93 protein-coding genes, 1 tRNA gene and 3 pseudogenes (1 of these 97 running past the window's edge) are annotated in these 115,343 nt (G+C 72.2%); 65 read left to right on the top strand and 32 right to left on the bottom strand.

Annotated features, from left to right (window positions below; translation table 11 throughout):
* The 7 genes in view from ACWD0Y_RS04495 to hisF are tightly spaced (each overlapping or abutting the next) and all read left to right on the top strand, a layout consistent with a single transcriptional unit that may run on beyond the window.
* Positions 1-756 carry the 3' portion of a histidinol-phosphate transaminase gene (locus tag ACWD0Y_RS04495; protein ID WP_450258978.1) on the top strand. Its footprint begins 369 nt before the window's first position, so the window shows 756 of its 1,125 coding nt (coding positions 370-1,125); the start codon falls outside the window, past its left edge; its stop codon occupies positions 754-756.
* Positions 753-1,346, top strand: a complete 594-nt coding sequence (gene hisB, locus ACWD0Y_RS04490; RefSeq protein ID WP_069929187.1) for an imidazoleglycerol-phosphate dehydratase HisB — start codon at positions 753-755, stop codon at positions 1,344-1,346. The genes ACWD0Y_RS04495 and hisB overlap by 4 nt, the downstream gene beginning before the upstream one ends.
* The gene (locus ACWD0Y_RS04485) at positions 1,343-1,510 is read left to right on the top strand and encodes a hypothetical protein (protein WP_176710115.1); all 168 of its coding nucleotides are present in this window, start codon (positions 1,343-1,345) and stop codon (positions 1,508-1,510) included. Before hisB ends, ACWD0Y_RS04485 begins: the two co-directional genes overlap by 4 nt.
* The gene (gene hisH / locus ACWD0Y_RS04480) at positions 1,507-2,151 is read left to right on the top strand and encodes an imidazole glycerol phosphate synthase subunit HisH (protein WP_450258977.1); all 645 of its coding nucleotides are present in this window, start codon (positions 1,507-1,509) and stop codon (positions 2,149-2,151) included. Before ACWD0Y_RS04485 ends, hisH begins: the two co-directional genes overlap by 4 nt.
* Positions 2,151-2,879, top strand: coding sequence for a bifunctional 1-(5-phosphoribosyl)-5-((5-phosphoribosylamino)methylideneamino)imidazole-4-carboxamide isomerase/phosphoribosylanthranilate isomerase PriA (priA, locus tag ACWD0Y_RS04475; RefSeq protein WP_093801308.1), 729 nt, complete (start codon positions 2,151-2,153; stop codon positions 2,877-2,879). The genes hisH and priA overlap by 1 nt, the downstream gene beginning before the upstream one ends.
* Complete coding sequence (locus tag ACWD0Y_RS04470) at positions 2,876-3,298, top strand: RidA family protein (protein WP_450258976.1); 423 nt, start codon at positions 2,876-2,878, stop codon at positions 3,296-3,298. The genes priA and ACWD0Y_RS04470 overlap by 4 nt, the downstream gene beginning before the upstream one ends.
* Positions 3,295-4,050, top strand: coding sequence for an imidazole glycerol phosphate synthase subunit HisF (hisF, locus tag ACWD0Y_RS04465; RefSeq protein ID WP_450258975.1), 756 nt, complete (start codon positions 3,295-3,297; stop codon positions 4,048-4,050). The genes ACWD0Y_RS04470 and hisF overlap by 4 nt, the downstream gene beginning before the upstream one ends.
* 438 nt (positions 4,051-4,488) lie before the next feature.
* Here hisF and ACWD0Y_RS04460 read toward each other — a convergent pair whose 3' ends face one another.
* The gene (locus ACWD0Y_RS04460) at positions 4,489-5,127 is read right to left on the bottom strand and encodes a TIGR03085 family metal-binding protein (RefSeq protein ID WP_450258974.1); all 639 of its coding nucleotides are present in this window, start codon (positions 5,125-5,127) and stop codon (positions 4,489-4,491) included.
* A 104-nt stretch (positions 5,128-5,231) separates the two neighbouring features.
* Between ACWD0Y_RS04460 and hisI the strand changes: the two genes are divergently transcribed.
* The 11 genes and pseudogenes from hisI (at position 5,232) to lgt (ending at position 14,053) form a co-directional block, all read left to right on the top strand.
* The gene (gene hisI, locus ACWD0Y_RS04455) at positions 5,232-5,633 is read left to right on the top strand and encodes a phosphoribosyl-AMP cyclohydrolase (RefSeq protein ID WP_450258973.1); all 402 of its coding nucleotides are present in this window, start codon (positions 5,232-5,234) and stop codon (positions 5,631-5,633) included.
* Positions 5,634-5,643: 10 nt separating this feature from the next.
* A pseudogene (locus tag ACWD0Y_RS04450) lies at positions 5,644-7,125 on the top strand (anthranilate synthase component I); the annotation flags it as partial.
* Positions 7,126-7,160: 35 nt separating this feature from the next.
* Positions 7,161-7,820 carry a TIGR02234 family membrane protein gene (locus ACWD0Y_RS04445; RefSeq protein ID WP_450258972.1) on the top strand — a complete coding sequence of 220 codons (660 nt, stop codon included), beginning with the start codon at positions 7,161-7,163 and terminating at the stop codon, positions 7,818-7,820.
* 96 nt (positions 7,821-7,916) lie between these two features.
* Positions 7,917-8,183, top strand: coding sequence for an HGxxPAAW family protein (locus ACWD0Y_RS04440; RefSeq protein WP_450258971.1), 267 nt, complete (start codon positions 7,917-7,919; stop codon positions 8,181-8,183).
* A 102-nt stretch (positions 8,184-8,285) separates the two neighbouring features.
* Complete coding sequence (locus ACWD0Y_RS04435) at positions 8,286-8,735, top strand: DUF2752 domain-containing protein (RefSeq protein WP_450259018.1); 450 nt, start codon at positions 8,286-8,288, stop codon at positions 8,733-8,735.
* A gap of 122 nt (positions 8,736-8,857) precedes the next feature.
* Positions 8,858-9,667, top strand: coding sequence for an indole-3-glycerol phosphate synthase TrpC (gene trpC, locus ACWD0Y_RS04430; protein WP_450258970.1), 810 nt, complete (start codon positions 8,858-8,860; stop codon positions 9,665-9,667).
* A gap of 11 nt (positions 9,668-9,678) precedes the next feature.
* Complete coding sequence (gene trpM, locus ACWD0Y_RS04425) at positions 9,679-9,930, top strand: tryptophan biosynthesis modulator TrpM (RefSeq protein ID WP_450258969.1); 252 nt, start codon at positions 9,679-9,681, stop codon at positions 9,928-9,930.
* A gap of 95 nt (positions 9,931-10,025) precedes the next feature.
* Positions 10,026-11,318, top strand: coding sequence for a tryptophan synthase subunit beta (gene trpB / locus ACWD0Y_RS04420; protein WP_450258968.1), 1,293 nt, complete (start codon positions 10,026-10,028; stop codon positions 11,316-11,318).
* Complete coding sequence (gene trpA, locus ACWD0Y_RS04415; RefSeq protein ID WP_093801319.1) at positions 11,315-12,139, top strand: tryptophan synthase subunit alpha; 825 nt, start codon at positions 11,315-11,317, stop codon at positions 12,137-12,139. The genes trpB and trpA overlap by 4 nt, the downstream gene beginning before the upstream one ends.
* 72 nt (positions 12,140-12,211) lie before the next feature.
* Positions 12,212-13,042: a thioredoxin domain-containing protein gene (locus ACWD0Y_RS04410; protein ID WP_450258967.1), complete on the top strand. Its 831-nt coding sequence runs from the start codon at positions 12,212-12,214 to the stop codon at positions 13,040-13,042.
* 81 nt (positions 13,043-13,123) lie between these two features.
* Complete coding sequence (gene lgt / locus ACWD0Y_RS04405) at positions 13,124-14,053, top strand: prolipoprotein diacylglyceryl transferase (protein ID WP_450258966.1); 930 nt, start codon at positions 13,124-13,126, stop codon at positions 14,051-14,053.
* A 26-nt stretch (positions 14,054-14,079) separates the two neighbouring features.
* Here the strand turns inward: lgt and ACWD0Y_RS04400 are convergent, their stop codons facing one another.
* From ACWD0Y_RS04400 to ACWD0Y_RS04375, 6 genes are read right to left on the bottom strand one after another with little or no spacing between them, the layout of a single operon-like run.
* Positions 14,080-14,913: an HpcH/HpaI aldolase/citrate lyase family protein gene (locus ACWD0Y_RS04400; protein ID WP_450258965.1), complete on the bottom strand. Its 834-nt coding sequence runs from the start codon at positions 14,911-14,913 to the stop codon at positions 14,080-14,082.
* Positions 14,910-16,154 (bottom strand): CaiB/BaiF CoA transferase family protein, encoded by a 1,245-nt coding sequence (locus ACWD0Y_RS04395; protein ID WP_450258964.1) that lies wholly within the window; start codon positions 16,152-16,154, stop codon positions 14,910-14,912. The genes ACWD0Y_RS04400 and ACWD0Y_RS04395 overlap by 4 nt, the downstream gene beginning before the upstream one ends.
* Positions 16,151-17,734, bottom strand: coding sequence for an ADP-ribosylglycohydrolase family protein (locus ACWD0Y_RS04390; RefSeq protein WP_450258963.1), 1,584 nt, complete (start codon positions 17,732-17,734; stop codon positions 16,151-16,153). Before ACWD0Y_RS04390 ends, ACWD0Y_RS04395 begins: the two co-directional genes overlap by 4 nt.
* Complete coding sequence (locus ACWD0Y_RS04385) at positions 17,731-18,888, bottom strand: ADP-ribosylglycohydrolase family protein (protein ID WP_450258962.1); 1,158 nt, start codon at positions 18,886-18,888, stop codon at positions 17,731-17,733. The genes ACWD0Y_RS04390 and ACWD0Y_RS04385 overlap by 4 nt, the downstream gene beginning before the upstream one ends.
* Positions 18,885-20,033: an ADP-ribosylglycohydrolase family protein gene (locus tag ACWD0Y_RS04380; protein WP_450258961.1), complete on the bottom strand. Its 1,149-nt coding sequence runs from the start codon at positions 20,031-20,033 to the stop codon at positions 18,885-18,887. The genes ACWD0Y_RS04385 and ACWD0Y_RS04380 overlap by 4 nt, the downstream gene beginning before the upstream one ends.
* Entirely contained in the window at positions 20,030-21,058 is a 1,029-nt protein-coding gene (locus ACWD0Y_RS04375) for an ADP-ribosylglycohydrolase family protein (protein ID WP_450258960.1), read from the bottom strand. The genes ACWD0Y_RS04380 and ACWD0Y_RS04375 overlap by 4 nt, the downstream gene beginning before the upstream one ends.
* A gap of 220 nt (positions 21,059-21,278) precedes the next feature.
* Here ACWD0Y_RS04375 and ACWD0Y_RS04370 point away from each other — a divergent pair, with 220 nt between their 5' ends.
* The 6 genes from ACWD0Y_RS04370 (at position 21,279) to ACWD0Y_RS04345 (ending at position 31,023) form a co-directional block, all read left to right on the top strand.
* The gene (locus ACWD0Y_RS04370) at positions 21,279-22,010 is read left to right on the top strand and encodes a VIT1/CCC1 transporter family protein (RefSeq protein WP_450258959.1); all 732 of its coding nucleotides are present in this window, start codon (positions 21,279-21,281) and stop codon (positions 22,008-22,010) included.
* A gap of 319 nt (positions 22,011-22,329) precedes the next feature.
* Complete coding sequence (gene gltB, locus ACWD0Y_RS04365; RefSeq protein WP_450258958.1) at positions 22,330-26,889, top strand: glutamate synthase large subunit; 4,560 nt, start codon at positions 22,330-22,332, stop codon at positions 26,887-26,889.
* Positions 26,882-28,342, top strand: coding sequence for a glutamate synthase subunit beta (locus ACWD0Y_RS04360; RefSeq protein ID WP_450258957.1), 1,461 nt, complete (start codon positions 26,882-26,884; stop codon positions 28,340-28,342). Before gltB ends, ACWD0Y_RS04360 begins: the two co-directional genes overlap by 8 nt.
* A gap of 212 nt (positions 28,343-28,554) precedes the next feature.
* On the top strand, positions 28,555-29,505 hold the full coding sequence (locus tag ACWD0Y_RS04355) for a hypothetical protein (RefSeq protein ID WP_450258956.1): 951 nt from the start codon (positions 28,555-28,557) through the stop codon (positions 29,503-29,505).
* Between the two features lie 20 nt (positions 29,506-29,525).
* Positions 29,526-30,185, top strand: coding sequence for a hypothetical protein (locus ACWD0Y_RS04350; RefSeq protein ID WP_450258955.1), 660 nt, complete (start codon positions 29,526-29,528; stop codon positions 30,183-30,185).
* Positions 30,166-31,023 carry an inositol monophosphatase family protein gene (locus ACWD0Y_RS04345; protein ID WP_450258954.1) on the top strand — a complete coding sequence of 286 codons (858 nt, stop codon included), beginning with the start codon at positions 30,166-30,168 and terminating at the stop codon, positions 31,021-31,023. Before ACWD0Y_RS04350 ends, ACWD0Y_RS04345 begins: the two co-directional genes overlap by 20 nt.
* Before the next feature lie 38 nt (positions 31,024-31,061).
* Here ACWD0Y_RS04345 and ACWD0Y_RS04340 read toward each other — a convergent pair whose 3' ends face one another.
* A complete protein-coding gene (locus ACWD0Y_RS04340) occupies positions 31,062-32,258 on the bottom strand; it encodes an SLC13 family permease (protein ID WP_450258953.1) in 1,197 nt (398 codons plus the stop codon).
* A 26-nt stretch (positions 32,259-32,284) separates the two neighbouring features.
* On the opposite strand from ACWD0Y_RS04340, the gene ACWD0Y_RS04335 reads away from it, so the two are divergent.
* Positions 32,285-38,167, top strand: coding sequence for a WD40 domain-containing protein (locus ACWD0Y_RS04335; RefSeq protein ID WP_450258952.1), 5,883 nt, complete (start codon positions 32,285-32,287; stop codon positions 38,165-38,167).
* A 63-nt stretch (positions 38,168-38,230) separates the two neighbouring features.
* Here ACWD0Y_RS04335 and ACWD0Y_RS04330 read toward each other — a convergent pair whose 3' ends face one another.
* The gene (locus ACWD0Y_RS04330) at positions 38,231-39,154 is read right to left on the bottom strand and encodes a rhomboid family intramembrane serine protease (protein WP_450258951.1); all 924 of its coding nucleotides are present in this window, start codon (positions 39,152-39,154) and stop codon (positions 38,231-38,233) included.
* 133 nt (positions 39,155-39,287) lie between these two features.
* Here ACWD0Y_RS04330 and ACWD0Y_RS04325 point away from each other — a divergent pair, with 133 nt between their 5' ends.
* Positions 39,288-40,004, top strand: coding sequence for a VWA domain-containing protein (locus ACWD0Y_RS04325; protein ID WP_450258950.1), 717 nt, complete (start codon positions 39,288-39,290; stop codon positions 40,002-40,004).
* On the top strand, positions 40,001-40,552 hold the full coding sequence (locus ACWD0Y_RS04320) for a HutD/Ves family protein (RefSeq protein ID WP_450258949.1): 552 nt from the start codon (positions 40,001-40,003) through the stop codon (positions 40,550-40,552). The genes ACWD0Y_RS04325 and ACWD0Y_RS04320 overlap by 4 nt, the downstream gene beginning before the upstream one ends.
* Here the strand turns inward: ACWD0Y_RS04320 and ACWD0Y_RS04315 are convergent.
* On the bottom strand, positions 40,533-42,080 hold the full coding sequence (locus tag ACWD0Y_RS04315; protein ID WP_450258948.1) for an FAD-dependent monooxygenase: 1,548 nt from the start codon (positions 42,078-42,080) through the stop codon (positions 40,533-40,535). The two genes, ACWD0Y_RS04320 and ACWD0Y_RS04315, sit on opposite strands and share 20 nt — an antisense overlap.
* A gap of 338 nt (positions 42,081-42,418) precedes the next feature.
* Here ACWD0Y_RS04315 and ACWD0Y_RS04310 point away from each other — a divergent pair, with 338 nt between their 5' ends.
* On the top strand, positions 42,419-42,622 hold the full coding sequence (locus ACWD0Y_RS04310) for a cold-shock protein (protein WP_015607926.1): 204 nt from the start codon (positions 42,419-42,421) through the stop codon (positions 42,620-42,622).
* Between the two features lie 89 nt (positions 42,623-42,711).
* The gene (locus ACWD0Y_RS04305) at positions 42,712-44,415 is read left to right on the top strand and encodes a DEAD/DEAH box helicase (RefSeq protein WP_450258947.1); all 1,704 of its coding nucleotides are present in this window, start codon (positions 42,712-42,714) and stop codon (positions 44,413-44,415) included.
* Between the two features lie 188 nt (positions 44,416-44,603).
* On the opposite strand, the gene ACWD0Y_RS04300 is transcribed toward ACWD0Y_RS04305, so the two are convergent.
* Positions 44,604-46,124, bottom strand: a complete 1,521-nt coding sequence (locus ACWD0Y_RS04300; RefSeq protein ID WP_450258946.1) for an ankyrin repeat domain-containing protein — start codon at positions 46,122-46,124, stop codon at positions 44,604-44,606.
* Positions 46,125-46,147: 23 nt separating this feature from the next.
* The gene (locus ACWD0Y_RS04295) at positions 46,148-47,041 is read right to left on the bottom strand and encodes a hypothetical protein (RefSeq protein ID WP_450259017.1); all 894 of its coding nucleotides are present in this window, start codon (positions 47,039-47,041) and stop codon (positions 46,148-46,150) included.
* A 349-nt stretch (positions 47,042-47,390) separates the two neighbouring features.
* On the opposite strand from ACWD0Y_RS04295, the gene ACWD0Y_RS04290 reads away from it, so the two are divergent.
* Positions 47,391-48,176, top strand: coding sequence for a S1 family peptidase (locus tag ACWD0Y_RS04290; RefSeq protein ID WP_450258945.1), 786 nt, complete (start codon positions 47,391-47,393; stop codon positions 48,174-48,176).
* A gap of 451 nt (positions 48,177-48,627) precedes the next feature.
* Here ACWD0Y_RS04290 and ACWD0Y_RS04285 read toward each other — a convergent pair whose 3' ends face one another.
* Positions 48,628-50,394, bottom strand: coding sequence for a glycoside hydrolase family 35 protein (locus ACWD0Y_RS04285; RefSeq protein ID WP_450258944.1), 1,767 nt, complete (start codon positions 50,392-50,394; stop codon positions 48,628-48,630).
* Between the two features lie 132 nt (positions 50,395-50,526).
* Here ACWD0Y_RS04285 and ACWD0Y_RS04280 point away from each other — a divergent pair, with 132 nt between their 5' ends.
* From ACWD0Y_RS04280 to ACWD0Y_RS04260, 5 genes are all read left to right on the top strand, one after another.
* Complete coding sequence (locus ACWD0Y_RS04280; protein WP_450258943.1) at positions 50,527-51,414, top strand: helix-turn-helix domain-containing protein; 888 nt, start codon at positions 50,527-50,529, stop codon at positions 51,412-51,414.
* Between the two features lie 11 nt (positions 51,415-51,425).
* Positions 51,426-51,731, top strand: coding sequence for a chorismate mutase (locus tag ACWD0Y_RS04275; protein WP_450258942.1), 306 nt, complete (start codon positions 51,426-51,428; stop codon positions 51,729-51,731).
* 224 nt (positions 51,732-51,955) lie between these two features.
* A complete protein-coding gene (gene pepN / locus ACWD0Y_RS04270; RefSeq protein ID WP_450258941.1) occupies positions 51,956-54,448 on the top strand; it encodes an aminopeptidase N in 2,493 nt (830 codons plus the stop codon).
* Positions 54,449-54,652: 204 nt separating this feature from the next.
* Positions 54,653-56,065, top strand: coding sequence for a pyridoxal phosphate-dependent decarboxylase family protein (locus ACWD0Y_RS04265; RefSeq protein WP_450258940.1), 1,413 nt, complete (start codon positions 54,653-54,655; stop codon positions 56,063-56,065).
* Complete coding sequence (locus tag ACWD0Y_RS04260) at positions 56,062-57,477, top strand: lysine N(6)-hydroxylase/L-ornithine N(5)-oxygenase family protein (protein ID WP_450258939.1); 1,416 nt, start codon at positions 56,062-56,064, stop codon at positions 57,475-57,477. Before ACWD0Y_RS04265 ends, ACWD0Y_RS04260 begins: the two co-directional genes overlap by 4 nt.
* Positions 57,478-57,591: 114 nt before the next feature.
* Here ACWD0Y_RS04260 and ACWD0Y_RS04255 read toward each other — a convergent pair whose 3' ends face one another.
* Positions 57,592-59,403: a bifunctional metallophosphatase/5'-nucleotidase gene (locus ACWD0Y_RS04255; protein ID WP_450258938.1), complete on the bottom strand. Its 1,812-nt coding sequence runs from the start codon at positions 59,401-59,403 to the stop codon at positions 57,592-57,594.
* Between the two features lie 125 nt (positions 59,404-59,528).
* On the opposite strand from ACWD0Y_RS04255, the gene ACWD0Y_RS04250 reads away from it, so the two are divergent.
* Both ACWD0Y_RS04250 and pyk read left to right on the top strand, forming a co-directional pair.
* Positions 59,529-60,251, top strand: coding sequence for an SIMPL domain-containing protein (locus ACWD0Y_RS04250; RefSeq protein WP_450258937.1), 723 nt, complete (start codon positions 59,529-59,531; stop codon positions 60,249-60,251).
* Positions 60,252-60,393: 142 nt separating this feature from the next.
* Complete coding sequence (pyk, locus tag ACWD0Y_RS04245; protein ID WP_450258936.1) at positions 60,394-61,830, top strand: pyruvate kinase; 1,437 nt, start codon at positions 60,394-60,396, stop codon at positions 61,828-61,830.
* A gap of 58 nt (positions 61,831-61,888) precedes the next feature.
* Here pyk and ACWD0Y_RS04240 read toward each other — a convergent pair whose 3' ends face one another.
* The gene (locus tag ACWD0Y_RS04240; RefSeq protein ID WP_450259016.1) at positions 61,889-62,671 is read right to left on the bottom strand and encodes a transcriptional regulator; all 783 of its coding nucleotides are present in this window, start codon (positions 62,669-62,671) and stop codon (positions 61,889-61,891) included.
* A gap of 110 nt (positions 62,672-62,781) precedes the next feature.
* A tRNA-Leu gene (locus ACWD0Y_RS04235) sits at positions 62,782-62,854 on the bottom strand.
* A gap of 99 nt (positions 62,855-62,953) precedes the next feature.
* On the opposite strand from ACWD0Y_RS04235, the gene ACWD0Y_RS04230 reads away from it, so the two are divergent.
* From ACWD0Y_RS04230 to ACWD0Y_RS04205, 6 genes are all read left to right on the top strand, one after another.
* Positions 62,954-63,616 carry an ANTAR domain-containing response regulator gene (locus ACWD0Y_RS04230; RefSeq protein ID WP_093801344.1) on the top strand — a complete coding sequence of 221 codons (663 nt, stop codon included), beginning with the start codon at positions 62,954-62,956 and terminating at the stop codon, positions 63,614-63,616.
* Positions 63,617-63,982: 366 nt separating this feature from the next.
* A complete protein-coding gene (locus ACWD0Y_RS04225; RefSeq protein ID WP_450258935.1) occupies positions 63,983-65,143 on the top strand; it encodes a branched-chain amino acid ABC transporter substrate-binding protein in 1,161 nt (386 codons plus the stop codon).
* Between the two features lie 141 nt (positions 65,144-65,284).
* Entirely contained in the window at positions 65,285-66,208 is a 924-nt protein-coding gene (locus tag ACWD0Y_RS04220; RefSeq protein WP_093801346.1) for a branched-chain amino acid ABC transporter permease, read from the top strand.
* A complete protein-coding gene (locus ACWD0Y_RS04215; RefSeq protein ID WP_450258934.1) occupies positions 66,205-67,563 on the top strand; it encodes a branched-chain amino acid ABC transporter permease in 1,359 nt (452 codons plus the stop codon). The genes ACWD0Y_RS04220 and ACWD0Y_RS04215 overlap by 4 nt, the downstream gene beginning before the upstream one ends.
* The gene (locus ACWD0Y_RS04210; protein ID WP_093801348.1) at positions 67,563-68,471 is read left to right on the top strand and encodes an ABC transporter ATP-binding protein; all 909 of its coding nucleotides are present in this window, start codon (positions 67,563-67,565) and stop codon (positions 68,469-68,471) included. Before ACWD0Y_RS04215 ends, ACWD0Y_RS04210 begins: the two co-directional genes overlap by 1 nt.
* Positions 68,468-69,229, top strand: a complete 762-nt coding sequence (locus ACWD0Y_RS04205) for an ABC transporter ATP-binding protein (protein WP_450258933.1) — start codon at positions 68,468-68,470, stop codon at positions 69,227-69,229. Before ACWD0Y_RS04210 ends, ACWD0Y_RS04205 begins: the two co-directional genes overlap by 4 nt.
* A gap of 141 nt (positions 69,230-69,370) precedes the next feature.
* Here the strand turns inward: ACWD0Y_RS04205 and ACWD0Y_RS04200 are convergent, their stop codons facing one another.
* Both ACWD0Y_RS04200 and ACWD0Y_RS04195 read right to left on the bottom strand, forming a co-directional pair.
* Positions 69,371-69,844: a PaaI family thioesterase gene (locus ACWD0Y_RS04200; RefSeq protein ID WP_450258932.1), complete on the bottom strand. Its 474-nt coding sequence runs from the start codon at positions 69,842-69,844 to the stop codon at positions 69,371-69,373.
* Positions 69,845-69,894: 50 nt separating this feature from the next.
* Positions 69,895-72,174 (bottom strand): FdhF/YdeP family oxidoreductase, encoded by a 2,280-nt coding sequence (locus tag ACWD0Y_RS04195; protein WP_450258931.1) that lies wholly within the window; start codon positions 72,172-72,174, stop codon positions 69,895-69,897.
* Between the two features lie 130 nt (positions 72,175-72,304).
* On the opposite strand from ACWD0Y_RS04195, the gene polA reads away from it, so the two are divergent.
* The gene (polA, locus tag ACWD0Y_RS04190) at positions 72,305-75,016 is read left to right on the top strand and encodes a DNA polymerase I (protein ID WP_450258930.1); all 2,712 of its coding nucleotides are present in this window, start codon (positions 72,305-72,307) and stop codon (positions 75,014-75,016) included.
* A 27-nt stretch (positions 75,017-75,043) separates the two neighbouring features.
* Here the strand turns inward: polA and ACWD0Y_RS04185 are convergent, their stop codons facing one another.
* A complete protein-coding gene (locus ACWD0Y_RS04185) occupies positions 75,044-75,952 on the bottom strand; it encodes a DUF4184 family protein (protein WP_450258929.1) in 909 nt (302 codons plus the stop codon).
* A 188-nt stretch (positions 75,953-76,140) separates the two neighbouring features.
* Between ACWD0Y_RS04185 and ACWD0Y_RS04180 the strand changes: the two genes are divergently transcribed.
* The 3 genes from ACWD0Y_RS04180 (at position 76,141) to ACWD0Y_RS04170 (ending at position 83,611) form a co-directional block, all read left to right on the top strand.
* Positions 76,141-78,012 (top strand): lytic transglycosylase domain-containing protein, encoded by a 1,872-nt coding sequence (locus ACWD0Y_RS04180; protein WP_450258928.1) that lies wholly within the window; start codon positions 76,141-76,143, stop codon positions 78,010-78,012.
* A 183-nt stretch (positions 78,013-78,195) separates the two neighbouring features.
* On the top strand, positions 78,196-79,128 hold the full coding sequence (locus ACWD0Y_RS04175; RefSeq protein WP_450258927.1) for a hypothetical protein: 933 nt from the start codon (positions 78,196-78,198) through the stop codon (positions 79,126-79,128).
* 43 nt (positions 79,129-79,171) lie between these two features.
* A complete protein-coding gene (locus ACWD0Y_RS04170; protein ID WP_450258926.1) occupies positions 79,172-83,611 on the top strand; it encodes a caspase family protein in 4,440 nt (1,479 codons plus the stop codon).
* Here the strand turns inward: ACWD0Y_RS04170 and hrpB are convergent.
* Both hrpB and ACWD0Y_RS04160 read right to left on the bottom strand, forming a co-directional pair.
* A complete protein-coding gene (hrpB, locus tag ACWD0Y_RS04165; protein WP_450258925.1) occupies positions 83,574-86,129 on the bottom strand; it encodes an ATP-dependent helicase HrpB in 2,556 nt (851 codons plus the stop codon). The genes ACWD0Y_RS04170 and hrpB overlap by 38 nt on opposite strands.
* Positions 86,130-86,133: 4 nt before the next feature.
* Positions 86,134-87,000, bottom strand: coding sequence for a class I SAM-dependent methyltransferase (locus tag ACWD0Y_RS04160; RefSeq protein ID WP_450258924.1), 867 nt, complete (start codon positions 86,998-87,000; stop codon positions 86,134-86,136).
* Positions 87,001-87,360: 360 nt separating this feature from the next.
* Between ACWD0Y_RS04160 and rpsA the strand changes: the two genes are divergently transcribed.
* The 4 genes from rpsA (at position 87,361) to ACWD0Y_RS04140 (ending at position 91,161) form a co-directional block, all read left to right on the top strand.
* Positions 87,361-88,878 carry a 30S ribosomal protein S1 gene (gene rpsA / locus ACWD0Y_RS04155; protein WP_093801358.1) on the top strand — a complete coding sequence of 506 codons (1,518 nt, stop codon included), beginning with the start codon at positions 87,361-87,363 and terminating at the stop codon, positions 88,876-88,878.
* A gap of 257 nt (positions 88,879-89,135) precedes the next feature.
* Positions 89,136-90,074, top strand: coding sequence for a PAC2 family protein (locus ACWD0Y_RS04150; RefSeq protein ID WP_450258923.1), 939 nt, complete (start codon positions 89,136-89,138; stop codon positions 90,072-90,074).
* A gap of 33 nt (positions 90,075-90,107) precedes the next feature.
* Positions 90,108-90,716 (top strand): dephospho-CoA kinase, encoded by a 609-nt coding sequence (gene coaE, locus ACWD0Y_RS04145; protein WP_450258922.1) that lies wholly within the window; start codon positions 90,108-90,110, stop codon positions 90,714-90,716.
* A 76-nt stretch (positions 90,717-90,792) separates the two neighbouring features.
* Entirely contained in the window at positions 90,793-91,161 is a 369-nt protein-coding gene (locus ACWD0Y_RS04140) for a tetratricopeptide repeat protein (RefSeq protein WP_093803605.1), read from the top strand.
* Between the two features lie 31 nt (positions 91,162-91,192).
* On the opposite strand, the gene ACWD0Y_RS04135 is transcribed toward ACWD0Y_RS04140, so the two are convergent.
* The gene (locus ACWD0Y_RS04135) at positions 91,193-91,450 is read right to left on the bottom strand and encodes a DUF6343 family protein (RefSeq protein WP_450258921.1); all 258 of its coding nucleotides are present in this window, start codon (positions 91,448-91,450) and stop codon (positions 91,193-91,195) included.
* Positions 91,451-91,588: 138 nt separating this feature from the next.
* Between ACWD0Y_RS04135 and ACWD0Y_RS04130 the strand changes: the two genes are divergently transcribed.
* Positions 91,589-92,104: a DoxX family protein gene (locus ACWD0Y_RS04130; RefSeq protein ID WP_450258920.1), complete on the top strand. Its 516-nt coding sequence runs from the start codon at positions 91,589-91,591 to the stop codon at positions 92,102-92,104.
* Positions 92,105-92,155: 51 nt separating this feature from the next.
* Here the strand turns inward: ACWD0Y_RS04130 and ACWD0Y_RS04125 are convergent, their stop codons facing one another.
* Positions 92,156-92,386, bottom strand: coding sequence for a hypothetical protein (locus ACWD0Y_RS04125; protein ID WP_450258919.1), 231 nt, complete (start codon positions 92,384-92,386; stop codon positions 92,156-92,158).
* A gap of 212 nt (positions 92,387-92,598) precedes the next feature.
* Here ACWD0Y_RS04125 and ACWD0Y_RS04120 point away from each other — a divergent pair, with 212 nt between their 5' ends.
* The gene (locus ACWD0Y_RS04120; RefSeq protein ID WP_450258918.1) at positions 92,599-95,556 is read left to right on the top strand and encodes an SNF2-related protein; all 2,958 of its coding nucleotides are present in this window, start codon (positions 92,599-92,601) and stop codon (positions 95,554-95,556) included.
* Complete coding sequence (locus ACWD0Y_RS04115) at positions 95,553-96,758, top strand: SWIM zinc finger family protein (protein WP_450258917.1); 1,206 nt, start codon at positions 95,553-95,555, stop codon at positions 96,756-96,758. The genes ACWD0Y_RS04120 and ACWD0Y_RS04115 overlap by 4 nt, the downstream gene beginning before the upstream one ends.
* A 160-nt stretch (positions 96,759-96,918) precedes the next feature.
* Here ACWD0Y_RS04115 and ACWD0Y_RS04110 read toward each other — a convergent pair whose 3' ends face one another.
* Positions 96,919-97,623 carry a DUF2293 domain-containing protein gene (locus tag ACWD0Y_RS04110; protein WP_450258916.1) on the bottom strand — a complete coding sequence of 235 codons (705 nt, stop codon included), beginning with the start codon at positions 97,621-97,623 and terminating at the stop codon, positions 96,919-96,921.
* Position 97,624: 1 nt separating this feature from the next.
* Positions 97,625-98,083, bottom strand: coding sequence for a hypothetical protein (locus ACWD0Y_RS04105; RefSeq protein ID WP_450258915.1), 459 nt, complete (start codon positions 98,081-98,083; stop codon positions 97,625-97,627).
* A 70-nt stretch (positions 98,084-98,153) separates the two neighbouring features.
* Between ACWD0Y_RS04105 and ACWD0Y_RS04100 the strand changes: the two are divergent.
* From ACWD0Y_RS04100 to ACWD0Y_RS04085, 4 genes and pseudogenes are all read left to right on the top strand, one after another.
* A pseudogene (locus ACWD0Y_RS04100) lies at positions 98,154-98,696 on the top strand (DUF7873 family protein); the annotation flags it as partial.
* A gap of 638 nt (positions 98,697-99,334) precedes the next feature.
* Positions 99,335-99,727, top strand: a complete 393-nt coding sequence (locus ACWD0Y_RS04095; protein ID WP_450258914.1) for a cupin domain-containing protein — start codon at positions 99,335-99,337, stop codon at positions 99,725-99,727.
* A gap of 130 nt (positions 99,728-99,857) precedes the next feature.
* Positions 99,858-100,121, top strand: a complete 264-nt coding sequence (locus ACWD0Y_RS04090; RefSeq protein ID WP_450258913.1) for a hypothetical protein — start codon at positions 99,858-99,860, stop codon at positions 100,119-100,121.
* A gap of 7 nt (positions 100,122-100,128) precedes the next feature.
* Complete coding sequence (locus tag ACWD0Y_RS04085) at positions 100,129-100,788, top strand: uridine kinase (protein WP_450258912.1); 660 nt, start codon at positions 100,129-100,131, stop codon at positions 100,786-100,788.
* A gap of 118 nt (positions 100,789-100,906) precedes the next feature.
* On the opposite strand, the pseudogene ACWD0Y_RS04080 reads toward ACWD0Y_RS04085, so the two are convergent.
* The 3 genes and pseudogenes from ACWD0Y_RS04080 to ACWD0Y_RS04070 all read right to left on the bottom strand — a co-directional run.
* A pseudogene (locus ACWD0Y_RS04080) lies at positions 100,907-101,065 on the bottom strand (ArsR family transcriptional regulator); the annotation flags it as partial.
* A 666-nt stretch (positions 101,066-101,731) separates the two neighbouring features.
* Positions 101,732-102,721, bottom strand: a complete 990-nt coding sequence (locus ACWD0Y_RS04075) for a carbohydrate kinase family protein (RefSeq protein WP_450258911.1) — start codon at positions 102,719-102,721, stop codon at positions 101,732-101,734.
* Positions 102,718-103,635, bottom strand: a complete 918-nt coding sequence (locus tag ACWD0Y_RS04070) for a pseudouridine-5'-phosphate glycosidase (protein ID WP_450258910.1) — start codon at positions 103,633-103,635, stop codon at positions 102,718-102,720. The genes ACWD0Y_RS04075 and ACWD0Y_RS04070 overlap by 4 nt, the downstream gene beginning before the upstream one ends.
* 89 nt (positions 103,636-103,724) lie before the next feature.
* Between ACWD0Y_RS04070 and ACWD0Y_RS04065 the strand changes: the two genes are divergently transcribed.
* A complete protein-coding gene (locus ACWD0Y_RS04065; protein WP_450258909.1) occupies positions 103,725-104,150 on the top strand; it encodes a VOC family protein in 426 nt (141 codons plus the stop codon).
* 175 nt (positions 104,151-104,325) lie between these two features.
* The gene (locus ACWD0Y_RS04060; RefSeq protein ID WP_450258908.1) at positions 104,326-104,688 is read left to right on the top strand and encodes a cupin domain-containing protein; all 363 of its coding nucleotides are present in this window, start codon (positions 104,326-104,328) and stop codon (positions 104,686-104,688) included.
* Here ACWD0Y_RS04060 and ACWD0Y_RS04055 read toward each other — a convergent pair.
* The 4 genes from ACWD0Y_RS04055 to ACWD0Y_RS04040 all read right to left on the bottom strand — a co-directional run bounded on the left by ACWD0Y_RS04055 (position 104,678) and on the right by ACWD0Y_RS04040 (position 107,930).
* Positions 104,678-105,979 carry an MFS transporter gene (locus ACWD0Y_RS04055; RefSeq protein ID WP_450259015.1) on the bottom strand — a complete coding sequence of 434 codons (1,302 nt, stop codon included), beginning with the start codon at positions 105,977-105,979 and terminating at the stop codon, positions 104,678-104,680. The two genes, ACWD0Y_RS04060 and ACWD0Y_RS04055, sit on opposite strands and share 11 nt — an antisense overlap.
* Positions 105,980-106,053: 74 nt before the next feature.
* Positions 106,054-106,380 carry a hypothetical protein gene (locus ACWD0Y_RS04050; protein WP_450258907.1) on the bottom strand — a complete coding sequence of 109 codons (327 nt, stop codon included), beginning with the start codon at positions 106,378-106,380 and terminating at the stop codon, positions 106,054-106,056.
* A gap of 65 nt (positions 106,381-106,445) precedes the next feature.
* On the bottom strand, positions 106,446-107,000 hold the full coding sequence (locus ACWD0Y_RS04045; protein ID WP_450258906.1) for a methylated-DNA--[protein]-cysteine S-methyltransferase: 555 nt from the start codon (positions 106,998-107,000) through the stop codon (positions 106,446-106,448).
* A 48-nt stretch (positions 107,001-107,048) separates the two neighbouring features.
* Complete coding sequence (locus tag ACWD0Y_RS04040) at positions 107,049-107,930, bottom strand: glycerophosphodiester phosphodiesterase (protein WP_450258905.1); 882 nt, start codon at positions 107,928-107,930, stop codon at positions 107,049-107,051.
* Positions 107,931-108,181: 251 nt separating this feature from the next.
* Here ACWD0Y_RS04040 and ACWD0Y_RS04035 point away from each other — a divergent pair, with 251 nt between their 5' ends.
* From ACWD0Y_RS04035 to ACWD0Y_RS04015, 5 genes are all read left to right on the top strand, one after another.
* Positions 108,182-108,982: an MHYT domain-containing protein gene (locus tag ACWD0Y_RS04035; RefSeq protein WP_450258904.1), complete on the top strand. Its 801-nt coding sequence runs from the start codon at positions 108,182-108,184 to the stop codon at positions 108,980-108,982.
* A 50-nt stretch (positions 108,983-109,032) separates the two neighbouring features.
* Positions 109,033-111,165 (top strand): excinuclease ABC subunit UvrB, encoded by a 2,133-nt coding sequence (gene uvrB, locus ACWD0Y_RS04030; RefSeq protein WP_450258903.1) that lies wholly within the window; start codon positions 109,033-109,035, stop codon positions 111,163-111,165.
* 133 nt (positions 111,166-111,298) lie between these two features.
* The gene (locus ACWD0Y_RS04025; protein WP_344498059.1) at positions 111,299-111,877 is read left to right on the top strand and encodes a TerD family protein; all 579 of its coding nucleotides are present in this window, start codon (positions 111,299-111,301) and stop codon (positions 111,875-111,877) included.
* Between the two features lie 128 nt (positions 111,878-112,005).
* Positions 112,006-113,976, top strand: coding sequence for a TerD family protein (locus ACWD0Y_RS04020; protein ID WP_450258902.1), 1,971 nt, complete (start codon positions 112,006-112,008; stop codon positions 113,974-113,976).
* 250 nt (positions 113,977-114,226) lie between these two features.
* Positions 114,227-115,228: a TerC family protein gene (locus ACWD0Y_RS04015; protein ID WP_450258901.1), complete on the top strand. Its 1,002-nt coding sequence runs from the start codon at positions 114,227-114,229 to the stop codon at positions 115,226-115,228.
* The last annotated feature ends 115 nt before the right edge of the window (positions 115,229-115,343 follow it).

The following is a 115,343-nucleotide window of genomic DNA, read 5'->3' as shown; positions in this document are numbered from 1 at the left end:
TACTCGATGCACGGCCTCATCTCGCGCGGCACCGGCACCGGCTGGATCTCCGGGCCGCGCCACGAGGACTTCACCATCGACGTCGCCGCGGCCGAGAAGGCCATCGCCGAGCACCGCCCCGACGTCGTCTTCATCACCTCGCCCAACAACCCCACGGGCACCGCGGTCGGCGCGGACACCGTCCTCGCGCTGTACGAGGCCGCCCAGGCGGCCAAGCCGTCCCTGGTCGTCGTCGACGAGGCGTACGGCGAGTTCAGCCACCACCCCTCCCTGCTGCCGCTGATCGGGGGCCGGCCGAACATGGTGCTCTCCCGCACCATGTCCAAGGCGTTCGGCGCCGCCGGTCTGCGCCTGGGCTACCTCGCGGCCGACCCCGCCGTGGTCGACGCCGTACAGCTGGTGCGGCTGCCGTACCACCTGTCGTCCGTCACGCAGGCCACCGCGCTCGCCGCGCTGGAGCACACCGATACGCTGCTGGGGTACGTCGAGCAGCTCAAGGCCGAGCGGGACCGCCTGGTCACCGAGTTGCGCGCCATCGGATACGAGGTCACGGACTCGGACGCGAACTTCGTCCAGTTCGGCCGGTTCGACGGCGCCGCCGGCTCCCACGCCGCGTGGCAGCGGATCCTCGACCACGGAGTCCTGGTCCGGGACAACGGTGTACCGGGCTGGCTGCGGGTCACCGCCGGCACCCCCGAAGAGAACGACGCGTTCCTCGATGCGGTACGCGAACTCAAGAAGGAGCAGAGCTCATGAGCCGCGTAGGACGCGTCGAGCGCACCACCAAGGAGACCTCGGTCCTCGTCGAGATCGACCTCGACGGCACCGGCAAGGTCGATGTGTCGACGGGCGTCGGCTTCTACGACCACATGCTCGACCAGCTCGGCCGCCACGGCCTCTTCGACCTCACCGTGAAGACCGACGGCGACCTGCACATCGACTCGCACCACACCATCGAGGACACCGCCCTCGCACTCGGCGCCGCCTTCAAGCAGGCGCTCGGCGACAAGGTCGGCATCTACCGCTTCGGCAACTGCACGGTCCCGCTGGACGAGTCGCTCGCCCAGGTCACCGTGGACCTCTCCGGCCGCCCGTACCTCGTGCACACCGAGCCGGAGAAGATGGCGCCGATGATCGGCGAGTACGACACGACGATGACCCGGCACATCCTGGAGTCCTTCGTCGCCCAGGCCCAGATCGCCCTGCACGTGCACGTCCCGTACGGGCGCAACGCGCACCACATCGTGGAGTGCCAGTTCAAGGCCCTGGCCCGTGCCCTGCGGTACGCCTCGGAGCACGACCCGCGCGCCGCCGGCATCCTCCCCTCGACCAAGGGCGCGCTGTGACCGGCCTCTCCACCATCCTGATCGTCGTCGGGCTCTTCCTGCTCGGCGGCGTGTACTCCTTCTGGAAGCAGGAGCTGCCCAAGGGCCTCGTCGTGCTTCTGGGTATCGGCGCCGTGATGTGCCTGGTCGCCGGTGTCATGCGAATCCAAGGACTCTGGGAATGAGCGACACGAACAAGAAGGTCGTCGTCTTCGACTACGGCTTCGGCAACGTCCGGTCCGCCGAGCGGGCGCTGGCCCACGTCGGCGCGGACGTCGAGATCACCCGCGACTTCGACAAGGCCATGAACGCGGACGGGCTCCTCGTCCCCGGCGTCGGAGCCTTCTCCGCCTGCATGAAGGGGCTGCGCGAGGCGCGCGGCGACTGGATCGTCGGCCGCAGGCTCGCCGGCGGCCGCCCGGTCATGGGCATCTGCGTGGGCATGCAGATCCTCTTCGAGCGCGGCATCGAGCACGGCGTGGAGACCGAGGGGCTCGACGAGTGGCCCGGCACGGTCGGCCCGCTCCAGGCGCCCGTCGTCCCGCACATGGGCTGGAACACCGTCGAAGCGCCCGCGGACAGCGAGCTGTTCGCCGGCCTCGACGCCGGCGCGCGCTACTACTTCGTGCACTCGTACGCCGTGCACGACTGGAGCCTGGAAGTCACCAACCCCAAGATCCGCGCGCCCAGGGTCACCTGGACCACGCACGGTGAGCCCTTCGTGGCGGCCGTCGAGAACGGCGCGCTGTGGGCGACCCAGTTCCACCCCGAGAAGTCCGGCGACGCCGGTGCCCAGCTGCTGACCAACTGGATCGGAACCCTCTGATGTCCCAGAAGCTCGAACTGCTCCCCGCCGTCGACGTCCGCGACGGCCAGGCCGTGCGCCTCGTCCATGGCGAGTCCGGCTCGGAGACGTCGTACGGCGACCCGCTCCAGGCCGCCCTCGCCTGGCAGCGGGCGGGCGCCGAGTGGCTGCACCTCGTCGACCTCGACGCGGCCTTCGGCACCGGCGACAACCGGGCGCAGATCGCCGAGGTCGCCCGCTCCATGGACATCAAGGTCGAGCTGTCCGGCGGCATCCGCGACGACGCCTCGCTCGCCGCGGCGCTCGCCACCGGCTGCAAGCGCGTCAACCTCGGCACGGCCGCGCTGGAGACCCCCGAGTGGGTCGCCAAGGTCATCGCCGAGCACGGCGACAAGATCGCGGTCGGCCTGGACGTACGCGGCACGACCCTGCGCGGCCGCGGCTGGACCCGCGACGGCGGCGACCTCTACGAGACGCTGGCCCGCCTCGACTCCGAGGGCTGCGCACGCTACGTCGTCACCGACATCGCCAAGGACGGCACGCTCCAGGGCCCGAACCTGGAGCTCCTGAAGAACGTCTGCGCCGCGACCGACAAGCCCGTCGTCGCCTCCGGCGGCGTCTCTTCCCTCGACGACCTGCGCGCGATCGCGTCGCTCGTCCCGCAGGGCGTCGAGGGCGCGATCGTCGGCAAGGCCCTGTACGCGAAGGCGTTCACGCTGGAAGAGGCGCTGAAGGCGGTCTCGGAATGACGGAATCCCCTTCGGGCTCCTCCGCTTCCGTACGCCGGGTCTCGACCGGCGCCCCGTGGGAGGAGCAGTTCGGCTACTCCCGCGCCGTGGAACTGCCGAACGGGCTGGTCCTGGTGTCGGGCTGCACGTCGGTCGTGGACGGCGTCATCGACGCCGGTACGCCGTACCAGCAGACCGTCACCGCCTTCGGCGTCGCCTTCGGCGCGCTGGAGCGGCTCGGTCTCGGGCGCGAGGACGTCGTGCGCACCCGCATGTACCTCACACACGCCCGGGACGTGGACGACATCGGCCGCGCCCACAAGGAACTGTTCGACGACGTCCGTCCGGCCGCGTCAATGATCATTGTCTCGGGCTTCGTGGACCCGAGCCTGGTCGTCGAGATCGAGATCGAGGCCTACCGAGGAGGTCGCGCGTCATGACCCTCGCGGTCCGAGTGATTCCCTGCCTGGACGTCGACAACGGCCGGGTCGTCAAGGGCGTCAACTTCCAGAACCTGCGCGACGCGGGCGACCCCGTCGAGATGGCCAAGCTGTACGACGCGGAGGGCGCCGACGAGCTGACGTTCCTCGACATCACGGCGTCGTCCGGCAACCGCGAGACGACGTACGACGTGGTGCGCCGCACCGCCGAGCAGGTCTTCATCCCGCTGACGGTCGGCGGCGGCGTACGCACCACCGAGGACGTCGACAAGCTGCTGCGGGCCGGCGCGGACAAGGTCGGCGTCAACACCGCCGCGATCGCCCGCCCCGACCTGATCCGCGAGATCGCGGAGCGCTTCGGCCGCCAGGTCCTGGCCCTGTCGGTCGACGCACGCCGTACGGAATCCGGCTCCTTCGAGGTCACCACGCACGGCGGCCGCAAGTCCGCCGGCATCGACGCGGTCGAGTGGGCGCACCGGGCGGCCGAGCTGGGCGCGGGCGAGATCCTGCTCAACTCGATGGACGCGGACGGCACCAAGGACGGCTACGACACGGAGATGATCGCGGCGGTGCGCAAGCACGTCACGGTGCCGGTGATCGCTTCCGGCGGCGCGGGCCGCCTGGCCCACTTCCCGCCGGCGATCGCGGCGGGGGCGGACGCGGTGCTGGCGGCGTCGGTCTTCCACTTCGGCGACCTGCGCATCTCCCAGGTCAAGGACAGCTTGCGCGAGGCGGGCCACCCGGTCCGCTAGCTGCCTCCGGGGCGTGCCCCCGGGTGCCGGGCGGGCCGCATGTGCCCGCTGAGCGGGGAGCTTTCCCGCTCGGCGGGCACTACCGTGCTCGCATGTCGGAGAATCAGTCGCGCCGGATCACGGATCTCGGCACGCTCAAGGCCTTCGGGCACCCCCTGCGCATGAAGCTCTACCGGGCGCTCTTCGTCGCCCGTACCGCCACCGCGTCCCAGCACCCACAGCGCCCCCGCCCACCTGGGCCGCGTCACCTCGGTCCAGACGCTCTTCGCCCTGGGCCTCGCCCCGCTCTGCTATCCGGTCGTGGGCGTGGCGATCGGCGCCTGGGGCACTCGGCCGGTCTTCGCGGTCAGCGCGGGAGTGTGCGCGGCGGGCGCGCTGGCCGGACTCTGCGTCCGGGACCTGCGCCGCGCCGAACTCCCGCGCTGAAGACGTCGTCCGCTACATGGCGATACCGAGCCTGGCGTCCTGGAGACGGGTGATCGCGTCCTTGTCGCCCTCCAGCTCCACCCGCGCCACGTCCTGCCGCCCGAAGGCGAACAGCACCAGCTCACCCGGCTCGCCGGTGACCGTCACCACCGGCGTCCCGCGGTGCGCCACCGCCGTCTGGCCGTCCGGGCGCCGCAGCACCATCCCCACCGGTGCCTTCCGGCCGAGGACGCGGGCCGTCTTCTCGATCCGCGACCACAGGGCGTTGGCGAAGACCGCGTCGAGCTCGCGCGGGGTCCAGTCGGGCTGGGCCCGCCGGACGTCCTCGGCGTGGACGTAGAACTCGACGGTGTTGGCGGCCTCGTCGATCTGTTTGAGGGCGTACAGGGACATGCGGGGCGGACCCGTACGGATGAGCTGGATCAGTTCCTCGTACGGCTTGGCGGCGAACTCGGCCTGCACCCGCTCCAGGCGGGCCTTCAGCGGCCCCAGCATTATCCCGCCCGCGGCGTCCGCGCGGCGCTCGCGCACCACCACGTGGGCGGCGAGATCGCGGGTCTTCCAGTCGCCGCACAGCGTCGGGGCGTCGGGCCCGGTCGCTTCCAGGAGGTCTGCGAGAAGGAGTCGTTCACGCTTGGCATGGGTCGACATGATGGCCAGCGTACGGCCGATGCCCCGCCACGACCACGGCGCCGCGCGTCCAATGACCGGACGACGTCCGTGCCGGAGCCCGCGGGCGCGGCACAATGGCGCACATGACCAGCACGCCCCAGCCAGGCACCCCCCAGCCGGGCTCCCCCCGCCCCAGCCGCCTCGACCCCGCCGTCGCAGCCCGCCTCAAGCGCAGCGCCGACGGCCTGGTACCGGCCATCGCCCAGCAGTACGACACCGGTGAGGTGCTGATGCTCGGCTGGATGGACGACGAGGCGCTCCACCGGACCCTCACCACCGGCCGCTGCACGTACTGGTCGCGCAGCCGCCAGGAGTACTGGGTCAAGGGCGACACCTCCGGACACTTCCAGTACGTCAAGTCCGTCGCGCTCGACTGCGACGCCGACACCGTGCTGGTCCGGGTCGACCAGGTCGGCGCCGCGTGCCACACCGGCGACCGCACCTGCTTCGACTCCGACGTCCTCCCGCTCGCGCTCGCGCAGTAAGGCCACCGACACCATGGACATCGAGACCTTCCGCAAGCTGGCCGTCGACCGCCGTGTCATCCCCGTCAGCCGCAGGCTGCTCGCGGACGGCGACACCCCGGTCGGCCTCTACCGCAAGCTCGCCGCCGAGCGCCCCGGCACCTTCCTCCTGGAGTCCGCCGAGAACGGGCGCTCCTGGTCCCGGTACTCCTTCGTCGGCGTGCGCAGCGCCGCCACCCTCACCGCCCGCGACGGCCGGGCGCACTGGCTCGGTACGCCGCCCGTCGGCGTACCCGTGGACGGCGACCCGCTCGACGCGCTGCGCACCACCGTCGAGGCCCTGCACACCCCGCGCGACCTCGCGGGCGGTCTGCCGCCGTTCACCGGCGGCATGGTCGGCTACCTCGGGTACGACGTCGTACGCCGCCTGGAGAAGATCGGCGAGCACGGGCGGGACGACCTCGAACTGCCCGAGCTGACCATGCTGCTCACCTCGGACCTCGCCGTGCTCGACCACTGGGACGGCTCGGTCCTGCTGATCGCCAACGCGATCAACCACAACGACCTCGACACGGGCGTCGACGAGGCGTACGCCGACGCGCTCGCCCGGCTCGACGCGATGGAGGCCGACCTCAGCCGGGCCGTACCGACCACGCCCGCCGCCCTGCCCCCCTCCGAACTCCCGCCGTACACCGCCCGGTGGGGCGGCGAGGCCTACCAGGCCGCCGTCGACGACATCAAGGAGCGCATCCGCGCGGGCGAGGCCTTCCAGGTCGTACCGTCGCAGCGCTTCGAGACGCCGTGCACGGCGAGCGCGCTGGACGTCTACCGGGTCCTGCGCGCCACCAACCCGTCGCCGTACATGTACCTCTTCCGCTTCGACGGCTTCGACGTCGTCGGCTCCAGCCCCGAGGCGCTGGTCAAGGTCGAGGACGGGCGCGCGATGGTGCACCCGATCGCCGGGACCCGGCCGCGCGGCGCCACGCCGCAGGAGGACCAGGCGCTCGCCGACGAACTGCTCGCCGACCCCAAGGAGCGCGCCGAGCACCTGATGCTCGTCGACCTCGGCCGCAACGACCTGGGCCGGGTCTGCGAGCCCGGCAGCGTCGAGGTCGTCGACTTCATGTCCGTCGAGCGGTACTCGCACGTCATGCACATCGTGTCGACCGTGACGGGCCGTGTCGCGCCGGGCCACAGCGCCTTCGACGTCCTGACCGCCTGCTTCCCGGCCGGGACGCTCTCCGGCGCCCCGAAGCCGCGCGCCATGCAGATCATCGAGGAGCTGGAGCCGTCGCGGCGCGGCCTGTACGGCGGCTGCGTCGGCTACCTCGACTTCGCGGGCGACTCCGACACCGCCATCGCCATCCGCACCGCCCTGCTCCGCGACGGCACGGCGTACGTGCAGGCCGGCGCGGGTGTGGTGGCGGATTCGGACCCCGTCGCCGAGGACACCGAGTGCCGCAACAAGGCGGCGGCGGTGCTGCGCGCGGTGCACACGGCGAACCGCCTCTGAGTCCCCCTCCGAGCGCGGAAGGGGCGTAAGGGATAGTGGAGCACGTGAGTGCCGCATCCCCCGTACCCCTTCCGACTCCGCGAAGCGAAGCCGCGCCGGCCGCCCCCACGGGCCGTCGCAGCCTCGCCGCCGCGCTGCTGCTCGGTGCCCTCGGCGCCGCCGTCGTGCTCCTCGGCTCGGGCCGGACCTGGGCCGAGGGCGCGGCGGCCGCCGGGGGCGGCAGGCTGCCGCTCGACGTCGAGGGCCAGGACGTCACCGGCGCCCCCGCGGCGCTGGCCGTCGTCGGCCTCGCCGCGCTCGTCGCGGTCTTCGCCGTCCGCAGGACGGGCCGCCTGCTGGTCTCCGTGCTGCTCGCGCTGAGCGGCGCGGGCGCCGCCGTCACGGCCTTCCTCGGCGCGTCCGGCGGAGCCGCCCTCGACGAGAAGGCCGCGGAGATGACCGGCGACACCGCCGCGACGGCCTCCTCGCTGACCCACACCGCCTGGCCGTACGTGACCGCGGCCGGCGGCCTGCTGATCCTGATCGCCGGACTCCTCGCGCTGTGGTGCGGCCGGAAGTGGCCCGCCATGTCGGGCCGTTACGAGCGCGACGGCAGCCCACGGCCCCGCAGGGCGCCCGCCGCCCCGGACCCGGACCGGCCCGAGGACCTCTGGAAGGCCCTCGACCGCGGTGAGGACCCGACGCGCGACGCATGACCCCGAGATCACGTCGCCGGTCCGCGTACGGGACAATGAGTGACGAGCGCACGACTCACGGACTCACCACAGAGCAACAGCAACGAGGAGCAACTCATGGCGGGCAGCAGCCACGGACACACCCCGGCCGCCTGGACCGGTGTCACCATCTCCTTCATCGGTTTCTGCATTTCGGGCGCCTTCACGGTGCTGGCCAATCCGCTCGGCTTCTGGGCCGGAATCGTCGTGATCCTGCTCGGTGGTGTCGTCGGCCTGGCCATGAAGGCCGCGGGTCTCGGCGCGCCGAAGGAGTCCGAGGAAGCGCGGCGGGCGCGTGAAGAGGCCGGCCGGGCGCAGCCCCTGAGCCAGATCCAGACCCACTGATCCAGCGCCGATCCCGGCGCGGACGCGGTTCTGACGCGAGGCGCAGCCCCCCGGGGGGCTGCGCCTTTCCTCATGAGCGGGGACAATCGGCGCGTGGACGCCATGCCTTCGCCTGCCCAGCCCCCCTCGCCCGCCCCTGCCGGCCCCGCTCCGGCCTCACTCGCCCGGCGGCTCGCCGCACCGGCGGTCACGCTGGCGGGCGTCGCCGCGGCCTTCGCGTACGTCGGCGCCGTCGACCCCAACGAGCCGGGCCACTACCCGGTCTGCCCGCTGCTCCAGCTCACCGGGATCTACTGCCCCGGCTGCGGCGGCCTGCGCAGCGCGCACGCCGTCGCCACCGGTGATCTGGCCGGTGCGTTCGGTTCCAACGCCATGGCTGTCGTCGGCTACGGGGTCTTCGCCGTGCTCTGGGCCGTATGGGTGGTACGCGCGACCCGGGGAGCCCCGACGCGGATCACCCTCAGCCCCGTCCACTGGTGGAGCATCGGCGTGGTGGCGGCGGTCTTCAGCGTCGTCCGGAACCTGCCGTTCGGCTCGTCGCTCGCTCCGTGAAGTTCCAGGTAGTGGGACTGGCGCCCGGTCGATGCGAGACCTGAGGCCTCCTGCGGATAGCATTGGTATGGCTGATCCCGGCCCACCGACAGTCATCACCGTCCCGGAAGGGGGCCGCTCGCGTGAGTGTGCTCGACGAGATCATTGAAGGCGTGCTCGCCGACCTTGCGGAGCGGCAGGCAAGCGTCAGTCTCGACGAGCTCAAGGACCGCGCGGCCAAGGCGTCCCCGGCCAAGGACGGAGTCGCCGCGCTGCGCGGCGAGGGCGTCAAGGTCATCTGCGAGGTCAAGCGTTCCAGCCCCTCCAAGGGCGCGCTCGCCGCGATCGCCGACCCCGCCGGGCTCGCCGCCGACTACGAGGCGGGCGGCGCGGCCGTCATCTCCGTACTCACCGAGCAGCGGCGCTTCGGCGGCTCGCTGGCCGACCTGGAGGCCGTACGCGCCAGGGTCGACATCCCGGTGCTGCGCAAGGACTTCATCGTCACGGCCTACCAGCTGTGGGAGGCGCGGGCCTACGGCGCCGACCTGGCGCTGCTGATCGTGGCCGCCCTGGAGCAGGAGGCCCTGGTCTCGCTGATCGAGCGGGCCGAGTCCATCGGGCTGACGCCGCTGGTCGAGGCGCACGACGAGGAAGAGGTCGAGCGCGCGGTCGAGGCCGGCGCGAAGATCATCGGCATCAACGCGCGCGACCTCAAGACGCTCAAGGTCGACCGCGGCACGTTCGAGCGGGTCGCCCCGGAGATCCCCGCGGGCGTCGTCACGGTCGCCGAGTCCGGCGTCCGCGGCCCGCACGACCTGATCGCGTACGCCAACGCGGGCGCCGACGCGGTGCTCGTGGGCGAGTCCCTGGTCACCGGCCGCGACCCGAAGGGCGCCGTCGCCGACCTCGTCGCCGCGGGCGCCCACCCGGCCCTGCGCCACGGCCGGAGCTGACCGAAGCCCCCATGACCGCTCTCCGCCGTACCGCCGCACGTACCCGGCCGGGCCTTCGCCCGCTCGCCGGGGAACGGGCGCGTGACCCGCACGCGCCGCTGGCGCGCGGGTGCCGTCCGCGCGGGTGCCGGGCTCCGGCGCGGCGGGTGCGGGGACGCCGGGTGCGGTACCACATCGGTTCCGAGCCCGGCCAGATCAACGGCATGCGATGGCGCACCGAAGGCGCGCCGCAGCGATCCGCCCTGCCCGTACGCACGCCCTGAGCGGCGTACCGGGGCGGACTCGCGCGCGGCGCATACGGTGAAGTCCACTCGTTGATCTTCCATGGGGCGCGAGCCCCTTCTGAGGAGTACGTCGGATGTCTTCTGACTTCTTCATTCCGGACCCCGAGGGCACCGTCCCCAGCGCCGAGGGCTACTTCGGCGCGTACGGCGGCAAGTTCATCCCCGAGGCACTCGTCGCGGCGGTCGACGAGGTCGCCGTCGAGTACGACAAGGCCAAGACCGACCCGGCCTTCGCGGCCGAGCTGAACGAGCTCATGGTCAACTACACGGGCCGGCCCAGCTCGCTCACCGAGGTGTCGCGGTTCGCCGGACACGCGGGCGGCGCGCGGATCTTCCTCAAGCGCGAGGACCTCAACCACACCGGCTCACACAAGATCAACAACGTGCTGGGCCAGGCCCTGCTCACCAAGCGCATGGGCAAGACCCGCGTGATCGCGGAGACCGGCGCCGGCCAGCACGGCGTCGCCACCGCCACCGCCTGCGCCCTCTTCGGCCTCGAATGCACCATCTACATGGGCGAGATCGACACGCAGCGCCAGGCGCTCAACGTCGCCCGCATGCGGATGCTCGGCGCCGAGGTCGTCGCCGTGAAGTCCGGCAGCCGGACCCTGAAGGACGCCATCAACGAGGCGTTCCGCGACTGGGTCGCCAATGTCGACCGTACGCACTACCTCTTCGGCACGGTCGCCGGACCGCACCCCTTCCCCGCCATGGTCCGCGACTTCCACCGGGTCATCGGCGTCGAGGCGCGCCGGCAGATCCTGGAGCGCACGGGGCGCCTGCCCGACGCGGCCGTCGCCTGCGTCGGCGGCGGCTCCAACGCCATCGGCCTCTTCCACGCCTTCATCCCGGACACGGACGTGCGCCTCGTCGGCTGCGAGCCCGCCGGACACGGCATCGAGACCGGTGAGCACGCGGCCACCCTGTCGGCGGGCGAGCCGGGCATCCTGCACGGCTCCCGGTCGTACGTCCTCCAGGACGAGGAGGGCCAGATCACCGAGCCCTACTCGATCTCGGCGGGCCTGGACTACCCCGGCATCGGCCCCGAGCACGCGTACCTCAAGGACAGCGGGCGCGGCGAGTACCGGGCCGTGACGGACGACGCCGCCATGCAGGCGCTGCTGCTCCTGTCCCGCACCGAGGGCATCATCCCGGCCATCGAGAGCGCCCACGCGCTCGCCGGCGCGCTGGAGCTCGGCAAGGAGCTCGGCAAGGACGGGCTGATCCTGGTCAACCTGTCCGGGCGCGGCGACAAGGACATGGACACCGCCGCCCGCTACTTCGGCCTGTACGACACCGACGCCGCGGTCGAGGCCGACGCCTCCGCCGCCGACGGCGCCGCCGAGATCCAGAGGGACACCAAGTGAGCGGGAACATCCAGCTGCTGGCCGACACCCTGGAGCGCGCCAAGTCCGAGGACCGGGCCGCCCTCATTGCCTACCTCCCGGCCGGATTCCCGACCGTCGACGGCGGGATCGACGCCGTCAAGGCGGTCATCGCGGGCGGCGCGGACGTCGTCGAGATCGGTCTGCCGCACAGCGACCCGGTCCTCGACGGCCCGGTCATCCAGACCGCCGACGACATCGCGCTGCGCGGCGGCGTGAAGATCGCCGACGTGATGCGCACGGTCCGCGAGGCGCACGAGGCGACCGGGGCCCCGGTCCTGGTCATGACGTACTGGAACCCGATCGACCGGTACGGCGTCGAGCGCTTCACCGCGGAGCTGGCCGAGGCGGGCGGCGCGGGCTGCATCCTGCCCGACCTGCCGGTGCAGGAGTCCGCGCTGTGGCGTGAGCACGCCGAGAAGCACGGCCTGGCCACGGTCTTCGTGGTCGCGCCGAGCAGCAGGGACGAGCGCCTCGCCACCATCACGGCGGCCGGTTCGGGATTCGTCTACGCCGCCTCGCTGATGGGTGTCACCGGCACCCGCGAGTCCGTCGGCGCGCAGGCCCAGGACCTGGTGCGCCGGACGCGGGCGACGACCGGTCTGCCGGTGTGCGTCGGGCTCGGGGTCTCCAACGCCGTACAGGCCGAGGAGGTCGCGGTCTTCGCCGACGGCGTGATCGTCGGCTCCGCCTTCGTCCAGCGGCTGCTGGACGCTCCGGACGCGGCCGCGGGCCTGGACGCCGTACGGGCGCTCGCCGGTGAGCTGGCGGAAGGCGTCCGCAGGGGCCGCGCGAACAACTGAGCGGTGTAGCCCGTACGAGTGGACCTGGACCGGGGAGGCGCGCGGGCGCCTCCCCGGTTCGTTGCTGCGGGTGTGAGTGACAAAAACCGTGACGGAAAACGAACCGCCCGTGAGCGCCTGGTGCAGGAGCGCGAGGCGCAGAAGGCGCGCGACAGGCGCAGGCGGACCATGATCGTGTCCGCCGCCGTGGTCGGAGTGCTGGGCCTGGCCGCCGTGATCGGGGTCCTCGCCGCGAACTCGGGCTCGGACCCGGGCAGCGACGACAGCGCGGGCCCCGTCGTGGTGCCCAGGGGCACGGACGCCGAGGGCGACCCGATGATCCCGGTGGGGGCGAAGGACGCGCCGTCCACGCTCACGGTCTGGGAGGACTTCCGCTGCCCGGCCTGCGCCCAGTTCGAGAACGCCTTCCGGGACACGGTCCACGAGCTGGAGGCGTCGGGACAGCTCAGGACCGAGTACCACCTGGCCACGCTCATCGACCGGAACATGGGCGGCACCGGATCGCTGAGGGCGGCCAACGCCGCCGCGTGTGCGCAGGACGCCGGAAAGTTCGCGCCGTACCACGACGTGCTCTACCAGAACCAGCCGCCGGAGGTCGACGACGCCTTCGGCAGGAACAGCCGCCTGATCGAGCTGGCGGGCAAGGTCGACGGGCTCGTCACCGAAACGTTCAAACAGTGTGTGAACGACGGGACACACGACAGCTGGGTGCGGAAGGCCAACGAAGCCTTCGAGAAGGGCGACTTCAGAGGCACGCCGACCGTGCTGCTCAACGGAGAGTCCGTCTTCCCGAAGAAGGGCAACGAGCAGATCACGCAGGAGAACCTGAAGAAGTGGGTCGCCGAGGCGAACAGGGGCAAAAAGGCGGGGACGGCGACCGCCTCACCCGCGGCGACGCCGTAGTACGTGCGCCGGGCTCGTTATCCAGACGTTGCCGGGTGGGTTGCCGTACCTCCCACCCGGCAGGGTAGCGTCGACCCTGCCATGGAACTTGCCTATATCCCCAGCCCGTCGACCGGTGTGATCGAGCTCGGACCGATCCCGCTCCGCGGCTACGCGTTCTGCATCATCATTGGCGTTTTTGTGGCCGTCTGGTACGGCAACAAGCGCTGGATCGCCCGGGGGGGCAAAGCCGGCACGGTGGCCGACATCGCCGTATGGGCGGTTCCCTTCGGCCTCGTCGGCGGACGGCTCTACCACGTCGTCACCGACTACCAGCTGTACTTCAAAGAGGGCCAGAACTGGGTCGACGCCTTCAAGATCTGGGAGGGCGGCCTCGGTATCTGGGGTGCCGTCGCTCTCGGCGCGGTCGGCGCCTGGATCGGCTGCCGCCGCCGCGGGATCCCGCTGCCGGCCTGGGCCGACGCCATGGCCCCCGGTCTCGCCTTCGCCCAGGCCATCGGCCGCTGGGGCAACTGGTTCAACCAGGAGCTGTACGGGCGGGAGACCGACCTGCCCTGGGCGCTCAAGATCTCCGAGGGCGTGAACCGCGAAGCGGGGACGTACCACCCGACCTTCCTGTACGAGTCGCTGTGGTGCGTCGGCGCCGCGCTGCTGGTCATCTGGGCCGACCGCCGCTTCAAGCTCGGGCACGGCCGGGTCTTCGCCCTGTACGTCGCGCTGTACTGCACGGGCCGCGGCTGGATCGAGTACATGCGGGTCGACGAGGCGCACCACGTGCTGGGGCTCCGGCTGAACGTGTGGACCTCGATCGTCGTGTTCGTGTGCGCGGTGGCGTACTTCGTGATCTCGGCGAAGGTCCGGCCGGGGCGCGAGGAGACGGTCGAGCCGGTTCCTTCGGACAAGGGCGACGCGGCTGCGGTGGCTGAGGCGGAGGGTGGCGCCGATGCTGATGCTGATGCCGATGGCGGTGCCGGTGCCGGTGTCGGCGACAGGGCCGAGGCCAAGGACTAACGCCTCCGGCGGCCGAGGCCGCCGGGTCACGGCCCGGCGGCAGGGGTACGGGACGCCAGGGCCAGGGTCCGGTGGGCGGTCGCGACCACCGCCGCGTCCACGAACCGGCCGTCGGGAAGTGCCAGCGCGCCCCGGTCAGCGGCCGCCGCCTTGACGATCTCCTCGGCTTCCTCCACCTCCCGGGGAGTGGGCAGGAAGGCGCGCTCGATCACCGGCAGCTGGCGGGGATGCACCGCCGTGCGGCCCAGGAAGCCCAGGGCCCGGCCCCGGGCGCACGAGGCCGCCAGCCCTTCCAGGTCCCGGACGTCCGGGTACACCGACTGGGCCGGCCGCTCCAGGCCCGCCGCCCGTGCGGCGACCACCACCCGGCTGCGCGGCCACGCGAGCCCGGTGTCGTCCCGTACGCCCAGATCCGCGCGGAGGTCGGCCTCGCCGAGCGCGATACCGCGCAGCAAGGGGTGCGCGCCGGCGATGGCGTGGGCGCGCTCGACGGCGAGCGCCGATTCGAGCAGGGCGTACAGCGGCACGTCCGGCATCGTGTTCGCGACGTACCGGACCTCGGCCGGGTCCGTGACCTTGGGGACGCGGAGGGCCGACAGGCCGGGCAGCCCGACCAGGACGTGCAGATCCGCCTCGGCGAACGGGCTGTCCAGGGCGTTCACGCGGACGTGGACGGGGGTGGAGGGCCGCTCGGTGAGCAGCTCGGCGGTCGCGGAGCGGGCGTACCCCTTGCGGTCGGGCGCGACCGCGTCCTCCAGGTCGACGATCACGGCGTCGGCGCCCGCGCGCAGTGCCTTGGCGACGGTCTCGGGACGGTCACCCGGTACGTACAGCCAGGTCAGGGGCGTGGGTGCGGTCATCGCGTGCCACCGGTGGCGCGCAGGGCGGTGATCTCGGCCTCGGACAGGCCGGCCTCGGTCAGGACCGCGTCCGTGTCCGCGCCGTGCGGGCGTCCCGCCCAGCGGATCGCGCCGGGCGTCTCGGAGAGGCGGAAGAGGACGTTCTGCATGCGCAGCGGGCCGAGTTCGGGGTCCTGGACCGTGGTGATGGTGTCCAGGGCGCGGTACTGGGGGTCGGCCATGACGTCCTGGATGTCGTAGACGGGGGCGATCGCCGCTTCGGCTTTCTCGAACGCGGCGAGTGCGTCGGCCCGGGTGTGGCGGGCGATCCAGTGGCCGACCGCCTCGTCGAGTTCGTCGGCGTGCTCGGCGCGGCCGCTGCCCGTGGTGAACCACGGCTCGTCGACGAGGTCGGGGCGGCCCACCAGGCGCATCACGCGTTCCGCGACGGACTGGGCCGAGGTGGAGACGGCCACCCAGGCGCCGTCGGCGGTGCGGTAGGTGTTGCGGGGGGCGTTGTTGCGGGAGCGGTTGCCGGTACGGGGCTGGACGTAGCCGAGCTGGTCGTACCAGAGGGGGTGGGGGCCGAGGACGGTGAGGATCGGTTCGATGATGGCCATGTCGACCACCTGGCCGCGGTGGGTCGTGGTGCGGGCCGTGAGCGCGGTCATCACGGCGTAGGCGGTCGCGAGCGCCGTGATCGAGTCGGCCAGGCCGAACGGGGGGAGCGTGGGCGGGCCTTCCGGTTCGCCGGTGATCGCCGCGAAGCCGCTCATCGCCTCGGCGAGCGTGCCGAAACCGGGGCGGTGGGAGTACGGGCCGGACTGGCCGAAGCCGGTGACACGGACCAGGACCAGGCGGGGGTTGACCGCGCTCAGTTCCGCCGGGCCGAGGCCCCATTTCTCCAGGGTGCCGGGGCGGAAGTTCTCGATGATCACGTCGGTGGTGGCGGCCAGGCGGAGGAGGGCGCCACGGCCGGTGGGGGCGGAGAGGTCGAGGGTGATGGTGCGCTTGTTGCGGCCCAGGAGTTTCCACCACAGGCCGATGCCTTCTTTGGCGGGGCCGTGGCCTCGGGACGGGTCGGGCCTGGTGGGGTGCTCGACCTTGATCACGTCCGCGCCGAAGTCGCCGAGCATGGTGGCGGCGAGGGGGCCGGCGAAGAGGGTGGCCAGGTCGAGGACGCGGAGGCCGGTGAGGGGTGGCGGCGGGGCGGGAGCGGCTTCGGCGGGAGTGGCCTCGGTGGTGGGGGTCGTTCGGGTCATGGGGAGCTCTTCACCTGGGATTCGGTCTTGGGTTCAGGGCATGACGCGCCGGTGGGCGCGGTGCGGTGTGCCTCTACGAGGGTGAGGCGGGCGAGGGTGTCGAAGCCGATGCCGTCGAGGCCGGCGACGGACGTGGCCAGGCGGTTGCGGAGAGGGGCGGTCCAGTGGGCGGGGAGGGCTTCCGGGGAGCCTGCGAGGAGGCCCGCGACGCTGCCGGCGGTGGCGCCGTTGGAGTCCGTGTCCCAGCCGCCGGACACGGCCCGGCAGATCGAGGCGGTGAAGTCGCCGTCGGCGTGGGTGAGTGCGGCGGCGACGAGTGCGGCGTTCGGGACCACGTGCACCCAGTGGTGGTGGCCGTAGGCGGCGTGGAGGTCGTCCACGACGGTGTCGAAGGCGGTTGCGGCGCGTGCTGCCTCGATGCCGTGGCGGACCGCTCGGGCCAGGCGGGACTCCGGGGGGACGACGCTCAGACCGGTGCGCAGGCAGTGGTGTACGTCGGTGGTGCCGGCGGCGGCTTCGGCGATGGTCGCCGCGATGAACATCGCGCCGTACACGCCGTTGGAGGTGTGGGTGAGGACCGCGTCCCGGTGGGCCTGTTCGGCGGCGGCGGCCGGGTCGCCGGGGTGCGTCCAGCCGTGGATGTCGGCGCGGATCAGGGCGCCGATCCATTCGCGGAACGGGTTGCGGTGGGTCGCGGTGTGAGGGGGTGTCAGTCCTTGGAGGAGGTTGCGGTAGGCGATGCGCTCGGCGGTGAACGTGCGGCCGGCCGGGAGTTCGTCCAGCCAGAGGCGGGCGAGGTGGGTGGTGGTGAAGGCCTTGGTGTGGCGCTGGAGGAGGAGCAGGCCCAGGAGGGGGTAGTTCAGGTCGTCGTCCTCGGGCATGCCGTCGATGTTCTCGGCGAGGGAGGTGGGGGCGGAGCGGCGGTTCCAGGGGTGGCGGGCCAGGAGGGCGGCGGGGACGCCGTGGGCGGTGAACCAGGTGCGCAGGGGCCAGTTGCCGGCGGCGGTGGCCAGGTGGCGGATGGCGGGGAGGGGGAGCTTCTCGACGGGTTTGCCGAGGAGGCAGCCGGCGGCGCGGCCCAGCCAGGCGGCGTGCAGGCGGTCGAGGAGGGGGGCCGGTTCTGGCACCGGGGACAGCGCGGGTGCGGGTGCGGGGACGTGGGGGCCGGTGACGCGCCGGGGCGTCTCCTCGGGCGTCGCACGTCCGGGTACGGCGTGAGCTTCGGGGCGGTCGCGTTCGGCGCCCTGCGGGGAGCGCCCCGGCGCGTCACCTCCCGGCACCGGGCTCGCCGGCCGGGGCCATGCCGGGCAGGCGGACCTGATGGCGGGCAGGGAGGTCGGTTCGGCCCGGGCCAAGGGAGAGGGGAGGTGGTGCAGTTCGTCGAGGAGGACCTCGGCCAGGGCGCGCAGGTGTGGGGGCGCGGGGGTGGCGGAGGCGCCCGTGGCAGGTGGCGCGGGCGGGCCGCCCGCCTGGTGCCAGCGGGCGCGGATCGCTGCCGTGTCGCGGCCGTCCTCGCATGCCTGGCGGAGTTCGTGGGCGATCAGGTCCTCCGGCTGGACCCAGGTGAGCCGGAGACTCATGACGTGCCCGTCAGTGCCTCGAACGCCGTTCTGTGGGCGTTGCGGCGCCGTGTGTCCCGGGCGTACACCTCGCGGGCCACGTCGATCAGGGTGCGGGCGGGAGCGTGCAGGTCGGTGCGGCTTGCTTCGGCGACTGTTTTCGCCCAGTCGGAGGGGACGGCCGCTTCGCCGTGCAGCGCCCCGGAGACGGCGCCGCTCATCGTGGCGATCGAGTCGCAGTCGCGGCCGTAGTTGACCGAGCCCAGGACGCTGTGGCGGTAGTCGCCTCCGGCTACGAGGAGCATGCCCAGGGCGACGGGGAGCTCCTCGATGGAGTGCAGGCGGGAGGGGCGGCGGGCGGCGAGGGTCGGCCTGCGGTAGTCCGGGCCGACGGTGTCGAAGGGGGCGACGGCGTCCCGGAGGGGGGTGAGCGCCGACTCGAAGTCGTGGTGGCGGACCGCCGCTTCGGCCACCGCTTCGATCGCGGCGCGGGTGCCGTCCTTGGCGAGGGAGAGGCAGGTGTCGACGACGGTGGCCGGTGTCGCGTCGGGGGCGCAGGCGGCGGCCACGGCCGCGGCGAAGACGCCGGCCGCCTCGCGCCCGTACGAGGACTGGTGGGCGCCGGCGATGTCGATCGCCTCGGCGTACGCGGATGCGGGGTTGCCCGCGTTGACCAGGCCGACCGGGGCCATGTACATCGCGGCGCCGCAGTTGACGATGTTTCCGGCGCCGGCTTCCCGGGGGTCCACGTGGCCGTAGTGGAGGCGGGCGACGATCCACTTCTCGGCGAGGAAGACGCGCTGGAGGGGAAGGGCTTCCGTTTCCAACTCAGGGATGTAGACGGGCTTTTCGATGAGCTGGGGGACGAGGTGGTCGGCGATCGCGTAGGCGTCCAGGTGGTCGCGCACGGCGTCGTACACGCGGATCAGGGCGTGCGTCATGAGGGTGTCGTCGGTGATGTGGCCGTCGCCCTTGTGGTACGGGGCGATGGGGCGCGCCGTACGCCAGTCCTCGTGGAAGGGGCCGACGATGCCGTGGACGCGGCCGCCGTGCCGTTCGGTGATCTGCTCGGGGGTCCAGCCCTCGACCGGGCCGCCGAGCGCGTCGCCGACCGCCGCGCCGATCAGGCTGCCGGTGATGCGGTCTTCGAGGGTGAGGGGGGTGAAGGTCGTCATGTCCGGATCCGTTCGTGGTGGAGTCGTGCGGCGAGTTCGATGAGATCGGTGCCGGCCAGGCGGGGGAGGGCGCAGCCGACCAGCGTGCGGCAGGTGTCGCGCCAGCCGGGCGGGAGCGCGTCGCCGCCGCAGAGCGCGCCGGTCAGCGCGCCGGAGAGGGCGGGGGCGGAGTCGGCGACGCGGGACAGGCAGGCGGCGGCGGGCACGGCCTCGGTGACACGGCCGCGGGCGGCGGTGGCGAGGGCGAGGGCCACGGGGACGGTTTCGGCGGCGGCGATGCCGTAGCTGTAGACGTGGTCGACGATCTGGTGTTCGAGGGTGGGGACCAGGGCGAAGGCGCCGGTGGTGGCTGCGGCCAGGCGTACGGCGTGGGCCGCGTTGCGGCCGATCTCGGTGGCTTCGGGGAGCTGGGCGAGGGCGGCTTCCACGGCTTCGTCGACTCCGGCGCCGCCGAGAGCCGCCGCGACCGCCGCGGCCATGGCGCGGGCACCGTGGACGCCGTCGCCGTCCTGGGTGTAGCGGGCGTCGAACTCGGCGAGCTCGGCGGCGGCGGCCGGGTCGCCGGGGTGGGCGGTGGCGAGGACGCAGGCGCGGACGCAGGCGGCGTCGTCGAAGTAGTGCGGGTTGTCGTGGCCGGTCGCGGGCGGGCGCAGGCCGGTGGCGAGGTTGCCGAGGCCGGCGCGTACGGAGATCCGGGCGCGCAGGGGGAGTACGGCGGACTCGACCTCGGGGGCGCGGTCGGCGGCGGCGGCGACCTCGGCGGCGAGGGCGGTCCAGGCGCGGTCGACCGCGGCGCGGATCGTGCCGGGGCCGGTGTCCAGGATCGTGACGGCGGTGAAGGCGGCCCACTCCGCGTCGTCGGAGGGGCCCAGGCGCAGGGGTTCGGGGGGCTGGTTGAGGGCGATGGGGACGGGGAGGGTGGTGGTGGCGTTCTGCTCGGCGAAGGTGTCGAGTTCGCGGGTGAGGCGGCGGGTCCAGTCCGGCATGCGGGCGGCGCGGTGGCGGGCGGCGGGCCAGCCGGCGGCGTCGCCCGCCGCCAGGCCGAGGAGGAGACCCTCGACGCGGCGGAGGTCCGGGGCGGCGGGGCCGGCCGGGGTGTCCGGTGCGGTCCGGGGCGCGGCTTGCGGGGGGTTGTAGGGGGTCATGAGGCTGCCTGGGGATCGTCGTCCGGGGCCAGGAGGTCCGCCACGTCCAGGACGTGGTGGCCCCGCATGGAGGGGAGGCAGCTGCCCCGTGCCGGGGCGATCGCCGACGACCAGGCCGGGGGGATCGCGCCCGCGCCGCACAGGGCGCCGGCCAGGGCGCCCGCCACCGCTGCCGTGGTGTCCGCGTCACGGCCCATGTTGACCGCCGTGAGGACCGAGGCGGTGAAGTCGCCGTGGGACGCCGCGAACGCCCCGAAGGCCAGGCCCACCGCTTCGGGGGCCAGGTCCGTCCAGGGATAGCCGCCGATCACCACCGCCGAGCGGACCGCGCGTTCGCCCTGCGGGGCGGCGGCCACCGCGCGGCGCAGGGATCGGGCCGTCCAGGAGTCGGACGGGATGACCGAGAGGGCCGCGGCGGTGATCGCGGAGGGGGTGGCGCCCGTCATGGCCGCCGCCACGCCCGCCGCCACCGCCTGGCCGCCGTAGATGCCCTCGCCCTCGTGGCTCACGCAGCCGTCGATCGCGACCAGGCGCGCCGCCTCCGCCGGGCGGCCTGCCGCGAAGACGCCGAACGGCGCGGCGCGCATCGCGAGGCCGTCGCTCCACGCGTGGCGGTGCTGGGCGGAGATGGGTGCGGCCAGGCCCCGGCGGAGGTTCTCCAGCGTGCCGCGTTCGCTGAAGCCCGCGCCGCGGAAGGGGCCCTCGTCCAGGTCGGCGATCCACAGGTGCCATGCGTTCTCGACGTGGGCCGCGGTGAGCGCTGAGCCGTGGCGGGCGAGGAGGAGGCCGGAGAAGATGGCGTACTCCGTGTCGTCCGTACCGGCGGGGTCGGAGGACACGAAGCCTTCGATGCGGCCCCAACGGCGGCGGATCTCGGAAGGCTTCATGTTCTCCGCGGGGGCCCCGAGCGCGTCGCCCACCGCCAGGCCCAGCAGGGCGCCCCGCCCCCGGTCACGGAGCGCGCGTACGGCGTGAAGTCCGCGCAGGGCCTGAAGCGCGCGACCGTGATCGGTGCGGGATTGCATGCAGTCAACTCCCTGGGCTCGTTCCTGGATCTGTGCCACGCCAGGGCCCGGCAAAGGCTCCGAAACGTCAGCGTCACCCGGTCGGCGTGGGGTCTGAGCTGCGGGTAAGTACGGCCTGCCTTGCTGGCGGGGGGTCTGAATCGTGCGTACTTTCGATGGTGTTGAGGGGGTGGAGCGGGCCGCACACGGCCCCGCCTCCGGCGAGAGGGGAACGGGCGAAATGGCCATCATCGAGACCGAGGCGACGCTGCACGAGGCGCACCGCGACAACCACACGCACCGCGACGTGAATGGGGGTTGGCTGCGCCCGGCGGTCTTCGGCGCGATGGACGGTCTGGTGTCCAACCTGGCGCTGATGACGGGTGTCGCCGGCGGGTCCGTGGGCCAGCAGGCGATCGTCATCACCGGGCTCGCCGGGCTGGCCGCCGGGGCCTTCTCCATGGCGGCGGGCGAATACACCTCCGTGGCCTCGCAGCGGGAGCTGGTGGAGGCCGAACTCGACGTCGAGCGGCGTGAGTTGCGCAAGCACCCCAAGGACGAGCTGGAGGAGCTCGCCGCGCTCTACGAGTCGCGGGGGGTCGAGGCGGGGCTGGCGCGCGAGGTCGCCACCCAGCTGTCCAGGGACCCCGAGCAGGCGCTGGAGATCCACGCCCGCGAGGAGCTCGGTATCGACCCCGGGGACCTTCCCTCACCCCTGGTCGCCGCCGTATCGTCGTTCGGGGCGTTCGCGCTGGGCGCCCTGCTGCCCGTACTGCCGTACCTGCTCGGGGCCTCGACGATGTGGCCCGCGGTACTGCTCGCGCTCCTCGGCCTCTTCGCCTGCGGAGCGCTGGTGGCGAAGGTGACGGCGCGGTCCTGGTGGTTCAGCGGGCTGCGGCAGCTGGCGCTCGGCGGGGCCGCGGCGGGTGTGACGTACGCCCTCGGCGCTCTGTTCGGAACGGCCGTAGGGTGAGACACTATGCGGGGCTCCACATAAGTAGTCTGTTACCCGGTGGTTTCGATTCCGCTAACACCGGGCATGACCCCACAACGCCGCAGGCAATGAAGCCTGCTCCGTGACGGCCGGACGGATGTCGGTCTGTCCGCCTGTGACCCACCTCCACCGCTATGAGCGGTGTCCGCATGCTGGAATGAGCTATCCGCTTCGCGAGAAGCCAGCCATCATGTAACCTGCACGAAATTTCGCGGAGGGCCAACGTCGTCCCTCGGTAGTTGCTCCCCCGGACTTCGCCCGGGAGGTGCCCCCACCCACGACGACGACGGGAGTGCCGATGCGTTCCGACGCCTGGTCGCCCATGGACGGTCGCCCCGCCCAGCAGGGGATGTACGACCCCCGTAACGAGCACGACGCCTGCGGCGTCGGCTTTGTGGCCACCCTCACCGGTGTGGCCAGCCATGAGCTGGTCGAGCAGGCGCTGACCGTACTGCGCAATCTCGAACACCGCGGTGCCACCGGATCCGAGCCCGACTCCGGCGACGGCGCCGGAATCCTGCTCCAGGTCCCGGACGCCTTCCTGCGCGAGGTCACGGACTTCGACCTCCCCGAGGCCGGGGCGTACGCCGTCGGCATCGCCTTCCTCCCTGCCGACGGCTCCGCACAGGCCGTCTCGCAGATCGAGGCGATCGCCGCCGAAGAGGGCCTCGAGGTCCTGGGGTGGCGTGAGGTTCCCGTCACTCCTTCGCTGCTCGGCAACGGGGCCCGTGCCACCATGCCGGCCTTCGCCCAGATCTTCGTGGCGGACGGTACGTCCACGGGCCTGGCCCTGGACCGCAAGGCCTTCGTACTGCGCAAGCGCGCCGAGCGCGAGGCCGGGGTCTACTTCCCGTCGCTGTCGGCGCGGACCATCGTCTACAAGGGCATGCTCACCACCGGGCAGCTGGAGCCGTTCTTCCCGGACCTGTCGGACCGGCGCTGCGCCACGGCCGTCGCCCTCGTCCACTCGCGGTTCTCGACGAACACCTTCCCGAGCTGGCCGCTCGCCCACCCGTACCGCTTCGTCGCGCACAACGGCGAGATCAACACGGTCAAGGGCAACCGCAACTGGATGAAGGCCCGCGAGTCCCAGCTCGCCTCCGGCCTCTTCGGGAGCGAGAACCTGGAGCGGATCTTCCCCGTCTGCACGCCCGACGCCTCCGACTCCGCGTCCTTCGACGAGGTGCTGGAGCTGCTGCACCTCGGCGGGCGCTCGCTGCCGCACTCCGTGCTGATGATGGTCCCCGAGGCGTGGGAGAACCACGACTCCATGGACCCGGCCCGCCGCGCGTTCTACCAGTACCACGCGACGATGATGGAGCCCTGGGACGGCCCGGCCTGCGTCACCTTCACCGACGGCACCCAGGTGGGCGCCGTACTGGACCGCAACGGTCTGCGTCCCGGCCGCTACTGGGTGACGGACGACGGGCTCGTCGTGCTGTCCTCCGAGGTGGGCGTGCTCGACATCGACCCCGCCAAGGTCGTCCGCAAGGGACGGCTGCAGCCCGGCAAGATGTTCCTGGTCGACACCGCCGAGCACCGGATCGTCGAGGACGACGAGATCAAGGCCGGCCTCGCCGCCGAGGCTCCGTACCAGGAGTGGCTGGAAGCCGGCGAGATCGAGCTGGAGGACCTGCCCGAGCGTGAGCACATCGTGCACACGCACGCCTCGGTCACGCGCCGCCAGCAGACCTTCGGCTACACCGAGGAAGAGCTCCGCGTCATCCTCGCGCCGATGGCCCGCACCGGTGGTGAGCCGCTCGGCTCCATGGGCACCGACTCGCCGATCGCGGCGCTGTCCGAGCGGCCCCGGCTGCTCTTCGACTACTTCACCCAGCTCTTCGCGCAGGTCACCAACCCGCCGCTGGACGCCATCCGCGAGGAGCTCGTCACCTCGCTGCGCTCCTCGCTCGGCCCGCAGGGCAACATCCTGGAGCCGACCGCCGCGACCTGCCGCAATGTCGCGCTGCCGTTCCCGGTGATCGACAACGACGAGCTGGCCAAGCTGATACACATCAACGCCGACGGCGACATGCCGGGCATGACGGCCGCCACGCTGTCCGGCCTCTACCGCGTCAGCGGCGGCGGCGACGCGCTGGCCGCCCGTATCGAGGAGATCTGCGCCGAGGCCGACGCCGCCATCGAGGCCGGCGCCCGCCTGATCGTGCTCTCCGACCGGCACTCGGACGCCGAGCACGCGCCGATCCCCTCGCTGCTGCTCACCTCCGCCGTGCACCACCACCTCATCCGTACGAAGCAGCGCACCCAGGTGGGGCTGCTCGTCGAGGCGGGCGACGTGCGTGAGGTGCACCACGTCGCGCTGCTCATCGGTTTCGGCGCCGCCGCCGTCAACCCGTACCTCGCGATGGAGTCCGTGGAGGACCTTGTCCGCGCCGGTACGTTCATCGAGGGCGCCGAGCCCGAGCAGGCCATCCGGAACCTGATCTACGCCCTGGGCAAGGGCGTCCTGAAGGTCATGTCCAAGATGGGCATCTCGACCGTCGCCTCCTACCGGGGCGCGCAGGTCTTCGAGGCCGTCGGTCTGGACGAGGCCTTCGTCGAGAAGTACTTCAACGGCACGGCGACCAAGATCGGCGGCGCCGGTCTCGACGTCATCGCCAAGGAGGTCGCCGCCCGGCACGCCAAGGCGTACCCGGCCTCCGGCATCGCCGCCACGCACCGCGCGCTGGAGATCGGCGGCGAGTATCAGTGGCGCCGCGAGGGCGAGCCGCACCTGTTCGACCCGGAGACGGTCTTCCGCCTCCAGCACGCGACGCGGGGCCGCCGGTACGACATCTTCAAGCAGTACACGGACCGGGTGAACCAGCAGTCCGAGCGGCTGATGACCCTGCGCGGGCTCTTCGGCTTCAAGAGCGGGCGTACGCCGATCTCCATCGACGAGGTCGAGCCGGCCTCCGAGATCGTCAAGCGCTTCTCCACCGGTGCCATGTCGTACGGCTCCATCTCCCAGGAGGCGCACGAGACCCTCGCCATCGCCATGAACCAGCTGGGCGGCAAGTCCAACACCGGTGAGGGCGGCGAGGACGCCGAGCGGCTGTACGACCCGGCGCGTCGCTCCAGCATCAAGCAGGTCGCCTCCGGCCGCTTCGGTGTGACGAGCGAGTACCTGGTCAACGCCGACGACATCCAGATCAAGATGGCGCAGGGCGCCAAGCCCGGCGAGGGCGGCCAGCTGCCCGGCCACAAGGTCTACCCGTGGGTCGCCAAGACCCGGCACTCGACGCCGGGCGTGGGCCTCATCTCGCCGCCGCCGCACCACGACATCTACTCCATCGAGGACCTGGCTCAGCTGATCCACGACCTCAAGAACGCCAACCCGGCGGCGCGCATCCACGTGAAGCTGGTGTCGGAGGTCGGTGTCGGCACCGTCGCGGCCGGTGTGTCCAAGGCGCACGCCGACGTGGTGCTGATCTCCGGACACGACGGCGGTACGGGCGCCTCGCCGCTCACCTCGCTCAAGCACGCGGGCGGTCCCTGGGAGCTCGGCCTCGCCGAGACCCAGCAGACGTTGCTGCTCAACGGACTGCGCGACCGTATCGTCGTCCAGGCCGACGGCCAGCTGAAGACCGGCCGCGACGTCGTCATCGCCGCACTGCTCGGCGCCGAGGAGTTCGGTTTCGCGACCGCGCCGCTCGTCGTCTCCGGCTGCGTCATGATGCGCGTCTGCCACCTCGACACGTGCCCGGTCGGCATCGCCACCCAGAACCCGGTCCTGCGGGAGCGCTTCTCCGGCAAGGCCGAGTACATCGTCAACTTCTTCCAGTTCATCGCCGAGGAAGTGCGCGAGCTGCTGGCCGAGCTCGGTTTCCGTACGCTCGAAGAGGCCGTCGGCCACGCCGAGCTGCTCGACACCGACGCGGCCGTGACCCACTGGAAGGCGCAGGGCCTCGACCTGGAGCCCCTGTTCTACGTTCCCGAGCTGCCGGAAGGCGCGGTCCGCCACCAGATCACCACCCAGGACCACGCGCTGGAGAAGGCGCTCGACAACGAGCTGATCAAGCTCGCCGCCGACGCCCTGGCCGTGGGCAGCGCCGAGGCGGCGGGGCCGGTCCGCGCGCAGGTCGCGATCCGCAACATCAACCGGACCGTCGGCACCATGCTGGGCCACGAGGTGACGAAGAAGTTCGGCGGTGCGGGCCTGCCCGACGACACCATCGACATCACCTTCACCGGGTCCGCGGGCCAGTCGTTCGGCGCGTTCGTGCCGCGCGGTGTGACGCTGCGGCTCGAAGGCGACGCCAACGACTACGTCGGCAAGGGGCTCTCGGGCGGCCGGATCATCGTCCGCCCGGACCGGGGCGCCGACCACCTCGCCGAGTACTCGACGATCGCGGGCAACACCATCGCGTACGGCGCGACCGGCGGCGAGCTGTTCCTGCGCGGCCGGACGGGCGAGCGCTTCTGCGTCCGCAACTCCGGCGCCACGGTCGTCTCGGAGGGCGTGGGCGACCACGGCTGCGAGTACATGACCGGCGGCCGCGCGGTCGTCCTGGGCGAGACCGGACGCAACTTCGCGGCCGGCATGTCCGGCGGCATCGCGTACGTCGTCGACCTCGACCCGGACAACGTCAACTCCGGCAACGCCGGGGCGGTCGAGGCGCTCGACGACGCCGACAAGCAGTGGCTGCACGATGTGGTGCGCCGCCACGAGGAGGAGACCGGGTCCACGGTCGCCTCGAAGCTGCTGGCCGAGTGGGACACCGCGGTGACCCGCTTCAGCAAGATCATCCCGTCCACGTACAAGGCAGTGCTCGCCGCCAAGGACGCCGCTGAGCTCGCCGGTCTCTCCGAGCAGGAGACCACCGAGAAGATGATGGAGGCGGCGACCAATGGCTGACCCCAAGGGCTTCCTGACCACCGGACGCGAGGTCGCCAAGACCCGTCCCGCCGGTGAGCGCGTCAAGGACTGGAACGAGGTCTACGTCCCCGGCTCCCTGCTGCCGATCATCAGCAAGCAGGCCGGCCGCTGCATGGACTGCGGCATCCCGTTCTGCCACAACGGCTGCCCGCTCGGGAACCTCATTCCCGAGTGGAACGACTACGCCTACCGCGAGGACTGGTCGGCGGCGTCCGAGCGGCTGCACGCCACGAACAACTTCCCGGAGTTCACCGGGCGGCTGTGCCCGGCCCCGTGCGAGTCGGCGTGCGTGCTCGGCATCAACCAGCCGGCCGTCACCATCAAGAACGTCGAAGTCACCATCATCGACAAGGCGTGGGGCAACGGCGACGTCACCCCGCAGCCGCCCGAGCGCCTCTCCGGCAAGACCGTCGCCGTCATCGGCTCGGGCCCGGCGGGTCTCGCCGCCGCCCAGCAGCTGACCCGGGCCGGTCACACGGTCGCGGTGTACGAGCGCGCCGACCGCATCGGCGGGCTGCTGCGCTACGGCATCCCCGAGTTCAAGATGGAGAAGTCGCACATCAACCGGCGCATCGAGCAGATGCGCGCGGAAGGCACCAAGTTCCGCACCGAGGTGGAGATCGGCCGCGACATCGACGCCGCGAAGCTGCGGCGCCGGTACGACGCGGTGGTCATTGCCGCCGGCGCGACGGTCTCCCGCGACCTGCCCGTCCCGGGCCGCGAGCTGAACGGCGTCCACTTCGCGATGGAGTACCTGCCGCTCGCCAACAAGGTGCAGGAGGGCGACCTGACGGTCTCCCCGATCACCGCCGAGGGCAAGCACGTCGTGGTCATCGGCGGCGGCGACACCGGCGCGGACTGCGTGGGCACCGCCCACCGCCAGGGCGCGGCCTCCGTCACCCAGCTGGAGATCATGCCGAAGCCGGGCGAGGAGCGCAGCGCCAGCCAGCCGTGGCCGACGTTCCCGATGCTCTACAAGGTCACCTCCGCGCACGAGGAGGGCGGCGAGCGGGTCTACTCCGTCTCGACCACCCGCTTCGAGGGCGACGAGGACGGCAACGTCCAGTTCCTGCACCTCGTCGAGGTGGAGTTCAAGGACGGCAAGCTGGAGCAGAAGCCGGGCACGGAGCGGAAGATCCCGGCCCAGCTGGTCACCCTCGCCATGGGCTTCACGGGCACGGACCAGGCGAACGGTCTGGTCCAGCAGTTCGGCCTGGAGCTCGACGCCCGCGGCAACATCGCGCGCGACGCGCAGTACGCCACGAACGTCGACGGCGTCTTCGTCGCCGGTGACGCCGGCCGCGGCCAGTCGCTCATCGTGTGGGCGATCGCCGAGGGCCGCTCCGCGGCGCGCGGCGTGGACCGCTACCTGACGGGGACGAGCGAACTGCCGGCCCCGGTCAGGCCGACGGACCGTGCGCTGACCGTCTGACGTACGCTCCCCCCAAAGACGTCCCGTACAACGGCGTGCGGAACTGAACGCGGCGCCTGCCCCCGTCCCCGACCGGACACTGGGTGGGCGCCGCGGCGCGTCCCGGGCCACACCTCCCGGACGGGGTCCGCCCCCTCCCGGCCGCGCACGGTCTGGCGGGTCCGCACACGCGTCTCCTACCATCGGAGCTCCACGGGGGAGGGGTTGCGCATATGGCAGCGCGCGTGGGCCGGCTCGAACGGTCCATTGCCTGGATTCTGAGGAACATCGACGTGGTCGTCGCGGCGGGCGTCGCCCTGACGATCGGTTTCCTGGACATCTTCGGGGACGTGATCGACGACGACGTCGCCTCCGGAGCCACCTTGCTGGTCCTCGGCGCGCTCGCCCTCGGGTCGATCGTGGAGCGCGTCCGCCAGCCCGCGAGCATCCAGGAGGCGCTGGCGGGGACGCGGCGTGCGCTCGAAGACCTCACCATGGTGCGTTCCCTGTCGGGCAACGAGGTCGGCGAGGCGCTGCGCGAGGCCCGTCAGCGTACGAACCTCTGGTACTTCAAGGGCGGCACCGGGACCTATCTGCGGGCCGTGACGCTTCCGCAGTGCGTGAGCGCCGCCAAGGAGCAGCGCTCACAGTTGAATTTCAAGATCGACATCGTCAATCCGGCGGACGAGCGGGCCTGCGCCGCGTACGCCCGCTTCCGGCAGATGTTCGCCGGGCAGCGCAGCGCCGTCACCGCCGCGGCCTGGACCGCCGACCGGGTGCGCAAGGAGTCGTACGCGACCGTCCTCGCCGCTTGCTGGTACCAACGGCAGCTGACGACGCTGGAGATGAGCGTGCACCTGTCGTCGACCGTGCCGACCCTTCGTTTCGATCTGTCCGAATCCTGTCTGATCGTGACGCAGGACGACACGTCGCGGGTGAACCTCCTGGTCGAGCGGGGACAGCCGCTCTACGACTACTACGTGACCGAGCTGCACCAGAGCCGTGAGCAGGCCACCGTGCTCGACCTGCGCGTCGCCGCTCCGCTCGGCCTGGAGCCCACCGTCGACGAAGTGCGCGTACTTTTCGACGACTTGAGGCTGCCGCTCCCGCGCGTCTTCGCCGACGCCGACATCGGCGAGATCATCGAAAAGGCCCTGCACGCGGAGGATCCCTACCGGAGGTGAGGCGCCCCAGGCGCGGCCCCATGGACTACGACGAGCTCGAACAGGCCCTCGCGCGGGGCGGGACGTCCCCCGGCCCCCGCGACAGCGCCGCCGCCGCCCTGGAGGAAATAGCCTCCGGGAGGCGGGAGTTGCGTGCCGTGCGCCATCCGCTCGGGTTCCTGTGCCTGCCGCTGCTGAGAGAGGGCCCGCGAGGCGTCTGCGTCCACCTCTTCGAGCCGGGCGCCCGCGCCGAACCGGGCGCGGCGCCCATGCACGCGCACAGCTGGGAGCTGCGCAGCCACGTGCTGTACGGCCTGGTGGCCAACCTCCCGGTGCACGTGAGCGACGGGGGCGCGTCCCCGACCCACCGCGTCTTCGAAGTGCACAGCGAGCCGGACGGAGTCGACGAGATCCGCCCGACCCCCTGCCTCGTGCGGAGCGAGCCGGGCCCCGGGCTCGTCAGCTCCGGCGGCGATACGTACACGCTCGCCGCCGGAGAGTTCCACGCCACCGTGGTGGCGCCCGAACGGCCCGCCGCCACCCTGGTGCTCGGCCTGGCGCTGCCGGGACGGGTGGACCTCTCGCTGGGGCCGCTCGACGGGCGCCCCGCCCGGACGGTCCGCAGGCTGTGCGACATCGGACAGACCGTACGCACCGTCCGCAAGGCCCTCAGGAGGATCCATGCCGAGCAGCGCGCCTGACTCCGGCGGGGAGAGCGCCGGGGAGGCCTTCGCGTACGAACGCCGGGTGGCCGTCGCGGCCGCCCAGGAGGCGGGCGGCATGCTGCGGGGCCGCTTCGGCGAGGCGTTCCGGGTGCGCGCGAAGGGGGAGGACGGCGATGTCGTGACCGACCTCGACCTCGCCGCCGAGAAACTCGTCCTCACCCGCCTCCAGCACCACTTCCCGCACGACCGCGTCCTGTCCGAGGAGGCGGGACCGCTGGGTGCCGAGGGCAGGCGCACCTGGCTGGTCGACCCGCTGGACGGCAGCAACAACGTCGCGATCGGCCTGCCCGTGTTCGTCGTCGGCATCGGACTGTGCGTCGGTCAGACACCGGTGGTCGGGGTCGTACACGAACCGGTCACGGGCCACACCTGGCACACGGTGGCCGGCCAGGGCGCGCACGGTCCGCAGGGCCCGCTGACCGGGCCCGGCGGCGGCGTACCCCGGCCGGGGCCCGTCGTGGCCTGGACGCAGGGGCACGCGGTGGGCCGCGGCGACGCCACCGCCGCGGCCCTGCGCGGGGCGTTGGAGCGGCGGTGCCGGCGCGTGCTGCAGCTGTGGGCGCCGCTGCTGGGCTGGTCCATGCTGGCGCGCGGCGCGATCGACGGGTTCGTCGGTTACCGGGCCGAGGGCGTGGACCTGCCGGCCGGGGCGCTGCTCGCGGCCGAGGCGGGCGTGGAACTGCGCACGCTGACCGGAGCACGCTTCCGGCCGGGCTTCAGCGGCCCCGACGAGGGACGCAGCTTCGTGGCGGCGCGGGGCGCCGCGCTGGCGTACGTACTGGAGGAGGTGGCGGCGGCGCTGCCGCGCGCCTGACCGGAGCCCCGGCCCGCCCCGCGGGGCGCCGCCCCGCCCTATACCGTCGCGGCCAGGGCCACCGTCGCCGCCAGTGTGCCCGTCACCGCCAGGACCAGGCCCGTCCACAGGAAGCGCCCCATCGCGATCCGCGTCCCGTGCCAGCGGCACCGCTCGAACCACAGCAGCGTCGCGAGCGAGGCCCACGGGGTCACCACCGGGCCCACGTTGACGCCGACGAGCAGGGCCAGCAGCTGGGCGTGGTTGGCCTCCGGCACGGCCGTCTCGCCCGCCATGTACGCGGGCAGGTTGTTCAGTACGTTCGACACGCCCGCACCGACCGCGGCGGACCGGAGCATGCCCACGATCCCGTTGTCGGAGCCGACCGCCGCCGTCAGCAGTCCGTGCAGCCCGTTCGTGTTGATGGTCTCCACGACCAGGAACATCCCCGGTACGAGCACCAGCAGCCGCCAGGGGATCAGCCCCGCCCTCAGCTCCGTCCTCCGGCGCACGGCGAACGCCACGACGACGACCAGCGCGGCCGTCGTCGAGGCCGACCACAGCGGTACGTCGGCGACCAGGATCGCCAGCAGGAACCCCGCGCACGCCAGCGCGCACACCCGCAGCAGCACCGGATCGTCCGGCACCGGCGGCGACGGCGGGGTGTAGCGGTCCTGGCCCCGGCGCCCGCGCCGCCAGTAGAACCCCCACAGGCACGCCATGGTGACGGCGACGGACGCCAGCTGGGGCGCCCACATCGCGGCGGCCATCCCGGCCGGGGACAGGGCGACGCGGTCCGCCGCCAGCAGGTTCGTCAGGTTCGACACGGGCAGCAGCAGGCTCGCCGTGTTGGCCAGCCAGACCGTGGTCATCGCCAGCGGTACGGCGGCGATGCCCACCCGGGTGGCGAGCGCCAGCATCACCGGTGTCAGCAGCACCGCCGTGGTGTCCAGGTTCAGCGTGATGGTGGTGACCGAGGCGAACAGCACGCACAGCCCGAACAGCAGCAGGTAGTGGCCGCGGCCCGCGCGGGCGACCCAGGTGGCGACGACGTCGAAGACCTGCGCCCTGCCCGTCAGTTCGGCGAGCACGATCACCGTGGCCAGGAACACCAGCAGCGGGCCGATGCGCGCCATCGCGTCGGCGGCGGGACCGGTGGGCAGCAGGCCGGTGGCGACGCAGAGCAGACCGACGGCGAGCAGTCCGGCGGCCAGCCAGTCCAGCGGGTGCAGGCGTCGTCGTACTCCAGCGCTCAACGGGAAGACCTCCTACGATGGTCATTATGTTGACGGGCGGCGAACTGAGCGGTCAAGCAGACGAGTTGGACTTCTTCATCAGCTACTCACCGGCCGACGAACAGTGGGCGTCGTGGATAGCGTGGACGCTGGAGGACGCCGGATACCGCACGGTCGTCCAGGCGTGGGACTTCGTACCGGGCACCAACTTCATCGATTTCATGGACCGTGGAGTCAGCCAGTCCGCCGCCGTCATCGCCGTGCTCAGCCGCCATTATGAGCGGTCCACCTACGGTCGCATGGAGTGGCAGGCCGCTCTGCGCGCCTCCCCCGAATCGCCCGACCGGCGGCTGCTGACCGTCCGCGTCGACGACATCCCCGTCGAGGGCCTGCTCGCCACCATCACGTACGTCGACCTGGTCGGCGTGGGCGACCAGGAAGCCGCCCGCGCCATGCTGCTCACCCGGGTCGGCCAGGCGCTCGACGGGCACGCGCTTCCCGGGCGGCGGCCCGGCTACCCGGGGAACACCGCCCAGGGACCGCGCCGTACACCGGGACAGACTGCGTTCTCCGCGCAGCAGACCACGGGCGGGGCGGGCCGGATCGCGGGCCCCGGCCGGACGGGCCGCCGACGGCCCGTCCGGGTGCCCGTCTACCCGCCGGACTCCACCGGCTCCCGCACCCAGGACGCGGTGACCGTCCTGCACCTGGCCGGCCCCGACTTCGGACGCGGCCGCGAACCGGACACCCTGAGCCGGGAGCTGCGGGGCGACCTCGTCGAGCTGCGGAACGCGGGCGCCCCCGCCCCCGACCTGCTCGTGGTCAGCGGTGACCTCACCGCGTCCGGCAGCCCCCGCGAGTGCGACCAGGCCCTCAGCTTCCTGACCGCCGTCCGCTCCCAGCTCGAACTCCCGCCGCAGCGCGTCATGGTCGTGCCCGGCGCCCAGGACGTGAACCTGGCCGCCTGCCGCGCGTACTTCAGCACCTGCGAGGCGGACGAGGTGGCGCCGCAGCCGCCGTACTGGCCCAAGTGGCGCCACTACACCCGGCTCTTCCGCGACCTCTACCACGGGCTCGACACCGTCTTCGACAGCGACCAGCCCTGGACGCTGTTCCCCGTGCCGGAACTGTCCACGGTCGTCGCCGGGTTCAACTCCTCCATCGCCTACAGCCACCGCCTGGAGGACCAGTACGGGTTCGTCGGACGCGACCAGGCGGCCTGGTTCGCCGAGGCGCTGCGGCCGTACGAGGAGGAGGGCTGGCTGCGCATCGGGGTGATCCGCCACCCCTTCACCGAACGCCGCCGCCCCGGCGACGCCCCCGGCGGCCCCGGGGCGCTGCGGGACGCCGAGACCCTCACGCGGCTCACCGCCCCCCGGCTGCACATGCTGCTGCACGGTCCGGCCGGAGGCCCCCGTACGACCGCCACGGACCCCACGCACGCGCTGCTCGCGGGGGCCCCCGGCGACCTGCCGCTGTTCGGCGCCGCGGCGCCCGCCGGGTTCGGACTGCTGCGGGTCACCACCGACGGGGTCACCCGCTGGAACGGCCGGGGTGGGGCCGGACCCGAGACCTTCCCCGGCCGGTGGAGCCGTACCGGGCGGGTCTTCCCCGTACCGGACCGGCCCGCCGTCCCGTCCGCGCGGACCGCCGGAGCCGCGGCGGACGAACCCGCCGACCTGCTCGTCGAGCGGGTCAAGGAGGTCTGCCGGGCCCGCCGGGAAGGCGTCCGGCTGCGCGACGTACCACCCCGCGCGGAGGGCGGCATGGCCCAGCTCATGACCACCTGGCAGGAGGACGGAGTGGTGCGCCAGCAGCGCATCGCGGTCCACCCCGGCACGCCCGGCGAGGAGGAACTCGACCGCTTCACCGCCCAGGTGCACGCCGGCGGGCCCGGCTCCGAGGCGGAACTGGTGTACGGCGGCGCCGCGCCCGCGGCCGCTCTGCGCAGGCGGGCGGCGAGCCGCGGCATCCGGGTGCGCAGCTTCCTCGAGTTCCAGGGCCTGCTCGACCTGCGCGGTTACGTGGCGGCCCAGACCGCCCGGCTGGAGAACGGCGACCAGGACACCGGGGGCCTCTCCCTCCAGTACGCGCCGGACCTCTACCTCCCCCAGCGCTACCGCGACGCCGACCGCGCCGGCGGACAGGAGCGCGACGGCCTGGTCGAGGACCTGCTGGAGCTGCTGGAGGCCGACCACGGCCGGTTCGTACTGCTGCTGGGGGACTTCGGCCACGGCAAGACGTTCGCCCTGCGCGAGCTGGCCCGCCGCATCCCCGAACAGCTTCCGCACCTGACCCCGCTGCTCATCCCGCTCAGCACCCTCGACCGGGCGCACAGCCTGGAAGGCCTGGTCGCCGCCCACCTGGCGGCCCACGGCGTCGACACCATCGACCTGCGCGCCCTGCGCTACATGCTCGCCCAGGGCCGCGTCGTGCTGCTCTTCGACGGCTTCGACGAGCTGGTCAACCGGGTCAGTTACGACCGGGCCGCCGACCACCTCCAGGTGCTCCTCGACGCCGCCGTCGACAACGCCAAGATCGTGGTGAGCAGCCGCACCCAGCACTTCAAGTCCCACGAGCAGATCCTCACCGCGTTCGGCGAGCGCGTCGGACTGCTGCCGCAGCGCCGCATCCTGTCCGTCGAGGGCTTCACCCCGGCACAGATCCGCTCGTACCTCGTCAACTGCTACGGCGACGAGGCCGCCGCCGACCGGCGCTTCCAGCTGCTGCGCAACATCCCCGACCTGCTGACGCTGTGCCGCAACCCCCGTCTGCTCTCCCTGGTCGCCGACCTGAGCCAGGACCAGCTGCGGGCGGTCGCCGGAGCGGGGCGGGCCCTGAGCCCGGCCCGGCTCTACGAGGACGTGTTCGCCTCCTGGCTCGCCCACGAGGAGCGGCGCGGCCAGGGCGGGCCCGGCGCGGCCCCCGGCCTGACGCTCCCCGAGCTGTGGTCGTCGGTGACCGCGCTGGCCCAGCGGCTGTGGGAGAGCGGGCGCAGCGCGCTGCGACTCGACGAGCTCACCGAGACGGTGGCCGCCACACTCAGCGAACTGGCCGAAAGCCCGCTGTCCACCCAGGAGTCGGCGCAGGCCGTCGGCGCGGGCAGCCTGCTCGTGCGCACCGACGACGGGCTGTTCCAATTCATCCACGGCTCCGTGGTGGAGTGGCTGGTGGCGAAGGAGGCCGCCCGCCGGCTCGCGCGCGGGCACGACGGGCTGCTCTCCGCCCGCCCGCTCACCCCGCTCGCCATCGAGTTCTTCTGCGACCTCGCCGACCACGAACGGTGCGCCCGGTGGGTCCAGGACGTCCTCGACTCCTCCGGACACGGCGTGAGCGACGCCGCGCGCGCCAACGCCGTACGCATCAGCGACCGGCTGCGGGTGCCCGCCAACGTGGACCTGCGGGGAGCCCGGCTGGCGGGGGAGGACCTCTCCCACCGCGACTTCTCCGGCGTCGACCTCACCGGCGCCGACCTGACCGACACCCGTCTGGTCGGCGCGAACCTCTCCGGCGCCGTCCTCAGGAACACCCGGCTGGCCGGCGCCCGGCTCGACCGGGCGGACCTGAGCCGGGCCGACTTCACCGGCGCCGACCTGCGCAGGGCCCGGCTGACCCGGGCCGACCTGCGCGGGGCGCGGCTCACCGGAAGCCGGTGGCACCGGGCCGCGCTCATCGACTCCATCACCGACGACGGCGTGCGCTCGGCCCCCGAACTGCGCACCGCCGCCATCGCGCCCGGCATGCCGGTGGAGGCGGGCTTCAGGCCCTCGTCCGTCGGCGTCCCGTACGGCTTCGACATGCGCACCAGCAGGCTTCCCGAACCCATCGCGTACAGCCCCGAGGGCGAACTCCTCGCGGTCGGCAGCGAGGACGGCGGCGTCCTGGTCTGCGCCGCCGACAGCGGCAGGGCGCTGCGCACCCTCCAGGGACACGAGGGCCGGGTGTACGCCGGGAAGTTCGGCGCGGACACCATCGCCACCGGGGGCTCCGACGGCACCGTACGGCTGTGGGACCCGGTCTCGGGGGAGTGCCGGCACCGGCTGGAGGTCCACCCGGACGGCGTGTGGCCGGTCGTGCTCGGCGGCGGCGGCACGCTGCTCGCCACCGGGGACCGGGAAGGGCTCGTCACGGTCTGGGACGTGGCCACGGGGGAGCCCGTGCACCGGCTCCCCGGCCACACCGCCCCCGTCTACACCGTGGCCTTCAGCCCCGACGGCCGCACCCTGCTGACCGGTGACGCGGCCGCCGGCGTACGGCTGTGGGACCTCGGGACGGGGCACTGCACGGCGGAACTCGGCGGCCACCGCGGAGCCGTCTACCGCGCCCGGTTCAGCCCGGACGGCACGGTGTTCGCCACGGCGGACCGCGGCCGGGAGGGGCTGGAGACACAGGAGACACAGGGGGAGCAGGAGGACCGGGGCGGCACGGTACGGATCTGGCGGACGGCCGGCACACGGCTGCTGCACGAATTCACCGGGCACACCGGACGCGTGTACACCCTCGACTTCCACCCCGACGGCACCCTCCTCGCCAGCGGCGACACCGACGGGCAGGTGCGGCTGTGGGACCCCGTCGTGGGCACGCCCGCCGGGACGCTGGAGCGCTGCACGGGCGCCGTCTACCAGGTGCTCTTCGGCGGCGAGGGCGGGAACCTCCTCGCGGCGTGCGACAGCGACGGGGCGGTCCGGATGTGGACCGTCACCGCCAGGCGGCACGGACACGAGGTCGTCCTGCACGGCCGGCAGCCCGCCGAACACCGCGGATCCGCGTGGGCCTGCGCCTTCCGGCCGCACGACAGCCAGCTGCTCACCGTGGGCAACGACGGCGGCGCGCAGATCTGGGAGGCCGCCACCGGACAGGGCAGGCGCATCCTGCGCGGCCACGGGCGCCGGATCTCCTCCCTGGCCTTCAGCGCCGACGGCGCGCACCTGGCGACCTGCGGCAACGACGGTGTCGTACGGCTGTGGGACACGCGCACCGGGCGGCGCACCGAGGAGCTCACGGGGCGGGGCGACCGGCTGGTCTCGGTGGCCTTCAGCCCCGCCGAGCCGGTCCTCGGCACCGCCAGCAACGACGGTGACATCTACCTGTGGAACCCGGCCGCCGGCGAGTACCTGCGGGAGTACGACGTCGAGACCGAGCACATCTGGGCCGAGGCGTTCAGCGGCGACGGCCAACTGCTCGCCACCGCCAACGACGACGACTCCGTCCGCCTCTGGTACCGCAGTACGGGCGCCCACCTGGCCACGCTGGACCAGCACCGCGGAAGGGTCCGCTCCATCGCCTTCGCCGCCGACAGCGGCCTCCTCGCCACCGGGTGCGACGACAGCTTCGTACGGCTGTGGGAGGCGCGCACCGGGCGTCTCGTCGAGGAGCTCGGCGCCCATGAGGACAGGGTGTACGGCGTCGCCTTCGGACCCGGCGGCGCGTGGCTGGCCAGCGCCGGCTGGGACGGCACGGCCGTCGTCTGGCGGGGCGGCGAGCCCTCGCTGCGGCTGACCGGGCGCGGCGGCAGGCTGTGGACCCTGGCCGCCCATCCGGTCCTTCCGCTGCTGGCCACCGCCGGGGACGACCGCAGCATCGGTCTGTGGAACGCCGAGACGGGTGAGCTCACGGCCGAACTGACGGGCCACACGGGGCGGGTCCTGTCCGTCGCCTTCAGCCCGGACGGGTCGTCCCTCGCCAGCGGGGGCGAGGACGGCACCGTACGGATCTGGAACCTCCCGGAGGGCGGGGCTCCCGCGCTGCGGGCCACTCTGATCGGCGTGCCGGGCGGGTGGGCCGCCCTCACACCGGCCGGCGGGTACAAGTACGAGGGCGACGTGGCCGGGGAGTTCTGGCACGTGGTCGGGATGGCGCGGTTCAGCCCCGGAGAGCTGGACGCGTACCTTCCCGGAGTCCACCAGCTGGCGCTGGGGGAGGAGCTGTAGGGCCGGGCCGCTCCTTCGGCGGGGCCGGCCCACGGTGGACCACGACCGCGGCCGCGGCCAGCGTCAGACCACGACCACGGCCGCCGTCAGCGCCGAGGTCTTCATCATCACGAGCGCGACCAGCAGCACCAGCACCCCGGCGCCCACCGCCACCTGGATCGCGGTGCGGTTCCTGCGGGGCGCGTACGCCAGGGCCAGGCCGACCAGCGCACCGGTGAGCAGGCCGCCCAGGTGGGCCTCCCAGGAGGCGAACAGCGCGGAGACCACCATCCAGACGAGGAGCCCCGCCAGGAAGCGGTTCACGGCCTGCATGTCACGGCCCAGGCGGCGGCAGATCACGTAGTACGCGGCGGAGATGCCGAAGACCGCGCCCGAGGCGCCCACGACGGTCTCCTGCGGCGCGACCAGATAGACCACCACCGAACCACCGAGCGCGGACAGCAGGTAGAGACCGGCGTAGCGCGCCCGGCCGAGCTGGTCCTCGACGGTCCTGCCCACGTTCCACAGGCACAGCATGTTCATGATGATGTGCATGATCCCGAAGCCGCCCCCGGTCGCGGGCAGGTGGAGGAAGGCGCCGGTGAGCATCCGGTACCACTCGCCCTCGGCCACCCCGACGGCGGTCAGGCCGGGGTGGACCACGCCCTCGTGGAGGAAGAGGGTGCCCTCGGGGCCCAGCAGGCCCAGGCCGAGCATGCCGAACCGGTCGAGGAGATCGGGGCGCGCCAGTTCGCCGAGGTAGGCGAGGACGTTCAGCGCGATCAGCGCGTACGTCACCACGGGAGCCGCCGCCCCGGTCACCGCGCCGCCGAAGACCGTGCGCGCCTGCCGGACGGACTTGTGGCCCTCCTTCACGCACTCCGGGCACTGGTGTCCGACCGCCGCGTCACGCATGCAGTCGGGGCAGATGAAGCGCTCGCAGCGCGTGCAGCTCACGTACGTCTCGTACGCGGGGTGGCGGTAACACGTCGTGACAGCGGCTTCCACAGCCGGCTCCTTGGACTTCTGAGCAAACGGGGAGAGAGCCGGTGGGGTCGGCGGCGATCAAGATAGCGTACGGATCCGGCAGTTCCGCCCGTCCCGCCGATCCCGCCAGCCCCGTACGAAACGGAGACCCGACGTGGCGATAAGCCTCCACAAGGTCGAGGAGACCGCGCCCGCACTCGTCAGCTTCTACAAGAGCGCCGGGGTCTCGCTGCACAGGCACGGGCTGAACGGGCAGCGCGCGGCCGTCTACCTGGTCCTCGACTACTCGGGTTCCATGAAGCCGTACTACCAGGACGGCAGTGTGCAGGCGCTCGCCGACCGGGTGCTCGGGCTCTCGGCCCATCTCGACGACGACGGCAGCGTGCCCATCGTCTTCTTCTCGACGGACGTCGACGCGGTCACGGACATCGCCCTCGACAACCACCGGGGGCGGATCGACACGATCGTCGCCGGGCTCGGGCACATGGGGAAGACCAGCTACCACCTGGCCATGGACGCGGTGATCGACCACTACCTCGACAGCGGGTCGACGGCGCCCGCCCTGGTCGTCTTCCAGACCGACGGCGGTCCGATCAACAAGCTCGCGGCGGAGCGGTACGTCTGCAAGGCCGCGAAGCTGCCGCTGTTCTGGCAGTTCGTGGGCTTCGGCAACACGCGCAGCACGCAGTTCGACTTCCTGCGCAAGCTGGACGAGCTGGCCGTCCCGGCGAGGCGCCCGGTCGACAACGCGGGTTACTTCCACGCCGGAGCGGACCCGCGTCAGGTCCCGGACGCGGAACTGTACGACCGGTTGGTCCGGGAGTTCCCCGCCTGGCTGGCGGCCGCGCGGGCGCAGGGCGTCGTGCGATGACGGTCCGGGTGCTCAGGGCGGCCGGCCGTGCGGCCGTGGCGTGGAAGAACGGCGGCGGGGTCACCCGGGAGATCGCGGCGTGGCCCGAGGGCGCCGGGACGGCCGGTTTCGACTGGCGGATCAGCCTCGCGGAGGTCGGAGAGGACGGCCCGTTCTCGGCGTTCCCCGAGGTGGACCGGATCCTGACGATGACCGAGGGCGCGGGGATGGACCTCACGGTGGGCGGGGAGCGGCGGCTCGTCGACGCGCGTTACGTCCCGCAGGACTTCCCCGGGGACGTCGCCACCGACTGCCGGCTGCTCGGCGGCCGGGTGGTGAACTTCAACGTCATGTACCGCAGGGGCCGCACGGCCGCTCGGGTCGTGGTGGCGCGCGGCCGTGCGGACGTCCCGGTCCTGCCCGGCGGGACGGTGGTGATCGTCGCGCTGGACGGGGCCGCGTCGTTCGGGGGCGTCGCCCTCGGCCGGTACGACGCCGTGGTGACCGGATCGCCGGGCACCCTCTCCACCGGGGGACACGCGGCGGTCGTCACCCTCCCGGCCGGCTGAGCGGGGTCCGGCGGCGCGGCTCTCCTTTGCCGCGGCGGGGAACGGACCCGGACCTCCAGGAGGCCGCCGGTGTCCCGCCGGCGGTGATCCTCGCGGCGGCCTCGGCGGCGGCCTCGGCGCCGGCGGTCTCCGAGGCCCAGGCCGCGTAGCCGTCGGGGCGGACGAGCAGGGCCGTGCGGCGCCCGCTCGCCCAGTGCGCCACGGTGAACCGCGCGTCGTGGCCGGCCTCCGTGCCCCGCGGGGTGATCAGTACGAACCGGCCCGCGCGCAGCGCCTCGTACAGCCGGCCCTCCTCGAGCCGGACGTCCGGCACGCGCCTGCCGGTGAGCGGGTGGGCGCCGAGCGGCGCTCTGTACGCGTAACCGATGCCGGTGATCCGGCCGATCGCGCCGCGGGCCACCGGACGCACGTGGTTGACGGCCGCGGTCAGCAGGGCGCGGAGTCCGCGCTGCGGCGGGTTGTGCGCCATGGCGAGACGCAGGAGCGCGCCACTGCTGCGCAGCACGGCCCTGCCGACCGGATGCCGCTCGGCGTGGTACGAGTCCAGCAGGTCCTCCGGGGCCTGCCCGTTCACCACGGAGGCCAGTTTCCAGCCGAGGTTGGCCGCGTCCTGGAGGCCGGTGTTCATGCCCTGGCCGCCGGCCGGGGAGTGCGTGTGCGCCGCGTCGCCCGCGAGCAGGACCCTGCCCACCCGGTAGCGCGGGACCTGGCGTTCGTCGCTGTGGAAGCGGGACATCCAGCGGGGGTCGTGCATCCCGAAGTCGCTGCCGAAGACCCGCTCGGTGATCTGGCGCAGCTCCTCCAGCCCGACGGGCGCGGTGTCGGGGACCCCGCCGTGCGCACGGTCCCAGCCGCCCACGCGCCAGTACCCGTCCCCGAAGGGGACGAAGAAGCCGAAGGCCGTGCCCTTGCCGTTCAGCGCGACCGCGGTGCCGGGCTCCCGGGCCAGCAGCACATCGGCCAGGACGATCGACTTGATGACCGGGCGCCCGGGGAAGGGCAGTCCCAGAGCCGTGCGCACGGCGCTGCGCACGCCGTCGGCGCCCACCGCGTAGGCCGCCCGCAGTGTCCCGGCCGTCCCGTCCGCGTGCCGCACGTCGAGCGTCACGCCCGCCTCGTCCTGCGCGAGACCGGTGACCTCCGTTCCGTACAGGAACGTGGCGCCGTTCTTCCCGGCCCGGCGCAGCAGCAGCCTCTCCACTTCGGACTGCGGCGTCACCAGCAGGTACGGGAAGCGTGACGGCAGGCCGGAGATGTCGACGGAGAGGGAGCCGAAGAGCCGCAGCGCGGTGACGGTCCGGCCGGTGCGGACGAGCTCGTCGGCGAGGCCGCGGGCGTCCAGCTGCTCCAGGGTGCGGGCGTGCACGCCGAAGGCGCGGGTCAGGTTGCTGATGCCTTCCGGGCGCCGCTCCACCACCGTGACGGGGACGCCCGCGGCGGCCAGATCACCGGCCAGCAGCAGCCCGGTGGGGCCGGCGCCGACGACCACGACGTGGCGCCGGGAAGAAGTACCGGTCGTGCCGTTCATAGCGGCCTCCTGATGCCAACGCTTGTTGGTCAACGCTTGTTGGCAAATGTAGGGCGCGCGTCGCGTCGATGTCAACGGCCGTTGGCACGGGGGAGCCGGCCGGGAGGAGGAGGTGGCGGGCGGCACGGTCTTCCGGGGTGAAGGGGTGGCGCTCCGGCGGCATCGTGTTAGGGTGGGCGAGTTGCAGTTTTGGTACCCATAAACATTATGTGCGCCTGACGGGAATGCTTCCTCAGGCGCATTTTGTTTTCCGGTTCTCCGGATGGGGCTCATTGCGGCGACGTGGAATCCGTGCAGTGCGGATTTCCGGATCTGCCCCAGTTTTTTAGGAGAATGACATGGCTACTGGAACCGTGAAGTGGTTCAACTCGGAAAAGGGCTTCGGCTTCATCGAGCAGGACGGCGGCGGCGCTGACGTCTTCGCCCACTACTCCAACATCGCCACCCAGGGCTTCCGTGAGCTCCAGGAGGGCCAGAAGGTCTCCTTCGACGTCACGCAGGGCCAGAAGGGCCCGCAGGCGGAGAACATCGTCCCGGCCTAATTCGCCGACGCGATACCTCGCCAGCCGGGGCCCGCACCGTGAAGGTGCGGGCCCCGGCTTGTGCTTGTTTCCAGGAAGGCAAAACCTGAATGACCCGCTCCGAACGCCCCGCCGCCAGCGCACGCTCCGCCCGTCCCGTCCGCAACCGCTCCTCGCAGGCCGCCCGCGGCAAGGCCCCCGCAAAGGGTTCCGCCCGCAGGGCCGCGCCCGTGCAGGGTGAATTCGCGATGCCGGAGACCGTCACCCCGGCGCTGCCGGCCGTCGAGGCCTTCGCCGACCTCGACATGCCCGCGGCCCTGCTCAAGACCCTGGCGGCCCAGGGCGTGACCGAGCCCTTCCCCATTCAGGGCGCGACCCTGCCGAACTCGCTCGCGGGCCGCGACATCCTCGGCCGCGGACGCACCGGTTCCGGCAAGACCCTCGCCTTCGGCCTCGCGCTGCTGGCCCGTACCGCGGGCCGGCGCAGCGAACCGCGCGCACCGCTCGCCCTGGTCCTGGTGCCCACCCGGGAGCTCGCGCAGCAGGTCACCGACGCGCTCACGCCGTACGCCACGGCCGTGAACCTGCGGATGGCCACGGTCGTCGGCGGCATGTCGATCACCAAGCAGGCGAACACGCTGCGGCGCGGCGCCGAGGTGCTCGTCGCGACCCCCGGTCGCCTCAAGGACCTCATCGAGCGCGGTGACGCGGAGCTCGGACAGGTGTCGATCACCGTCCTGGACGAGGCCGACCAGATGGCCGACATGGGCTTTCTCCCCCAGGTCACGGCGCTGCTCAAGCAGGTCGAGCCGGACGGGCAGCGGATGCTGTTCTCGGCGACCCTGGACCGCAACGTCGACCGCCTCGTGCGGATGTTCCTGACCGACCCGGTGGTCCACTCCGTCGACCCGTCCGCGGGCGCGGTGACCACGATGGAGCACCACGTGCTGTACGTCGCGGACGAGACCGACAAGAAGGCCGTCGCCATGCGCATCGCGGCCCGCGACGGGCGGGTGATCCTCTTCGTGGACACCAAGCGTGCCGCGGACCGCTTCGCCAAGCGGCTGCTCGCCAGCGGTGTGCACGCCGCGGCGCTGCACGGCGGCCGTTCGCAGCCGCAGCGCAACCGCACGCTCGACCAGTTCAAGACCGGGCAGGTCACCGCGCTGGTGGCGACCAACGTGGCGGCGCGCGGCATCCACGTCGACGACCTCGACCTCGTGGTCAACGTCGACCCGCCGACCGACCACAAGGACTACCTGCACCGCGGCGGCCGTACCGCCCGCGCCGGCGAGTCCGGCAGCGTCGTCACGCTGGTACTGCCCGACGAGAAGCGCGAGATGACGCAGCTGATGTCGGCCGCCGGCATCGTTCCGCAGACGGCGCGGGTCAAGTCCAGCGACGACGAGCTCGCCCGGATCACCGGTGCGCGGGAGCCCTCGGGCGTCGCCATCGTGATCGAGGTTCCGCAGCAGCAGCAGGCTTCCGCGCAGCCGAAGCGGCGTCCGCAGAGCGGCGGCCGCGGTGGTGGCGCCGGTCGTGGCGGCGGCGCCGGCCGCGGGGGCGGCACCGCCGGTGGAACCCGTACGCAGGGGGGTGGCCGTACACAGGGCGAACGTACCCAGGGCGCCGGTCGCGGCCAGGGCGAGCGCGCCCAGGCGGGTGGCCGTGCCCAGGGTGAGCGTGGTGGAGCCGCCCGTACGCAGGGCGGCGGCCGTGGGCAGGGCGCTCAGGCCGGCGGTGGCCGGGGCCAGGGCGAGCGTGCTCCCGGCAGCCGTGGCAGGGGCCGGGGCAGCCGCAGCGCCGCCGCCTAGACCGGCGCGCGGGGCGGGTCTTTCCCCCGCCCCGCCCCGTCGCACCTCCCGTGACCGGGGCAGACCCCCGGGCCTCTGGGCCCCGGACGTCCCACGGGCGTGCCCCCGGTCGCAGGAGAGGCCGGGGAGCGGGGTCCGGGCGGAGCCGCCGGAAGCGGCGAGGCGGGAGACGGGAAAGCGGAGGCTTCTCAGCGGTGGCGCGGCGGCGTGCGCTCCAGCCGGCGCCGTACCGCCGCGTCCTCGATGTGCTCCAGCGCCTCCACCGCTGTCGCGTACGCGTACCCCTCCGGGTCCTCGTCGCCCAGCAGACGGGCCAGCGCATCGGCCGCCCGGGGATCTCGGCGCGCCGCCAGACCGCGCGCCGCCTCCGCCGCCGTGTCGGCGTCGTGGTCCTCCAGCCGGTCCGCCAGCGCGTCGCGGATCTCCGGGGTGTCGGCGTCAAAACCGGCGAGCGCCAGCGTCGCCCAGTCGCGCACCTCGTCGTCGGGGTCGCGGCTGAGCGCGACCAGCGCCGCCACGCCCTCCTGGTGACCGGCGGGGACGAGGCCGAGGAGGGAGAGGGCCACCCGGTGCCGCACCTCGGCGTCGGGGTGGTCCGCGTGGCGCAGGATCTCGGGCAGGGCGGCAGGGTCGCCGTGGTGCCCGAGCGCCAGCACGGCGGCCTGGACCGGTTCGGGGTCCCGGGCCTCGCGCGCCAGCTCCCGCAGCAGCGGCAGGGCGCGCGCCGCGAACGGCTTCCCGCCCTGCTCGAACCCCAGTTGCGCCAGGACGTCGGCGGCGAAGGTCTGCCGATGGGGGTCGCCGCTCGCGCACCACTCGGACGCCGCCCGGAACGTCTCCTCGTCGCCGCGCCGCCACAGCACGGCCACCGACTCCATCCACTCGTCCCGGCCGGGACCGCCGCCGCTCAGAGCCCGTTCGGCGAGTTCGGCGAAGGGGGTGCGGATGCCCAGCCGCTCCTCCAGAAGAGTCGCGATCGCGGCGTGACCGGTCTGCTGCTCGGCGCCGGCGGACGGTCTGCCGTCCCGCAGCAGCTCGACGACGACGGTCACCCCGCCGTCCTCCTCGATGCGGCTGGTGACGGTCTCGGGCTTTGCCCCGCCGTCCGCGAACGTCTCCAGGAGCCCCGCCCGCAACTCCTCCTCCACATCGGCCCCGAGCCACCGCCGCGCCTCCTCCAGCGCCTCCCGCCGCGCCGAAGCACCGTGCCGCAGAAGCGTCCGTACGGTCTCGGTGGACCCGCGCCGCGCGGCGAGCACCAGGGGCGGCTCGGTGCCGGGCGCCGGGAGGCCGGGGTCGGCGCCGTGCTCCAGAAGGGCCTCCACGGTCTCCGCGTGCCCCTGCCCGGCGGCCCAGGCCAGCGCGGTGAACCCGAGGGCCTCACGCAGGTCCGGCGTCGCGCCCGCCGACAGCAGGGCCTCCACGACCTCGGTGCGGCCGCCGGCCGCCGCGCCGCACAGGGGCAGGTCGCCGCCCTCCGGGCCGTCCTCCGGGCCGCTCGCCCGGTCGGGGTCGGCGCCCGCCGCGAGCAGCAGCCGCACCATGCCGGGACGGTCCTGCACGGACGCCGTGTAGAGCGCGGTCGCGCCTTCTTCGTCGGTGGCCTCGGCAGGGACGCCGGAACGCAGCAGCCGTACGACGGCATCGTCCCCGCCTTCGTACACGGCTTCGAACAGGGTGTGGGGGCCCGCTGCCGGATCGTTCGTCATGTCCCGACCCTACGCGCGCGGGTTCAGGTGTCGCATTCGAAAACCGTGCGGCAGAGCGCGCAGCGCGCCCGTACGCGGCCGCGCACGGGGATCCGGATGCGCTGCCGGCAGGTGGGGCAGGGGAACGAGACGCGCAGCGCGTCGCGCCCGCCGCCCTCGAAGGCGTACGGAGAGCCGGGGTCGGCGCGGCCGCCGTGCTCCTGCGCGTGCCGCCGCTGCCTGGCGTACCGGCGGCGTCCCGCCCAGCCGGCGGCGGTCAGCGGCGGCTGCTGCTCGTCGCGGCGGGCCTGTGCGAGGCCCTGGGTGTACGCCGTGTACGCCTGCGCGCTGGTGAACCAGGGCGAGGGGTCCTCGCCGAAGGCGATCGCTCGTTTCGCCAGGACGTATCCGAACTCCTCCGGGGTGAGGTAGCCGAGCTTCTGGCTGGACACGCCGTCCTCGCGGAACGCGTCGAGCAGCAGCCAGCCCGCCCCGAGGTACGTCGTGACGGTGTCGGTGAGGATCTCGTTGTCGCGGGTGCCGGCGAAGGCCAGGCCGAGCCGGTGCAGCAGCACATGCGTGATCTCGTGGGCGAGGGCGGCGCCGATGTCGCACCGGTGCGTCCGGAAGCGGTCGTTGAGCTCGACGAAGTACTCCGGGCCCGCCGTCAGCTCCACGCTCGCGGCGTGCTCCATCTCGCGGAAGCTCACGATCACGCGGGCGTCCGGCAGGCGCAGGTGGTGGACGAGGGCGCGGGCCACGCGCTGGGCGCCGAGGTGGAGGTCGTCCTGGTCGCAGAAGGCCACGTCGGCGGGGAGGACGCTCGGGGCGTAGGAGTGCACACCGTCGTACGAGAGCCGCTTGTGGAGCGCGGTGATGGCGGACCGCACGGTGGCCAGGTGCGGATAGCCGTGTACGACCTCGCTCCCGCTGGTCACGTCGGCACTCACCCCCACACGCCTGCGGCACGACGGTGAACAGGTCTCCACTGTAAGCCGATTCGGCGGGTCCGGCGGGCTCCGGCGGGGCATTGGCCGGCTCCGGGGGACCGGCCGGCTCCGGGGGCCGCGGCCCGCCTCGGCGGCCTCGGCGGCCTCGGCGAACGGGGAGGGCGCCGCCCGGCGCGCGGGAGGTGGCTGGATTGCCTCCCTTGCCGGGCGGGCGGGCGGCTCCGCATAATCCAGCAACGCTTTGACGGGCGCATGCCATCTTTTTTCGGTGGTGTGCGTGCTGTCCGTCGGACGCGCGCACAGCAACCCCCCACGGTTTCCCACGAGAGGCAGTTCGTTGAAGAACCTTCTGCGTGCCTTCAAGAGATGTGCCGCCGCAGGCGCAGTGATCCTCGCCGCGATCAGCATCCAGCCCGCCGGCGCGTCCGCGGCCTCCGCGTCGACGCCACCCGTCGTCGGCGGAACCCGCGCGGCCCAGGGCGAGTTCCCGTTCATGGTCCGGCTCTCGATGGGCTGCGGCGGCTCGCTCTACGCCCAGGACATCGTCCTGACCGCCGCCCACTGCGTGAACGGATCCGGCAACAACACCGGCATCACCGCCACCGCAGGCGTTGTCGACCTGCGCAGCACCAGCGCCATCAAGGTCAAGTCCACCAAGGTCCTCCAGGCCCCCGGCTACAACGGCAAGGGCAAGGACTGGGCACTGATCAAGCTCGCCAGGCCGATCAGCCTGCCGACCCTGAACATCGCCACCACGACCGCGTACAACCAGGGCACGTTCGACATCGCCGGATGGGGCGCGGCCGTCGAGAACGGCGGCCAGCAGCGCTACCTCCTGAAGGCGAAGGTGCCGTTCGTCGACGACGCCACCTGCCGGGGGGCGTACGGGAACGACCTCGTGCCCGCCGAGGAACTGTGCGCCGGCTTCGTCGACGAGGGCGGCACCGACACCTGCCAGGGCGACTCCGGCGGCCCCATGTTCCGCAAGGACAATGCCGGAGCGTGGATCCAGGTCGGCATAGTCAGCTGGGGCACCGGCTGCGCCCGGCCGGACTACCCGGGCGTGTACACCGAGGTCTCCACCTTCGCCGCCGACATCAAGAAGGCCGCGGCCACGCTGTGACGTAGAGCGTGGACACCCGGCGTGAGCGGGGAGGGGCGGGTGCCGGACGCGTCGGTCCAACACCCGCCCCTCCTCTGCCCGTAGGCGCTCCCGTCCCTCACGGCGCACGCCGACGTGCACACCGTGCCGTCGGGCGACAGGAGGGCGGGCGTGCACGCACCAACCCCCGGGCCGGGCCGCAGGACCGTGGTGGCCGCCACCGCCACCGCCACCGCGGCCACCGCCGCCGCCGCACCGGCCGGCGCGGGCCCGGTCCGCACCGGCCCCTCCGCAGCCCCGGCGGCGAAGGGCGGGGCCGGGCCGCGCTCCCGCGAACCGGAGGCGCGCGCCGCTCCCGCTTCCCGCGCATCGTGCCGTACACCGACCGCGGCACCGGCGCACGGCTGTACGGGCAGAAGGACCCGGTCGCCACGGCGCTGGCCGGCGGGGCCGCCAGGGCGTTCCGCTCCCGTCAGGCGAACTCCGGAGCCTGCTCCCCGGCGCCCTCCAGCTCCAGCACCCACACCTCGTTCGCACCCTCACACAGCACGGGCCCGGGAACGTACAGAGCGTCCTGGGGCCCCGCCGCCCAGTACCGGCCCAGACAGAAGCCGTTCACCCACACGAAGCCCCGCTCCCAGCCCGGCAGCCGCAGCGACGCGTCACCCGCACCCCGGACCTCGAACGTCCCCCGGAACAGCCCCGGCGCGCCCGTCCCCGCTTCCGGGGAACGGTACGGAACCTTCCCGAGCGCGTCCGCGTCCTCGAACGCGTCCAGGGAGAGCCCCCGCGCCCGTACACCGTGCAGATACTGCCGTTCGTGCAGTACGCCGCCCGTGATGCCCTTCGGCTCGGCGAAAAGCGGCCCGTAGTTGATCCGCCCCAGCGACTCCACCCACAGCTCCACCGCGGCCGGCCCGGCCACGGGCCGGTCCAGCGCCGCGTAATCGCCCGCCCCGCCGCCCAGCACACCGGCCCGCACCCCGTCGACGTACACCACGGCCCGGTCCCGCAGCCCCGTCACGCCCAGCGGGTACGCCTGCCGGGGCCCCGGCACGTCCACCCGGTAGCGGACCAGCCCCCGGTCCACCCCCAGCTCCTCGAACGTCGGCGGCACCGCGCGCTCCGTCTCCGCGCCCCCGAGCACCTCCAGCACGTCGCCGAGCGGCGCCCACCCCGTGAGCTCCGCCCGGACCGGCGCACCCAGCGCGGCAGGCGCGGCCGGCACGTCGGGCAAGGGCGCCCCGCCGTCCCGGTACGACGCCAGAACGTCCCGGAACAGCCAGAACTTCTCCGTCGGACGGCCGTACTCGTCAATGGGCGCGTCGTAGTCGTACGACGTCACCGTCGGCCGCAGCTCCCCGTCGTGGAGCTGCCCGGAACGGTTCGCCCCCGACCAGCCCGCGAAGTTCGTGCCCCCGTGCGCCATGTAGACATTGACCGAGGCGCCGCACTCCAGAACCTCCTTCAGCGCCGCCGCCGCGTCGGCGGGATCCCGTACGACATGCTCCGCGCCCCAGTGGTCGAACCAGCCGCACCAGAACTCCATGCACATCAAGGGGCCCGAGGGCTGATACCGCCGCAGGACTTCGAAGCCCTCGCGCGCCCCCGACCCGAAGTTCACCGTCGCCAACACCCCGGGCACGGAGCCGCCCGTCAGCATGTGCTCCTCGGGCCCGTCCGAAGTGAACAGCGGCACCGTCACACCGCATCCCCGCAGGAACTCCGCCAGATGCCGCAGGTACACCCGGTCCGAGCCGTAACTGCCGTACTCGTTCTCGACCTGCACCATGATCACCGGGCCGCCCCGGCCGGCCTGCCGCTCCACCACCTGCGGCAGCAGCCGCCCGAACCACCGCTCCACGTGTCCCAGGTACTCCGCGTCGCGCGTGCGCACCCGCGTCCCCAGCGCACCCGTCAGCCAGTGCGGCAGCCCGCCGTTCTCCCACTCGGCACAGATGTACGGCCCCGGGCGCACGATCGCCCACAGCCCCGCCTCCCGCGCCGCGTCCAGGAACCGGCCCAGCGCCCCCGCGTCCCGCAGCCGCCCGGGCTCCGGCTCGTGCAGGTTCCACGGAACGTACGTCTCGACACAGTTGAGCCCCATGGCACGCAGCATCGCCAGCCGGTGCCCCCACTGCCCCTCGTGCACCCGGAAGTAGTGCAGAGCCCCCGACAGCAGCCGCACCGGCCGCCCGTCCAGCTCGAAATCCGTCTCACCCACCGTGAAGTCAGCCACGGTCCCCGCCTCTCGCTCCACTGTCCGCGCCCCAGCCTCACCCCCTGGCGGCGGAACGGTCCATGGACAAAGATCGGCGCTGATTGGACACAACGGAACGCCACCCGGGCAGGCGGGGAGGAAGCGAAGCGGATGTACCACACCTGGATGCGCTATTTCACCCCCAGCCCCACCCACCACAAGCTCGGACTGGTCTGCCTCGGAGTCGGCCTGCAGCACGGCACACTGCCCACCGTCGGCCCCCGCACCCTCGACCACCACGTCGCCGTCGTCGTCAACGCGGGCAGCGGCTGGTACCGCGGCCCCGACGGGCGGCGCGCCACCGTCACCGCCCCCGCCCTGATCTGGCTCGTACCCGGCGTTCCGCACCACTACGGGCCCGACCCGGCCACCGGCTGGGACGAAAGCTTCGTCGACTTCACCGGGCCCGCCACCACGACGTACACCGAGCTCGGTTACATCGAGCCCGACCGCCCCGTCGTCCCCCTCGCCGACACCGCGGCCGCCCGCGCCGCCGTCGGCCGCATCGCGCGCGCCGCACGCCGCGGAAACCCCCTCCTGGAAGTCGAGACCGGCGCCGCCGTCCACGAACTCCTCGTCGCCCTGCGCCGCGCCCGCGCCGACGTCGGAGCCGACGCAGACCCCGTGCTCCAGTCCCTGGCCCGCGACGCCTTCCAGCCCCTGACCGTCGCCGAACACGCCTCCCGCCACGGCATGACCCCCGCCGAACTGCGCGCCGCGGTACGCCGCAGCGCCGGATGCAGCCCCAAGGACTACCTCCTCGGCATCCGCCTCGGCCGCGCCAAGGAACTCCTCGCCGCCACCGAGCTCCCCGTGGCCGCCGTCGCCCGCCGTGTCGGCTACGACGACCCCGCCTACTTCTCCCGCCTCTTCACCCGCCGCGTCGGCATGGCCCCCGTCCGCTTCCGCGCCCAGCAGGGACGCGCCGTCCACGGCGGCTGGAGCCACCGGATCCCAGATCCCGAACACCCGCCGACCATCGCGACCCGGCCGACGTAAGCTCCCTGACCATGACCTCCAGCGAAACCGACGAGTCCGTCGTCGCCGAACTGAACCGGCTGCGCGACAGCATCGACAACATCGACGCCGCCGTCGTCCACATGCTCGCCGAGCGCTTCAAATGCACCCAGCAGGTCGGTCACCTCAAGGCCCAGCACCAGCTCCCGCCCGCCGATCCGGCCCGCGAGGCCAGCCAGATCAGCCGCCTGCGCGAACTCGCGGAGAAGGCCAAACTGGACCCGGCCTTCGCCGAGAAGCTGCTGAACTTCATCATCGCGGAGGTCATCCGCCACCACGAGACCATCGCGAAGTCCTAGCCACGGGTACAAGGCGCGGGCACAAGGCGCGGACACGCGGCACGGACACCTCCCGCACTCCGCCCCGCCCCCGCCCCCGCCCCCGGCACCGCGCAGCGCCGGGCCGCACGGCCGCCGGAACCGCTGGAAGCGACCGGCCGGCATACGGGCGGCGTACAGCCGGAGCAGGGCCGGTGTACCGCCGCCCGCTGTGCCGCCCCCGCGCCATCGGGCAGCATGTCCCCATGTCCGTACTGACGCGCGACGAAGCGCAGACCCGAGCCCAGCTCCTCGACGTCCACCGGTACACGATCGACCTCGATCTGACCCGCGGCGAAGACACCTTCGACTCCCGCACCGTCATCCACTTCACCGCGCACACCGCCGGGGACACCTTCGTCGAGGTCAAGCCCGCCACCCTGCGCACCGCCACCCTCGACGGACAGCCCCTCGACCCCGAAACGCTCGACGGAAACCGCCTCCCCCTCACCGGCCTCGCCCCCGGAGACCACGAGCTGCGCATCGACGCCGCCATGCGCTACTCCCGCACCGGCGAAGGCATGCACCGCTTCACCGACCCCACCGACGGCGAAACGTACGTCTACACCCAGCTCTTCATGGACGACGTCCAGCGCGTCTTCGCCGCCTTCGACCAGCCCGACCTCAAAGCCGTCTTCGCCCTCACCGTCACCGCCCCCGGCAACTGGACCGTCCTCGGCAACGGCATCGCCGAACACCGGGGCGCGGGCCGCTGGACCATCGCCCCCACCCCCCTCATCTCCACCTACCTCGTCGCCGTCGCCGCGGGCCCCTGGCACTCCGTACGCACCCACCACGCCGGCCTGCCCTTCGGCATCCACTGCCGCCGCTCCCTCGCGTCGCACCTGAACGCCGACGCCGAGGAGATCTTCGACATCACCCGCGCCTGCTACGACCGCTACCACGAGAAGTTCGAAGAGCCCTACCCCTTCGACTCCTACGACCAGGCGTTCGTCCCCGAATTCAACGCCGGCGCCATGGAGAACCCCGGCCTCGTCACCTTCCGCGACGAGTTCGTCTACCGCTCCGCCGTCACCGACACCGAACGCCAGACCCGCGCCATGGTCATCGCCCACGAAATGGCCCACATGTGGTTCGGCGACCTCGTCACCCTCCAGTGGTGGGACGACATCTGGCTCAACGAGTCCTTCGCCGAGTACATGGGCTACCAGACCCTCACCGAGGCCACCCGCTTCACCGACACCTGGACCGACTTCGCCGTCGCCCGCAAGGGCTGGGGATACGACGCCGACCAGCGCCCCTCCACCCACCCCGTCGCCCCCGACCCGGACGCCGTCCCCGACACCGCGTCCGCCCTGCTCAACTTCGACGGCATCTCCTACGCCAAGGGCGCCTCCGCCCTGCGCCAGCTCGTCGCCTGGCTCGGCGAGAAGGACTTCCTGACCGGCATCAACACCCACTTCGCCCGCCACAAGTTCGCCAACGCCACCCTCGCCGACTTCATCGACAACCTCGCCTCCGCCACCGACCGCGACGTCCACGCCTGGGCCGGACAGTGGCTCCGTACGACCGGGGCCGACACCCTCACACCACGGACCGCCGAGGCCGGGGGCCACTGGCACCTGAGCGTCGACCAGGACGGCAGCCGCCCCCACCGCATCGCCGTCGGCACCTACGACCACGACCTGGTCGACAGCCGGAGCCTCGTCCTGCGCGAGCGGTTCGAGATCGACGTGCCCCAGGGCGAGTCCGTGACCGTACGGGCCGGCCGCCGCCCCGCCCTCGTCGTCCTCAACGACGGCGACCTCACCTACGCCAAGATCCGCCTCGACAAGGAGTCCGAGGAGAGCGCGCTGCGCACCCTCTCCGGCATCCCGGACCCCCTCACCCGCGCCGTCGTGTGGAACTGCCTGCGCGACATGGTCCGCGACGGCGAACTCGAACCCGTCACCCACCTGGAGACGGCCCGCGCCCACCTCCCGGACGAAACCGACCTCGCCGTCGTCCAGGGCGTACTCGCCTTCGCCGCCACCCACATCACCGACCGCTACCTCTCCCCGGCCGCCCGCCCCACCGGCCTCGCCACCCTCACCTCCCTCTGCCGCGACCTCATCCGCCGCACCGAGGACGGCACCAGCCCGGACCTGCGCCTCACCGCCGTACGCCACTTCATCGACGCCGCCACCCAGCCCGACGGCATCCAGGACTGGCTCCACGGCGGCAGCGTCCCCGGCGGCCCCGAACTCGACCCCGCCCTGCGCTGGCGCATCCTGCGCCGCCTCGCCGTACTCGGCGCCACCGACGAGACCGCCATCGCCGCCGAACTCGACCGCGACCCCAGCGCCACCGGCCAGGAAGGTGCCGCCCGCTGCCTCGCCGCCCTCCCCACCCCCGAGGCCAAAGCCGCCGCCTGGACCCGCATGTTCGAGGACGACACCCTCTCCAACTACCTCTTCACCGCCACCGCCCAAGGCTTCTGGCAACCCGAACAGGCCGCCCTCGTACGCGACTACGTCCCCCGCTACTACCGCGACGCCAAAGCCGTCGCCGACCGCCGCGGCCCCGCCATCGCCGAAGCCGCGGGACGCCACGCCTTCCCCCACTTCGCCGTCGACACGGACTCCCTGCGCCTCGGCGAGGACTTCCTGCGCGACACCGAGATGATCCCGGCCCTGCGCCGCAAACTCGTCGACCAGCTCGACGACCTGCGCCGCGCCATCGCGGTACGGGAAAGCTGACCCACCGGGCCCGGTCCGGCGCAACGCCACTGACCACCACCGCCCAGCACCACCGGACCGGGCCCCATACCAGCTGCACGCGGCGAACTCTCCTCTCCCACGCGGCAGTACCACTTTCGGGTTGAGATCGTTGAGCACTCCGGACGCACCGGCTCATGCCTGTACACGCTGGTGTGCCAGCCCAGCGCACCCGAAGGACCACGCATGAGTACGCCGCCCCCCGGCACCCCCCTCCCGCCCCTCGCCGGCGGCACAGGAGGACCCGCCGCCCTGCGGCCCCTGCTCGACACCGTCCTCGACGCCCTCCACCAGGGCGCCCTCGCCCGCGGCGGACCGCTCCCCGCAGGCGGCCCCGGCCCCGTCACCGAACGGCTCCTCGACGCCGTCGGACCCGCGCTGCCCGCCACCGGCACCGGAGCCGAAGAAGCCCTCCGCACCCTCGTCCGCGCCCTCGCCGAAGGCGCCGCCGACCCCGCCGACCCCCGGTGCGCCGCCCACCTGCACTGCCCGCCGCTCGCCGTCGCCACCGCGGCCGATCTCGCCGCGTCCGCACTCAACCCGTCCATGGACTCCTGGGACCAGGCGCCCGCCGCCTCCGCCCTGGAAACCCACATCGCCCGTGCGCTCGCCGCCGAGGTCTACCCCCAGGCACCCGCACCCGACGCCCTCCTCACCACCGGCGGCACCGAATCCAACCAGCTCGCCCTCCTCATCGCCCGCGAACGCCACGGCCCCGTACAACTCGTCTGCGGCGCCAACGCCCACCACTCACTGCCCCGCGCCGCCTGGCTCCTCGGCCTCCCCGAACCGGTGACCGTCCCCGCCCCCACCGGCGTCATCGACCCCGCCGCACTCGACGAAGCCCTCACCGACCTCCACCACCCCCTCCTCGTCGCCGCCACCGCGGGCACCACCGACACCGGCAGCATCGACCCCCTCACCGACATCGCCGACCTCTGCGCACGCCACCACGCCGAACTCCACATCGACGCCGCATACGGCGGCCCACTGCTCTTCAGCGACGTACACAGAACCCGCCTCGACGGCCTCTCCCGCGCCCGCACCGTCACCCTCGACCTGCACAAACTCGGCTGGCAACCCGTCGCCGCGGGACTCCTCGCCGTCCCCGACGCCACCACCCCGGCCCCCCTCGGCCACCAGGCCGACTACCTCAACGCCGACGACGACACCGAAGCCGGCCTCCCCGACCTCCTCGGCCGCTCCCTGCGTACGACCCGGCGCCCCGACATCCTCAAAATCGCCGTCACCCTCCGCGCCCTCGGCCGCCGAGGACTCGCCGACCTCGTCGACCGCACCTGCGCCGCCGCCCAGCACCTCGCCGACCTCATCGAGAACACCCCCGGCCTCGAACTCCACGACCGCCCCACCATCAGCACCGTGCTCTTCCGCCCCACCCGCGCCACCGACGACGACATCGCCGCCCTCCGCCGCACCCTCCTCACCGAAGGCCGCGCGGTCCTCGGCCGCGCCCGCGCCGACGACCGCCTCTGGCTCAAAGCCACCCTCCTCAACCCCCACACCACCCGCAGCGACCTCGAAGCCCTCCTCTCGCTCCTCTCGTCCCTGTCACTCCCGGAAGGCAGCACCCACCGATGACCGCCGCCCCCCCGCCCCACGAACCCGACCAGCCCCACGACCTGGTCGGCATCGGCATCGGCCCGTTCAACCTCTCCCTGGCCGCCCTCGCCGACGGCGTGCACGGCGGCCTCACCACCGCCTTCTACGAACAACGCCCCGCCTTCCACTGGCACCCCGGCCTCCTCATCGAAGGCGCCACCCTCCAAGTCCCCTTCCTCGCCGACCTCGTCACCCTCGCCGACCCCGCCAGCCCCTGGTCCTTCCTCAACTACCTGCGCACCCGCGACCGGCTCTTCCCCTTCTACTTCGCCGAGCGCTTCCACATCCAACGCGCCGAATACGACGCCTACTGCCGCTGGGTCAGCACCAACCTCCCCGGACTCCACTTCAGCCACCAGGTCGACGCCGTCCGCTGGAACGCCGAACGCGAAGCCTTCGAAATCGCCTTCACCCAACTCGACACCACCGGCGAAGCCGAAGCCCTCGGCCGCGCCTACACCCGCAACGTCGCCCTCGGCGTCGGCACCCAGCCCCACGTCCCCGAACCCCTCAGACCACTCGCCGAGGCCCCCGCCGTCCCCGTCATCCACTCCGCCGAATACCTCGACCACCGCGAACGGCTCCTGGCCGCCGAACACATCACCGTCATCGGCTCAGGACAGTCCGGCGCCGAGATCTTCCTCGACCTGCTCCGCGCCCGCCCCGCAGGCCGCGAGAAGATCACCTGGCTGGCCAGGACCGAAGCCTTCGCCCCCATGGAGTACTCGAAGCTCGGCCTGGAGCACTTCACCCCCGACTACAGCCGCTACTTCCACGCCCTCCCCGAGTCCGTACGCGACGCCCTCGGCCCCCGCCAGTGGCAACTCCACAAAGGCATCGACACCGACACCATCGCCGCCATCCACGAAGAGCTCTACCGGCGCAGCCTCCACGGCGGCTGGCCCGACGCGGTCCTCACCCCCGGAGTCTCCGTACGCACCGCCGGCCGCGTCGGCACCACCAAGGTCGAACTCCACCTCGAACACCTCCAGCAGGGCACCCGCTCCCGCCTCACCACCGACGCCGTCGTCCTCGCCACCGGCTACCGCGAACGCCCTCTCGGACGGCTCCTCGCCGGACTCGACCCCTACATCCGCCGCGACGCCGCCGAACGCCCCCGCATCGACGACCAGTTCCGCATCGTCCTCGACCCCGCCGTCACCGGATCCGTCTACGTACAGAACGCCGAACGGCACACCCACGGCGTCGGCGCACCCGACCTCGGCCTCGCCGCATGGCGCAGCGCGACGATCCTCAACTCCCTCACCGGCACCGACCCCTACCCGCTGCCGACGCGCACCGCCTTCACCAGCTTCGGCCTGGAACGCCGTGAGGCACCCAGGATCCCCGCACAGCAGCCGGCCCTCACCCCGCTGTCCCAGGGCCGCTAGAAACACCGGACGGACCGGACCCTCCCGCTGAGCGGGTACGTCCGGCCCGTCCGGCGCCGACGCCCGGGACCGGGGTACGGAGCGGAACCCCGCAGCGCGGACGCGTCCACCGCCCTAGAACACCGGCACACCGTCCCGCGTCAGCTTCCAGCCCACCGACGCGAACTCCGCCGGATCCAGCACACCCTTCACCCGCACCCAGGTGATGATCGTGTTCCGGATCTCCTCCGAATTCGCCCACACCTGCTTCGCGCCCGCGATGTGCGGAAACGCCCCGCCACCACTCGCCCGGTAGTTGTTGACCGCCAGCACGAACTCCGCCGCCGCATCCACCGGCTCACCCTCGAACGCGACATTCACGATCCGGGAACCGGCCGGCTTCGCGATGTCCACCTCGTACGTCAGACCCGACACCACGTCGTAGTTGTAGTCCGGGATGCCCCCCGCGTTCGTCAGCTTCGACGGGTCCACCGCGGCCCCCGCCGCCGTCTGCACGTAGTACCGCGCCGAGAACTCCAGGTATTCCTTCAGCTGCGCACCGGTCAGCACCCGCGCCTCCAGCGTGTTCTCGAACGGGTACAGCCCCGCCGCGTCCTTGATCGTCACCTCGCCCGCCGGCACCTTCGCCGTCCGCGAGAAGCACGACGCCTGCGACAGCACCGGCAGCCCCGCGTACGCCCCGCCCACCAGCGCCGCCCGCACCGTCTCGGTCTGCACATGGTTGATCAGATCGATCAGCGGCTCGTCCTTCCACGCCGCCTCCGCCGTCGTCATCGCGGCCGTCGACGTCCCGATGACCTGGTTGACGTACGCCACGACCTTCTCGTGCTCGTCGCCGAGCAGCTTCACGATCTCCGGGTCCTCCGGGACCGTGTTCGAGTTCAGGACCTGCGCACCGGCCTTCTCGACCGTCCAGCGGCCCTTCGACCACACCAGGTCGAAGTCGAAGAGCGTCAGCCGCTGGCCCCACTTCAGGGGCTCCGACAGGACGACCTTCTCGCCCGTCTCCTTGTTCTCCACGAAGTACTCGGGAATCTCCGTGTGCGCGTGCCCGACGAGGATCGCGTCGATGCCGGGGACCTGCTCGGCGACCAGACCCGCCGCGTTCTCGACGTACGGAAGCTGGTCACCGTACGACGACGTGCCGCTGGAGCCCGAGTGCGCCGACACGATGACGACATCCGCACCCATCGAACGCAGCTTCGGCACCCACTTCGCCGCCTGCTCCTCCAGGCCCGGGAACGTCATCCTCCCCTGCACGTTCGCCTTGTCCCAGATCGCGATACCCGGGTTCGTCAGACCGAGCACCGCCACCCGCACATCACGGCCGTGCGGCGTACGCAGCCTCTTCATGACGTACGGGGGGAACGCCGGACGCAGCGTCTTCGCGTCCAGGGCGTTCGCGCCGAGGAGCGGGAAGTCGCACTGCTCCTCGAACTTCCGCAGCACCGGTATGCCGTAGTTGAACTCGTGGTTCCCGAGAGCGGCCGCGTCGTATCCGATGGCGTTCATCGACTGCGCCATCGGGTGCACAGGACCGCGGGCCGCCGTGATCGGGTCGATCTTGGCGTAGTAGTACGACAGCTGCGTTCCCTGGATGGTGTCGCCCGCGTCGATGAGCAGCGTGTTACGGCGGCCCTTCTCCTCGCGGACCCGGTTCACCAGGGTGGAGATCTTCGCCAGGCCCACGTCGTTGTGCGCCTTGTCGTCGAACTCCCTGTCCGTGAAGTAGTCCCAGTTGAAGACGTTGCCGTGCAGGTCCGTCGTGCCCATCACGGTGAAGGAGTACCGCTTCGGCGCCCGGCCCTTCCCGCGTGCTTCGGCGGCGGTGGCGGGGGCAGGGCCGGCGACGGCCCCGCCGGCCACGGCGACACCGGCTCCTGCGGCGGCCGACCGGCCCAGGAACGTCCTACGGTTCAGCGGCATCTTGTCGTCTCCTCGTTCCGTTGCGCTGTGCGACGCGCGTAGATTCTGGCCCAACCCGTCACACCGGCAACACCCCTTTCACGTTTCGATCTGATGACCACCCGTTGTCACCCCCGGATGCGACAGTGGAAAACGTGACCGACGAACCGAACCCCCCGGCCCCCCACGCCCCGTACGGCACCCCCGAAGCCCCCCGCCTCGCCGTCCAGGGCGAAGCCCGCCTCGAATTCGACCCGGAAATCGCCCGCATCGGCATCACCGTCAACGCCCGCGGTACGGACCGCCGCACCGCGCTCGAAGACCTCACCCGCCGCAACAGCCTCGCCCTCGACCTCGTCAAGTCCTACGGCGACGCCGTCGAGAAGCTCGAAACCGGCGCCTTCTCCGTCAGCCCCGAACTCACCCGGCGCGGCCGCGGCGAACGCGTCCGCGCCTACCACGGAAGCGTCCGCATCACCGCCGCCCTCACCGACTTCACCGCGCTCGGCGAACTCGCCACCCGCCTCGCCGACCTCGAACTCACCCAGGTCGACGGCCCCTGGTGGGCCATGCGCCCCGACTCGCCCGCATACGCCGAAGTGCGCCGCCACGCCGTACGGGAAGCCGTCAAACGCGCCCGCGAATACGCCCAGGCCCTCGACGCCGACCTCGCCGCCCTCGTCGAACTGGCCGACCCCGGCGCCGAAGACGCCCGCCCCGTACCGTCCGCCTTCGCCGGCCGCATGCGCTCCGCCGCACCCGAAACGGCCGAAGACGCCCCCGCTCCCGCCCTCGACCTCGAACCCCGGCGCCAGACCGTCCACGCCCTCGTGCACGCCCGTTTCACCATGACCCCGCCCCGGCTCTGAGGCTCCGGAAAGGCCCTCTTCGTGTGCTCATCGGAGCACCCCCATGCACATTCAACACTTGTCAACAACCTTTCATGCAAAGGTTGTTGAGCAGTCATGCGCGACCAATTGTCTACTGACTGGTAAGCCCTAGGCTCGAACCATGCGCCGAGCCAAAATCGTTTGCACCCTAGGGCCCGCCACCGACACATACGACCAGATCAAGGCACTGGTCGAAGCCGGAATGGACGTCGCCCGCTTCAACCTCAGCCACGGCACCTACGCCGAACACGAAGAGCGTTACCAGCACGTACGCAAAGCCTCCGACGAAACCGGCCGCAGCGTCGGCGTACTCGCCGACCTTCAAGGCCCGAAGATCCGCCTCGGACGCTTCCGCGAAGGCCCCGTACTCCTTGAACGAGGCGACGAGTTCACCATCACCGTCGAACCCATGGAAGGCGACCGCCACACCTGCGGCACCACCTACCAGGGCCTCGCCACCGACGTCAGCGCAGGCGAACGCATCCTCGTCGACGACGGCAAAGTCACCCTCGAAGTCACCGGCGTCGACGGACCCCGCGTCCGCACCCTCGTCATCGAAGGAGGCATGGTCTCCGACCACAAGGGCCTCAACCTCCCCGGCGTCGCCGTCTCCGTACCCGCGCTCTCCGAGAAGGACATCGAAGACCTCCGGTGGGCCCTGCGCACCGGAGCCGACATCGTCGCCCTCTCCTTCGTACGCAGCGGACGCGACATCGAAGACGTCCACCGCGTCATGAAGGAGGAAGGCCGCCGCCTCCCCGTCATCGCCAAAATCGAGAAGCCCCAGGCCGTCGAGAACATCGACGACATCGTCGCCGCCTTCGACGGCATCATGGTGGCCCGCGGCGACCTCGGCGTCGAAATGCCGCTCGAACAGGTCCCGATCGTCCAGAAGCGCGCCATCAAACTCGCCAAGCGCAACGCCAAGCCGGTCATCGTCGCCACCCAGATGCTCGACTCGATGATCGAGAACTCCCGCCCCACCCGCGCCGAAGCCTCCGACGTCGCCAACGCCGTCATCGACGGCACCGACGCCGTCATGCTCTCCGGCGAGACCAGCGTCGGCAAATACCCCATCGAGACGGTCAGGACCATGGGCCGCATCGTCGAAGCCGCAGAGGAGGACATCCTCGCGAAGGGACTCCCGCCGCTCACCGAACGCAACAAACCCCGCACCCAGGGCGGAGCCGTCGCCCGCGCCGCCGCCGACATCGGCGACTTCCTCGGCGCGAAGTTCCTCGTCGCCTTCACCCAGTCCGGCGACACCGTCAAGCGGCTCTCCCGCTACCGCTCGCCCATCCCGCTGCTCGCCTTCACCCCCGACCCGGCGACCCGCTCCCAGCTCAACCTCACCTGGGGTGTCGAAACCTTCCTCGGCCCCCACGTCGACTCCACCGACGCCATGGTCGCCCAGGTCGACGAGTACCTCCTGCGCATCGGCCGCTGCAAGAAGGGCGACGTCGTGATCATCACCGCCGGCTCCCCGCCCGGCGTCGCGGGCTCCACCAACCTCGTCCACGTCCACCACATCGGCGAGAACGGCACCGCCCCGAGCTAGCCGCCGCAAAGGGCCCCTCCGGGGAGGGGCCCTTCCCTGTGCCGCGGTTGCCGCCGGATCAGTGCTTCGGTCCGATGTGCGCGTCCATGAGCGCGACGGACGCGCGCTTGGCGACCGAGATGTTGTAGAGCTTCCCGTGGCGAGTGCAGTGCTTCCACTCGACGCCGAGGCGGTCGAGGGTGTCCGTGTAGAGCTGGCGGATGTCGTCCGAGACGTTGGTGAACCAGTAGCGGGGGTACTCATACCGCTTCCGCTCGCCACCCACCGTCCGTACGGTCCAATTCATGTTCCGGCATCCGTCGGAGTGGATCAGCCCTCGGATGAACTCCCATGGATGGTCGGTCACGACGGCCTGCTGCCACGCTTCGAGCGCGATCGCCCGTTCATGTTTCTTGCCTGGACCGTGCTGAGGGAAAAGGCACGGCCAATGTCGGCTGTAACTGGTGACCGCCACGCAGCCCACCCGCTGGAGGACGTAGACGGAACCTTCGGGACGGACGGCTGTGATGGCTTTCCGGCACAGGTCGATCAGCCCCGGCCAGGCATCGGCGCACGCGATGCGCAGGTAGTAGCCGCCGCGACGATGTGGGCTGATGCAGCCGTCGCCGAGATAGAGGCCCAAGAGGTACGCGTACGCGGCGGTGTCGGCCGGAACCCCTGGTACCGGCAGGCGCCGAGGGCACGGCGCGGCTTGTCCGAGCATGCGTGGCACCGGTTCGATCCGGGTCTGCCACTCACGGATGGCGGACCGGGATATTCCGGTCTGCTTGCTTACGGAGTTGAGGCTGCGGCCTTGGGAGACGAGAGCCAGCGCGTGCCTGCGCGTATCGAGGCCGTACATGATTGCGAGGCTGGCTGGATCTTTGTCGGCTCGCGCCGATTCTGCACTGCGTTCACCAGGGCGAGTGAAGATCGCCAACCCATTGGTGAACCTTGGAATCGAAGGAGAAGTGCCCCGGGTCGGATTCGAACCGACGCTGTCGGTGGTTTGAGCACCGTGTCTCTACCGCTGGACTACCGGGGCTTCCTTCAAAAAGAAGGCTAGCGGAGACCCGCCGTGACTCAAACATACAGGAGCTAGGTAGGCTCAGGAAGCAGCACCTGCCCGGAAACGAGGAGCCCCGTGACCACCCCCGAGTCGCCCCAGCCCGTCGCCGACGACGACAACAAGTCGCACGTCCCGCCGCTGACGACCCGTGTCGTCATCGCCGAGGACGAAGCCCTCATCCGCCTCGACCTCAAAGAGATGCTCGAGGAGGAGGGCTACGCGGTCGTGGGCGAGGCCGGTGACGGGCAGCAGGCCATCGAGCTCGCCCGCGAGCACCGGCCCGACCTCGTCATCCTCGACGTGAAGATGCCCGTCCTCGACGGGATCTCCGCCGCCGAGAAGATCACCGAGGAGTCCATCGCCCCCGTCCTCATGCTGACCGCGTTCTCGCAGCGCGATCTGGTGGAGCGGGCGCGGGACGCCGGGGCGATGGCGTACCTGGTGAAGCCGTTCAGCAAGAGTGACGTGGTACCGGCCATCGAGATGGCGGTGTCGCGGTTCACGGAGCTGAAGGCGCTGGAGAACGAGGTCGCGGACCTCACGCAGCGGCTGGAGACGCGGAAGCTGGTGGACCGGGCGAAGTCGGTGCTGCAGACGCAGTACGGGCTGACGGAGCCGGCCGCGTTCCGGTGGATCCAGAAGACGTCGATGGACCGCCGTCTGTCCATGCAGCAGGTGGCCGAGGCGGTCATTCAGGATGCCGAGGAGAAGAAGGCCGCCAAGGAGCAGTCCTCGTAACTCCGCGGCACCCGCGTGTCGGGGCCCGTACCGCCCACCGGGCGGTGCGGGCCCCTTTCGTGTTCTGTGCGGACCGTCGGTGAGCAGGCCGTTTTCGTCTCCTCCGGCCCTCGGGGCGGTCCGGATTCAAGTCGTCCTGATCTTGTACCGCATGAGGGACATGTCCGCTCACGGGTAAGGAGTGTTCTCTTTCCGGCGCATGACCGAGGTCACAGGGCGATCACACATCCGTTCGTCACCTATGCGGGTGACGTGGAGGCTGAGTAGATTCCCCGCACATCACGCGGTGTTGTGGCGGCGTGTGTGCATGGGGAGTCAACTCCCCCTGTTTTACAAGATCGCTGTGGCTGCCCCAGGGGGTTCGTAGTGCTGAATAAAACTATCGTCAAGGTGGCCATTCCGGTGGTCATCGGCGCGCTGGCGCTGACTGGTTGTGCTGGGGACTCCGAGGCCGGGGACGGCGGCTCGTACAAGATCGCTTTCCAGGGTCCGCTCTCCGGCGACAACACCGCGCTGGGCGAGAACGAGGACAAGGGTGTCCGGCTGGCCATCGACCAGGCGAACGCCAAGGGCGACCTGCCGTTCAAGCTGGAGTACCTGCCGGTCGACGACCAGGGTCTGCCGGAGAAGGCGACCGCCGCCGCCCAGAAGGCCATCGACGACCCGGACGTGATGGCGGTCGTGGGTCCGGCGTTCTCGGGTCCGACGAACTCGGCCGCTCCGCTCTTCGGTGACGCCGGGCTGACCGCGCTGTCGGCGTCGGCCACCAACCCGACCCTGACCGAGCAGGGCTTCAAGACCTTCCTCCGCGGTGTGCCGAACGACAGCGCCCAGGGCGCCGGCATGGCGACGTACTACGCCAAGAAGCTGAAGGCGAAGACGGTCTACCTGGTCGACGACAAGTCGGACTACGGCGTGGGTCTGGCCACCGTCGCCGAGAAGGAACTGAAGGCCGCGGGCGTCAAGGTCATCAAGAAGTCCGTTCCGGCGAAGACCCCGGACTACAGTGCGGCGGCCAAGGAGGTTGTCAACTCCAAGGCGGACGCGCTGATTTACGCGGGTTACTACCAGGACGGCGCGCCGTTCGCGAAGAAGCTGGACGAGGCCGGTTACAAGGGCGCGGCGATCTCCGGTGACGGTACGAACGACGTGAAGTTCATCGAGCTGGCCGGCAAGGCCACCGAGGGCTGGTACCTGACGTGCCCGTGCACCGACGCCAACGTCGAGTCGGCGACCAAGGAATTCACCGCGGAGTACAAGAAGAAGTTCAAGGTGAACCCGGGTACGTACTCGGCCGAGGCGTACGACCTGGCGAACATGATCATCCAGGAGATGAAGAAGCTGGGTGACAAGGTCGACCGCCAGAGCCTCCACCAGGCGCTGCAGAAGGCCACGTACAAGGGTCTGACCAAGGAGTTCTCCTTCGACGACAAGGGTGAACTGAAGATCCAGAACGTGTACCTGTACCAGGTCAAGGACGGCAAGATCGAGTACCAGGGCGCCATCGAGGAGCTGGCCGGAAGCTGATCCGGCACGGGGCCGCGTCCTTCCGGGTGGGGGACGCGGCCCGCTGCTACCCACCGCACACATCTGCTCAGCACGGCCGGGTCCGGTGCCGATCGCATCGGTCGGCCGGTCTGGTACAGCTCCCACAAGGAAGTCAGCTCGATGTCCCTCAATGAGTTCTGGGACTATTTGGTCCTAGGGGTGGTGCTCGGCTCGATCTACGCCGTCATCGCCATCGGTTACACCCTGGTCTACGGCGTGCTCCAGCTGATCAACTTCGCGCACAGCGAGGTCTTCATGCTCGGTGCGTACGGCGGCCTGATATCCCTCACGATCATCGCGCCGGGCGACAGTCCCTCGGCGCTCGCCTCGGTCGGTTACGTGGCGCTCGGTCTCGCGGCGGGCGGGCTCTTCGGAGCCGTCACCGCGTACGGCCTGGAGAAGGTGGCGTACCGGCCGCTGCGCCGGCGCGGCGCGCCACGGCTGATCTTCCTGATCACCGCGATCGGCGCCTCGTTCTTCCTCTACAACCTGGCGGGCAAGCTCTTCGGCCGTGACCCGCTGCCGATGCCCGACGCCTACGAGAACAAGAAGGTCTTCACGCTCTTCGGGGCGGACCTGAACGTCACGCAGCTGCTGCTGCTCGGGGCGGCCGTGGTCATGATGATCGGCCTCGACCTGATGGTGAACCGCACCAAGCTCGGTTCCGGTATCCGCGCGGTGTCGCAGGACGCCGAGGTGGCCGGTCTGATGGGTGTGGACATCGACAAGGTGATCTCGCGGACGTTCGTCATCGGCGGTGTGCTCGGTGGTGCGGCGGGTTACCTGTACGGCACGTTCACGCAGGTCAAGTTCGACATGGGCTTCATCCCGGGCATCACGGCGTTCGCGGCGGCGGTGGTCGGCGGTATCGGCAACATCCGCGGGGCGATGCTCGGCGGGATGATGCTGGGCATCGTGGAGACGCTGACGGTGCCGGTGTTCGGCGGCGAGTGGCGCCACGTGGGCGCGTTCGTCGTACTGATCGGTGTGCTGATGTTCCGGCCGACCGGCATCCTCGGTGAGCGAGTGGGGAGGACGGCATGAGCGCGGATGTGTCGGTGAAGGATCCGGCGGCCAGGGCGGCGCGGCTGCGTCATGTGGCGTGGTACCAGCAGCCCCGGATGAAGCGGCTCGGCGCGATGCTGGCGCTGGGTGTGGTGCTCACGATGATGGTGGGCGAGCAGGGCAACACGCGTGACATCTTCTACTCGCTGGAGACCAGCTTCACGGGTGTGAACCTGTGGGTGTGCGTGGGTCTCGCGGTGGCGATCTGGGCGGTGCGCGAGTTCGCGGGCACGTCCGTGTCGAAGGTGGCGGGCTCGGCGGTGGCGGCCGGGCGCGCGCTGCCGGTGGACCGGGTGCGGACGCTGCTGCGTACCCAGCCGAAGCTGAAGTGGGTGCTGGCGGCGGCGGGGCTGCTGCTGGCGCTGTTCGCCCCGTACAACCTGACGGGCTACTGGCAGACGGTGCTGGTGGACCAGGTGGCGACGTACGCGTTGCTGGCCATCGGGCTGAACGTGGTGATCGGCTGGGCGGGCCTGCTGGACCTGGGGTTCGTGGCGTTCTTCGCGGTGGGTGCGTACAGCGCGGCGTTCTGGACCGGTGCGCTGCCGGTGGATCCGCCGGTGGTGCTGAACAACTTCCTGGTGATTCCGGTCGCGGTGCTCACGTGTCTGATCGCGGGTGTGCTGCTGGGTGCGCCGACGCTGCGGTTGCGCGGTGACTACCTGGCGATCGTGACGCTGGGCTTCCACGAGATCGTGTACATCGTGGCGAAGAACGCGGACGGTTTCACGGGTGGTTCGGCCGGTGCGCGGCAGATTCCGAAGTTCTCGGCGTTCGGGTACGAGTGGAGTCTGGAGCGGATGCCGTACTGGTATCTGCTGGTGACGGTCATCGTCGTTCTGATCATCGTCTTCGTGCGGCTCGAGCACTCGCGGGTGGGCCGGGCGTGGACGGCGATCCGTGAGGACGAGGTGGCTGCTGCCGCCAACGGTGTGGACACGGTGCGGTTCAAGCTGATGGCGTTCGCGATCGGTGCTTCGACGTCGGGTATCGCGGGTGTGGTGTACGCGAGCAAGGTGGGTTACTTCAACCCGGAGAACTTCGTCATCCTGAACTCGATCCTGGTTCTGGCGTACGTGATCTTCGGCGGTATGGGGTCGATCCCGGGTGTGCTGATCGGCGCGGCGATCCTGGTGTGGCTGCCGGAGGTGCTGCGTGACTACGTGGATCCGTCGGACCGGTACATGTACCTGGGTGCGCTGCTGGTGGTCATGATGATCTACCGGCCGCAGGGTGTGTGGCCGTCCAGGCGCCGGCAGCGGGAGCTGAAGCTGGCGGAAGAGGGCTTGGGCGACGCGGATGCGATGTCCGAGCCGGCAGGAGGCAAGGTCTGATGTCCACCGATGTGACACCTGGTGCGGGTGGTTCCGGGGCGGCCGCGGCCGCCGAGGAGGATCTCGTCCTCCGGACGTCGGACGTGACGTTGCGGTTCGGCGGTCTGACCGTGCTCGACAAGGTCGAGATGCAGATGCGGCGGGGTGAGATCCTCGCGGTGATCGGTCCGAACGGTGCGGGCAAGACGTCGTTCTTCAACTCGCTGACGGGGGCGTACACCCCGCAGGAGGGCCGGATCCTCTTCCTGCCGAAGGACGGCGGGGAGAAGTCCCTGCTGGGCAGCAAGCCGCATCTGGTCAACCGGTACGGTCTGGCGCGCACGTTCCAGAACATCCGGCTGTTCGGTGCGCTGACGGCTCTGGAGAACGTGAAGATCGCGGCGGAGACGCGGCTGAAGGCCGGTCCGGTGTCGATCATGCTGGGGCTGCCGAGTGCGCGGAAGGCGGAGCGGGAGAGCGACGAGCGCTCGATCCGGCTGCTGAAGTTCGTGGGGCTCCATGACAAGCTCAACGAGGTGGCGGGGTCGCTGTGTTACGGCGATCAGCGCAGCCTGGAGATCGCGCGGGCGCTGGCCACGGAGCCGCAGGTGCTGCTCCTGGACGAGCCGGCGGCGGGCACCAACCCGACGGAGAAGCTGGAGCTCGAGCGGCTGATCCGGCGCATCAACACCGAACTGGGTGTCAGTGTGCTGCTGATCGAGCACGACATGCGGCTGGTGATGTCGGTGGCGGACCGGGTGATGGTCCTGAACTTCGGCAAGAAGATCGCCGAGGGGACGCCGAGTGAGGTGCAGCAGCATCCGGCGGTGGTGGAGGCGTACCTGGGTACGTCGGCCGCCGACGCGGACGCGGTGCGGAACATCATTGCCGAGCAGCGTTCGGCGCCGGACGAGGAGAGCACTCAGTGAGCACGACGACCGAGCTGCAGAAGGAGTCCGGCGGGCCGGTCGCGGTGCCGCTGCTGGAGCTGCGCGGGCTGCGGGTGGCCTATGGTGCGATCGAGGCCCTGAAGGGGATCGACCTGACGGTCGGTGAGGGCGAGATCGTGGCCCTGCTCGGTGGCAACGGCGCGGGCAAGACGACGACGCTGCGTACGGTGTCGGGGATGCTGACGCCGCGTCAGGGCGAGGTGCGTCTGCGCGGGGAGCGGATCGACGGCATCAAGTCGCACGAGCTGGTCAACTTCGGGATCGGTCATGTGCCCGAGGGGCGCCGGGTGTTCGCGCGGATGAGTGTGCGCGAGAACCTGGAGATGGGCGCGTACCGCTTCAAGGGCGTGGACTCGGCCGACATGGACCGGGTGTACACGCTCTTCCCGCGGCTCGCGGAGCGCAGGAGCCAGCTCGCGGGCACGCTGTCGGGCGGTGAGCAGCAGATGCTGGCGATCGGCCGCGCGCTGATGAGCCGGCCGGAGCTGTTGCTGCTCGACGAGCCGTCGATGGGTCTGGCGCCGTTGATCGTGGAGCAGATCTTCGTGATCATCCGGGAGATCAACGAGCAGGGCACGACGGTGCTGCTGGTGGAGCAGAACGCCACCCAGGCGCTGGGGCTCGCGCAGCGCGGTTATGTGCTGGAGACGGGTTCGGTGGCGGTCTCGGGGCCGGCGCAGGACCTGCTGGCGGACCCGCGGATCCGGGCGGCGTACCTGGGTGAGGGCGCCGCGTGAGGTAGCCGCTGGTGCGGGCGGCCCGTGTCCCGCGGCCGTGCGCCCTGTCGCTCCTGATCACCGCCCCGGCCCCGGCCCGGACGCTCTCCGCGTCCGGGCCGGGGCCGGCGGCGTTGTGGCGCTGCCGCCCCGGCCCGGCGGTCAGCCCTGGGCGCCGTTGCCGCCCATGTCGCGCAGCATGCAGGTCAGGCGGGCCGTGCAGACGCGCTTGTCCTGCTCGTCGGTGATGACGATCTCGTATGTCGCGGTGGAGCGTCCGCGGTGGACGGGGGTGGCCACGCCGGTCACCAGGCCGCTGCGGGCGCCCCGGTGGTGTGTGCAGTTGAGGTCCACGCCGACGGCGAGCTTGGAGGAGCCGCCGTGCAGCATCGAGCCCACGGAGCCGAGGGTCTCGGCGAGTACGGCGGAGGCCCCGCCGTGCAGCAGGCCGTAGGGCTGGGTGTTGCCTTCGACGGGCATGGTGCCGACCACGCGCTCGGCGGACGCCTCGACGATCTGCACGCCCATGCGGGCGCCGAGGTCTCCGGCGGAGAAGAGGGCGGGCAGGTCCACGCCCATCCGGGCGTACTCGTCGATGACCTCTTGCGGGAACTTCACAGTTGTCTGCTCACCCATGGGGCCCGGCTCCGATCGTCGTACGGCGTCCATCGTCCTTAAGCAAACGCTTAGGCGGTGGGTGATTGTTCCAGACGTACGATCACGGACTTGCTCGCGGGGGTGTTGCTGGTGTCCGCGGTGGCGTCCAGGGGCACCAGCACGTTGGTCTCGGGGTAGTAGGCGGCGGCGCAGCCGCGCGCGGTGGGGTAGTGCACCACGCGGAAGCCGGGCGCGCGCCGCTCGACGCCGTCCTTCCACTCGCTGACGAGGTCGGTGTACGCCCCGTCGGCGAGGCCGAGCTCGCGGGCGTCGTCCGGGTTGACGAGGACGACGCGGCGGCCGCCCTTGATGCCCCGGTAGCGGTCGTCGAGGCCGTAGATGGTGGTGTTGTACTGGTCGTGCGAGCGCAGTGTCTGGAGCAGCAGCCGGCCTTCGGGGAGCTCGGGGTACTCGACGGGGGCGGCGGTGAAGTTGGCCCTGCCGGTGGGGGTGGCGAAGCGCCGCTCGTCGCGCGGGCCGTGCGGCAGGGTGAAGCCGCCGGGGCGGGCGACGCGCGCGTTGAAGTCCTCGAAGCCGGGGACGACACGGGAGATCCGGTCGCGGATCGCGGCGTAGTCCTTCTCGAAGTCCTCCCAGGGGGTGGCGGACGCGGGGCCGAGGACGGCCCGTGCCAGCCGGGCGACGATGGCCGGCTCGGACAGCAGGTGCGGGCTCGCAGGGGTGAGGTTGCCGCGGGAGGCGTGCACCATGCCCATGGAGTCCTCGACGGTGACGAACTGCCTGCCCCCCGCCTGCACGTCCTTGTCGGTGCGTCCGAGGGTGGGCAGGATCAGCGCGCGGGCGCCGGTGACGGCGTGCGAGCGGTTGAGCTTCGTCGAGACGTGGACGGTCAGGCGCGCCTTGCGCATCGCGGCCTCGGTGACGGCCGTGTCGGGGGTGGCGCCGACGAAGTTGCCGCCCATGGCGAAGAAGACCTTGGCGTCGCCGTCGCGCAGTGCCTGGATGGACCGTACGACGTCGTATCCGTGGTGGCGGGGGGAGGTGATCCCGAATTCCTTGTCGAGGGCGTCGAGGAAGGCGGGGGCGGGGCGTTCGAAGATGCCCATGGTGCGGTCGCCCTGCACGTTGGAGTGTCCGCGCACGGGGCACACGCCGGCGCCGGGGCGGCCGATGTTGCCGCGCAGCAGCAGGAAGTTGACGACTTCGCGGATGGTCGGCACGGAGTGCTTGTGCTGGGTCAGTCCCATGGCCCAGCACACGATGGTGCGCCGGGAGGCGAGGGCCATGGCGAGGGCCCGCTCGATCTCCGTGCGCTCCAGGCCGGTGGCGGCGAGGGTCTCGTCCCAGTCGGCGCCGCGGGCGGCGGCCGCGAACTCCTCGTACCCGTGGGTGTGCTCGCGTACGAACTCCTCGTCGACGGCGCCTTCCGTCTCGATGATCAGCCTGTTGAGCAGGCGGAAGAGGGCCTGGTCGCCGCCGAGGCGGATCTGGAGGAAGAGGTCGGTGAGGGCGGCGCCCTTGATCATGCCCTGCGGGGTCTGCGGGTTCTTGAAGCGTTCGAGTCCGGCCTCGGGAAGCGGGTTCACCGAAATGATCTTCGCGCCGGCGGCCTTGGCCTTCTCCAGGGCGCTGAGCATCCTCGGGTGGTTGGTGCCCGGGTTCTGCCCGGCGACGATGATCAGGTCGGCCCGGTGCAGATCCTCCAGGGAGACGCTGCCCTTGCCGATGCCGATGGTCTCCGTCAGGGCGGAGCCCGACGACTCGTGGCACATGTTGGAGCAGTCCGGCAGGTTGTTCGTGCCGAACTCGCGGGCGAAGAGCTGGAGCAGGAACGCCGCTTCGTTGCTGGTGCGGCCCGAGGTGTAGAAGACGGCCTCGTCGGGGGAGCCGAGCGCCTTGAGCTCCTCCGCGATGATCTCGAAGGCCCGCTCCCAGGTCACCGCGTCGTACCGCTCCGCGCCCTCCGCCAGGTACATCGGCTGGGTGATGCGGCCCTGCTGGCCCAGCCAGTACCCGCTGCGCGTGGCCAGGCCGGCGACGGGGTGCGCGGCGAAGAAGTCGGGTGTGACGCGGCGCAGCGTCGCCTCCTCGGCGACGGCCTTGGCGCCGTTCTCGCAGAACTCCGCGGTGTGCCGCTTGTCCTCCTCGGGCCAGGCGCAGCCGGGACAGTCGAAGCCGTCCTTCTGGTTGACCTTGAGGAGCGTCTGCGCGGTGCGGCGGATCCCCATCTGCTGCTGGGCCATCTTCAGCGTGTGTCCGATGGCGGGAAGCCCTGCGGCGGCGTGCTGGGGCGCCGCGACCTGCGGAGCGTCCTGGACCGGGTCACCTGCGGGCGGCTTGGCAGCCATGGTGCTCCCCTTCGAGCGGGCGGTTCTGTTCCGTGCGTCTCCGATCCTGTCACGCTCCACTGACACCGGGCGAGGGCGAGGGCGAGGGCGAGGGGCCGGATTGTCGGTGGCGGCGCCTAGGATCGGTGGCGTGTCAGAGACAGCATCGAAGAAGACCGCAGACCACCGTCCTCGCCTGCTCCTCATGGACGGGCACTCCCTGGCGTACCGGGCGTTCTTCGCGCTGCCCGCGGAGAACTTCACGACCGCGAGCGGCCAGCCGACGAACGCCATCTACGGCTTCGCGTCGATGCTGGCGAACACGCTGCGCGACGAGGCGCCCACGCATTTCGCGGTGGCCTTCGACGTGTCGCGCAAGACGTGGCGCTCCGAGGAGTTCCCCGAGTACAAGGCGACCCGTTCGAAGACGCCCGACGAGTTCAAGGGGCAGGTCGAGCTGATCGGCGAACTGCTCGACGCGATGCACGCGGACCGGTTCGCGGTCGACGGGTTCGAGGCGGACGACGTCATCGCGACGCTCGCCACCCAGGCCGAGGCGGCCGGCTTCGAGGTGCTGATCGTCACGGGTGACCGGGATTCGTTCCAGCTGATCAGCGACCACGTCACCGTGCTGTACCCGACCAAGGGCGTCTCGGAGCTGACCCGTTTCACCCCGGAGAAGGTCCAGGAGAAGTACGGGCTGAGCCCGCAGCAGTACCCGGACTTCGCGGCGCTGCGCGGCGACCCGTCCGACAACCTGCCGGGCATCCCGGGGGTCGGTGAGAAGACGGCGGCGAAGTGGATCAACCAGTTCGGCTCGTTCGAGGAGCTGGTGGCCCGCGCCGACGAGGTCAAGGGCAAGGCCGGGCAGAACTTCCGGGACCACCTGGAGGCCGTGAAGCTCAACCGCCGCCTGACCGAGATGGTGCGTGACGTCGAGCTGCCCAAGGGGCCGCTCGACCTGGAGCGCGCTCCGTACGACCGCGCGGCGCTGACCGGTGTCCTCGACGTACTGGAGATCCGCAACCCGAGCCTGCGCGAGCGCCTGCTCGCCGTCGACCCGGGCGCCGGCGAGGAAGAGGCCCCGGCCCCGGCCGCCGGTGTGGAGATCGACGGCACGGTGCTCGGCTCCGGCGAGGTCGCGCCCTGGCTGGAGCGGCACGGCGGGCAGCCGCTGGGTGTCGCCACCGTCGACGCGTGGGCGCTGGGCTCCGGCAGCGTCAGCGAGATCGCGCTGGCCGCGGCCGACGGCGCGGCGGCCTGGTTCGACACCTCCCAGCTCGACGAGGCCGACGACAAGGCGTTCGCCGCCTGGATCGCCGACCCCACGAAGCCCAAGGTCATGCACAACGCCAAGGGCGCCATGCGGATCTTCCCCGAGCACGGCTGGCAGGTCGACGGCGTCACCATGGACACCGCGCTCGCCGCCTACCTGGTCAAGCCGGGCCGCCGTTCCTTCGCGCTGGACGCCCTGTCCGTGGAGTACCTCCACCGTGAGCTGGCCCCCGCGGCCGCCGCGGACGGGCAGCTCGCGTTCGGTACGGACGAGCGGGCCGAGGCCGACGCCCTGATGACGCAGGCCCGCGCGGTCCTCGACCTCGGCGAGGCCTTCGGCGAGCGTCTCGACGAGGTCGGCGCCACCGACCTGCTGCACCGTGTGGAGCTGCCCACCTCCGTCCTGCTGGCCCGCCTGGAGCGGCACGGCATCGCCGCCGACCGCGCCCACCTGGAGTCCATGGAACAGCAGTTCGCGGCGGCCGTGCAGCAGGCCGTGAAGGAGGCGCACGACGCGGCGGGGCGGGAGTTCAACCTCGGTTCGCCCAAGCAGCTCCAGGAGATCCTCTTCGGCGAGCTCGCGCTGCCCAAGACCAAGAAGACCAAGACGGGTTACACCACGGACGCCGACGCCCTGGCGTGGCTGGCGGCGCAGACCGAGCACGAGCTGCCGGTGATCATGCTGCGCCACCGTGAGCAGGCCAAGCTGCGCGTCACCGTCGAGGGCCTCGTCAAGTCCATCGCGACGGACGGCCGCATCCACACCACCTACAACCAGACGGTCGCGGCCACCGGGCGGCTCTCCTCCACCGACCCCAACCTCCAGAACATCCCGGTGCGTACGGACGAGGGCCGGGCCATCCGGCGCGGCTTCGTCGTCGGCGAGGGCTACGAATCGCTGATGACCGCCGACTACAGCCAGATCGAACTGCGGGTGATGGCCCACCTGTCGGAGGACGAGGGCCTGATCGAGGCGTTCCTGTCCGGCGAGGACCTGCACACCACCGTCGCCTCCCAGGTGTTCGGCGTGGAGAAGTCCCAGGTCGACCCCGAGATGCGCCGCAAGATCAAGGCCATGTCGTACGGACTGGCGTACGGCCTCTCGGCGTTCGGCCTGTCCCAGCAGCTGAACATCGACGCCGGTGAGGCCCGCGGCCTGATGGACACCTTCTTCCAGCGGTTCGGCGGCGTACGGGACTACCTCCAGCGCGCCGTCGAGGAGGCCCGCGCCACGGGCTACACCGAGACGATGCTCGGCCGCCGCCGCTACCTCCCCGACCTCAACAGCGACAACCGCCAGCGCCGTGAGATGGCCGAGCGGATGGCGCTCAACGCCCCGATCCAGGGCACGGCCGCGGACATCGTCAAGGTCGCCATGCTGAACGTCGACCGGGCTCTGGAGGAGGCCGGGATGACCTCCCGGATGCTCCTCCAGGTGCATGACGAAATCGTGCTGGAGATCGCGCCGGGCGAGCGCGAGCGGGTGGAGGAGATCGTCCGCCGCGAGATGGCCGGCGCCGTCACGCTGCGCGCGCCGCTCGACGTGTCGGTGGGTGTGGGACCCGACTGGGAGTCCGCCGCCCACTGACCCCCGGGGCGCCCCGGGGGCGTGCCCTCAGTCGCCGGACGGGCCCGATGTGCCGGCCCGGGCCGGGACGCCCGGCCCGGCCGGCGACTGGGGCCCGGGGTCCGGGGCCGCGCGCTGCTCCGCGCCCCCGGCCGGCGCGCCGCGCAGCCACAGCCGCACCCCCGCGGCGTACAGCACCAGTCCCACGGCGAGCCCCGAGCCGGCGCCGAAGCATACGGTCGGGACGTAGTCGAGCGGCTTCAGCTGCACGGTCTGCGCGGCGTACCAGCGCACGCACCGGTGGACGATGCCCAGCAGCACGCACAGCGCGAGCAGCCCCCCGGCGGCCCACCTCCCGCGCGCGTCCAGCAGCGGTACGGAGGCGGGGGCGGGACCGTCCGGCCGGCGCCGCAGCGCCGAGACCATGAACCACACGATCACCGCGAGGGCGACGGCCGAGCCGCCGTACTGCGCGTACCAGTACACCGGGAAGCCGGCGACGACCTCACCGAGCACCGGCAGGACCTTCGTGCCCCATCGGTCGAGATGGGTGAAGGTGTCCCAGAAGACGTGCGTGCACGCGCCGATGACCGCCGAGAGGAAGAACCGCCAGGCGAGGGAGGGGAGTTGCATCCCGCTCCAGTCCTGGCCGCGCACGAAGCCGTGGAAGCGGGCCTGCCGGTGGCGCGGCACCAGGGCCAGCAGGGGTTCCCGCAGCAGCAGCCACAGGCCCACGAGCGCCGCCGTGATGAACACGTCGACGGTGACGAGGCCCGGCAGGGAGTGCGTGACGTCTCCGAAGGCCATCGCGGCCGGGGCGGCGGTGGCCGCGAAATAGGTCATGTCGGGCGCGAACGACCCGGCGACGAGCGCCGATGCGAGCAGCGGTCCGCGCGCGGTACCGTTCCGTCGAATGCCCGGCAGTACGGCCGCAGCATGGCTGAGTGTGAACGGCAAAAGCACCCCTCGGTCCGCTTCTGATCGATGGCGATCAGTATGCCGTTTTGTGTTCCGAGATGAATTTCCGTGAACAACCGGTAATAAGGCGACGGCGGCCGGTGTTCCGGCGTCGGTAGTTGTCGTAGTGTCGCCTGAGTCCTCGCGCTGGGGAGCGCGAACAGCCGTTGACGGGAGGGGCCAGACGTATGGCAGCGCAATTCGGTCGCAGGCTGCGCAAAGGGGCGACAGCCACCACGGTGGCGGCGCTCGTGGTGGCGGCGCTCTCCGCCTCGCAGGCGCCGGGCAGCACTTTGGGTCCCGCCGACGAGAGAGCCGCGAAGGCGACCGAACCCCCCGGCACCCCGGTGACGGGCAACTCGCCGTACTTCACCGATCTGCCGCCCCTGAACACCCCGAACAAACCGGGCACTTCGATCGACCTCCCCGTCATCACCGGCCCGGCGGAAGCAGGCATACCCGCCACGGTCCTGGCCGCGTACAAGCGGGCGGAAGGGACCGTCAAGGGCACCGACCCCGGCTGCCGCCTCCCGTGGCAGCTGCTCGCCGCCATCGGCAAGGTCGAGTCGGGCCAGGCGCGCGGCGGCCGGGTCGACGACGACGGAACGACGCTGACACCGATCCTCGGCCCGCAGCTCAACGGCGTCGGCTTCGCCAACATCTCCGACACCGACAACGGTGCGTACGACGGCGACTCGACGCACGACCGCGCGGTCGGTCCGATGCAGTTCATCCCGTCCACCTGGGCGGCCTGGGGCCAGGACGGCAACGCCGACGGCCGCAAGGACCCGAACAACATCTACGACGCGGCCCTCGCCGCCGGCCGCTACCTCTGCGCCCACGACCGCGATCTGTCCGTCCAGGCCGATCTCGACCAGGCGATCCTCGGCTACAACCGCTCGCGGGAGTACCTGCGTACGGTCATGTCCTGGTTCGACTACTACCGGCGCGGCAGCCACGAGGTGCCGGACGGCTCCGGAGTCCTGCCGGGCAGCAGCGAACCCGACAGCCACAACAGTGGCAGTGGAAACGGCAACGGCCTGCCCGCAGTTCCCGGCGGGACGACTCCGCCGGCCGGCCCGGGCACTCCGGGAACCGGCGACACCCCGGCCCCGCCGACGACGCCCCCGGCGACCCCGCCGTCGACGCAGCCCCCGACGACCCCGCCTGCGACGACCCCGCCGTCGACGCAGCCCCCGACGACCCCGCCGCCGACGACTCCGACTCCGCCGACGCAGCCCCCGGCCCCGGCACCCGTCGCCACCCTGGAGCGGCTCGGCACCGCGACCGTGACCGCGACCGAGGGCGAGAAGTTCACCGACCGGCTGCGCGTACGGGCCAAGACCTCCGCGGGCAAGGTGGTGGTGGGCGCCCGGGTCCAGTTCCAGATCGTCGGCGACACGGACGCGCGCTTCCCCGGCGCCCGGACCCGCTTCACCGTCACCACCGGCGCCGACGGCATCGCCACCGCCCCCACGCTCGGCGCGGGCGGGCGGACGGGCACGTTCACCGTGCGCGCCAAGGCGCTGGGCACCAGCGCCCCCGCCGCGAACTTCACCGCCGACGTCAAGGCCAAGCCGGCGCCGGCGCCGCGGTCCGACGCGCTGGTCCGCACCTCCGACAAGGAGCTCAGGGCCGAGACCGGTGGCTCCTTCGCCGAACCGGTCGAGGTGAAGGCGACGTACCAGGGAAAGGCCGCGGCGGGTGTCGCAGTGACCGCGACGATGGTCACGGGTGACGCCGGCGCGTCCGCGGAGAACGACAAGGGCCCGTATTTCAAGGGCGCCGACGGCAAGGCGGTCCGCACCCTGACCGCGCTGAAGACGGACGCCGACGGCCTGCTGGCCCTTCCGAAGGTCTACGCCGACGGCAACGCGGGGACGTACAAGCTGCGCCTCACCACCGCCGACGGTGTGGTCCTCACGGTCGAACTGACCGTCACCGCGGCCACCACCGCACCGTCGACCGATCCGACGGCCGACCCGTCGACCGGATCGACGACCGACCCGTCGACGACCCCCTCCGCTCCCTCCTCCTCGACCACCACCCCCACCGCGTAACCACAACCCCGGCCCTGCCGCCGCTGCCCCGCCCGGACCGTGTTCCGGGCGGGGCAGCGGCATGTCACCCGGATCCGCCGGGTGACCCGGCCGACGACGCCGCCCCTGGAGACGAAACTCCGTCAACCCCGCGGACAGACCGCGGAGTTGTACGATCACGGGCAACGGACCCGGGGGAGGGGCATGGCTGCCATCGTCGTCGTACACGGCATCGGAAAGCAGTACCTGGGGGCCCACACCCTGCACCGCGGTATCGCCTCCGCCGTGCTCGACGGCCTGAGACTCGCCGGCGGACCGGAGCTGACCCCCGAGGACGTGGGCGTCGCCTTCTACGGCCACTGTTTCCGGCCTTCCGGCGCGACGGCCGTGAAAGGCGAACCCGCGCCGCGCGCGCGTGACGTCACCGATCCGCTGGAGACGGAGCTGCTGCTCGCCTGGTGGGCGGAGGCGGCCCGGCTGGAACCGGACCGGGTTCCTCCGCCGCCGGCACCGCGCAACGCCGCCCGCCCCGGGAAGGCCGCCACTCCGGTCACCGTGCAGCGCGCGCTGCACGCGCTCAGCCGCTCGCGTTTCTTCGCCCGCACCGCCGACCGTTTCCTCCTCGGGGTCCTCTCCCAGGTCCGCCGCTACCTCACCGAGCCCGGCTTACGGGAACGCGTCCAGCGCGAGATCGAGGCGGCCGTCACGCCCGGCACCCGGGTCCTCGTGGGGCACTCCCTCGGTTCGGTCGTCGCGTACGAAGCGCTGTGCGCGCATCCGGAGTGGCAGATCCCGACGCTGGTGACGGTCGGTTCACCGCTGGGCATCCCCCGCCTGGTCTTCGACCGGCTGCTCCCCGGGCCGGCCGCGGGGGAGGGGCACTGGCCCGCCGGGGTCCGTGACTGGACCAACGTCTGCGACCGCCGTGACGTGGTCGCTCTCGCCAAGCGCCTTGCTCCGCTGTTCCCGGGCGGCCCGCGCCCCGTCCGGGACGTCCTCGTGGACAACGGCTGGCAGGCCCACTCCATCGAGCACCACCTCACCGCCGCCGAAACGGGCGCGGCGCTGGCGGCAGGGCTGGTGACCGGGGAGGCGGAGGACGCCGGGGGGACAGAGGCAGCGGGGGCGGCGGGCTGACGCGATGTGCGCGACGGGGGAGGAAAAGGTCCGCAGACTGATCGTGGCCGGTGGCACGTCCCGGTACGAACACCACGAGGAACTCCCGGCCGTGTCCGGCGACCTCGACGCCGTCACCGCCCTCTTCGAGGGGCTCGGTTACAAGTCCGGCGGCCGGCTGCACGACCGCAGCGCGGACGGCTTCCGGCGCGAACTCTCCGACTGGGCCGCCTCGCAGGACCGTACCGAGGACGCCCTCGTCCTGTACTACAGCGGCCACGGAGACCACGACCACGACCGGCACTACCTCCTGTTCCGCGACAGCCGCACCGACCGTCTCACCGGCACCGCCCTCGCCACCGAAGACCTCGTCCGCACGGTCACGGAGTGCGGATTCGAACGGCTCCTGCTGATCGTCGACACCTGCTACGCGGGCCAGGGCGGCCTCGATGCCGCCCGCCGCGTCGCGACCGGCCTCGGCAGGCGGCTCAGTACCACCCGGGCCGCCGAAGCGGAGCGCCTCGCCGCCTTCTGCGTCATCGCGGCGGCCCGGTCCCGGGACGAGGCTGTCGACGGCGCGTTCACCCGGGCACTGACCGAAGCGGTCGACGACCTCACGGTCGGCGGACCCCGTCAGCCCAAGCTCTACCTGGAGCAGGTCGTCGACCGCGTCAACGAAAGCCTGCGCAGGCACAGTCCGCACCAGTACGCGGCTCTCGGCATCCTGCCGTCGGGGGAGGGCTACCCCTTCTTCCCCAATCCGCGTTACGTGCCGGACCTTCCGCACGCGGTGATGGACCTCGCCGAGCAGAGCACGTGGTCCAGCGCCGAGGGGCGTCGCCGCCGCGCCGAACTCCAGTCCCACTTCGACCCCCGGGGCCGGGGAACGGACGGCATCGGTGGCCGCGGCTCCTACTTCACGGGCCGTCTCGCGGCTCTGGGCGCACTGTCGTCCTGGCTCGACGGCGACTCCGCGGAACTGGGCCGCTGCGTCGTCGTGACCGGGAGCGCGGGCGTCGGCAAGTCCTCGCTCCTCGGCCGTACGGTGCTGCTCGCGGACCCGGTGCACCGCCAGGCCCTGACCGATGTGCCGACCGCCGTGCCACCGCCGCGCGCCGGGATCGATGCCGCGATCCACGCCCGCCACCGCGTGCTCGAAGAGATCGCGGCGGGCGTCGCGGACGCCGCCGGGCTCGACGACGCCCACCCCCGGTCCGTCCTCGAAGCACTCGCCGGAAGGACCGAGCCGCTGACCCTCGTCATCGACGCTCTCGACGAGGCCGGGCCCGCCGCGGGAGGCACCGAGCCCCTCCGTATCGCAGGGTCCTTCCTGCATCCGCTGTCACGGATCCCCTGCGTACGCCTCCTTGTCGGCACCCGGCCGCATGTCGTCGGCGCCCTCGGACCGGAGCTCACGGCGCTCGACCTGGACGACTCCCGCTGGATCGGCCTCCACGACATCGAGCACTACGCGCGCAAGCTCCTCCTCGCGCCGGACGGCCCGGGCAGCACCGGCCCCTACCGCGAAGGAGAGACGGCCGCCATCGCCCGGGAAGTCGCGCGCCGGGCCGGGCACAACTTCCTCGTGGCACGGCTGACCGCACGTGCGCTGGCCCACGGCGCGCAGCCGGCCGGTGCCGGTGCCGGTGCCGACGACTGGCGGCGCCGGCTGCCCCCGCTCGCCGTGTCGTCCGCCCGCCCGGCCGGCCCGGTCTTCCGCTGGGCGCTCCACGAACAGCTGGGAGAACAGGAGCAGCGGGGCCGGGCCCTGCTCGGCGCGCTCGCGTTCGCCGAGGGCCCCGGACTGCCGGCCGGCGCGGTCTGGCGGGCCATGGCCTCGGCGCTCACCGGTGACGACGTGAGCGCCGACGACATCGGCTGGATCCTCGGAGCCGCGAACGCGCACCTCGTCGAGGACGTGGACCGCACGGGCCGCTCCGTCTACCGGCTCTACCACGAGTCGTTCGCCGACGAGCTGCGCGAGGAGCTGCACGAGGCGCCCCGCGGGGCACCGCATGACGTGCCGGGCACGAAGGCCGCCGGAGCCACGGCCGGGCGGACGGCCCGGGCGCTCCTGGACCTCGTGCCGGCGGGCGCGGACGGCAGCGGCCGGAACTGGCCCGCCGCCGACCCCTACCTCCTCGACCACCTGCCGACGCACGCGGCCGGCGGCGGCCTGCTCGACGAGCTCGTGCCCGACCCGCTGTTCCTCGTCACCGTGGACCAGGACACACTGCGCCGGGCGCTGCCCGGGGTCCGTACACCGCAGGCCGTCGCCGTACGCAGCGCCTACGAGCGCATCGCCCCGCGCCTCGTGGCGGAACCGGACGCGGGCGCGCGGGCCGCCCTGCTCCGGCTCACGGCACTGGAGGTCCACAACGAGGAGCTCGCCGACGCCGCGCTGTCCCGGGTGCCCGCACAGCCGTGGGTGGCGGAGTGGGCCTTCGTCCCCAGCGCGCCGTATCCGCACCGCTCGGTCGGGGACTTCCCCGGAGGCGTCAACCGGCTCGTGCTCCTCGACTGCGCGGGCCGCAGGACGCTGGTGACCCAGGAGGGAAACCTGGACCTCAGGGTCTGGGACACGGAGACCTGCGAGTTCCTGGGCCACCTTCCGCAGGCACCGGATCCGCGGGCACCGCAGACGTACGGCCGGTACGTCTCCGGAATGGCGACGTGCCCCGGGGGCCGCGGGGGGTGGCTGCTGGTCGCAGTCTCCGAAGGGCCGTCGGGGCAGGTCACGGTGTGGGACGTCGGCCGGCGCGGCCGCTGGGGAAGCACGGTGGAGACCGCCACCGAGGCCGTCGCCCTGGCGGGCGTCGGCGACACCCTGGTGGCGGCGCTGGTGACCCACGAAGGGGTCGTCCTGCTCGTCGACATGCGGGACGGGACCGAGCTGTGCAGGCTGACCGTGGAACAGGCGGAGCAGCCGCCGCCCCCCGAAGAGACCCGGCCGCGCACCCAGCTCCGCAGCTGGGTCGCCATGGACGTGCACGGGGGCAGCCTGGTGGTCGCCGCCGTGTTCGGCGAATTCGTGGGCGGCCAGGGGGCCGGCGGCAGAGTGTGGAAGTGGACCGTGCGCCCGGACGACGGATGGCGTCGGGCGGACGCGCGCTCCTGGGGGGTGCGGGGCAGGCACGTCATGGACCTCGTCGTCCACCGGGGGCAGGTGCTCGCGGCGACCATGGACCCCCAGCTGGAGCACCTGCGGACGCCGGTGGACGCCCTGGTCGAGTACGACGGGGGCTACCAGGAGTGGACCTGCCGTTCGAGCACGGGGCTGGTGGGCGAGGAGCGCTTCGTCCTCTGCGGCAGGGGAATGGTCCGGCTCGCCGTCGGCCTGGACTCGGCCGAGGTGGTGGACGCGGAGGGGCGCCGGCAGACGGTCCTGCACGACCGGCTGGAGACGCTGGGCGACTTCGCCGCGGTGGCCGTCGGTACGGACGAGGTGATGCTCGTGACGGGAACGCACATGCGGGGCCCGGTGTCGATGCGGGTCTTCCGGCTCGACGGTTCTCAGGCGGGCGCGGCGAAACCCCGGAGGTTCTCCGCGCTCTTCGGCATGACGCTGAGCCCGGCGCGGGTGGCCCGGCGGGAAGTGCTGGCGCTCGCCGACGACACCGCCCTGTGCCTGCTGGACCCCGGGACCGGACAGGTGATCACGTGGACGTCCAAGCGGCGCGACGACCGTGTCGTGGGCGCGCGCGGCCTTCCGCTGCTGTCGCACGACTGGCGGCCGCGCCGCGGGGACCACTGGCCGGTCGGGCTGCTGGGGGCGGCACGGCGTCGTATGCGCCTGCGGAACTGCCCGCCCGGCAGGCCGTCCGTGCTGCATGTGGTCGGCGGGCCCGGGCGGGGCGCCGTACTCGCCCTGGTCGACCGGCAGCTGGTGGTCTGGTCGTGGAACGGCCGGAAGCTGTGCACGGTAGGTCTGGACGGCCCGGGCGGGAAAGTGCGCGATCTGGTGTGCGCGGCCGTCGGGGACCGGCTTTTCGCCGCGTACTGCACCAGGGAGGACGGGCTGCGCGTCCTCGAACTCCCGGCCGGAACGACAGCGCTGCACCTGGAACAGACACCCGGCTTCACCGTCGATCCGGGGATGTCGTGGCGGGGACAGGCCGCCGGTTTCGCGCTCGGCGACTGGGACGGCGAACCGGTCGCCGGACACCTGTCCTCGGGCAGCGGCATCAGGGTGCACCGGATCTGCGACGGCGCACCGCTGTGGAGCTGGAACCCCGGGCCGCGCACCACCCGGCACTTCAGAACGCTCCAGCTGCACCACGTGGGCGGGTGCCCGGTGGCCGTCACGGTCGGCTTCGACGACTACGTGACGCTCTTCGACATGAGGGACGACCGTGAGGTGTGCCGGATCTTCATGGGCTCGGCGGTGCAGTGCCTGACCCCCCTGCCGGACGGACGCGTCGCGGTCGTCACGGACACCGGGGTCTTCTGCCTCGGCTTCCCCGGACTCAGCTCCGCCCGAGCCGCGCCTTCGTATGACGCGTAGGCGCCGTCGTCGCGGGGTCCTCCGGCCACGGGTGCTTCGGGTAGCGGCCGCGCAGTTCGGCCCGCACCGCGCGGTACCCGTCCCGCCAGAAGGACGCCAGGTCGGCGGTGACGGCCGCCGGACGCCCCGCCGGGGACAGCAGGTGCACCAGCACCGGCACGCCGGCCACCCGCGGCGTCTCGGCCAGCCCGAACATCTCCTGGAGCTTCACCGCCAGTACGGGCTGCTCACCGCCGTACTCCACCCGGACCCGCGACCCGCTCGGCACCTCGATCCGCTCCGGCGCCAGCTCGTCCAGCCGGGCCGCGTCGCCGGACGCCCACGGCAGCAGCCGGTTCAGCGCCTGCCCCGCCTCGATCCGGCCGAGGTCGGCTCTCCTGCGCGCCCGTGACAGTTCCGGCTCCAGCCACGCGTCGGTACGGTCCGTGAGCGCCGCGTCCGACACGTCCGGCCACGGAGCGCCCAGCACCCGGTGCAGGAAGGCGAGGCGCTCGCGCAGCCCCCGCGCGTCCCGTGTCCAGCGCAGCAGACCGAGGCCCTCGCGCCGCAGGCCGTCGAGCAGCGCTTCCCGCACCCGCTCCGGATCCGGTTCCGCGAGCGCCCGTACGGTCAGTTCGACCGCCCCCAGCCGCTCCACGCGCCGCGCGACGACGTCCCCGCCCTCCCAGCGCACCTCTTCGCCGGACACGAGCAGATGCTCGGCGGCCAGCCTCGCGGTGTCCTCGTCGATGACGGCGGCGAGGCGTACGCGCGCGGAGGCGGCGTGGACGGGACGGTCGGCGACGGCGACCGCCAGCCACGGAGCGGTGCGCAGCCGGGACCCGTCGCCGAGCTCGGCCCCGGTTCCGGAGGCCATGAGGAAGGTCCCCCCGCTCCGGCCCCTGGCGACCCGCTCGGGAAACGCGAAGGCGGCCACCACTCCGGCAACGGCGTCGTCACCACCGGCCCCGGGAGCCCCTGCCTCCGCGCCCGCGCCGGACGCGCCGGAACCGCCGGAACGACCGGACGCGCCGGAACCACCCGCCGCCGAAGCCAGCCGCCGCGCCTCCTGACGCCACCGGGCTCCGTACGCGTCGTTGCCGCGGCGGGCCGCGCGCCAGGCCGCGGCCAGGTCGTCGCCGTACTCCCTCGGGGGCTCCTCGCTCAGCAGGGCGACCACCTCCGCCGCCCGGCGCGCACCGACCTCCCGCGCGCCGTCGACGAGCGCCCGCGCGAGCCGGGGGTGCAGGCCGAGGCGGGCCATCCGTACGCCCCGTCCGGTCGCGCGGCCGGCACCGTCCACCGCGCCGATCGCGGCCAGTACCGTGCGGGCCGCCGCCATGGCCCCGCCCGGCGGCGGGTCCAGCAGGGCGAGGCCGCTCGCGTCGGGGTCCCCCCAGCACGCCGCCTGGAGGGCGAACGCCGTCAGGTCCGCGACCTTGATCTCGGGGGAGGGGAAGCGCGGCAGCCGTACGTCGTCGGCCCGGTCCCAGCACCGGTAGACCACACCCGGCGCCTCCCGCCCCGCCCGCCCCGCGCGCTGCCGTGAGGCCGCCTGTGAGGCCCGTACGGTCGTGAGCGCGCTCAGCCCCCGCGCATGGTCGGTACGGGGCTCACGCGCGAGCCCGGAGTCCACGACGACCCGCACACCGGGCACGGTCAGGCTCGACTCGGCCACCGAGGTCGCCAGCACCACCCTGCGCGTACCCGCGGAACCGGCCAGTACGGCGTCCTGCACCGCGGCCGGAGCCCGCCCGTGCACCTGGAGCACCTCGGCGCCCACCCCGGACAACTGCCCCGCCACCCGCGCGATCTCGCCCACGCCGGGCAGGAAGCACAGCACGTCGCCCTCCCGCTCGGCGAGCGCCCTGCGCACCACGGCGGCCACGTGCGACAGCAGCGCCGGATCGACGCGCATGCCGTGCGGCGGCCGCACCGGACGGGCCGGCGGCGTCCACACCGTCTCCACGGGGTGCGAGACGCCCTCGGCCTCCACCACCGGCGCGTCGCCCAGCAGCCGCGCCCAGCCCTCGGCGTCCGTCGTCGCGGAGGCGGCGAGGAGCCGCAGCTCCGGCCTCAGGGCGGCCCGTACGTCGAGGAGGAACGCGGCGACGGTGTCCGCGTCCAGGTGCCGCTCGTGGCACTCGTCCAGAACGACGACATCGGTCCCGGCGAGCTCCTGGTCGCGCTGGAGGCGCTGGAGCAGTACGCCGGTGGTCACGACCTCCACCACCGTGTCGCGCCCCACCACGCGCTCCCCGCGCACGGTGAAGCCCACGCGCCCCCCGACGTTCTCGCCCAGCAGCCACGCCATCCGCCGGGCCGCGGCCCGCGCCGCGATCCGCCGGGGCTCCGCGACGACGACCCTCCGCACGAGCCGCCCCTCGTCGAGCAGCCCGGCCAGCACCAGCGGCACCAGCGTCGTCTTGCCCGTCCCCGGCGGCGCGCACAGCACCGCCGTCCCGTGCGCGTCCAGGGCGCGCTCCAGGGCGGGCACGGCGGTACGTACGGGCAGCTGCCCCAGGGCGTCGCGGATCACGCCCCTAGTCTCGTACGCACACGAAAATCGCGGTTCCCGGGATCAGGTTTCCCCGCAGCGGGGACCAGCCGCCCCACTCCTGGGTGTTCCAGGCGGGCCACTCCGGCTCGACGAGGTCGACCAGGCGGAAGCCGGCCGCCACCACGTCCCGTACACGGTCACCGAGCGTTCTGTGGTGCTCCACGTAGACCGCGCGTCCCTGGTCGTCCTGCTCGACGTAGGGCGTGCGGTCGAAGTAGGAGGCGGCGACCGACAGGCCCTCGGGACCGGGCTCGTCGGGGAAGGCCCAGCGGATGGGGTGCGTGACGGAGAAGACCCACCGCCCGCCGGGCCGCAGGACACGCCGTACCTCGCGGAAGACCTCCGCCGGGTCGGCGACGAACGGCACCGCCCCGTACGCCGAGCACGCGAGGTCGAAGGACGCGTCCCCGAAGGGCAGCGTTCCGGCGTCCGCCTGCACCAGGGGCACGCCGGAAACACCGCCGCCGATCCGCAGGGCGTGCTGGAGCTGCCGGTGGGAGAGGTCCAGGGCCACCGGACGCGCGCCCTGCGCGGCGAGCCAGCGCGAGCACTGCGCGGCGCCCGCGCCGATCTCCAGGACGTCGAGTCCCTTCAGGGACGCCGCCGGGCCCAGCAGACCGGCCGCGGCCTCGTCGAGCCCTTCCGGGCCCCATACGAAACGGTCGTCACCGAGGAACGCTCCGTGTTCGCTCTGGTACTCGTCGGCGTTGCGGTCCCACCAGCCCCGGCTGGCCCGGCTGCTCTCGGCCTCCGAGGCCTGGCGCCGGGTCGCCTCCCCCTCGTCCGCGCCGTCCGGGACGTAGGTGTCGAGGGCCTCGAAAGCGTCTGTGGCGTCTTTGCTGTGGCTCATTGCGCCCGTCTGTCTCGTCTGCGTAGGCTCCGTCGAACCTGTAGCTGCAGAGTGCGGTGCGGCCGTTGTGGCCTCGCCGAACCTTAGTTGTGCCGGGTATGCGAGGTTCCGCCCCGGGTGTGCGCCTTCGCGCATTGACCCTGCCCGGCTGCCCCCGTATGCTACAAGTTGCGCTGCGAGCCTGCGCACCTCAGACAGAGCAGGCTGCGCTTGCACCGGTTGTATGTCCCCTCGGTTGTCGAGGCGTTTCCGTCATGCGGAATCGCGCCTCCTAGGCTGCCCGGCGTCAGCAGGTGCCGATACGGGCTCCCGGCGTAGCAGTACCTACGACTTACTGTCCGTACCGGAGCCCTTACCCACATGACGAGCAGCACCGAGACCACCGCCACCACCACCCCGCAGGTAGCGGTCAACGACATCGGTAACGAGGAAGCCTTCCTCGCCGCGATCGACGAGACGATCAAGTACTTCAACGACGGCGACATCGTCGACGGCGTCATCGTGAAGGTCGACCGGGACGAGGTCCTGCTCGACATCGGTTACAAGACCGAAGGCGTCATCCCCTCCCGCGAGCTTTCCATCAAGCACGACGTCGACCCCAACGAGGTCGTCGCCGTGGGCGATGAGATCGAGGCTCTTGTTCTCCAGAAGGAGGACAAGGAAGGCCGTCTCATCCTGTCCAAGAAGCGCGCACAGTACGAGCGCGCCTGGGGCACGATCGAGAAGATCAAGGAAGAGGACGGCATCGTCACCGGCACCGTCATCGAGGTCGTCAAGGGTGGTCTCATCCTCGACATCGGCCTCCGTGGCTTCCTGCCGGCCTCCCTCGTCGAGATGCGCCGCGTCCGTGACCTCCAGCCCTACGTGGGCAAGGAGCTCGAGGCCAAGATCATCGAGCTGGACAAGAACCGCAACAACGTGGTCCTGTCCCGCCGTGCCTGGCTCGAGCAGACCCAGAGCGAGGTCCGTCAGACCTTCCTCACGACCCTGCAGAAGGGCCAGGTCCGCTCCGGCGTCGTTTCCTCGATCGTCAACTTCGGTGCGTTCGTGGACCTCGGTGGCGTCGACGGTCTCGTGCACGTCTCCGAGCTCTCCTGGAAGCACATCGACCACCCCTCCGAGGTTGTCGAGGTCGGCCAGGAAGTCACCGTCGAGGTCCTCGACGTCGACATGGACCGCGAGCGCGTCTCGCTGTCGCTCAAGGCGACGCAGGAAGACCCGTGGCAGCAGTTCGCCCGTACGCACCAGATCGGGCAGGTCGTTCCCGGTAAGGTCACGAAGCTCGTTCCGTTCGGTGCGTTCGTGCGCGTCGACGAGGGCATCGAGGGTCTGGTCCACATCTCCGAGCTGGCCGAGCGCCACGTGGAGATCCCGGAGCAGGTCGTCCAGGTCAACGACGAGATCTTCGTCAAGGTCATCGACATCGACCTCGAGCGCCGCCGCATCAGCCTCTCGCTGAAGCAGGCCAACGAGTCCTTCGGTGCCGACCCGGCCTCGGTCGAGTTCGACCCGACGCTGTACGGCATGGCCGCGTCGTACGACGACCAGGGGAACTACATCTACCCCGAGGGCTTCGACCCCGAGACCAACGACTGGCTCGAGGGCTACGAGACCCAGCGCGAGGCCTGGGAGACCCAGTACGCCGAGGCGCAGCAGCGCTTCGAGCAGCACCAGGCCCAGGTCATCAAGTCCCGCGAGGCCGACGAGGCCGCTGCTGCCGAGGGCGCTGCTGCCCCGGCCGGTGGCGCCCCGGCTGCCTCCGGCGGCAGCGGTGGCGGCGGCTCCTACTCCTCGGAGTCGGCGGACAACTCCGGCGCCCTGGCGTCGGACGAGGCCCTGGCCGCGCTCCGCGAGAAGCTGGCCGGCGGCCAGAGCTGACGCTCTGACCTCCAGCTGGTAACCGGCTGAAAGCAAGGCCCGCCCCCCACGGGGGGCGGGCCTTGCTCATGCCCGCCCCGCGCCCACCGCTCGGGCGGCTGCCCGGTCCTCCGGCCGAGGACGCCCAGGAGCGGCCGCCCCCGGCCGGGAAGCGCCACGAAGCCTCTCGCGGAGCCCGCCGGAGAAGACGGCGCGGGCGGGAATGCCTGTGCCCCGCGGCACGTTCTTCCGTAGGAACACGAGGAGGAGCGGTAATCGTGCTTGATCCGCAGGATTTGTACGCGTGGGAGCCGAAGGGTGTGGCCGCCGTCGACACGGCGCTCGCGCAGGAATCGGCCGGACTGGTCATGCTCTACCACTTCGACGGTTACATCGACGCGGGCGAGACCGGCGAGCAGATCGTCGGGAAGCTGCTGGACACCCTGCCCCACCAGGTCGTGGCCAGGTTCGACCACGACAGGCTGGTGGACTACCGCGCCCGCCGCCCGCTGCTGACCTTCCGGCGCGACAAGTGGTCCGAGTACGAGGCGCCCGAGATCGACGTCCGGCTCGTCCAGGACGCGACCGGGGCGCCCTTCCTGGTGCTCTCGGGCCCCGAACCGGACGTGGAGTGGGAGCGGTTCGCCCTCGCCGTACGGCAGATCGTCGAGCGGCTCGGTGTGCGCCTCTCGGTGAACTTCCACGGCATCCCGATGGGCGTCCCGCACACCCGCCCCGTCGGCCTCACCCCGCACGGCAACCGCACCGACCTCATGCCCGGCCACCGCAGCCCGTTCGACGAGGCGCAGGTGCCCGGCAGTGCGGAGGCGCTCGTCGAGTTCCGGCTGGAGGAAGCGGGGCACGACGTGCTCGGCGTCGCGGCGCACGTGCCGCACTACGTCGCGCGTTCCTCGTACCCCGACGCCGCGCTGACCGCCCTGGAGGCGATCACGGCGGCGACCGGCCTGGTACTGCCCGGCATCGCGCACGCGCTGCGTACGGAGGCCAGGCGCACCCAGGACGAGATCGACCGGCAGGTGGGCGAGGGCGACGAGGAGCTCGTCTCACTCGTACAGGGCCTGGAGCACCAGTACGACGCGGTGGCGGGTGCGGTGACGCGGGGCAACCTGGTCGCCGAACCCGTCGATCTGCCGTCGGCCGACGAGATCGGCCTCGAATTCGAACGTTTCCTCGCGGAGCGGGAGGGTGACGTCTAGGCCCGTCCAGGTCACTCGTCTAGGCTTCCGCGCATGCTGAAAGTGGGCCTGACCGGCGGAATCGGTGCCGGAAAGAGCGAAGTGTCGCGGCTGCTCGTCTCGTACGGGGCCGTGCTGATCGATGCCGACAAGATCGCGAGGGAGGTCGTCGAGCCCGGAACGCCCGGGCTCGCGGCCGTCGTCGAAGCCTTCGGCGAGGACGTCCTCACCCCGGACGGGGCCCTGGACCGTCCGAGACTCGGCTCGGTCGTCTTCGCCGACGCCGCCCGTCTGGCGACGCTGAACGCGATCGTCCACCCGCTGGTGGGCGCCCGGTCGGCGGAGCTGGAGGGCGGGGCGGGCCCGGACGCCGTCGTCGTCCACGACGTACCGCTGCTCACCGAGAACGGCCTGGCGCCCCTGTACGACCTGGTGGTCGTCGTGGACGCGTCCCCGCAGACACAGCTGGACCGGCTCGTACGGCTGCGCGGCATGACCGGGGACGAGGCGCGCGCCAGGATGGCCGCCCAGGCGACGCGGGAGCAGCGGCTGGCGATCGCGGACCTGGTGATCGACAACGACGGACCGCTGACGGCGCTCGAGCCGCAGGTGCGCGAGGTCTGGGCGGAACTGACCCGACGGGCCGCCCGGCCGGCCTCCTGACGGAAGGCGGCAGGTGGAATACGGCATGCTGCCGGGGCGGTTGGAAAGGATGAGGGGCGAGCGGAAGGATTCCAGCGTGCCCGAAAGCAGCCCGGAAACCCACATCATCGACTACCGCGCGGCGGAGCACCTGCTGGCCGCGCGTGATCCGCGCGGAGCCGTGAAGCTCCTGGACTCGGTCATAGCGGCCCATCCGGAGAACACGGCGGCTCGGCTGCTGCGCGCCCGTGCCTTTTTCGCGTCGGCCCAATTGCGCTCCGCCGAGCTCGAGTTCCAGCTCGTACTGGAGCGGGAGCCCGACAACGCCTTCGCTCACTTCGCCCTCGCGCGCACCTACGAGCGTGCCTCGCGCGGGGACCGGGCGAAACGCCACTTCAGGCTGGCGGCGGCGCTCGACCCGAAGCCGGAGTACCTGGCGGCGGCGCGGTTCGACGCGGACGAGTGAGACGGGCGGGCGGCCGCGCGGCCGCCCGCGTTCACGGGTGCGGCGGATCGTACGGCGGGATGTCGCGGCCGGGCTGGTAGTGCGCGCCCTGACGGAGGTGGCGCACGACCATCACCAGGTCCGCGGTGACCACGACGGCGAGGCAGCCGCAGGCGACGGCCCAGCCGGTGCGGCCGGCGGCCGCGAAGGCGACTGTTCCGCCGACGGCCCAGAGCAGGCCCCACAGGCTCAGCCAGAGCCGCATGCGGAGGGGACTGCGTGCGGTTCTCGGTTCACTTCCGGTGCGCATGATCATGATCGATCGCCTCTTCCCCACAGGCGCGTACCCGGTCCGGAGGTTCGCAGGCCGTCCGGCGATGAGTTCCGGGACGCGGCGCGGTCTGTATCCGTGAAAACACACGGAGCACCGCTTCCAGGGGAGACCACGATGTCCGACGCAACGAACACCGTCGCAACCGCCACCGCGCCCACCGCGCCCACCGCGCCCACCGCGCCCACCGCGCCCGCCGCATCCCGGGTGCCGGGTGAGGCACCGGCCACGCCGGGCCGGCGCGTACGGATCACGGTGCGCGTCCTTCAGATCCTGCTGGCCGTGTTCTTCGCCGTGCCCAGCGCGAGTCCCAAGCTGGTCGGTCACTCCTCGGCGGCGGAGAGCTTCGACAGGATCGGCTTCGGCGACTGGTTCATGTACCTGGTCGGGGGCCTGGAGCTGGCCGGTGCGATCGCGCTGCTGATCCCCGTCCTGTCCGGAGTGGCGGCGCTCGCTCTCGGTGCGCTGATGGCCGGGGCGTTCGTCACCCAGCTGATGGTCTTCGACGGCGAGAACGCCGCGACGCCGCTGGTCCTGCTGGTGCCGCTCGCCGCCATCGCCTGGTCCCGCCGCCACCACAGCGCGGAGTTCGCCGCGCTGGTGCGTCGCCGGCCTTCGCACGGACGGCTCTGACGGCGGCGGGACCACGGCACTTGTCCAGCGGTGTCCTCTTCGGTCTCGGTCTCAGTGCCCGCGCCGCTTCCCGTGCTCGTCGTGTTTCCCGTCGCGCTCGTCGTGCTCGTCGTGGCGGTGGGCGGACTCCTGGGCGCCCAGGTTGGGCGACAGGGCGTCGCCGCCCTCGCCGTCGACCTCCCCGCGGGCGGGGTCCCTCTCCGCCGTGTGGGGCCCCGACTGCTTGATCTCCTGCGCGAGCTCGTCGGCGGCGGTGGCGGGCTTGTCGCGGTGTTCGGTCATGGGGGGCTCCTCTTCTCTCGGACGACCGGATCGGCCCGGTCCGGGTGCCTCGTCCCGCGATGTTCATGCACACGCCGTCCCCCGCCCTGCGCCCTCCGCGCCCCCGCGGCGTCACCCGGGAACCGGTGTCAGACCCCGGCCGTAGACTCGCACGTGGACGGAGACGGACGCGCCGAGCGGGACGCGGGATGTGCGGGACGGGGGGTGAAGCGATGGCAGGCACGGGACGACGCGCCGCGGTCTTCCTCCCCGCCGAGCTGCCGCGCGAAGGCAGGATCGCCCTCTGGGCCCCCGAGGGCGGCGCGCTGCCCGGCACCTCCGCACGCTCCGAAACCTCCGCGCTGCCCGGCACCTCCGCACGCTCCGAAACCTCCGCGCTGCCCGAGGCATCCGCGGAGATCACGGTCGTACGGCGGCACGGGAGCCGGGGCACTGCCGTACGCCGCCACACCGTGCCCGCCGTTCTCCTCCCCCTCTCCGACGCGCTGCCGCTGCTGGTCAGGGCCCGCCACGATCCCGCCGCCCACCCCGCCGCCCGCTGCTGGGGCGCGGCGGCGCTGCACGCCCTGCACCTCGCCGCGCGAGGCCGGCTGCTGCCCGGGCTGACATCCGGGGACCACGACGCCTGGCGTGCCGGGCCGCTCGACGCCGACGACGTCGCGCAGGTACGGGCCATCGCCGCGGCCATGCCCGCCGAGGCGCACGCGGTCCCGCTCGCCGGGCGGACACCCCTCCAGCTGCCCGACCCCGAGGCCCTGGTGAAGGCGTTCCTCGACGCGGTCGCGGACCTGCTGCCCCGCACGCCTTCCGCGGCGTACGCCGTGGGAGCGCCCTTCGCGGCCCGCGCCGCCCAGCACCTTCCGGAGCTGCGGGAGTGGGCGGCGGAGGTCGCGGCCGGAGTCGACGCGGGGGTGCGGGTGTCACTGCGCCTCGACCTGTCCCAGTTCGAGATCTTCGACAGCACGGACCACGGACCACCGGACGAAGAGGACGAAGAGGGTGAAGGGGGCGGAGGGGACGAAGAGGCGGGCAGGGCCGTCGACGGGGACGGCGGAGAGCGGCGCCGGGCGGGCGCGGCCCTGGTCCAGGTGCACAGCCTGGCCGACCCGACGCACGTCATCGACGCCGCCGCCCTGTGGGCCGGCGGCGGCAGCGAAGGCTTCGGCCCCCGCGCCCGCGTCGACGCGGTGCTGGCGCTGCGCCGCGCGGCCCGCGTGTGGCCACCGCTCGGCCGCCTCCTGAGCCGCCCGGTCCCCGACGTACTGCCGCTGTCGGAGGACGAGCTGTACGAGCTGCTGGGTCCGGCGGCGGCCAGGCTCGGCGCCGCCGGTATGGCCGTCCACTGGCCCCGCGAGCTGGCCCGTACGCTCACGGCCACCGCGGTCGTACGTCCCGCGCCCGGGTCCGCGACCGACGGCACCTCCTTCTTCGACGCGCAGGAACTCTTCGCCTTCAGCTGGCAGCTGGCGGTCGGCGGCGAGCCGCTCAGCGAGGCGGACATGGACGCGCTCGCCGAGGCGCACCGCCCGGTCGTCCGCCTCCGGGACCAGTGGGTCGTCGTCGACCCGGCGCTCGTACGCAAGGCGCGCAAGCGTGAACTGGGCCTGCTGTCGCCGGTGGACGCGCTGGCCGCAGCCCTCACCGGCAGTGCGGAGGTCGACGGCGAACAGGTCGAGGCGGTCCCCGTGGGCGCCCTGGCCGCGCTCCGCGACCGCCTCACGGCCGGCACCGGCGCGGGAGCGCTCGTCCCCCAGCCGCCCGGCCTCGACGCCACCCTGCGCGACTACCAGCTGCGCGGTCTCGCCTGGCTGGACCGGATGACCTCCCTCGGTCTCGGCGGCTGTCTCGCCGACGACATGGGCCTCGGCAAGACGATCACGGTCATCGCCCTCCATCTCCGGCGCGCCCGCAGCGCCCCCACCCTCGTCGTCTGCCCCGCCTCCCTCCTCGGCAACTGGCAGCGCGAGATCACCCGCTTCGCTCCGGGTGTGCCCGTCCGCCGCTTCCACGGCGCGGCCCGCACGCTCCACGACGCCGGCGGGCCCGACGGCGGTTTCGTCCTCACGACGTACGGCACGATGCGCACCAGCGCCCCCGAACTGGCCGCGCACACCTGGGGGATGGTCGTCGCCGACGAGGCACAGCACGTCAAGAACCCGTACTCCTCCACGGCGAAGGCGCTGCGCACCATCCCCGCCCCCGCGCGCGTCGCTCTGACCGGCACCCCCGTGGAGAACAACCTCTCCGAGCTGTGGGCCCTCCTCGACTGGACGACGCCGGGCCTGCTCGGCCCGCTCAAGTCCTTCCGCGCCCGCCACGCGCGCCTGGTCGAGAGCGGCGAGGACGACGAGGCGTCCGAGCGCCTCGCCCGTCTCGTACGTCCCTTCCTGCTGCGCCGCAAGAAGTCCGACCCGGGCATCGTGCCGGAGCTGCCGCCCAAGACGGAGACCGACCACCCCGTCTCCCTCACCCGTGAACAGGCGTCCCTCTACGAAGCGTCCGTACGGGAGTCCATGGCGGCCATCGAGGGGGCGGAGGGCATCGCGCGCCGGGGCCTCGTCATGAAGCTCCTCTCCTCCCTCAAGCAGATCTGCAACCACCCCGCGCAGTATCTGAAGGAGGACACCCGGCGCCTCACCGGCCGTTCCGGCAAGCTCGAACTCCTCGACGAGCTCCTCGACACGATCCTGTCGGAGGGCGGCTCGGTCCTGGTCTTCACCCAGTACGTGACCATGGCGCGCCTGCTCGCCGACCACCTGGCGGCCCGCGCGGTCCGTGCCCAGCTCCTGCACGGCGGCACACCCGTCGCCCAGCGCGAGGAGATGGTGGACCGCTTCCAGTCCGCGGAGGTCCCGGTCTTCCTGCTCTCCCTCAAGGCGGCCGGCACCGGACTGAACCTCACCCGCGCCGCCCATGTCATCCACTACGACCGCTGGTGGAACCCGGCGGTCGAGGACCAGGCGACCGACCGGGCGTACCGCATCGGACAGACCCAGCCCGTACAGGTGCACCGGCTGATCGCGGAGGGCACGGTGGAGGACCGCATCGCCGAACTGATCGCATCCAAGCGGGCGTTGGCGGACGCGGTCCTCGGCGGCGGAGAAGCGGCCCTGACCGAGCTCACCGACCGCGAGCTGGCCGACCTGGTCTCGCTGCGGAGGCCGGCATGAGCGCGAGCGGCGGCAAGGCCGGCGGCAGCTGGTGGGGCAGAGCCTGGACCGAGGCACTCGAAGCGCTGTCGCTCGACCCGGCCCGCCTCGCCCGCGGCCGTACGTACGCCAGTGAGGGCAACGTCGGCGCCATCAGTGTGGCGCCGGGCCGGATCGTCACGTACGTACGGGGCAGCCGCCCCCGCCCGTACCGCACGGAGATCCGCCTGCGCGCACTCGACGACGAGGCCTGGGAGCGGTTCCTGGCGACGGCGGCGGCCAACCCGGCCCACATCGCGGCCCTGCTGGACAAGGACATGCCGCACTCCCTGGCGGATTCGGCGGCCGAGGCGGGCGTGGACCTGCTGCCGGCCCCCGGCGACCTGGTTCCCTCCTGCTCGTGCCCGGACCGCGGCCATCCCTGCAAGCACGCGGCCGCCCTCTGCTACGAGACCGCACGCCTGCTGGACGCCGACCCCTTCGTCCTGCTCCTCATGCGCGGCCGGGCCGAGCGCGACCTCCTCGACGACCTCGCCCGCCGCAACGCCGCCCTCTCCGTCCGCGAGAAGCCGGCGCCGCCGCCCTTCCCCGGTGTCCCGGCCGCCGCCGCCCTGGCCCCGCGCACGCTCCCGCCGCTGCCGGGCCCGCTGCCCGTCCCCCCGCACCCCGGCCACGCCTGTGGCGCGTACCCGGGCACCCGGGGCGCCCCCGACCCGCTGACCCTGGACCTCCTGGTGACGGACGCGGCGGCCCGCGCCCACACGCTCCTGACCAGCGGCGCCGACCCCATCGCGACGCTCACGCCCTGGCAGGACGCGGTCCGCCTGGCGGCCGCCCAGCCCGGCTCGGGCCTGACGGCCGCCACGCGCACCCTGTACGCCGCACTTGCCCGTGCGACCGGCCGCACCCCCACCGACCTGGCCCGCGCGGTGGCCGCCTGGCAGCAGGGCGGCCCGACCGGCCTGTCCGTCCTCGAAACCCCCTGGGACCCCCCGGCCGGCCCCTTCGACCGGGCCCGCCCGGCCCTGGCCGCCGCCGGCCTCCCCCGCCTGCGCCCTCACCGCAACCGCCTCGGCGACGCGGAACGCGGCATCCAGCTCCGCCTGGGCCGGGACGACCGTTGGTACCCCTACGAAGCGGACCCCGGCACGGACGACTGGTGGCCGACGGGCACCCCGGACAAGGATCCGGTGGACGCACTCACCGCGCTGCTCGACACCTGAGAGGGCCCAGCCGTACCAACTGACTGCCGCCGCCGGCGCTGAACTTCGGGGACCGCGAGACCGGGCAGGCGACCGGCCCGCGAACTGCGCGAGCGCTGCCCGGACGGCATCCTCGCGCTGCTCCACTGCTTCTGTCCGTGCACGTGGGCGAACTGTCCGGTCAGTCGGAGGGACAGGGTGTCCGAGCGGGTCCCGGCTGCGACGGCGGTGTCCGCCAGGCGGTGAGGACCGCGTCGATCGCGGCCGCCACCCTCGCCCGCGCCTTCTTTCTCGGTACACCGCTCATCAGCAGAGCGTCGTACGCCGTGTCGACGTGCCGTACGGACGCCCGTACCGCCGCCGTCACCGCGCCCTCGTCCAGGGAGCGGCCCGCCGCGCTGCGGCCGACCCGGCCGCTGCCGCGTTCCGAGGTGTGGGCGGCGACGGCCTGTGCGCGGGACGGCGGGCAGGACGGGAAGAGGCGCAGGATCTCGGCGGCCAGGGCGGCGGTGAAGCGCACGTCCTCGGCCGCGCGGCGTGCGGCGTCGCGCTCGCGGCGGCGGGCGCGGGCATCGGCGTCCGCGAGGCAGGCGGCCTCGGCGCGGGCCAGGGCCGCCTCCTCCACGAGGATGCCCTGGCGTTCGTACCGGGTGCGGCGCCTGTTGTGGCGGACGACGACCGCCCAGAGCGGACTGGCCTCGCGGGCCCGGCGCGTGAGGGCCGCGTTGCCGCGTGGGAGGTAGACGAGGTGGCCCAGGTCGGCGCAGTCGAGGCAGTACGGGGCGTGGTGCTCCAGTACGAGGAGGGGGAGCGGGCCCCGGCGGCACTCCGCGCAGTGGAGGCGCGGTGCGAGGGGGACGACGACCACCGGTTCGGTGCCGGACACGTCAGCGGACCCCCGGCGCCGCGGTCGCGATGAACGCGCGCACCGCCTCCTGCGCCTCCTCCGAGCGCAGCGAGCGCTCCGCCTCGTCCGTCGCCTCGTGCATGCAGTTCGTGGCTTCGAAGGCCGTGACCGCCAGCTGCACGGCGGCGTTGTCGTCGCACACCAACTGGACGCGGTAGAGCGCCTGCCGGGCGGCCACGCGCAACCGGTACGACTCCATGCGGGTCGATTCGGCGATGTCGCTGCCCGGTGCCTCGGCCTGGCGGTACCAACGGTCGTTCTGGCCGCGCCGGTAGTCGACGACCGCGCCGGCGAAGGCGCTGTACGCGGAGATCCGCTCCTGGCGGAGCTGTTCGGCGCGGGCGAGGGCGGCGGTGCGCTCTGCCGTCTGGCGCTGGAAGAAGTGCGTCACCACCGAGCCGAGCAGGGTGCCTATGACGGCGACGAGGGCTGTCCCCATGGTACGTACTCCCCGGAAGTCCCAAATAATCGTTCGAGTGCGGGCGGGTGATGTTGTCAGCGTCGTGGACGTGGCGAAACTCAATCAGATCATCGCAGTGGAGAAAGGCGTCAAGTCCAAGGCGCAGCAGGACCTTACGGCGGCCCGCCACGGGCTCCAGAAGCCGGCGCTGCCGGCGGGCATCTCGCGTACGTACCAGCCCAAGGACGAGGAGGGGGAGCAGCTTCCGCCCGAGTCCACGCGGGTCCGGGTCAAGGCCGAGGACGTCCTGCGCGAGACCGCGAAGACGCTGACCCGGCTGTTTGACGTGACCGCCACCAAGGACTGGGCCAACTGCGAGGCCCGCGCCGATGTGACCGTCGACGGGCGGGTGCTCGTGAGCGCGGTGCCGGTCTCCTATCTGCTCTTCCTCGAGAAGCAGTTGACGGACATCTGCGCCTTCGTGCGGAAGCTCCCCGTGCTCGATGCTTCCGAGGCGTGGACGCTCGACCCGTCGGCCGACGACTGGAAGACGGACGCGGTACGGACGCTCCGTACGAAGAAGGTGCCGCGCAACCACGTGAAGGCCGAGGCGACCGGCAAGCACCCGGCGCAGGTCGAGGTGCGCGAGGAGCGCAAAGCTGAAACTGAAGTTCGTCGTGACTGCGCGGTACCGGAACCGGGCCGCGTTCAATCCCGGACTCCTGCTCCAGACTCAGCATTCGCCGCCGATCGCCGTACCGACCGGGCCCGGGCCCATGCGCGTCGAGATGCCGGTTCGATCCCGGCCCGCAGAGCTTCGATCTGCGGTGGTCCAAAGGCAGGACGCGGCGACATCACGACTGATCCGGGTCTCTTCAACGGGCGGCGCATCAACCAGGTGGCATCACACAGGGCCCGGGGGCCTGCTACGCCCCCGGGCCCGCTTCCTTTTCCATCGGTTTCCTCCGGTTTTCCCCGGGTCCTTTCGGCCGGGGCGAAGCCGGCCGGAGCGTGTTCTCGATCTTCCGGAAGCCGTCGTGCGCAACCCCTGGGGCGCCTGGTGGGTCTCGGATACGGTGAGGCGATTTCAGTGATCACGGTGGCGGGGGCTCCGATCGAGCACCCGTCCCGTACCCGGGAGTTGGAGGGTTTCGCATGGGATTCTGGGGGTTCTTGGAATTGGTGCGGAGCGGCAGGCAGGTGCGGGGGCGCAAGGACATGGTCCTCGACGGGCGCCTGGCGACGCTCGGCATGGTGCCGTCCGCCGCACTCGCGACGCCCGGGAGCGGAGTGAGCGGCACGGTGCTCGCCACCGGCACCTCCGCCGGGACGATGAAGGTGGAGACCCAGGGGCCCACCGATGTGGTCGTACGCACCATCACCATCGCCCCGGGCGGCTCCACCGGATGGCACCACCACCCCGGACAGCTCATAGCCGTCGTACAGAAGGGCACGCTGTCCCGGACGCTGGACGACTGCTCCGTCGAGACGACGACAGCGGGCCAGTCCTTCATCGAACCGTCCGGACCCGAGCACCGGCACATCGGGCGCAATCTGGGCAGTGAGCCTGTGGTGCTGTACCTGACCTACATGCTGCCCACCGGCAGTCCGCTCTCTGTCGACGCCGACGCGCCGGCGTGCGAGACGAGCGGGACGGGCGGGACGGGGAAGGCGGGGGAGTAGGCGGCGCGTGAGGGCGGGAGCGGGGCTTGCGCGGTCCCGGCGAGCGGCACCGTCCTGCGGCCCGCCGGGACGACGTACCGCTGATACCGATGTTGGTGCTGTTCCTGGGGGTGCGGTTAGGGTCGGCCGTATGACTTCGGACCTCTGGGCCTCGCTGCCCGCCGCCGTACGCGAGAAAGTCGACGAACTCGTCGTTCAGGGGCGGTCGGTCCAGGCCGTCTTCGCCGTACGTTCCTCCGGCGTCACGCCGAGGCCGGGACTGCGCGCCTGCCAGGACGTGATCGCCGAGCGCGGTGCCGTGCTCGCCGACCGGACCGAGACTCCGTTGCGCTCCGACGGGCGGGGCGGGCCGGACCGGGCGGACGAGGCGGACCGGCCCGTGCCGCCTGCATGATGGGGCTGTGCAGTTCGAAGCGATCACCTGGGAACGGCTGACCGACGCCCTCGCCGACCACCTGGACCACCTGGGCGGTCTGGAGCCGGCCGCGGACGGGGAGCCGTCGCCGTGGCTCAGGGCCGCCGTCGACGGCGCGCCCGCCGCCCGCACCGGCGAGATCACCGAGCGCCTCGCCGAGGCGTTGCGGCTGCGCGGCCGGACGGTCGTGGTCGTCGGCGCGGAGGGATTCCTGCGGCCGGCGTCGCTCCGCTACGAGTTCGGCAAGGAGGACCCCGACTCGTACTACGACGGCTGGTTCGACATCGGCGCCCTGCGGCGTGAGGTCTTCGGACCCCTGGAGCCCGGCGGGACCGGGCGCGTTCTGCCCGACCTGTGGAACCCGGCCACGGACCGCGCGACGCGCAGTCCGTACGTACGGCTGCCGGCCGGTGGTGTGCTGCTGCTGCACGGGCCGATGCTTCTGCGGCACTGGTTTCCGTTCGACCTGACGGTGCATGTGCGGTTGTCCGCGGGGGCGCTGGAGCGCCGGACCGAGGAGCGGGCGAAGTGGACACTGCCCGCCTTCGCCCGTTACGAGCGGGAGGTGCGCCCCGGGGAGACCGCCGACGCGCTCGTACGGGCCGATGACCCGAGGCATCCGGCGTGGACGGGGCTGCGTGGTTAGGGCGGGTCCTGCCCGGCGGGGCCCCGGTCCGCGAAGGGGCGGGGCGGGCCGAGCGGGGTGACGTGGGCGGGATGCGGGATGCGGGATGCGGGATGCGGTGGGGAAAGCTCCGCCGGGACTACCGGTCCCCGCGCGCCAGCCGCGCCCCCAGGTCGCTCAGGCCGTACAGCACCACCCGCCCCGCCCGCGCCCGCGTCACCAGGCCCGCGCCCGAGAGCACCGAGGGGTGCTGCGAGACCGCGCTCGGGGTGACGCCCAGGCGGCGGGCCAGTTCGGCGGTCGACGCCGGGGTGCCGGGGCCGCCAGCTCCTCCGCCATCCCCGGCGCAAGGCGGGCGGTGGCTCCGCCGGCGTCCTCCGCGACCGCCGCCACCTCGGGCTCGCCCTCCTGAACGGGCTCCTGATCCTCCACTGCGAACTCCTCGAAGTCGCCGTCCCGCTGTGGGTGACCGGTCCTGCCGATGCCCCCGCGTGGGCCGCGCCGGCGCTGCTCCTCGTCAATGTGGTGCCGGCCGTCGCCTTCCAGATGCGGGCCGGACACTCGTACGAACTGGCTCCGGCCTCGCGGATCGGCGCGTACCAGGGCGTGTGGAGCATGGATACCCCACTGGGGCGCTCCTGTGGTCCGTTCGTCGTCGCGCCCACCCTGACCGAACTGGGCGCGGCGGGCTGGATCGCCTTCGGGACCGGATACGCGGCGGTCCCGGCCCTCGTCGTGCCGCCGGCCCGGCGCTCACGCGTCGCGGCAGTCGCCCACGACGCGGCACCCGCCTCGATCCCCACCTCCACTTTCGCTTCCGCCCCCACGCCGGTCCCCTGGGACGGTCCGTCGCTCTCTCACTCCTGCCGGGGCCGGCCGCTCGGCCGAGTCGGGAGCCGGCAGCCGGCCGGCGGAGGCGCGACGCGTCACCGCGAGCGCGACGAGTCACAGGAGCAGCGCCGCATCACGGGAGAGGCGGCCGCCCGCCCACCACCGTCACGGCGTGCGCTCCGGCCGCACATCCCGCCGCCGCGGCCTGCGCATCGTCCGCCCCGGCGAGGCGCGCCGCAAGGAACGCACCGCTGAACGCGTCACCCGCGCCCGTCGAGTCCACCGCCTCCGCCGGGGCGGCCGGGACGCGGTCCCGTACGCGGCCGGCCGCGGCGAGCAGCGCACCCCCGGCGCCCAGAGTGACGGCGACGAGTGGAAAGCGGCGGCTCAACTCGGCTGCGGCGTCCGCCGCTTCCGGCAGCCCGGTGAGCAGCCGGGCCTCGTCCGCGTTGGGCAGCAGTACGTCCGCCCCCGCTGCCGCCTCCAGGAAACGGTCCACCCCCAGCTCGGCGATGAACCCGGCCGACGCGGGGTCCACGCTCACCGCCACCCCCCGCTTCCGGGCCTCCAGAAGGGCGAGGCGGGCCGTCCGCCGGCTCGTACCGGCGAAGAAGAGGTAGCCGGAGAGATGGAGATGGGCGACGCCGTCCAGGAACGAAGCGGACCAGTCGGCGGGGGAGAGGCGCAGGGCGGCGCCGCTGTCGGTGAGGAACGTGCGCTCGGCGGCGGCGTCGACCAGGGAGATGACGGTGGCCGTCGCCGCCTCCCCGTCGAGCACGACCTGCGGGCGTACCCGCGCGCGCCGCAACCGCTCCTCGTGCCAGGCACCCGCGTCCGCGCCGACCCGCGCCAGCAGCCGTACGTCCGCGAGACCTGTGTACGCCGCCCAGCAGGCCACGTTGGCGCCCGCCCCGCCCGGCAGCGTCCTGATGTCCGCCGCCGTGTCGGTCGCCGGCGCGAGCGGTGCGCGATGGCGGGCCACGACATCGGTGACCACGTCGCCGACCACCAGCAGCGCGCCGCCCGAGCCGTGGCTCCTGCCCCCGGCCCCGCCCTCGTCGCCACCGCCTCCCGCGCCTCCTCCCGCGCCCCTTCCGGCGCCTCCTCCCGCTGCCGGGCTCATGTCCGCGTCCACGCGGCCGCGATCCGCGCCGCCAGCCGTACGTTGCCGCGCACCGCCGCCAGGTTGGCCTCCAGGGAGGCGCCCTCCGTACCCCGCACCAGGCGGTCCAGCAGGAACGGCGTGACCCCCTGGCCCGTGATCTTCCGCTCCCTGCACTCCTCCAGGGCCTGAGCCAGCACCCGGTCGTGCAGCGCCGGATCGAGCTGCTCGGCCTCCGGTACGGGGTTGGCGACGAGCAGGGCCGCTTCCGGCCCGCCGAGCGCGTCCTGGGCGCGCATCACCGCCGCCACCTCACCGGGCGTCCGCACCGTCCAGTCGACCGGCTCCCCCGAACTGCTCAGATAGAACCCCGGAAAGTGCTCCGTGCCGTATCCGAGGATGCCGACCCCCAGCGTCTCCAGCCGCTGCAACGTCGCCGGGACGTCGAGGATCGACTTGACCCCCGCGCACACCACCGTGATCCGCGTCCGCGCCAGCAGTCCCAGATCCGCCGACTCGTCCTGTGTCGCGGTCCACTCGCGGTGTACGCCGCCGAGCCCGCCGGTGGCGAAGACGCGCAGGCCGGCCCGGGCGGCCAGGAACGCCGTCGCCGACACGGTCGTCGCCCCGTTCGCCCCCGCCGCCAGCGCCGGCGCGAGATCGCGATGACCCAGCTTGCGCACCGATTCGTCGTTCGCTATCCGCTCCAACTGGGCTGTGTCCAGGCCGACATGCGCCCGGCCGTCGAGGACGGCAATGGTCGCGGGAACGGCTCCGACGGTACGCACCTCCTCCTCCAGCTCCTTCGCGACCCGCAGATTGCGCGGGCGCGGCAGGCCGTGCGCGATGATCGTCGATTCGAGGGCTACGACGGGGCGACGCCGCTCCAGCGCCTCCCGCACCTCCCCGGACAGCAGCAGCGTGGTGTCAGGCATGCCCCCATTCCTGGCGCACCGGCCGGGCCCGCAAACGTCCCGCGGCGCGTCCCTTGCGTCCGTCGGCGATCACACCGCAGCCTGTGCGGATGACAGAAACACATCTCGATCACGTCGTGCTGTGGGTGAACGACCCTCTTGCCTCGCTGGAGTTCTACGAGAAGACCGTCGGCCTGCCGGGCGTACGAGCCGCCGAGTTCTCGGAGGGCAAAGCGCCCTTCCCCTCCGTGCGCGTCTCCGCGCAGTCGCTGCTCGACCTCTTCCCGCTCACCATGGCCGGGGCCATGAACGCCGTCCCCGGAGCCGGGGGCGCGGCCGGCCACCCGGTGAACCACGTCTGTCTCGCCATGGGCCGGCAGGCGTTCGAGGCCCTGCGCGGCCGGCTGGAGGACGGTGGCGTCGCCGTCTCGCCGTACTCCCACAACAGCTTCGGGGCCCGGGGCGCCGCTCCCCGCTCCTTCTACTTCCGCGACCCCGACGGGAACATCGTCGAGGCCCGCCATTACGACGAGTGACACGTGACGCGTGAGGGCTGTGGCCGCCCGGCGGGCTCCAGCCGCTCACCACACGCCCGTACGGCCGGCCGCCGTCCGGAGCGAGCCGGACCGTACGGGTTCCTGCCGGCCGGTGCTGACAGCCGACCGGTACTGACGTATGCGGCGGTACCGGTGCCCGCTAAGGTGACGCGCCATGATGACAACTGATCAAGCTCCCGCCTCGTTCTCCGTGCACATTCCGGACGCCGACCTCGGACCCGAGCCGCTCGACCCCGGCCAGATCGTCTCCGGCGAGCCGGTGGTGTCGGGCAAGGTGCTGTGGGAGTCGCCCGACGGCAGGCAACTGCGCGGCATCTGGCAGATCACGCCCGGCGTGGTCACCGACACCGAGGCCAACGAACTGTTCGTCGTGGTCAGCGGGCGTGCGACGGTCGAGGTGGACGGCGGCGACACCCTGGAGATCGGGCCGGGGGACGCGTGTGTGCTGCGCGAGGGGGACCGTACGACCTGGACCGTGCACGAGACGCTGCGCAAGGCCTACCACATCAGCCTTTAGCGGTCGGTTCCGCCGGTTCGACCGGTTCCCCCGCTCCGACCGGGCCGACCGGGCCGGCTGTCCCGGGTGCGGCGGCCGTGCGGCTGCGGGCCGTCAGCAGGGCGAGGACGGCCATCGGCAGCAGCAGGCAGGCGCCGATCGCGTTGAGCCAGCCGTAGCTCGCCTGCGAGACGATCAGGCCGGCGGCCGCGCCGCCGATGCCCGCCGCCGAGTTCATGGTCAGGTCGGACAGGCCCTGGACCGCGGCGCGGGCGGGCTGCGGCACCGAATCGGTGAGCAGGGCGGAGCCCGAGACCAGGCCCGCGGACCAGCCGAGGCCGAGCACGAAGAGACCGGCGGCGGTCTGGGCGTGGCTGGGGCCCGCCGTGCCGGCCAGCAGGGCGGCGAGGCACAGCAGCCCGGCCGCCAGGCCGATGACCGCGAGGCGCCCGACCCGGTCGGACAGCCAGCCCATGACCGGGGAGAACGCGTACATGCCGGCGATGTGACCGCTGATGACGAGGCCGACGAGTTCCAGACCGGCCCCGTGGTGGCCCAGGTCGACCGGGGTCATCACCATGATCGAGACCATGACGGTGTGGGTGACGGCCACGGTCACCAGGGCGAGCCTGGCCCGTGACGACGCGGCCACCGCCGCGATCCCGGCACGCAGGGAACGGCTCTGCGCGGACTGCGATCCCTCCGGGGCCAGGGCCCGGGCGGTGAGGAGCGGATCGGGGCGCAGCAGCACGGCGACGACCAGCCCCGTGACGAGGAAGATCCCGGCGGCCCACAGGAACGGACCCGCCGTCTCGGGTATGGAGGTGCCGGCGAAGGACCGGCCCGCCGGGGCCGCGATGTTGGGGCCGAGCACCGCGCCGATCGTCGTGGCCCAGACCACCGTCGAGATGGCGCGGGCACGCCGGTCCGGCTCCGCCAGGTCGGCGGCGGCGAAACGCGCCTGGAGGTTGGCCGAGGAAGCGGCACCGAACCCGGCCATGCCGACCAGCAGCAGCGGAAAGTTCCCGATGACGGCGGCGACGACCACGAGCGCCGCGCCCAGTGCGCCGATCAGATAGGCGAGGACGAGTCCCGGGCGCCGGCCGCGCGAGGTCATCAGGGAGGCCAGCGGGATCGACAGCAGGGCCGTACCGACGACGGAGGCGGTCGGGGCGAGACCCGACACGGCCTCCGTGCCGCTGACCTCGACCGCCAGGACGGGGGCGAGGGCGATGCCGATGGGCACGCCGAGGCCGCCCAGGATCTGGCTCACGACGAGTACGGCCGAGGTGCGCCGCTGGAGGGCGCGCAGTGCCTCGGGCCCGGGTACGGCCGCTGTCGCGGCCGTTGTGCCGGCTGTCCCGCCGGTCGTCTTGTCGGCCGTACTCACCGTGCGTACGCCTTTCCCCCGCCGGCCGCGAGCGCTGCGGCGACACGGCCGTTCGTCCTGCGCCGCCCCTCGCCGGACACCTGGGGCGGCAGACCGTCCCGGAGGGAGAGCGCGGCGCCGTCCAGCGGCATGGCCGCGCGCTCCACGCGCTGGAACGTCGGGCCGGTCCCGGCGGCGAGCGGCTCGACCCGCATCTCCCCCTCCAGCGGGAGGAGGCCCCGCGTGACGAAGGAACGCTCGGGGACCGGCAGGCTCTCGCCGGTCGGCAGGCGGCCGGCGAAGGACCCGGATCCTGGCTCGTGTGCGGCAGGGATGGTAGTCACCGCCGCAGTGTGCCAGTCCTTACGAACGTACGGAACCGAGAAAACCTCCGCGAAGTCCGCCCGGCTCAGAACAGCGGTTGCGGCAGCACCCCTTCGAGGGCCAGCAGCGCCCGTTTGGTCTCCAGGCCGCCGCCGAACCCGCCGAGTCCGCCGTCGCTCTCCACCACCCGGTGGCAGGGCACCACCACGGGCAGCGGATTCGACCCCATCGCCGCGCCGACCGCCTGCGCCGCACCGGGCTGCCCGACCCGCCCCGCCAGATCGCCGTAACCGACGACCGTGCCGTACGGAACACCGGTCGCCAGCTCGCGCAGCACCTGCCGGTTGAATCCGGAGGTGAGCGACCAGTCCAGCGGCAGGGTGAAGTCGCGCAGCTCGCCCGCGAAGTACGCCGTGAACTGCCGTATGGGCTCGGCCAGCCGCGCGGAGGCCGGCGCCCGCGTCACCTCGGCGCCCAGTCGCGCCCGCAGCCGGCCGAGTATCGTCTCCCGCACCTCGGGGCCGGCGTGGAAGACCACGCAGACCAGCCCCTCACCGGTGGCGGCGAGCAGCAGCGGTCCGATGCCGCTGTCGCCACTGCCGACGACCGCCCACTCCACGCACTGCCCGTCACTGTCCATGCGCACCACGGTACGGCCGGGCACTGACAGCCCGGCCGGTTCCGGGCCTCACCGGCTGACGGCGTCCCGGACGATGTCGGGGTTGTTGGTGATGATCCCGTCCACGCCGAAGCCGTCGACCCGCGCCGCGGCCGCCGCCGTGTTCACCGTCCAGGTGCTGACCCGGAGCTGCTTGCCGTGCGCGCCCTTCAGCTTGTGGACGGCTGCCACGTAGTCGGCCGTGAGCGAGGTGTGCGTCGGATTGATCTGGTCCGTGAACTTTGCGTACTTCGGCAGGTCGGCGACCGCGGGCGTACCGAGGAAGCCTGTCGTGACGTCGGGCCGCTGCTCGTGCACCGCCTTCACGCTGTCCGCCCCGAAGCTCTGGATGACGAGCTTGTGCTTGACGTGGTGGCGGTCCAGCCAGCCCTCCTTGCGCAGTACGCGCAGGGTGTCCTTCTCGATGCCCGGGTAGATCTCGGGCTTCTTGATCTCCAGGAGCAGCCTCTGGTGGTTGCGCTCGACCCGGTTCACGTACTGCTTCAGGGTCGGCACGCGCGCGCCCGTGAACTGCGGGCCGAACCAGCTGCCCGCGTCCAGCCTGGCGATCTCCGCCGCGGTGAAGTCCTTGATCTTCCACGGCGACCGGCCGGGGAAGACCTGTTCCACGTCGGTGGTCCTGGCGAGGCTGTCGTCGTGTACGACCACCAGTTCGCCGTCCTTGGTGCGGTGGACGTCGTTCTCGACCCACGCGAAGCCCATCCGGTCGGCCAGGTCGACCGCCGCCAGCGTGTTCTCGGGCGCGTACGCGGACGCGCCCCGGTGGGCGATGACGATGGGCTCGTCGTGGGGGCCGGCGGCAGGGGCCGCCTGGGCGGCCGTGCCGGGCAGCAGCAGTGCGGCGGCGCCCAGGAGTGCGGCGGCCCTGGCCGAGGCGGTGCGTGCGTACACAAGGACTCCTCACATCGAGTGATCACAGACAGTCCGAGAGTGACAGCGAATGACCAACGATGGACAGGCGAAGGATGGCCACGAAATGAACGAAACCACCCGTGTCGCGTCGCACGGGGGTCCCACTCTCGGCGAATTGCCGAAAAACGCGTGCGGACCACCCGGCCCGGCCTACTCTCGCCCGACCGGGCCTCCGTACCACTGGCAGGGCCTTTCCACCCGAGCGACCGAAGCCGAGGGACACCCAGGGCATGCAGGGCACTGTCGACGGATTCAGCCACGGCCTCGCCACCCCGGTCGCGGCGTACCTCATGGCGTGCCTCGGCGGCGCGCTCGGACTGCGCTGCACCGCGAGGTCGCTCACGAGCGGGCGCGGCCGGAAGTCCGGCTGGCTCGCGCTCGGCGCGACCGCCATCGGCTCGGGCGTATGGACCATGCACTTCATCGCGATGACGGGCTTCACGGTGAAAGAGGCCCCGGTCACTTACGACGCCCCCCTGACGTACGCCAGTCTCGGTGTCGCCGTCGTCATGGCCGGCATCGGCGTCTTCATCGTCGGGTACCAGGGGGCCACTGCGATGGCCCTGGTCACGGGCGGCGCCGTCACCGGTCTGGGGATCGCTTCCATGCACTACCTCGGCATGGCCGGAATGCGTCTGCGCGGCCGGCTCGAGTACGACACCCTCACCGTCGGGCTCTCCGTGGTGATCGCGGTGGTCGCCGCGACCTTCGCTCTCTGGGCCGCCGTGTCGGTCCGCGGACTCCTGCCCGGTCTGGGTGCCGGCCTCGTCATGGGCCTGGCCGTGAGCGGCATGCACTACACCGGTATGGCGGCGCTCGACGTCCATCTCCACGGGCCCGCGGGCGCCGTCGCCGGCGAGACGTCCCTCCTGCTCCTCGCGCCGATGCTGATCGGCCCGGTGGTCTTCCTGTTCCTGGCGGGCGTGGTCGTGATGTCCGCTCCGCTGCTGGTGCGGGGCCGTCCCGGCCGGCGGCGTCCGGCCGGGACGGGCGCCTCGCGGCCGGTCCCGGAAGCGTCGAGGCGCCGGTGACCCCACGCGATCACCGCGTGAGTGTCAGTGCCGGGTCGTACGGTTGATGCATGCGGCCCGTTTCCAAGATCGAACGTACGGTGGCGCCCTTCGAGGTCGTCAGTTCCTACCAGCCCAGCGGTGACCAGCCGGCGGCCATCGCCGAGCTGGAACGGCGTATCCGCGCAGGTGAGAAGGATGTGGTCCTGCTCGGCGCGACCGGCACCGGCAAGTCGGCGACCACTGCCTGGATGATCGAGAAGCTCCAGCGCCCCACGCTCGTCATGGCGCCGAACAAGACCCTCGCCGCCCAGCTGGCCAACGAGTTCCGCGAACTCCTGCCGAACAACGCCGTCGAGTACTTCGTCTCGTACTACGACTACTACCAGCCCGAGGCGTACGTCCCGCAGTCGGACACCTACATCGAGAAGGACTCCTCGATCAACGAGGAGGTCGAGCGGCTGCGCCACTCCGCGACGAACTCGCTGCTCACCCGCCGCGACGTCGTCGTGGTCGCTTCCGTCTCCTGCATCTACGGCCTCGGTACGCCGCAGGAGTACGTGGACCGCATGGTGCCCCTGAAGGTCGGCGAGGAGATCGACCGCGACCAGCTGCTGCGCCGCTTCGTCGACATCCAGTACACCCGCAACGACATGGCCTTCACGCGCGGCACCTTCCGGGTCCGCGGCGACACCATCGAGATCTTCCCGGTCTACGAGGAACTGGCCGTCCGCATCGAGATGTTCGGCGACGAGATCGAGGCGCTCTCGACCCTCCACCCGCTCACCGGCGAGATCATCAGCGAGGACCAGCAGCTGTACGTCTTCCCGGCCAGCCACTACGTCGCCGGACCCGAGCGCATGGAGAAGGCCATCAGGGGCATCGAGAAGGAGCTGGAGGGGCGGCTCGCCGAGATGGAGAAGCAGGGCAAGATGCTGGAGGCCCAGCGTCTGCGCATGCGCACCACGTACGACCTCGAGATGATGCGCCAGATCGGCAGCTGCTCCGGCATCGAGAACTACTCGATGCACATGGACGACCGTGCGCCCGGCACCGCGCCCCACACCCTCATCGACTACTTCCCCGAGGACTTCCTGCTGGTCATCGACGAGTCGCACGTCACCGTGCCGCAGATCGGCGCGATGTACGAGGGCGACGCGTCCCGCAAGCGGACCCTCGTCGACCACGGCTTCCGGCTGCCGTCCGCCCTGGACAACCGCCCCCTGAAGTGGGAGGAGTTCCAGCAGCGCGTGGGCCAGGCGGTCTACCTCTCCGCCACCCCCGGCGCGTACGAACTCTCGCGCTCCGACGGCTTCGTGGAGCAGATCATCCGCCCCACCGGCCTCATCGATCCCGAAGTGGTCATCAAGCCCACCGAGGGCCAGATCGACGACCTGGTGCACGAGATCAGGAAGCGCACCGAGAAGGACGAGCGCGTCCTGGTCACCACCCTCACGAAGAAGATGGCCGAGGACCTCACCGAGTACTTCCTCGAACTCGGCATCCAGGTCCGCTACCTGCACAGCGACGTCGACACCCTGCGCCGCGTCGAGCTGCTGCGCGAGCTGCGCGCCGGTGAGTACGACGTCCTGGTCGGCATCAACCTGCTCCGCGAGGGCCTCGACCTGCCCGAGGTCTCACTGGTGGCCATCCTCGACGCCGACAAGGAAGGCTTCCTGCGCTCCGGAACCTCCCTGATCCAGACCATCGGCCGCGCGGCGCGCAACGTCTCCGGCCAGGTCCACATGTACGCCGACAAGATCACCCCGGCGATGGAGAAGGCCATCGACGAGACCAACCGGCGCCGGGAGAAGCAGATCGCGTACAACACGGAGCGCGGGATCGATCCGCAGCCGCTGCGCAAGAAGATCAACGACATCGTCGCGACGATCGCGCGCGAACAGGTCGACACCGAGGAGCTCCTCGGCTCCGGTTTCCGGCAGGCGAAGGAGGGCAAGGACGCCAAGGCTCCGGTCCCGGCGCTCGGCGGCAAGGCGGCCAGGGCCGGCGGCAGGGCGGGCAAGAAGGGCGAAGTGCTCACCGACCGCCCGGCCGCCGAACTGGCCTCGCTCATCGAGGAGATGACCGAACGGATGCGGGCGGCCGCCGCCGAGCTGCAGTTCGAGGTGGCCGCGCGGCTGCGCGACGAGGTGGGCGAGCTGAAGAAGGAGCTGCGGCAGATGAGGGAGGCGGGGCAGGTCTGACGGGCCGGCACCTGGTGTGTTGCAAGACCGACACAAAGTACACGCGGGGTGTGTCGGCCTCGGCGCGACTGCGTAGGGTGCTGGACAGCCGCACACACGGGCGGTGGTGGCGTTTGTGGAGAGGGGACAGCGCGTGACGGTCAACATGACCAAGGGTCAGGCCATCAGCCTGCAGAAGAGCGACGGGGGAACCCTGACCGCTGTGCGCATGGGGCTCGGGTGGCAGGCCGCGCCGCGTCGCGGTCTGTTCGGCTCGCGCACCCGGGAGGTCGACCTCGACGCCTCGGCGGTCCTGTTCGCGGACAAGCAGCCGGTCGACGTCGTCTTCTTCCGTCACCTCGTCAGCGACGACGGCTCTGTGAAGCACACCGGTGACAACCTGGTCGGCGGCGCCGGCCAGGGCGGGGACGACGAGGCGATCCTCGTCGACCTCCAGCGGGTTCCGGTCCACATCGACCAGATCGTCTTCACGGTGAACTCCTTCACCGGCCAGACGTTCCAGGAAGTGCAGAACGCGTTCTGCCGCATCGTCGACGAGACGAACGGCCAGGAGATGGCCCGTTACACGCTCGACGGCGGCGGCCAGTACACCGCCCAGATCATGGCCAAGGTGCACCGCGCCGGCGCCGGCTGGAAGATGACCGCCATCGGCAACCCCGCCAACGGCCGTACCTTCCAGGACCTGATGCCGTCGATCCTGCCGCACCTGTAAGCAGGCCTCTGCCGCAGTACGCGCAGCTCCCGGAGGCATCGTGCCGCCGGGAGCTGCACCACTTGCCACCACTTGCCACCACCGGCCACCGCTGTGGCCGGCGACGACGCGACGCGGGGAGACAGGCGATGACGGCCGAGCTGGTCCGGGGGCAGAACCACCCCCTGCCCCAGGCCCGTGTGGAGATCAGGGTGTCGGCCGGCAAGCCGGTCGTGGCCGGTGCGACTCTCGGCGACGAGCAGGGCGCCGTACGCGGCACGGAGTGGGTCGCCCACCCCGGCTCGCCGAACCTCCCCGGGCTCGAAGTGTCCAGGCAGGCCGCGGCCGACCACCGGCTCGCGGTGGACCTCGGCGCGCTGCCCGAGACCGTGCACCGGGTGAACATCCTGCTCGCCCTTCCCCTGGGCGCGGGCGGCCCGGACCGCTTCGGTGTCCTCGCGGCGCCCTTCGTCTCCGTCACCGGGCTCGACGGCTCCGAGGTCGCCAGCTACACCGTGACCGGACTGGACAGCGAGTCGGCGGTCGTCGTCCTGGAGCTCTACCGCAGGCAGGGCATCTGGAAGGTGCGCGCCGTGGGACAGGGCTACGCGGGCGGCCTCGCCGAGATGCTCGGCGACCAGGGCCTCGCGCAGGCCCACGAGCTCGCCGCCGCCATCCAGGAAGCCGTCAGCAGCGGCCTGGCCCGCTCCGTCGCGGCGCCCCCGGCCCGTTCCCAGGACGGCGGCCGGACACGCCGTACGCCGTCCCGGGCGACGAACGGCGGACACGACGCGCAGACCGGCACCCCGCCGCCGCCCGCACCTGTTCCCGCGCCGCCGCACTCTCCCGCCTCCTCGCCCGCGGCGGCGGACGGCCCGGACAGCGGTGCGCCCCGGACAGCGCCCGGCGGCCCCATCGACTACGCGCACCCGCGCCGCCGGAACACCGCGCCCCCGCCCCCGCAGCCCACCGCGCCGCCGGTTCCGCCGGGACAGCACCCGCAGCCCGTCGCGGGCGACGCGACCGGCTGGTCCATGGACGAGCGGCTGTACAACCAGGTGTGGGGCATGTTCGAGGACCTGGCCCGCACCACCGCGGCGTACCGCAGCGCGGTGGACTTCGCCGAGTCCCGGATGGAGCAGGAGCTCGACAGGGCCCTCTCCGACCCGCGCAGCCGGATCGGCACCGCCGGCGACACCGCCCGCGCGACGGCCCGGGCCAAGCACGACGAGCTCGTCGGCCGGGCCCGCGACGTGCTGGAGCGCGACCTGGCCCAGCTCGCCGCCGAATCCGACGTCGTCGAACCCGCCCTGCCGCCCGCCTTCGCCTCCTGGGACAACCCGGTCTGGCACGGTTACCGGGTCCCCATGGAGATCCCGATGGCGCTGCGCGTCGGCGATCTTCATCTGCCCGAGCGCCCGGACCTGCGCATCCCCATGCTGCTGCGCCTGCCGCTGGAGCGTGGCCTGTGGATCGACAGCGGCCGCTCCGGTTCCGAGGCCGCGCTGATGCTGGAGTCCGACCAGCTGCGCAGGGCGGCCATGGAGTCGGCCGTCGCGCACGCGGCACGCCTGCTGGCGGTGTATCCCGCCGGTGAGTTCACGGTCCATGTCATCGACCCGGCGGGCACGGGCACGCCCGCGCTCGCCCCGCTGACCGGGGCGGGGGTGCTCGACGCGCCGCCCGCCGCGGGCGCTCAGGGCGTGACGGCGGTGCTGGCCAAGCTCACGCAGCGCGTGGACCTGGTGCAGATGGCGCTCCGGGGCGGGGCGGCGGACTCGCTCCCGCCCGGTCTGGACACGGCCGAGCAGCTCCTGATCGTCAACGACTTCCCGCACGGCTTCGACGACCGCGCCGTCACCCAGCTCCGCTACCTGGCCGACGAGGGGCCGTCGGTCGGCGTGCATCTGATGATGGTCGCCGACCGCGAGGACGCGAGTGCGTACGGCCCGGTGCTCGACCCGCTGTGGCGGGCGCTGCTGCGTGTCACACCGGTGCCCGACGACCACCTGATCGACCCGTGGGTCGGCCACACCTGGACGTACGAACCGCTGCTGCCGCCACTGGGCAGCCAGGTCGTACAGCAGGTGCTGGCGCAGGTGGCGGCAGCGAGGCGATAGAGGCGATAACTGCAATCACCCCGCTGGCCAGCGCTTTTGAGGCCTCTTTAGTCATCCCTTTACCTTTTCTTGGGTGTTCCTGTACCCTTCGAGGAGCGGAGGGGAGTACTCCCGACTGCGACGTACCCGTCAATACGGACCGCCATCGGTCCCGGGGCGTCGGCCCGAGGCGCTGAAAGCGCTCGGGTGGAAGAGACCTCCGGCAGCGACGACGCTGAATGAGTTGCCGTAGCTATCTGCCGGAGGCGCAGTGGATGTTTCTATGACCCTTTGGGTGCTGACCATTCTTGGTCTGGTCGCCCTGATCGCCGTCGACTTCCTCATCGGGCGCAAGCCCCATGACGTGTCGATCAAGGAAGCCGGAATCTGGTCGGTCGTCTGGATCGCCCTGGCCGTGCTCTTCGGCCTGGGACTGCTGATCTTCGGCACCGCGCAGGCGTCCGGAGAGTTCTTCGCCGGCTTCATCACCGAGAAATCGCTCAGCGTGGACAACCTCTTCGTCTTCGTCCTGATCATGGCGAAGTTCTCGGTGCCGTCCCACCTCCAGCAGCGCGTGCTGCTCATCGGTGTGCTGATAGCTCTGGTGCTGCGTGCGATCTTCATCGCTGCCGGCGCCGCTGTCATCGCCAACTTCTCGTGGGTCTTCTACATCTTCGGCGCGTTCCTGATCTACACCGCCTGGAAGCTCATCCAGGAGGCGCGCGCAGAGGAGGAGGAAGAGGCTTTCGAGGAGAACCGCCTCCTCAAGTCGATCGAGAACCGCTTCGGTGTCGCCGACAGGTACCACGGCACCAAGCTCTTCATCCGGAACAACGGCAAGCGCGTCCTGACGCCCCTGATGGTCGTCATGCTCGCCATCGGCACCACCGATGTGCTGTTCGCGCTGGACTCGATCCCGGCGATCTTCGGTCTCACCCAGGACCCGTACATCGTCTTCACCGCCAACGCCTTCGCCCTCATGGGTCTGCGGCAGCTGTACTTCCTCATCGGCGGACTGCTCAAGAAGCTGGTCCACCTGAGCTACGGCCTGTCGGTCATCCTGGGCTTCATCGGCGTCAAGCTGGTGCTGCACGCCCTGCACGAGTCCGGGGTGCACGTTCCCGAGATCTCCATCCCCTTCTCGCTGACGGTCATCTGCGGCGTGCTGATCATCACCACGATCACCAGCCTCATCGCCAACAAGAAGACGGAACAGCGTGCCGCGGAGGCCAAGGCCGCCGAGGCCGCCGACAAGGAGAGCGTCGAGTCCTGACCGCCCGCGACACCCGGGTTTCCCGCACCGGCCGGGGGGGGGGCGGGGGGACCCCCCCCCCCCCCCGCGGGTGGGGGCGGGGGGGAGCAGAGGGAGGGAGGGGGGGGGGGGGAGA

The sequence above is a fragment of the Streptomyces altiplanensis genome (genome assembly GCF_053591575.1).
Note: the sequence above shows the minus strand (reverse complement) of the source record. Positions and strands in the feature narration are given on the sequence as shown.

What these genes read in the sequence shown, in the direction of transcription:
- ACWD0Y_RS04105 (WP_450258915.1), bottom strand. Translation starts at nt 98,083, where the DNA reads ATGGGGACAGCCCTCGTCGCCGTCATAGGCACCCTGCTCGGCTCGGTG.
- ACWD0Y_RS04345 (WP_450258954.1), top strand. Translation starts at nt 30,166, where the DNA reads ATGCCGAGCAGCGCGCCTGACTCCGGCGGGGAGAGCGCCGGGGAGGCC.
- ACWD0Y_RS04265 (WP_450258940.1), top strand. Translation starts at nt 54,653, where the DNA reads ATGAGTACGCCGCCCCCCGGCACCCCCCTCCCGCCCCTCGCCGGCGGC.
- ACWD0Y_RS04300 (WP_450258946.1), bottom strand. Translation starts at nt 46,124, where the DNA reads ATGACGAACGATCCGGCAGCGGGCCCCCACACCCTGTTCGAAGCCGTG.
- hisF (WP_450258975.1), top strand. Translation starts at nt 3,295, where the DNA reads ATGACCCTCGCGGTCCGAGTGATTCCCTGCCTGGACGTCGACAACGGC.
- ACWD0Y_RS04215 (WP_450258934.1), top strand. Translation starts at nt 66,205, where the DNA reads ATGAGCGCGGATGTGTCGGTGAAGGATCCGGCGGCCAGGGCGGCGCGG.
- ACWD0Y_RS04350 (WP_450258955.1), top strand. Translation starts at nt 29,526, where the DNA reads ATGGACTACGACGAGCTCGAACAGGCCCTCGCGCGGGGCGGGACGTCC.
- hisH (WP_450258977.1), top strand. Translation starts at nt 1,507, where the DNA reads ATGAGCGACACGAACAAGAAGGTCGTCGTCTTCGACTACGGCTTCGGC.
- uvrB (WP_450258903.1), top strand. Translation starts at nt 109,033, where the DNA reads ATGCGGCCCGTTTCCAAGATCGAACGTACGGTGGCGCCCTTCGAGGTC.
- ACWD0Y_RS04075 (WP_450258911.1), bottom strand. Translation starts at nt 102,721, where the DNA reads ATGAGCCCGGCAGCGGGAGGAGGCGCCGGAAGGGGCGCGGGAGGAGGC.
- ACWD0Y_RS04160 (WP_450258924.1), bottom strand. Translation starts at nt 87,000, where the DNA reads ATGAGCCACAGCAAAGACGCCACAGACGCTTTCGAGGCCCTCGACACC.
- ACWD0Y_RS04315 (WP_450258948.1), bottom strand. Translation starts at nt 42,080, where the DNA reads ATGAACGGCACGACCGGTACTTCTTCCCGGCGCCACGTCGTGGTCGTC.
- ACWD0Y_RS04390 (WP_450258963.1), bottom strand. Translation starts at nt 17,734, where the DNA reads ATGAGTCTCCGGCTCACCTGGGTCCAGCCGGAGGACCTGATCGCCCAC.
- trpB (WP_450258968.1), top strand. Translation starts at nt 10,026, where the DNA reads ATGTCTTCTGACTTCTTCATTCCGGACCCCGAGGGCACCGTCCCCAGC.
- rpsA (WP_093801358.1), top strand. Translation starts at nt 87,361, where the DNA reads ATGACGAGCAGCACCGAGACCACCGCCACCACCACCCCGCAGGTAGCG.
- lgt (WP_450258966.1), top strand. Translation starts at nt 13,124, where the DNA reads ATGGAACTTGCCTATATCCCCAGCCCGTCGACCGGTGTGATCGAGCTC.
- ACWD0Y_RS04380 (WP_450258961.1), bottom strand. Translation starts at nt 20,033, where the DNA reads ATGACCCCCTACAACCCCCCGCAAGCCGCGCCCCGGACCGCACCGGAC.
- ACWD0Y_RS04210 (WP_093801348.1), top strand. Translation starts at nt 67,563, where the DNA reads ATGTCCACCGATGTGACACCTGGTGCGGGTGGTTCCGGGGCGGCCGCG.
- ACWD0Y_RS04070 (WP_450258910.1), bottom strand. Translation starts at nt 103,635, where the DNA reads ATGCCTGACACCACGCTGCTGCTGTCCGGGGAGGTGCGGGAGGCGCTG.
- gltB (WP_450258958.1), top strand. Translation starts at nt 22,330, where the DNA reads ATGCGTTCCGACGCCTGGTCGCCCATGGACGGTCGCCCCGCCCAGCAG.
- ACWD0Y_RS04440 (WP_450258971.1), top strand. Translation starts at nt 7,917, where the DNA reads ATGGCGGGCAGCAGCCACGGACACACCCCGGCCGCCTGGACCGGTGTC.
- ACWD0Y_RS04335 (WP_450258952.1), top strand. Translation starts at nt 32,285, where the DNA reads ATGTTGACGGGCGGCGAACTGAGCGGTCAAGCAGACGAGTTGGACTTC.
- ACWD0Y_RS04460 (WP_450258974.1), bottom strand. Translation starts at nt 5,127, where the DNA reads ATGTCGACCCATGCCAAGCGTGAACGACTCCTTCTCGCAGACCTCCTG.
- ACWD0Y_RS04115 (WP_450258917.1), top strand. Translation starts at nt 95,553, where the DNA reads ATGAGCGCGAGCGGCGGCAAGGCCGGCGGCAGCTGGTGGGGCAGAGCC.
- ACWD0Y_RS04305 (WP_450258947.1), top strand. Translation starts at nt 42,712, where the DNA reads ATGACCCGCTCCGAACGCCCCGCCGCCAGCGCACGCTCCGCCCGTCCC.
- ACWD0Y_RS04360 (WP_450258957.1), top strand. Translation starts at nt 26,882, where the DNA reads ATGGCTGACCCCAAGGGCTTCCTGACCACCGGACGCGAGGTCGCCAAG.
- ACWD0Y_RS04385 (WP_450258962.1), bottom strand. Translation starts at nt 18,888, where the DNA reads ATGACGACCTTCACCCCCCTCACCCTCGAAGACCGCATCACCGGCAGC.
- ACWD0Y_RS04260 (WP_450258939.1), top strand. Translation starts at nt 56,062, where the DNA reads ATGACCGCCGCCCCCCCGCCCCACGAACCCGACCAGCCCCACGACCTG.
- ACWD0Y_RS04135 (WP_450258921.1), bottom strand. Translation starts at nt 91,450, where the DNA reads ATGCGCACCGGAAGTGAACCGAGAACCGCACGCAGTCCCCTCCGCATG.
- ACWD0Y_RS04370 (WP_450258959.1), top strand. Translation starts at nt 21,279, where the DNA reads ATGGCCATCATCGAGACCGAGGCGACGCTGCACGAGGCGCACCGCGAC.
- ACWD0Y_RS04240 (WP_450259016.1), bottom strand. Translation starts at nt 62,671, where the DNA reads ATGTACGGCCTCGATACGCGCAGGCACGCGCTGGCTCTCGTCTCCCAA.
- ACWD0Y_RS04180 (WP_450258928.1), top strand. Translation starts at nt 76,141, where the DNA reads ATGGCAGCGCAATTCGGTCGCAGGCTGCGCAAAGGGGCGACAGCCACC.
- ACWD0Y_RS04020 (WP_450258902.1), top strand. Translation starts at nt 112,006, where the DNA reads ATGACGGCCGAGCTGGTCCGGGGGCAGAACCACCCCCTGCCCCAGGCC.
- ACWD0Y_RS04310 (WP_015607926.1), top strand. Translation starts at nt 42,419, where the DNA reads ATGGCTACTGGAACCGTGAAGTGGTTCAACTCGGAAAAGGGCTTCGGC.
- ACWD0Y_RS04320 (WP_450258949.1), top strand. Translation starts at nt 40,001, where the DNA reads ATGACGGTCCGGGTGCTCAGGGCGGCCGGCCGTGCGGCCGTGGCGTGG.
- ACWD0Y_RS04375 (WP_450258960.1), bottom strand. Translation starts at nt 21,058, where the DNA reads ATGCAATCCCGCACCGATCACGGTCGCGCGCTTCAGGCCCTGCGCGGA.
- ACWD0Y_RS04220 (WP_093801346.1), top strand. Translation starts at nt 65,285, where the DNA reads ATGTCCCTCAATGAGTTCTGGGACTATTTGGTCCTAGGGGTGGTGCTC.
- ACWD0Y_RS04035 (WP_450258904.1), top strand. Translation starts at nt 108,182, where the DNA reads ATGCAGGGCACTGTCGACGGATTCAGCCACGGCCTCGCCACCCCGGTC.
- ACWD0Y_RS04090 (WP_450258913.1), top strand. Translation starts at nt 99,858, where the DNA reads ATGACTTCGGACCTCTGGGCCTCGCTGCCCGCCGCCGTACGCGAGAAA.
- ACWD0Y_RS04060 (WP_450258908.1), top strand. Translation starts at nt 104,326, where the DNA reads ATGATGACAACTGATCAAGCTCCCGCCTCGTTCTCCGTGCACATTCCG.
- ACWD0Y_RS04255 (WP_450258938.1), bottom strand. Translation starts at nt 59,403, where the DNA reads ATGCCGCTGAACCGTAGGACGTTCCTGGGCCGGTCGGCCGCCGCAGGA.
- ACWD0Y_RS04395 (WP_450258964.1), bottom strand. Translation starts at nt 16,154, where the DNA reads ATGACCCGAACGACCCCCACCACCGAGGCCACTCCCGCCGAAGCCGCT.
- pyk (WP_450258936.1), top strand. Translation starts at nt 60,394, where the DNA reads ATGCGCCGAGCCAAAATCGTTTGCACCCTAGGGCCCGCCACCGACACA.
- priA (WP_093801308.1), top strand. Translation starts at nt 2,151, where the DNA reads ATGTCCCAGAAGCTCGAACTGCTCCCCGCCGTCGACGTCCGCGACGGC.
- pepN (WP_450258941.1), top strand. Translation starts at nt 51,956, where the DNA reads ATGTCCGTACTGACGCGCGACGAAGCGCAGACCCGAGCCCAGCTCCTC.
- hisB (WP_069929187.1), top strand. Translation starts at nt 753, where the DNA reads ATGAGCCGCGTAGGACGCGTCGAGCGCACCACCAAGGAGACCTCGGTC.
- ACWD0Y_RS04435 (WP_450259018.1), top strand. Translation starts at nt 8,286, where the DNA reads ATGCCTTCGCCTGCCCAGCCCCCCTCGCCCGCCCCTGCCGGCCCCGCT.
- ACWD0Y_RS04400 (WP_450258965.1), bottom strand. Translation starts at nt 14,913, where the DNA reads ATGACCGCACCCACGCCCCTGACCTGGCTGTACGTACCGGGTGACCGT.
- ACWD0Y_RS04125 (WP_450258919.1), bottom strand. Translation starts at nt 92,386, where the DNA reads ATGACCGAACACCGCGACAAGCCCGCCACCGCCGCCGACGAGCTCGCG.
- hisI (WP_450258973.1), top strand. Translation starts at nt 5,232, where the DNA reads ATGACCAGCACGCCCCAGCCAGGCACCCCCCAGCCGGGCTCCCCCCGC.
- ACWD0Y_RS04280 (WP_450258943.1), top strand. Translation starts at nt 50,527, where the DNA reads ATGTACCACACCTGGATGCGCTATTTCACCCCCAGCCCCACCCACCAC.
- ACWD0Y_RS04195 (WP_450258931.1), bottom strand. Translation starts at nt 72,174, where the DNA reads ATGGCTGCCAAGCCGCCCGCAGGTGACCCGGTCCAGGACGCTCCGCAG.
- ACWD0Y_RS04355 (WP_450258956.1), top strand. Translation starts at nt 28,555, where the DNA reads ATGGCAGCGCGCGTGGGCCGGCTCGAACGGTCCATTGCCTGGATTCTG.
- ACWD0Y_RS04120 (WP_450258918.1), top strand. Translation starts at nt 92,599, where the DNA reads ATGGCAGGCACGGGACGACGCGCCGCGGTCTTCCTCCCCGCCGAGCTG.
- ACWD0Y_RS04065 (WP_450258909.1), top strand. Translation starts at nt 103,725, where the DNA reads ATGACAGAAACACATCTCGATCACGTCGTGCTGTGGGTGAACGACCCT.
- ACWD0Y_RS04045 (WP_450258906.1), bottom strand. Translation starts at nt 107,000, where the DNA reads ATGGACAGTGACGGGCAGTGCGTGGAGTGGGCGGTCGTCGGCAGTGGC.
- ACWD0Y_RS04175 (WP_450258927.1), top strand. Translation starts at nt 78,196, where the DNA reads ATGGCTGCCATCGTCGTCGTACACGGCATCGGAAAGCAGTACCTGGGG.
- ACWD0Y_RS04470 (WP_450258976.1), top strand. Translation starts at nt 2,876, where the DNA reads ATGACGGAATCCCCTTCGGGCTCCTCCGCTTCCGTACGCCGGGTCTCG.
- trpM (WP_450258969.1), top strand. Translation starts at nt 9,679, where the DNA reads ATGACCGCTCTCCGCCGTACCGCCGCACGTACCCGGCCGGGCCTTCGC.
- ACWD0Y_RS04130 (WP_450258920.1), top strand. Translation starts at nt 91,589, where the DNA reads ATGTCCGACGCAACGAACACCGTCGCAACCGCCACCGCGCCCACCGCG.
- coaE (WP_450258922.1), top strand. Translation starts at nt 90,108, where the DNA reads ATGCTGAAAGTGGGCCTGACCGGCGGAATCGGTGCCGGAAAGAGCGAA.
- ACWD0Y_RS04275 (WP_450258942.1), top strand. Translation starts at nt 51,426, where the DNA reads ATGACCTCCAGCGAAACCGACGAGTCCGTCGTCGCCGAACTGAACCGG.
- ACWD0Y_RS04200 (WP_450258932.1), bottom strand. Translation starts at nt 69,844, where the DNA reads ATGGGTGAGCAGACAACTGTGAAGTTCCCGCAAGAGGTCATCGACGAG.